Origin of the sequence: Caballeronia sp. LjRoot34 (assembly GCF_964253815.1) — a bacterium.
GTDB lineage: Bacteria > Pseudomonadota > Gammaproteobacteria > Burkholderiales > Burkholderiaceae > Caballeronia.
Genome location: NZ_CAXUSB020000003.1, coordinates 401,605 through 516,947 on the forward strand (window position 1 = coordinate 401,605; position 115,343 = coordinate 516,947).

The window sequence follows — 115,343 nt, forward strand, 5'->3', positions numbered from 1 at the left end:
CGCGGCGGTTGGCTATCAGCAGCTTTATACGCGCGACACGCTGGCTTACGCCGACGAGGATCCGGCAGCGACATCAAAAATAGTCGATGACATTCGCCATGACGACAAACTCGCGCTGCGCATTCCCGACCTAAGCAGCGCGGGCCTGACTTTCAAGTCCGTGCGCCGCTTGCAATTCAACAACAAGCCGCTCGTGCAAATCGTTTATCTGCCTGAGAAAGGACCGCCCGTCGCGCTATGCGTCATGAAAGACGTGAAGTCGGATCAAGCGGTTGCAGCACAGGTGGTCGACACCATGCACGTGGTCACATGGCGGCAAGCGGAACTTAGCTATGCGTTGATCGGCAAGACCGAAGGCGTCGATCTGGACGCACTCGGCAAGCGTATTTCGAACCGCGAGGTGGAGCAGCTATTTAGCAAGGCGACTTCAGCGCTGTTCCCGCTAGCCGGGTAAGCAATGGCCGGCCTAAGGCTTATAAGCTGGTGAACGCCTGACGCCTTGAGCCGTGCAGGCCGGTTGGCGCTTGGCGGAATGCTTAGTCCGTCGAATCACGTCCGGTTGCACGAAACACACAGCCCGCCGCTCATCGGCGAAACGCAGATACACTTATAACAGGCCTGTTTAGCGGAAACCGACCACTTACCGAATCGGCGCACGAGAAAAAGCGCGAATTTGATCATCAGCGAAAGTAACTGCTCAGTCTTATGAAATCGGACGATATCCTGCTAATGGCCTACGTGGACGGCGAACTCCCGCCGCACCAACGCGAGGAAGTCGAGCGCGAACTGCGCACGTCTCCCGACGCGGCGGAGCGTGTCGCGTTGTTGCACGCATCGCGGCTACCGTACCGTGATGCGTTCGCCGCGCAAAAGTTGCCGCCCGTGCCGGCTAGTCTTAGCGCAAAGATCGAAGAGATGGCGCGTGTGGCTAAAGCGCAAACTGCCCGGCCCGTCGCCAGTCCCGACGTTAGCGTCAACGATCCCGTCGTTCCCCGTGCTCCAGGCAGTGCGTCCTCGTCACCCGTCCGCTCACGGCTACGCGTTGCGCCGGCGTGGCTAGGCGTCGCCTTCCTGGCCGGCGCATTTGCCTGCGGACTGGTGCTTCGGCTAGGTCCCGGCATGGGTCCGGCATCGAATGCCGGCGCTTCGCTTGCGTCGGTCGGCATGAGCGTATCGCCTTGGGTGATGGCGGCGGCCGGCTATCAGCAGCTCTATTCCCGCGAGACGCTGGCGAACGTCGTTCCCGACACCAACCTGTCGATCAAGACCGTCAAGGAAATTCGCCAGGACGATGGCCTCGCGCTGCGCATTCCGGACCTGAGCGCATCCGGCCTCACATTCAAGCGCGTGCAGCGCCTGCGGTTCAACAACAAACCGCTCGTGCAAATTGTCTATCTTCCAGAGAAAGGCGCGCCCGTTGCGCTGTGCGTGATGAAGGAGGCCAAGCCAGATGCCGCGGTGGCCGATCAGCGGGTCGACTCCATGACCGTTGTCACATGGCGGCAAGCCGGGTTGGGCTATGCGTTGATCGGTCAGCCGGAAAGTGTCGACCTGACGGTGCTTGGCAAGCAGATATCGGCTGGCGGAACCGCTCCGTTGTTCAGCCGGGAAATCTCCTTGCCGGTAGCTGCCGCCCTGGCGTCGGTTAACGTGGCGCCAAGCGTGGAATAAATTGATCGCCTGGCTGTTCTGTTGATTGGACCCGTCTTTTACCGGCGCATCCGGCACTTAGCGACACGTATGAGGTCATCTAAACGTAAAGCGTTCGCTGCACCGCATTGCAGCGGTGAACAGCGAACCAGGCATCAAGGTGTGTAACCTCGCCTCTCCCGCTATCAGGCCCCCGCGCGCACGCGTTCAACCTCCGTGCTCTTCACATCATCGCGCTGCTTGAACAGTGTGAAGTCGAAATCGATCAGCACGAACTGACCCTCCACGCCATACGGTTTGCCTTGCGCCCCTTCCGCCCTCTTAAGCTCGGGTACAAGACCATCGCGCGTGGCAAACGCGAAGTCGTCCCACAGATACGGATCACCATCAATATTGATCTGCGTCGTCAGCTTGCGATAACCCGGCGCTGAGATAAAGAAGTGAATATGCGCCGGACGATGACCATGACGACCCAACTGATCGAGTAATTGCTGGGTCTTGCCCGCGGGCGGCACGCTGTAGCCGACCGGCACGACACTCGTAAAGCTATAGTTACCCGCGCTATCGGTACGAATGGTTCGACGCAGATTGAATGCCGGTTGCGACGCGTCGAAATATGAATAGTTACCCAGATGATTCGCGTGCCATACCTCAACCAGCGCATCCTTCAGTGGCGCGCCATCTTCGCCGTTCACGCGACCACGCATCACGAGCGTTTCGCCCGGATCGGTGCCGTCATCCAGACGCGCATGCCCGACCGACTCCGGCGCACCCGCTACATACAACGGGCCTTCGATCGTGCGCGGCGTGCCGCCTTCTATACCGGCCTTCGCTTCCGCCTCGTCCATCCTCAAGTCGAGGAAATGCTCGAAGCCCAGGCCCGCAGCAAGCAGTCCAAGCTCTCCGCTCTTGCCCGCTTCGCCAAGATAGTTGAGCGCGGTCCAGAACTCGTCGGGCTGCACATCGAGATCTTCGATCGTATAAAACAGGTCTCGCATAACGCGATTCACGATCGCCTTCGTGCGCGCATTGCCTTCGCTGGTTGCGCTGTCGTTAATGGTCTTGAGCAGCACGTCGATAGCTTGATGGTTCATTTTTGTCTCCGTGTGTTATGTGATGTCGGTGTTCGTTGATACGGACTACTGCAGGATCATTAAGGTCAACGCCGCAACCGTTCGATACGTTCCCAATCGAGGGTGATGCCCAGACCGGGACCTTGCGGAAGATGCAGCGAAAAGTCTTCATAACGCAGGGGCTCAGTGAGAATTTCCTCAGTCAGCAAGAGCGGGCCGAACAACTCCGTCCCCCACTTCAACGAGCTGAACGTGCTGAATAGTTGCGCCGATGCAATCGTGCCGATCGCCCCCTCCAGCATCGTGCCGCCATACAAATCAATATGCGCCGCAAGCGCTATCGCTGCGACGCTGGCCGCGCCCAGCAGTCCACCGGACTGGGCAATCTTGACGGCGAAGACATCGGCGCAACGGCTGCTCGCCAGTGCGAATGCATCGGTGGGGCCATGCAGCGCTTCGTCAGCCATGATTGGCACGCGAGCCAGGCCGGTAAGCCGTTTGAGGCCGGCGTGGTTCGTGGCGGCGATGGGTTGCTCGACCAGATCAACGCCGGCATCGGCGAAGCGCGGCAACGCCCAGATAGCGTCCGACTCGCTCCATGCCTGGTTCACATCCACGCGAACGTCGCCACGCTCACCGAGCGCTTTCTTGATCGCCACGACATGCGCCACATCGTCGGCCACCGCTCCCGAACCAATCTTCAGCTTGAACACGCGATGCCGCCGCAGGTCGAGCATCTGCTCGGCTTCATCGATATCCCGCCGCGTATCGCCGCTCGCAAGCGTCCATGCGACTTCAACCGAGTCCGTCACCCGGCCGCCGAACAACTCCGACAGCGGCACGCCGATCCGTTGAGCCTGGGCGTCGAAGAGCGCCGTTTCCACCGCGCATTTCGCAAACCGATTGCCCTGAAACAGCGTGCGCAGCTTCGCCATGGCCGCACCGGGCCGCGTTGCATCCAGGCCTTTCAGCAAGGGTGCGAAGTAGGTATCGATATTGACCTTGATGCTCTCGGGACTCTCTTCGCCATACGCGAGACCGCCGATGGTCGTGCCCTCGCCCACGCCGCTTACGCCGTCCGAGCAGCGAATCCGGACCAGCACCAGGGTCTGGCAGTTCATGGTCGCGACCGACAGCCGGTGGGGCCGGATAGTCGGGACATCAACCAGCAGCGTTTCCACGCTTTCTATTCTTACCGCTGTTGCCATTGTGCGTCTCCTCCCGAAGCACACATGGTAGAAACAAACGAACCGGGAAGTCCAACACCGCTTCCGACTACTTTCATACCCTGAAGGTATGAAACCCGTATTCTTCCAAGTGACAAGTGATAAAGCCGTCACAAGGAACCGAACGTGCCTCCCGGTTCCAGCGCAGTCATGGGCAGATGCGCCTAGTCGCCAGTCGTGTCGTCCACCGCCTTCCTCACCGTATCCAGCAACCTCTGCCCGTCGAAGGGTTTCCTGAAAAAGAGGTGGGTATCCTCTTTGAGCTCCACTGCGAAATCCTCGACCCTGTAGCGTCCCGTGATAAAAATCACAGGCATCGTGGGTCGGAGTTCACGCACGCGCCTGCGCAACTCGACACCGCTCAGACCCGGCATGTCGATATCGGAAATAAGACAATCCGGGGCAAGCGATTCAAAGTCGCGCATGAAGTCTTCTGGCGAGGTAAACAGGCGAACCACGAACCCCGAAGAAGCCAACAGGCTTTCGAGAGACTCGAGTACCCGGTAGTCGTCGTCGACAACCGATACGACACGCCGCCTCAGCTCATCCATGTTTAATGTCCCGCTCGCGTTTGTCGAACGTGCATTGCCGGGCACCCCTCGTGCCGAGACCGTGTATCACGATATGCCGAGCCGCCCAGCAATCTTGACGAGTTCAGCAAGCGAACCCGCCGCCATCTTGCGCATGACCTGACCTCGATGCATCTGAAGGGTGACTTCGCTGATTCCCAACTGTGAAGCCGCCTGCTTGTTCAACAAGCCGCTCACCACCAGTTGCAGCACTTCCCGCTCGCGCGGAGTGAGCGTAGCGAAACGCCCACGCACATCGCCCATTTCCGCGCGGTGACGGCGAGCGTTCCTATCTTGTTCGAATGCCGTCTCGACCGCTTGCATCAAACTGCTTTGACTGAACGGCTTGGCGAGGAAATCGACCGCCCCGGCCTTGATCGCACGAACGGATGACGGAATGTCTCCGAAACCGGTAATGAATATAACCGGAGGATGGTCGCCCTCGATCAGCCTGGCATGCAGGTCCAGCCCGTTGGCGCCCGGAAGCTGTACGTCGAGGATGAGGCATGCCGGAATGTCCGCGCGGTCGTACTCGAAATATTCCACGGCGGACGGAAAGGCAATCGATGCGATATTGAGCGACAACAGCAAATCGGACAACGCTTCGCGAATGCGACGATCGTCATCGACCACATAAACAATTTGATCGGGCTGGCTCATTTACCCATGCACCTCAAGGGGAATAAAGAACTCCAATGCGGTGCCATGAGGCTGACGGCTCGACGCCCATAGCTGGCCGCCATGTGCCTCGACAATCGACCTGCAGATCGAAAGCCCCATCCCCATTCCGCTCTCCTTGGTCGAAAAAAAAGGTTCGAATATTCTCTCCACGTCTTCGACGCCGCGCCCTCCATCACTGACCTGCACACACGCGCGCTGGTCCGGGCCGGGCCACGTCCGAACGGTGATCTGCCGCTGCGACAGGCCCACGCCCTCCATCGCCTCGATTGCATTGTTGATCAGGTTGATGATGATCTGCTGGATTTGCGGTCCATCGGCCCACACGTGCGGCAGAGGATAAAGTAACTCCGACATGACTGTGATCGATTTGCGAGCCAGGTCGTCCTCAAACAGCCGGAGCACCTCGGAAACGAGCACATTGAGATCAAGCGCGGCCTTCGATGGCGCGGTCTGCCTGAACAGCGCGCGTATTCTGCTCACGACGTCCGCCGCCGAGTTGCCGTCCCTGACCACCCGCTCCGCAGCCTGGCGCGCTCGCTCGAGATTCGGCGGATCGCTTGATAACCAGCTCTGGCACGCATGACCGTTCGTAACGATCGCCGCCAGCGGCTGGTTCACCTCATGAGCAATCGAGGCAGAAAGTTCGGCCACCGTAGCAATTTTCGTCGCGCGGGAAATGCGTGATTGAGCCGTCCTCAGGGCTTCCTCTGCTTTGCGCCGGTCATCGACATCAACGAACAGGCCATACCACCTTGCAACGTCGCCACGCTCATCGTGGAGAGGCTGGACACGCACCTCGAACCAGCGATATTCCCCGTCGTAGCGGCGCAACCGGTAGGTGGCCTCCATTGGGGCGCCCGCCTCTACGCATCGCCGCCATTCCCCGGCATCTTTCTCCATATCGTCCGGATGAAGGATGGGCCATCCGCGGTCGTAGAGTTGCTGGAAACTCCGGCCTACAAAATCCAGCAGGCGCTTGTTGGCGTATTCCAGTTGACCTTTCCCGTCGTTGACCGTCACCATTCCGGGGATGGTTTCCACCATCAGGCGAAGTTCACGCTCGTTCGCCTCCAGGGCGGCCTCCACGCGCTTACGTGTATCGATATCCCACGCTAGCCCATAGCATCGAACGACCGTACCCCGTCCGTCGTGAAGCGCGTCGGTGCGAGCCTGGTACCAGCGATAGGTGCCGTCATCGCCAAGGAGACGGAACTCATATTCACACGGCTCACCTGTTTGCATCATTTCTTCAAGCGCGTGGCGCTTGAGCGCCACGTCATCCGGATGGACCATGCTATTCCAGTCGAATGGCGCTTCGGCGCCCAGAGCGTCCAGATAGGGGCCTTGCTGATTCAGATAATCGAGTTCTCCACCGGCGCGCTCACTCCACACGAAGCCGGGGAGCATTTGAAGTATCAAGCTCAATTTTTCATTGCTGGCCACCAGCGCCTCGCGAGCCGCATTCTGCCGACTGAGGTCCCGAACGAAGACCGTTCCTGATCTGCGTCGCCCTTCATGGGCCGGCGTAAAGCCAAACTCGACGAGAAAACGCGTGCCGTCACGCCGAACCGCGAACACCTGCAACGCGGCAGACGGCTCCAGATGCGCCTTGGGAATAATTGACCAGACAGGTTCGCCCAGCAACTCGGCACGACTAAAGTCAAACAGGCGTTCTATTGCCGAGTTGGCTTCGGTTATCCGTCCGAGCGTGTCGACAGACAGGATGCCGATCGGGGCGCCGTCCAGTAGGTGACGCAGACGCTCGTCGGGTTTTGTGCGTCGCAAAATGACGTGCAAGCACAAGCCGGCTACGCCCGAAACGAGCAAGCCGAATACAAAGGCTGCGCAAGACATGAAGCCCGGTGACAGATGAGGAAATGGCATCGCAAAGATCGCAGGGGCCCGGTTGCAAGCTATGGCGTCAGCGTGTCGAACACCGCTTCCTGCCATCATCGTTTAGCCATGAAGGTGAGTCGAGCGTTGTGGCCTTGGTGTTTTTACTGACATAGAAACATGTGATAGCGAGGGGTACGCAGGGTGGCTATTATCGGCATGAACCCGTCAGGAGACGCCCGGCAAAGCCTCAGCGATGCACGCGGGACAAATTGCACCGCAACAAACAGGCATGCCGGTTATCGGGATCAATAAAGAGGCGCTTGCGCGAACTGCGAGGCGGCCCAATTCACCGTGAGACAAAGGAAGAATATGTCGGTAGATCGTCGTCACTTCTTGAAAGCCGTCGGCAGCTCGCTCGCCGTTCCCCTCGCTGCAAGTCTTCCTGCCGCGGTCCGCGCGCAGGCGCCGGTGGAGATTGTCATCTGGCAGTGGATTCCCAAGTTTTCGGATCAAGTCGATCTGTTCAACAAATCACAAAGCCGCATTCGCGTGGTGACCGCACCGGTCACCAATAGTGCGGACCAGTCGCTGAAGCTGCGCAACGCACTCGCCGCCCATAGCGGCGGCCCTGACATTGCAATGCTCGAATATGCCCATTTGCCGGCCCTGAATACAGTCAACGCTTTCCTCGATATCACGCAGGACGTCGCCGATGTTCGTGGGCAATTCGTGCCCAGCGCGATCTCGCAGTGCACCGTGAACGGCAAGACGCTCGGGTTGCCGCTCGACGTAGCGCCGATGATCCAGATGTACCGCGCGGACATTCTGGGCGACTGGGGAATCAACGCGCCAACCACCTGGGACGAATTCGCCGCGGCCGCGGAAAAGGTACGGACAAAATCGAGCAACCAGTATCTGACCAACATGTTCCTTACGAGCGCGGGATGGACCACGGGCATGATCTGGCAACGCGGCGCCCGGGGCTTCGAGATCGACGGCGACAAGATCTCGATCAACCTGAATGGCGCACCTTCCAAGTCGTTCTCGGACTACTGGCAACGCTTGATCGATGCCAAGCTCGTGAGCACCGAACCGGATTCGACGGCCGATTTTTTTCAGGCGCTCGATACCGGCCGCTATTTGCAGGTCATGGCCGGCTGCTGGTTCCCTAACTACGCCCGCACCAATGCAAACAAGAGCTTTGGCAAATGGCGCGTCGCCAAGATGCCGCACCTCTCGGCACAGAACACCCTGAGTACCGCTTTCGGCGGATCGATGTTTGGCGTGTTTTCAGGAACGAAGCATCCGAAGGAGTCGCTCGAAGTCATCAGGTACATGATGTCCAACCGCGCCCCCACCGAACTCTATGTCCGCGAGCAATTTCTCACACCGTCCACTCGCAAACTGATCAGCGACCCCGGCATCCGCGAGATCGAGCAGCCCATGTGCGGCAATCAAAAGGTCAATGAAGTGAACTTCGCGGCCATCGGCGAGATGACCGTACCTTACAGGTTTTCTCCATTCGAAGACTACGTCCAGCAGGTCATGAACGACGAATTGCCACAGGCCGCGAAAGGCGCGCGCACCCTGTCGAAAGCGTTCGACCGGATTCAGGACCGGGTTGTAGCGTATGCGAAGGATCAGGGTTTCACCGTTCGAGCTTAGCGGGCGAAACACGCGATTCCGCCTTGCCCTGACATCACGCGGAATCGGCTCTTCGGATGACATCCTGCCGGGCTGGAACTGCATCACTTCACGACCCGGCAGACCCAGGTAGCCAGATGCAAGGAGCGGTCATTGATGAACACAGGTGTTCAAAAGCATATGGCACACGAAGCACCGGCGCGTCGTCACCTTATCAAGGCACGCTTCGATAAGCTGAGGCTTGCCCCTTACCTGTTCGCACTTCCATTCTTGTTGTTCTTTCTTTGCTTCATTATTTTTCCCGCACTCTACGCGGGGTACCTGAGTCTCTTCAAGACGGGCATCGTCGGCGGTCAACATTTCGTCGGCCTGGAAAATTACGTCCGCGCGCTGAACGATTCACGTTTCTGGGAAGGGGTGCTCAACGTTTTGCACTTCGGCGTCTGGATGGTACCGATCCTGATAGGGGCTGCACTGCTGTCTGCGCTGATCCTCGACAGCGATATGGTTCATGGAGCGTCTATCTTTCGAGTGGGTATTTTCATTCCCTACGCTATTCCGGGCGTCATAGCGACCCTGGTTTGGGGATATCTCTATGGGCCCAATTACGGATTGATCACACAGCTATGCCAGATGGTCGGTATTCGGCCGCCTGACCTCCTCAGCAGCGGCAACATTGTTACGTCCATAGCCAATATCTCGGTGTGGCAATACCTGGGTTACAACTTCATCATCTTTCACGCGGCACTTCAGGCTGTTCCAGAGGACCTGATGGAGGCTGCCGCACTCGACGGGGCGAACCGGTGGACCGCCGCCCTATACATCAAATTACCGCTCATCCGTGACGCCGTCATCACGGCACTTCTGTTTTCGATCATCGGCACCGTGCAACTGTTCAACGAGCCGTTCCTGTTGCAGCCCGAGGCGCGCGATGTCATCACCAGCAATTTCACGCCGAACATTTTCTCGTACTCCCTCGCGTTCCGTAGCCAACAGTACAACTACGCAGGTGCCGTCTCCTTTCTGATTGCGCTCATAACCGGTCTTTTGTCTTACCTGTTCCTCTGGCTGAGCAGCCGCAAAAAAGGAAAATCGCAATGACAATGGCTGGCTACCAAACGGCAAGCTTCTACCGCTACCGGCGCCTGAACACGCTGCTGATGTCGGGCGTGCTGGTGTATTCGATTTTCCCGATCGTCTATCTCCTGATTGCCTCGACGAAAAACGCTCGCGAGTTGTACACGACCTTCGGCCTCTCGTTCGGCGAATTTCATCTGCTGCAGAACTTGCGAGACCTGGCCGCGTACGACGGCGGCATCTATTTTCGATGGCTAGCCAACACGCTCCTCTATTCAACCGTGTGCGCGTCTGGCGCTACCTTGCTTTGCGCCATGGCGGCTTATGCCTTTGCCAAGTTCAAGTTTCCCGGCCGTGATGCACTTTACAACCTGATCCTCGGCGCTCTGATGGTGCCGCAGACGGTGCTCGCGATCCCCATCTTTCTGATGCTGGCGAAGGTGGGCATGGTCGATACGCCCTGGGCGGTCATCCTTCCGATGATGCTCTACGTCCCCGGGGTTTTCCTGATGCGCGTCTACATCGAGCAAAGCGTACCGACCGAGTTGCTTGAGGCCGCGCGTATTGACGGCGCGAGCGAATTCGTGATTTTTTCGAGGATTGCCCTTCGGCTCATGGCGCCCGGCCTGATTACCGTCTTCCTGTTGTCGTTCGTACAGACCTGGAACAACTACTTCCTGCCGCTCGTCGTGCTGAACTCGACACAGTACCTGCCGATCACGGTCGGGCTTTCGAACTGGTACTCCATCGCACACAACGCCAGTGGCGGCGAGACGCTCTTTACCATCATCCTGACCGGCGCGACGATCAGCGTCCTGCCAACCATCCTTGTCTTCGTCTTCATGCAGCGGTATTGGCAGCGGGGACTAACCGCGGGCGCCGTGAAATGACCGCCGTGTATCGACCTATGTCGCTTCTCAATCACCGAAACAGGACATTGCAACACCATGACGCCATCCACCTACAAGCTTTCGTTTCAGCTGTATTCCACTCGAAACTTTCCACCGCAAGACGATGTGCTTGAAGGACTTGCCGCCATGGGCTATGACGCGGTCGAACCCTGGCTGCCGGACTTCGCCACCGACGCTAAAGGATTCCGCAAGCGCATCGACAATGCAGGGCTCGAGTGTCTTGGTTTTCATATGCCGTTGAAGGGCCTTATCGAAGAGCCGATGAGGTATATCGACATCGCGCACACCCTGGGGGATTCACCGCTGATGATCCCGCCTTACGTCGTGCCGGAAGAGCGCCCCTTCGACGCGGACGGATGGCGCCGAATCGGCGAGCAGCTCGCAAAAGGCGCCGAACTGGCGCAAGCCAACAACCTCCGCGTTGCCTGGCACAACCACGACTTCGAATATCGGCCCCTCGACGATGGCTCCCGGCCGATCGACCTGATGCTCGAAGCGGCCGGAGAGAATGTCGGTTTTGAAATCGATTTTGCGTGGGTGACACGGGCATGGGCCGATCCTTACGCAGAGCTAAAGAAATATGCTCCCCGGATTCTCGCGATTCAGTTGAAAGACACCGCCCCTCCGGGTACGTCCGGCGAGGGAGGCTGGACGCCCCCCGGCGACGGCATTGTGGACTGGGATGCACTCTGGCCTCTGTTCGCCACCACGCCCGCCGATCATCTCGTCGTCGAGCACGACAACCCGGCTGACTGGCGCCGCGTCGCGCAGCGCGCACACGATTTTGTCGTCTCGAAAGGTGCGAAACGCAATGACTAACGGACGCACGAAAATCGGCATCATCGGCTGCGGGGACGTGCTCGACATGTATATGTCGTCGTCTCTCGCGTTTCCGACAATCGAGGTTGCAGCGCTCGTAGACAACGATCCCGTCAACCTCAAAGCCCGCTCCGATCAGTTCGGAATCCCAGGCATGAACCTGGACACCCTACTGAGCAGAGACGACGTCGAGTTCCTGGTCAACCTGACACCTCCCGCAGCGCACGCCGAAATATCTGAACGGGCCTTCGCAGCGGGAAAACATGTCTATAGCGAAAAGCCGCTCGGCGTTACGCTCGAAGAAGCAAAGCGTATCGTCGATTCCGCCCGAAAGTACGGCTGCAAGCTGGCAGGCGCGCCAGACACACTGCTAGGCGCCGCGCACCGGAAGTGCCGGCAACTCTTGGGCGAAGGGGTCATCGGCGAGATCGTTTCTGCATCCGCCGTCTTTATGACGCACGGCATGGAGCACTGGCATCCCGCGCCGAAAAACTATTTCCAGCCGGGCGGCGGCCCCGTCTTCGATATTGGCCCCTACTACATCGCTGCGCTCGTCTGCATGCTGGGCCCACTACGATCAGTCAGTGCAATCTCGTCCACCGGCTTCGCAGAACGTACTGTCACGGCGCACGGGCGGAATCATGGCCAGGTGATACAGGTCGGGACCCCGACGACTTACCATGCGCTGCTCCAATTTAGCTCCGGCGTAACGGCGAGTCTCTCGATGAGCTGGGATGTGTGGCACCACGGTCGCGGCGCGCCCATCGAGATCTACGGCACGGAAGGAACGCTCGTGGTTCCCGATCCGAATATGTTCGGCGGCACAGCTATTGTTCGCGACAGGAACGGACACGAGACTCCGTTTGATTCATCACAGTCTCTACTAGGCGCGCCTCACTGGAAAGTGAAAGACAAGTACAAGCTGGACCGCGAGATCGTGCTCACAAACTATCGGATGGCCGGGGCAGCGGACCTGGTAGACGCCGTGCGCACGGATCGTGAGCCCTTCACCTCGCCCACGCTGGTGCTGCACGTGCTGGATGCCATGGAGAGCATCCTGGTCTCCGCCCGGGAACGACATCCGGTGACGCTCTCGACGGCAGACGTGTCCCTCCCGCGGATGCCATCGGAAGAGGACATCGCCCGGATCGTCGGAAATTAGCGTTTGCAGGCGCGTGGCTGCCACGCACTTGTGAGCATCGAACACCCGATGCAATTCTTTTCGCGCGATGACAGTCGTCGCGCCCTTCACCGCGCCCTTCACCGTTGAGGCAAGCATGAGCGCCTACCTGTTTCGCAATGTCATCGTCTGGGACGGCATCCGGGATGTCCCGTTCGACGGCGAAGTGCTCGTCGAAGGAAATCGAATCGCCGCGGTTGCCGAGGGGCAAGGAAAGATCGAGCCCGCGCGTGCCGCGCATGTCGTCGACGGCGGCGGTCGATTCATGATGCCGGGCATGATCGACGGTCACTGTCATCTGAGTTTTGTGGGTCCCGCACGCAATCAGGATCTCGGTGAGATACCCCCGGAAGAGCACCTGCTCGGTACATGCAGAAACGCGACGCTGCTTCTCGAACACGGCTTTACCTCCTGTTTTTCGGCCGCGTCCGCGAAGCTGCGGCTCGACGTGGTCGTCCGGCAGGAAATTGCCGATGGTTTTCTCGCGGGCCCCCGATATCGGGCAGCCGGACCGGAAATTACCGTCACGGGCGGCCTGGGTGACGAGCGCAAGCAACATATCCACGCCGAGAGCTTCGGTCTCGTTGCAGATGGCGAAGACGAGATTCGCAAGGCCGTGCGACTGTGCTGTCGCGAGGGTGTCGACAACATCAAATTTTGCGTTTCGGGTGATGAGTTTGTCAGTCATGCCCGCGCGGAAGTGGTTTCAATGACGGAGGCAGAACTTCGCGCCGGTGTCGAGGTTGCGCATGACTGGGGGAAGTTGGTTGCGTGCCACAGTCGCGCGGCCGAATCGGTTAAACGGGCGGTGCGGGCAGGCGTCGATTGCATTTACCACTGTGACTTCGCGGACGAGGAAGCCCTCGACATGCTCGAGAGTGTGAAAGACCGGGTGTTCGTCGGGCCGGCCATCGGCCTGCTGCACAACGCGCTGTATGAGGGGGAGCGCGTCGGACTTTCGCGAGAAGCAGCAGAACGGATGCAGTTGCCACGCAAGATGGAACACACGGTCGCGACTTACAAGGAAATGCGCCGACGTGGTATTCGCGTCGTGATCGGTGGTGACTACGGGTTCACCTTGACCCCGATGGGCCAGAATGCGCGAGATATCGGCCACCTGATCAACCTTTTCGGCTATACCCCCGCCGAGGCGCTAAGAAGCGCGACAGCGGTGGGCGGCGAGTTGATGGGCTACGGTGGTGAACTCGGCGTTCTGCGGGCGGGGGCATTGGCTGACATCCTGCTGGTCGATGGAAACCCCTTGAACGATCCGACGGTACTCGTCGGGACCGAGCGTCTGTCGATGATCATGAAGGACGGGATCGTGCATGCGTCGTCACGTCCCTCGTCGAGCGCCCTTCTCTTCTCCGTGCCTGACCGGTGATAGTCGAAGCCTCTCCAGACCCGTTGAACATCCGGGCACATGTCGCCGGCTTCGACGCGTTCCTGGAAGACTACCGTGTCGCCAGCGAGCTGACCCGGCGAACGCGGCGGTCCCTGATCGACGTTTCTTATGGCGCCGCCGATAGGGAGCGCATGGATCTCTTTTTCCCGTCCGGCCCGGGCCCTCATCCTATTCATATGTTCGTACACGGGGGCTATTGGCGAGCATTCTCACGCAAAGACTATTCGTTTGTCGCCGACAGCATTTTGGACGCAGGCGCCATTGCGGCAATCGTCGACTACTCGCACCTTCCGATGAACCGCATGGGCCGGCTGGTTGGGCAGGTGCGCGATGCCGCGCGCTGGCTTGTCACTCATGCCGAGCGTCTCGGCGCCTCGCCCGGCCGGCTCAGCGCAAGCGGACACTCGGCGGGCGCACATCTGGCAAGTTATCTCGTCTCCCACGGCCCGCTAGATGACGTCAAATGGCCGGTGCAAATACAGTCGCTATTGCTCGTTTCAGGTCTATACGATCTGCGCTGCGTCGCAAGCAGTTTTCTCCAGCCTGAACTCCGCCTGACGCAAGATGAACTCTTTGGCTGGTCTCCCCTCAATGCCAATTTCGAACCTGCCAAAATGCCCCTGCTGGTCGTTGGCGAGCATGAGACAGCACCCTTTCACGATCAGGCCCGCCAACTCGATCCGGATCGGTATCTGTCTATCCGCGACGAAAATCACATGTCGATCGTGCGTACGTTGGGAACCCCCGGAACGCCCATGGCCAACCTGCTGACCGCCTGCATTCAGGGCTGCGAGACGGGCGGCTGATACTTCGATTCATTGAACGTGTGCCTGGCGCCGAGATAACGGACTTGTAGAGGTTTGCACGTTCCATAATCGACCACCGAGAAATATTGTTCGATGGAAACGACATGTGTTTTCGCTGCCGGGGAGTTTTTCTGTGGCCGCTGTTTGAGTATCCTTGCGCTCGACAAATGCTATCTCCAGGGCCGCGTAACGCGTGGCCTAAGCGTCGGCGGTGCCTGGCGACGGACATACTTGTACCTTCTCCTGACGTTCAGGGTCATCGAGCACAGCATGGCGCTGTGTCATTTTTATCGACAGCTTGTAGCCCAAGCCCCGGATACGCGGCGTACCGGGCACACGGAGACTCGTGAATGACGATGTTCCAAGCGGTTGGCGTTCTGCTAACCCTTATCGCGATCTTCGGTTTGATAAACCAGAGATTCCTGAAACTCCCTGATACGCTTGGTATTACCGCGGTCGGTCTTCTAGTCAGTCTCTGCTTCCTCGTCGCAAGCTACGGGAACCCCGATTTCGTTTCGAAGGCAAGACGACTGGTAGGTAACATTGACTTTTCGGACGTGGTCTTCCACGGTCTGCTCAGTTTCCTTCTGTTCGCGAGCGCCCTTCACGTCGACTTATCGAAGATGCGCACAGTGAAGCTGCCTGTCTTCCTGCTCGCCACCGCCGGCGTCCTCATTTCCACGGTCGCAGTCGGTACAGGGTTTCATCTGCTTACCTTTACTCTTGGGCATCCCGTTGGCTGGTTATGGAGTCTTGTCTTCGGCGCTCTCATCTCACCGACAGACCCAATTGCAGTCATGAGCGTTCTCAAGAACGCCGGTGCGCCCGAGAGCCTCAAGATAAAAATAGCGGGTGAGTCTCTATTCAATGACGGGACCGGTGTTGTTGCGTTCGTCACACTTGTTGGTCTGGCGACAGGGGCAACGGAATTCTCGGCTACGCACGCCGCAACCACTCTCGTTCGTGAGGTAGGAGGTGCCGCAATTGTAGGGTTGGTCCTTGGTTACGGTGGCTTTCGAATGCTGCGCGCCCTCGAGAGTTACGCGGTCCAGATCGTGGTGACCCTTGCGCTCGCGACCGCGGGATACAGCCTGTCTGAATTTTTGCATGTTTCCGCGCCACTAGCGATGGTAGTCATGGGTCTTGTAGTTGGAAATCAAAACTCCAAACGTGCCATGTCGGCGCGGACACGTGAACATCTGTTTGGTTTCTGGGGTCTCCTCGATGAATTATTGAACCTTGTCCTGTTTGCACTTATCGGGCTACAGGTCATTGCAGTTTCGTTCGAGATTAAAGTCTTCTGGGTAGCTCTTGCCACAATCCCTATTGTATTGGTGGCACGTGCCATCAGCGTGGCAATACCGCTAGCGACGCTGCGCAGCTTCCGCGAAGTCAATCCCCATTCGGTGAAAATCATGACTTGGGGTGGCCTGCGCGGAGGTATCTCTATTGCATTGGTTCTATCGCTTCCAGAGTTTCCCGGGCGAGAAATGCTTATAGGTGTCACCTACCTGGTAGTCGTTTTCAGCTTACTCGTGCAGGCCACTACTCTCGGTTCGCTGGTTAGGCACCTCACGGGATGCAGCGGGACATCGGCAAAGCGCGAAGCGACGGCTACTGGCGCGAGCTCGCGACCGCGAAACGTCTGAAACGGCATGATGAACCTGGCAATCCTTTCGCATCCCCTCCCCGGTATATACGTCCGTATATGGGTGGTGAAGGATCTGTTAATCGTTTCCCCCTGGATACGGCCGCATACGCTTCAGTCTGCCTGGCACCTATGTTATACGGTCGTATATTGAGGATACCCTATGGAAGCATCACTACACCCAACCGTAGAATAGCTTCCCCCCCTCGCTCCATCTACGCTTCAGTCATTGCGGCCCATGCGCTCCGGATGACCAGGTGATATATCCCGCACACCGTTCACCGTCCCCTGTGCAGAATTGCGATCGGCTTGCCTTCCCCTGCTGGCCGCTTCTCCTGACCATTTTCCTTTAACGCATCACCGTCTAAAAGGAATTCTCCGTGTCACACGTTCTGCATAGCTGGTTATTCGTGGGCTGTAACGCCTATATCGCGTGTACCTTCGTTTCCTCGCTCAACAAGAGCGCCTACCGGCGAACCATGGCCTTTTCCAAAGTCCGCCGTCAGTAGCCGTTGTGTCTTTTTCTCATGGTGTTCGATAACCGCTTCGACTATTACCTGATGAGAGGAAGTGATGTTAAAAAATGAACCCTGCCATGTTTGCGAGGAGCCTCTTTTGGAGACAGCCTCGGTGCACACTCCTGCCAGGCTACAGCCTGCGTGCCCACCACGGTCATACACGGCCGGCCCTGGCCGAGTCGGTCATCGTCGTCCGGCTTTCGGCGGTGCGCTGCCGGCTGGTACGGACCCGTGGGCACGCACGCTGTCTGCCCTCCTGCACTTCGCCGCCGTTCCGGAAGAGTTCCGTGAGGAACTCGCATGTCTCCAATTGAAGCATCTGTCGGCGAGACAGCCGGCATACGACCCCAACGCCCGGAGCTTTACCGTAAACGTCCTCGAATACCTGGCTAACAATCTCGTGGTCGTCTCCTGGCACGACCCAACGCTTTGCAACTATGAAGAGCAGGTTTGGTCCCCTGCTCTTGCACGCCACTCTGGTCAGTGCGCGCTGTCGGGAGAACACATTAGCAGAGGTGATTCGGTATACAAGCCCAGGACCCGGGGCCTGGTCCAGCCCCTCAATGGTGACGCGATGATTCGAGCGTCCGCACTTCGGCAAGTAGGCGACGGGTGAACGAGCGTAACGACTCGGTGTCCCGGGGTGTGGCCAACTCCCGGGACAGAAAAGCAGCGACTGGCCCGTTTTGCGGTGCCATAAGCTAGCCGGCCTTCCTTCCGGCTAGCATGCGTCCGTTGGAATAAGCACCGTCGAACGCCATGGCATTATCCGGCGCGCCCGACGAACCCGTAAGTCGATACCGACACTCGAGTTACGACTCTCGCCTGATGTCGTGCAGGTGTCAATCTGGCAAATGCGATCGTTCCGTGCAATGAGAAAACTTATTTGACCCACCGGACACGCATGCTTTCCTTCTGTGGCAGCCGCATTTAATTCAGCCTCAGAGACTCCCTGCCGTCGGAGGTTTTCTTATGTTCTCCACCGCGCGATGCGATAGAGCCTTCAGGGAACGACGCACAAAGAATTGTCAGCTTTTAGTGGCCAATGCGTTTCCAAACGACGGGTTTATCTCAAGGCGTGCGAGCAGCATACTTGCGCAGCCATGGCACGCGTAGCCATGCTGCGCCCCTTTTGGGGCCGCGGCACACCCATCTGGAACGGAACAACGATGCTGACAAGACAGGCGCTTGACTCGGGCGCCTACCTGGAGAAGTTCCGGTCACTGCCGAACCTCTGGACGTCGGAGCGAATCGAAGCCTCGCTCGCCGAGACTTTGAAGGAGCAGCCGGCATGCGTGAACAATGACGTGTGGATTTTCGCGTACGGCTCGCTCATGTGGAATCCGATGGTGGATTTCGATCGCAGGGACGTGGCGACTCTGCACGAGTGGCATCGCAGTTTCTGCCTGTCGATGACCATCGGTAGAGGCAGCCCGGAGAGGCCGGGAAGGATGCTTGCGCTCGAGGCCGGCGGACACACAACGGGCCTCGCATTGAGGCTCACGCCCAACACCATGCGCGAGGACCTCAAGGCGGTCTGGATTCGCGAGATGGTGCTCGGCTCTTATCGTCCGACGTGGGCGCCTGTCACACTCGAATGCGGCATCCACACTCACGCCATCGCCTTCGTCGCGAATACGGCAGGCGAGCAGTACAGGACGGATTCATGCATCAGCGCCGTCGCGCCCCTGATTGCTGCTGCGACCGGGCAAATCGGCAGTAATGCCGAGTATGTCTTCAGACTGTATGACTCGCTTTCACAGTGCGGGCTGCATGACAGATATATCGAAGCACTAGCCGGCGAACTCAAACGCCTCCGTCAGCACCCGCATCACGATTCCCAGGGTGCGCCCAATGCCACGGCGTGAGTCGCGGCTTGCAGTCCAAGTGAGTAACCATGGATAAACTTCAGGCAATGCACGTGTTCACTCGCGTGGTCGACAGCAATAGCTTCTCCGGCGCCGCCGACGGTCTCGACATGACACGCTCCTCGGTGACGACCATCGTCCAGAACCTTGAGGCTTATCTGAAGGTTCGCCTGCTCAACCGCACGACCCGGCGTATCAGCCTCACGCCGGACGGCGCCGCCTACTATGATCGCTGCTCTCGCATTCTTGCGGACGTTGAAGACTCCGAAAACTCATTTTCCAGTATCGGTGCGCCGCGAGGAAAGCTCAAAGTGGAACTGCCGGGGTCGCTCGGCAGGCTGATGGTCGTACCCGCGATCAGCGAGTTCCACGCGCGATACCCTGACATCGACCTGATGCTGGGCGTTGGTGACAAGGCGGTCGACCTTGTACAGGACGGCGTCGACTGTGCGATCCGCATGGGTCCACTACAGGATTCGACGCTGGTCGCGCGCCGCGTCGGCGTGTCGGAGTTCGTTACTGTCGCAAGCCCGTCCTATCTCGCACAGCATGGTGTGCCTCTCGCACTCAATGACCTTAAAGACCATTGCGCGGTGAACTATTTTTCGAGCCGCAACGGCCGGATAGTTGAGATGGACTTCGTGGTGGACGGCAAACCAGTTGAGATCAGGATGCGCTCAAAGCTCGTTGCAAACGATGGGGATGCCTACCTGCAATGCGGCCTGCAGGGGCACGGATTGATTCAGGTCCCGCACTTTCTCGCGCTGCCGCATCTTGCGTCAGGCGCACTGATCGAGGTTCTGCCAAAGTGGCGCCGGCAGCCTTTTCCAGTCTCCGCGGTGTACCCCGCAAACCGCCATCTTTCGCCGCAGGTGCGCGTCTTCGTCGAGTGGATTGCTGAGCTCTTCGAACGATGCCAGTTGCTGCGCAAGGGCGTGACCCCGTCCGGCGACCTTCAGCTACCGGTCAGCGTTTTGAATTCGATTGGGGGCACGTCGTCTGCCGGACCAACAAGGCTTTCTGATGTCCATGCCCGAGACATGGTCACGAGCGCCTTCGAATAAGAATCCCCCTGGACAATTCGATATGATCGAATTGTCTTGTCGAACCCACTTGATTTATCTTCGCGGTGCTTAGGTGGACGATGCCAACATCGAAAACAGATTAATTTTTCCTGTTGGCGCGTACGCGCTAAGGCACTGCAATGAAAGCGGCACTGGACATCTCGGACATTAGGATTACTGGACATGCGCAAGACGATGAGCCATGTTAGTCGGCTAGCCGAGCGTGTATGTCACGCCGCAGCTATGGCACTCGACGACGATCGAGGGCGCCACCGAGTCCCTGCCGGCCGCCTTCGCGCGCTCGCCGGGCACGAACTCCAGGCCCGACGCGTGATCCTGACCCGCGATAGACACATCGATCGAGCCGCAGACGAAGCACTCTTCGTGATCGATGAGTTTGGGCGTTGTGGCGAAGCCGCCCGCAGCCTTGCCAAATGCCAATAAAGAATGTTCCATGATGAATTTGTTCCGGTCGTGGTGAGCCCGGCGGGTGCCGCTACGCGGGATTCAACGGGTACGCGGCAGCTTTGACGCTGTATCGACAGTGACTGTTGCCGAGCGAGCTTGTCGTCTTGCCGGGTCACTCCGATGCCGTTGCTGTTTCAGCGCGGCTATTTTCGCGCGCGGGAAACTGGAGTAATGACGCTCGCGCCTGTTAAGGGAGCCAACAATCCGACTTCCTTCGGTTACGAGGTGCTGCTGCCGTTCCGCGCGGAAACTGCCGGGGCGGGTGTGAGTGTTGCGCCCTGCTGTGACGATTGCTCTTCCTGCAGAAACTTCGTTACCTGGGTTTTGGACGCATGGTCAACGAAACTCGGACCGCCGACAAGGGTAACGAGGAAACCGACTACGATCAATGCAATAGCCATTCTTTTCTCCATGAAGATATCCAGAACCTCCGGCCACTCGCAGCGGCAAGAATCAACGCGAACGATGCGCGAGCAAATCGCGAAACCATTTGAATCTCCAGATTGACGAATGAGTGCGTGGTCATGGCATGACCTTCAGTTGGCTTCTGGAGGCAACTCGCCTCCAGACAACACAAGCTTAATCACCCTGCCTCATCGGATAAAGATCAGTTTAACGAATTGATTTCTCTTTGCCGTCGAACAATCATGGCGCTTGACCGGCAGCAGTGCGCAGCGCTGACTGCGGAGTTATGGCGTGGGAATTGAGGGGTGCGGGCTCGCGTGCGGCTTTATACAGTCACCGAGGTGGCACAAACCGCTGGCATGGGCCATACAAGACGTCGAGTCTGATAGCTGCAGTGGCAGGCATGGCTCACGGCGCAAGGTGTATGAACGCAACCGTTCCAGATCATGTACCCATCAACCGCGTTATCGCCCGCTCAGGTTCATCTGGCGGGCGGTCAGGATCAAAAGCCATTTGTCGGATTACAGAAAATGCTGCGGGTCCTGTAACTAGCTCAGGCACGCGTTACGGCCTCAACACCCTTTTCATCCCGTTCGAAACCATCGCCCTGCGTGCGGGTCCGGCTAAGGAACGCGAACGTCGCGAAAGCAGAAAGCAGCGTGATGACGATCAGCACGTGAAGCAGTCCCACGAACGCGTCGGCATAGCTCAACGAGAGCGCATGACGACTGACTTCCGGAAGCGCGGCAGCAGCGGCCGCGATGTCGCCGTTGGTCAGCCGCTGCGCAGCTTCGGCCACCCGTGCGCTCAATTCCGGCCCACCTTCTGGCACCCGATGCGCGAGGCTCGTATTGGCGAGCGCAGCAAGGATTGCGGTGCCAATCGCGAGTCCCGTGCCTTCTCCGGCGACGCGAGTCGTGCCGAAGATGCCGGAGGCCATGCCTGCCCGGTCATTCGGTACCACGCTTACGGACAGGCCATCCATCAGGCCCCACGGCATACCCGTGCCAATACCAATGATGAGCATGGGCATTAGCAGTGCTGTCTTCGATGCGCTGAAGTCAACCAGGCTCAGCCAGTAAAGACCTGCCGCGGCAATCAGGAAACCGAGGCCGGACAGCACACCCGGAGAGGCCCAGCGCGTGAGCGATGCGACTGCAATCGGGACAACCAGCATGGGTGCCGAGAGTGCGATCATCAACAGGCCCGAATCCATTTCGCTCATGCCTTCAGCACCGATGAGCCGCAGCGGCAGCATGACCACCAGCAAGATATAGCTGTAGCAGGTGCCGAGCGGCAGGATCTGCACACCGATGAAGCGCACGTATTTGAAGAGGCTCAGGTCGAGCATCGGGCGTCGGGCACGGGTCTCCACCATGATGAAAGCCACCAGCGTCACCACGGAAGCCGCGAGCAAGCCGACAATCAGCGGGCTGCCCCAGCCGCTCTCCGGCGCCTGGATGATGGCGGTCGTGAAGAGCACGAGCGTCGCGCTGAAAGTGACGGTGCCCGGGTAGTCGAGTCCCGCAGCATTCGGATCGCGCGACTCGCGCATGCGCGGCACGCCGAACATGAAGGCAACCGCCGCGATCGCACCCGTCGTGATGAAGAGAGAGCGCCACCCGAAGTATTCAATCAGCGTCCCGGCCATGAGCGGACCAAATGCAAGTCCAATCCCGAAGCTCGTGCCAAGCATGCTGAACGCTCGGGTTCGCGCATGCCCGTCGAACTCCTGGGCCAACGCCGCAGAGCCGGCTGCGAGCGACGCTGCGGACACAATCCCTTGTATGGCGCGCAGGATGTCGAGCCAGAAAACCGAAGGGGCAAGGCTGATTGCAAACGAGCTGACAATGAAGCCGCCCAGTCCAATGACGAAGAGGCGCTTGCGTCCAAACTGGTCGGCCAGTGCGCCGGCTGCCATCAACAGACTGCCAAAGCTGAGCATGTAGGCATTCGTGACCCAGGTCAGGGACGCCGGGCTTCCGCCCAAATCGCGCCCAATGGCGGGGGTCGCCACCGCACCGCCGGATAATGCAAGCGGCAGCAGGACCGCAGCGAGGCACACGGTGAGCAGAATCAGCAGCTTGTCGCGACGTGAGGCGACGTGTGAGGGTGCAGGGTTCATTGAGAGCCGTATCTGAAGATGGGTACGCTAAACGCCACTGGACGTTCGTGCGAGGCGAGATAGCGGCGCCATTGTGCGATGCATTGCTCTTCAGATAAACCGCGCTGTCGTGGCCAGACCGTCTCCGTCAGGCTGACAATCAAGTGGCGCTTCTGCGGCCGGAAACCTGCTGCTCCACGACGACAAACCTCACTGATGTTTTGGCTTCTGCTCGAAGGTACGCTTCACGTCATCGGCAAGATCATTCAGCACGACGCGCGTTCTGGACGCCATCTTCTGGCCTGAAGGGATGAGCGCGTGAACCGGCGGACCATCGACGTCGGCGTCGGGAAGGAGGTGTCGCAACCGTCCCGCCTCCACGTGTGGCTGCGCTATCCGGTCAAGGAGTTGTGAAATACCCATTCCGTTGACCAGAGCATCAATGAGCACTTCCCCGTCTTCCAGCACGATGGCCGCGTCAGGAGCGATGTGCCGCACATAGCCGCCGTCGTTCAACATCCACGGATTCAGACGCCCCGACGACCCCCGGAAGATGATGGCGTCGTGCTCATCCAGGTCCGCTACAGACTTCAACTCTCCACGTTCCGCCATATAGCCGGGTGAAGCGTAGAGACCAAAGCGCGTGTCGCACAGCTTGCGCACGACCATATCGCTGGTCGCTGACAGCTCTCCCACCCGGACCACGATGTCCCAGCCGTCCGCAACAGGGTCGGACATGCGGTCGCTGAACGCGAGGTCGAGCGTCAGCTTGGGATACCGGCGGCGCAGCGCATGCAAGGCCGGAAAGAATAGTCTTCCAAACGAGGCGGGCAGGTTGAGCCGCACGCGCCCGGCTATTTCATCCTTGCTCGCGGCAATCTCCTGCTCCGCTTCGCGAAGGCTGCGCAAGGCGACCTGCGTCGCACGCAGATAGGTTTCTCCGTCCGCGGTGAGCCTGACGGCGCGGGTCGTTCGTTGGAAGAGCCGTGTCGCAAGACGTTCTTCAAGACGCTGGATATTCTTGCCAACGCTCGACTTGCTGATGCCCAGAAGTTCAGCCGCTCCCGTAAAGCTTCCAGTGCGCACCACCGCCTCAAATGAAGATATTTCGGCTACCGAGGCATCGGCACGCTGGACCATTGTCTTCTCCTTGTTGATGTTGCCCGCGAAGGAGACAGCGGGGCACGCGTAGTTTAAAGCCTTCGGGAGACCGGTAAAAGCGAGCGTCGGAGAATTGATTGTCCCTCGCCGCCTGACAATTCCCTGCTCAGGGCTTGGTGGTTCAAGTGTATGGAGCGCACTCCTTTGTCAGATGGAGACGAAAAATCAATTCGACTTTAGTGCATTTATCTAAGGGGTGCCGACAGATACATTGCAGCCACTTTGATCTTTACGATCTTTACGTATGGGCATGAAGCTAACGCCTCCAGCCCATACCCCTCCCCTGACTACTCCGGAGTACCTCTGATGTCCGAAACCATGAAGCGCTGGGAAATCCCCGCCTACGGCGTTGACAAGCTCGCGCTGAATACAGTCGCACGCCCTACCCCCAAGGCCGGAGAAATCCTCGTCGAGGTCGAAGCGGTTTCGCTGAATTATCGTGATCTGGTGGTCGCAGCAGATGGCATGGGCTCGGACCTCAACTTTCCGTTTACCCCGGCCTCCGACATGACGGGCCGCGTTGTTGCACTCGGCGAAGGTGTCACGCGTTTCTCGGTGGGCGATAAGGTCATCTCGACCTATATCGCGAATTGGGTCGATGGCGCGCCGTTGTCGTGGGCGGATTCGCCCACGCAAGGCGGCCCGATTCCAGGCATGCTGGCCGAGTATGTTGCGACGCCTGCCGAGTGGTGCGTACTCGCTCCGAAGTCGATGACCCCGGAAGAGGCAAGCACTCTGCCGGTAGCAGCACTGACCGCCTGGATGGCGCTTATCGAGGAAGGTAATCTGCACGCGGGTCAGACGGTCGTCGTTCAGGGCACGGGTGGGGTGTCACTCTTTGCGATCCAGATTGCCGCGGCGAACGGCGCACACGTCATCGTGACGACTACCAGCGACAACAAGATTGCACGCGCCAAGGAACTGGGTGCAACGCACGGCATCAACCGCAATACGCATCCTGACTGGCAAAACGAAGTACGCCGGCTGACAGACGGTCGCGGAGCCGAGCATATCCTTGAGATGGCTGGCGGCGATAATCTCGGCCTTTCGCTTCAGGCTGTGGCTCCCGGCGGCCGCATCTCGATCATTGGCCTGCTGGAGTCGGATTCGGTGACATTGCCCATCATGCCGATGCTTGGCAGCCGTGTTTCGATCGTTGCAATTGCAGTGGGTCCACGTCGCGTACTCGAAGATTTGATCCGCGCAGTCGACGTGCGCGGGCTCAAGCCAGTCATCGACGCGTCGTACTCGTTCTCCGAAGTCAAGGAAGCCTTCGCCCACCTGAAGCGCGGCGCCTTCGGCAAGATCGTCGTGAAAGTCCGCGAAGCGTACATGAATTGAAAACGGCGCGGCGCGGGGAGAACTCCGCGCCGCGCCGTTCATTGTTGCTCGGAAGCGGCCGGAATGCAGCCCTACGAGACCGGCGTTGCCGCCACTGCTGCGTCCTTCCATCCTCCGCCAAGCGCCCTATACAGATTCACTTCGCTGCTCAACTGGTTGAGCCGGTCGCCAATCAAAACCTGCTTTGCGCTGAACAACTGGCGCTGGGCGTCGAGCAACGTCAGGTAATTGTCCACACCTGTGCGGTAGCGTTTCTCCGCAAGCGTGTAGTAGTCCTGGGTAGCATCGACAAGGCGCATTTGCGCTTGCAACTGCTCGCCGAACGTCCCGCGTGCGGCGAGTCCGTCCGCGACTTCGCGGAACGCCGTCTGGATCGAACGCTCGTAGCGCGCCACGTTTATGTCCTTCTGGATTCGCGCGTAGTCCAGGCTCGCCTGCAAGCTGCCGGCCGTGAACAGTGGCAAATTGATATGCGGCTGGAACAACCAGGTGCCCGAACCTGCGTCGAACAGGCCTGAAAGCTGGTTGCTCGCCGTGCCCGCCGACGCGGTCAGGCTGATGCTCGGAAAGAACGCGGCCCGCGCCGCGCCAATGTTCGCATTCGCCGACAAAAGCTGATGCTCGGCCGCCAGGATGTCCGGGCGGCTTTGCAACAGTTCCGACGGCACGCCGGCGGGAAAGGCCGCGATCATCGGCTGATCGAGGTCCAGACCGGCCGGCAAATCGGCCGGCAGAGAACTCGTGCCGAGCAACGGCAACAGCGCATTCTGGTCTTGCGCGACCTGCCGCGTGTAGCGTGCCAGACTGGCGCGAGCGGTCTCGACGCTGGTTTGCGACTGGCGCACATCGATCCGCGACGCCACGCCTTCCTCATAACTGCGCTGGGTCAGGCGATACGTGTGCGCGTAGGCGTCGAGCGTGTCGCGCGTCAGTTGCAAGAGTGCTTCGTCGGCGCGCAGGGTCAGATAAGCATCGGCCACGCTGGCGACCAGCGCAATTCGCGCACTGCGCATGGCTTCCTGGCTGCCGAAGTAGTTTTCCAGCGTGGCCGTGCTCAGGCTGCGCACACGGCCGAACAGGTCCAGTTCCCATGCCGTGGTGCCAAGCGATACGCCATAGTTGCTGCTAATCGCGCGCTGTCCGGCGGGCGACACGCTTGCCGGCGCGCTCTGGCGCGAACCGGAGGCCCCCGCGTCGACCTCGGGGAACAAATCTGCGCGCTGAATGCGGTACTGCGCGCGGTAAGCGTCGACGTTGAGCGCGGCCACGCGAAGATCGCGGTTGTTGGCAAGCGCGGTTTCGATCAGCCGGCGCAAGCGCGGATCGGCGAAGAACTCGCGCCAGCCAAGGTCGGCGGCCGGCAGCGTCTGGATACTGACACTGGCTGAATCGTACGCCGCACCCTGGGGATAAGCGGCATCGACAGGAGCCGCCGGACGCTCGTACCGGGGAATCAGGCTGCAACCGGCGAGCGCCAGGAAGCACGCCGAAGCGGCTACGCTAATAACGTGTTTTTTCATTGGAGCGCTTCCGATTTGATGGGGCTTTCGCCGGCGCTCGGCTTGCGCTTGAACAGCGAACCGACCGCCACGAAGAACAGCGGCACCCAGAAAATAGCGAGGACCGTGGCGGTCACCATGCCGCCGATCACACCCGTGCCGATCGCATGCTGGCTGCCGGCGCCCGCGCCGGTAGAGATCGCGAGCGGCACCACGCCGAGCACGAACGCGAGCGAGGTCATCACGATCGGACGCAGCCGCATGCGGCACGCCTCGACCGCGGAGTCCACAAGACCCTTGCCCTGGTCGTGCAATTCCTTCGCGAACTCAACAATCAAAATGGCGTTCTTCGCCGACAAACCGATGGTCGTAAGCAGCCCCACCTGGAAGAACACATCGTTCGACAGGCCGCGCGACAGCGTGGCGATCAGCGCGCCGATCACGCCCAGCGGCACGACCAGCATGACCGAGAACGGAATCGACCAGCTCTCGTAAAGCGCGGCGAGACAGAGGAACACCACCAGCAACGAGAGTGCATACAGCGCGGGCGCTTGCGAGCCGGACAAACGCTCTTCGTACGACAAGCCGGTCCACGCATAGCCAATACCGGTCGGCATTTCCTTCATGATTTCTTCGACGGCTTTCATGGCGTCGCCCGAGCTGCGGCCCACTGCCGCTTCGCCGAGCACTTCCACCGCCGGCACGCCGTTAAAGCGCTGAAGCTTCGGCGAACCGTAGCCCCAACGGCCGGTGGCGAACGCCGAGAACGGCACCATCGCGCCCTTCTCGTTACGCACGAACCATTTGTCGATGTCGTCCGGATTCATCCGCGAATCGGGCTGGCCCTGCAAATAGACGCGCTTCACGCGGCCACGGTCAATAAAGTCATTGACGTAGCTCGAACCCCACGCAATCGACACCGTGTTGTTGATATCCGCCAGCGAAACGCCGAGCGCACGCGCTTTTTCGTCGTCGATATCGAGCAGGTATTGCGGCTGATCGTTAAGACCGTTCGGACGCACGCGCTGGAGCACCGGACTCTTCGACGCCAGCATCAGGAACTTGTCGCGAGCGTTCATGAGCGCAACGTGGCCGAGGCCGGCACGGTCCTGCAAATACAAATCGAAGCCGGTCGCGTTGCCGAGTTCCTGCACGGCGGGCGGCGCGAATGCAAACGCCATGGAATCGCGGAACGCCCCGAACTTGGCCTGAGCGCGCGCGGTGAGATCGAACACGCTGCTGTGGGCGCCGGTGCGTTCGGCCCACGGCTTCATCAGGATAAAGGCAAGACCCGAATTCTGACCGCGTCCGGCAAAGTTGAAGCCGTTCACCGTGAAGAGCGAATCGACGACGTCGCCCTCTTCTTTCAGCAAGTAGTCGCGCATCTGGTCGAGCACCTTCTGCGTGCGCTCGGCGGTTGCGCCCGGCGGCGTTTGCACCTGGGCGTACAACACGCCCTGATCTTCTTCCGGCAGAAACGAAGTCGGGATGCGCGTGAACAGGAAGGCCATCAGCGCGACAATCGCGACGTACAGCACGAGAAAGCGCACGCGACGCTGCAAGATGCCCTTCACACCGCGCTCGTAGCTGCGCGTGGTCGAGTTGAACTTGCGGTTGAACCAGCCAAAAAAGCCGCGCTTATGCTCGCCGTGCTCGCCCTTGTCGATCGGCTTGAGCATGGTCGCGCACAGCGCCGGCGTGAGCACGAGTGCGACGAGGACCGAGAGCACCATCGAAGAGACAATGGTGATCGAGAATTGGCGATAGATCACGCCCGTGGATCCGCCGAAAAACGCCATGGGCAGGAACACCGCCGACAGCACCATGGCAATGCCCACCAGCGCGCCCTGAATCTGCCCCATCGACTTCAATGCCGCCTGGCGTGGCGAAAGCCCTTCCTCCGCCATCACGCGCTCGACGTTTTCCACCACCACAATGGCGTCATCGACCAGCAAGCCGATTGCCAGCACCATGCCGAACATGGTCAGCGTGTTGATCGAGTAACCGAACGCCGCGAGCACGCCGAACGTGCCGAGCAACACCACCGGCACGGCGATAGTCGGGATCAGCGTCGCGCGAATATTCTGCAGGAACAGGTACATCACGAGGAACACCAGGACGACCGCTTCCAGCAGCGTCTTGATCACTTCGTGAATGGAACCCGCGATCACCGGCGTGGTGTCGTACGGGTACACCACCTTCATGCCAGCCGGAAAGAACGGCTGCAATTCGTTGAGCGTCGCGCGGATCGCCTTGACCGTTTGCAGCGCGTTGGCGCCGCTTGCCAGACGCACCGCAATGCCCGATGCCGGCTGGCCGTTGTACTGTGCGTTGATGTTGTAGTCCTGCCCGCCGAGTCCCACGCGGGCGACGTCTTTCAGGCGCACTTGCGAGCCGTCCGGATTCACCTTCAGCAGCACGTTGCCGAACTGCTCGCTCGTTTGCAGGCGCGTCTTGCCGATCACTGAAGCGTTGAGCTGCTGTCCGCTGACAGCAGGCAGACCGCCGAGCTGGCCGGACGCAATCTGAACGTTCTGCGCCTTGATGGCGTTGCTCACGTCGATGGGCGTCAGCTGATAGCTTTGCAGCCTGGCCGGATCCATCCAGACGCGCATGGCGTACTGCGATCCGAACACCTGGAAATCGCCTACGCCGTAAGTGCGCGAAAGCGGGTCCTGAATGTTCGACACAATGTAGTTCGCCAGATCCTCGCGCGCGACTTTCGGATCCGTTGACACCAGGCCCACGATCACGAGGAAGTTGCGAACCGACTTCGTCACGCGGATGCCCTGCTGCTGCACCTCTTGCGGCAAAAGCGGCGCGGCAAGCGCCAGCTTGTTCTGAACCTGAACCTGCGCGGTATCCGGATTGGTGCCTTGCTCGAACGTCGCGGTAATGGTCATGCTGCCGTCGGAGTTGCTTTCCGACGAGATATAACGCAAGCGGTCGAGACCATTGAGCTGTTGCTCGATCACTTGCACGACCGTGTCCTGCACCGTCTCAGCCGACGCGCCCGGGTAATTGACCGAAATCGCGATGGTCGGCGGCGCGATGGCCGGATACTGGTTGATCGGCAGCGAGCGGATCGCCAGCACGCCCGCCAGCATGATGACCAGCGCGATCACCCAGGCAAAAATGGGACGGTTGATGAAAAATTTTGACATGAAGAATCCTTATCCCCGATCTGGCCGGTCAGCGCGCGCCATCACGATTTGGTGACGGACGCGGCGTCGCTTGCCGACGGGGTAACCGCAGTTGCCGGGCTTGCCGCCGGAACCGGATTGACCTTGGCGCCCGGCCGGACGAACTGCAAGCCGTCGACAATGATCCGGTCGCCGGCCTTCAGTCCCGACGTGACCAGCCATTTGTCGCCAATCACGCGATCAGTCGTCAGCGAACGCATCTCGACTTCGTCTTTCTCATTGACCACGAGCGCGGTGGGCTGCCCCTTCAGGTCGCGCGTCACGCCGACCTGCGGCGCCAGAATCGCGTTGGATTTCACGCCTTCGCTCAAACGCGCATGCACGAACATGCCCGGCAGCAGTACATGGTTCGGGTTAGGGAACACGGCGCGCAGCGTGACCGAGCCCGTGCTCTGGTCAACCGACACTTCGGAGAATTCAAGCCGGCCCGCGACGGGGTACACACTGCCGTCTTCCAGTTTCAGGGTGACCCTGGCGGTATTGTTACCCGCGGTTTCGAGCTTGCCCGCGGCGAGTTCCGCGCGCAGGCGCAGCAGCGTAGCCGAAGGCTGGGTGACATCCACATAGATCGGGTCGATCTGCTGCACGGTCGCAAACGCCGTGGACTGGCCGTTGACCGCGAGCGCGCCCTCGGTCACGTTCGAGCGTCCCACACGGCCGGAGATCGGCGCGAGCACCCTGGTGTAGCGCAGGTTGATCTCGGCGCGCTCCATGGCCGCTTGCGCCTGTAGCCAGGACGCCCTGGCTTCGGCGGCGGCCTGCTTGCTGACCGCTTCGTCGGCAACCAGCTTGCCGTAGCGTTGCGCAAGCAGCTTGCTCGATTCCAGCGTGGCTTGCGCGCTTTTGTAGGTGGCGTCGTAGGTTGCGGGGTCGATCTGATACAACTGCTGCCCCTGCTTGACCTCGCTGCCTTCCTTGAACAGGCGCTGCTGGATGATTCCATCGACCTGCGGCCGGACTTCAGCCGAGCGGAACGCCGCGGTACGGCCCGGCAGCACGGATTCGATGACGACCGGCTCGGACGCCACGGTGACGACGCTGACTTGCTGCGGCGGTGCTTCCTTCGCGGCTTGTTCTTGTTTGCCGCATCCGGCGAGCGTGACGAGGGCAATGCCCAACATGCCCGGAATCAAAGCACGCGTGCTACGCGATCGTTGCATTGCGATTTCCTAGATGATTGAAAGACTGCGGAATACGTCCAGCACCCGGACCGTCCACAAGGGAGCTCGCACGGGTCATCCGACGCGTTAGACAGGGGCGCCGGCAGCAGGCACGCCTGCCGGTCGGCTTGGGTCACTGATTGAGCACGGACTACCGCATGGGACGAAACCAGAATGAATTTCAGGGAAGCTCGAAGATAAAAAGAGACGCCGCGCAAAGGCGTGCCGTTCTTTTACAGCCGTCGCGGTACGCCGGAGAGCGCACGGATCAGCCGTTCTTGAGGGGCGATTTTATCCCCGGTTTGAGAGTTTTCCTTCAATTGTCATACTTAAATATTTCAAAATAATAACAAATTGCAAAAATGAAGGGTCGGCGCGGCAGATCGTCGGTGCGCTGACCGTTAGAAACGGGGCACCTGACAATGAGTCATAGGGGATCAATATCGCTGAGGGTGATTGACTGCTACGGAACGAAAAGCCAATCGTCAAGGTGGCCTGCGCAGCACATCGGAGAATCCGCCAACACGGACAGCGGTGGCATGGATCGCTGTCTTGACGCACGATGACAGCAACGCCTGCAATTCATCCGCATGACGATAAAACTGCATCCCTTCGCTTAACGGACAATCCCCCTCGACTGCGGGATGACAATAAATCTCGACCACGCCGCGCGGCAATGCATTAAGGGCGGCCAGCAACGCCGCCTTATCCATATTCCCGCTCCTCGCGATGCCCACCACATAATCGTTATGTGCAATTCCCGCACGCGCGAGCCGGACTCGCATCATCGCGATCCATGGCTTCATCCACAGCGGCGCGCCCATTTCGAACGGCAGCCGCATTGCATGCATTCCATAGTCGCGCCCGATTTCCAGAATCAACCCGAGCACCGTCGGATGCAAATGGAAATGCTTGTGGGTGTTGACGTGATCGAGCGTCAAACCCGTCTTCGCAAACGCGTCGAACTGTGCGCGAATCTCCCGGGCCAATTGCCTGCGTACCTGCGGCGAAAAGAAAAAACGCACACCGTCGCGCGCCATGTTGCTGCCGAAGCGTCCATGCTTGTCGAGCAACGCCGGAATGTCCGCACGCGGCATGATCGCGTTGCCATCGGCCAGGACAACATGCAGGCCGACCCGCAATTGCGGCAAATGCCGGGCACGCGCTATCGCATCGGCCGCGGCAGGCGCACCGACCATCAGGCTGGCCGCCGTCAGCACGCCATGCCGGTGCGCCTGCTCGACCGCAAGATTGACGCGCGAATGCAGGCCGAAATCGTCCGCGGTAATGATCAGGCCGGGCACCTTATCCACCATCGGAAGTTTCAATCACATCCAGCGCGGCTAACGCCGTGCTTTGCCTCGCCGATACGGACTCCGTCACGGGTACGCGTGCGCCGCGCCACACAACATGCGAGCCGAACACCGCCGCGAGCCATTGCAAGGCCAGCAAGGTATCGCGAAGCGGCACGAGAAGTAGATCTCTCCAGAAGGTGTGCTCGTGACGCGCGGCGCGCAGATGCAACAGCACGCGCGCGACGCTACCGCACGCCGTCACAGCGGCGCTCGCGAGCGCCGGCCACTGGTCCACGTCGCCGGGCGGACCCGCCAGGAGGCTGCCTGTAAGCCAGGCTCCCGCCAGCAGCCAGGGCGATGGAAAAGTGATAAACAAAAAGGCGAAGCCCAGCGGATTCACCGAGCGGATCGTGCGCAACCAGCGCGTTTCACGCTGCCACAAGGCCCCGAAACTCGGTTCGATGACGTCGGTAGTCACGATCACGCGCGAGAGCACTGTGCGCAATCCGAGGCCGCGTACGTGCTGCGCGAGCCGATAGTCATCGGCGAGACAGTTTTTCAACGCTTCGAATCCGCCAATACGCTCGAGCGTCGCGCGGCGCAAAGCCAGCGTCGCCCCAAACCCAAAGCGACGTGAACCGACCGCGTGAGCGACCCGCACCGACGGCGCGAACCACTCGTTGATAAACAATGCGCCTACACGTGGCCAGAAGCCACCGACGCCTTGCGCCACGTAAAGACAGGTGACCACCCCAATACTCAGGTCGACGAGGGGCGCGGCCACGGTGTCGAGATAGTCGGCTTCTACGGCGATATCGCTATCGGCAATCACAATCACCTCGTGTCGAGCCCGCTCCGCCATGTTGATGAGATTGCTGACCTTGAGGTTGCTGCCATGCACGCGGGTGTCGATGGCCAGCTCGATGTCGTGCATTGGATAGGCGACTTGCAATCGGCGCACCACGGCAACGGCCGGATCATCGGATGAGGATACGCCGAGCACCAGTTGAAAGTGCGGATGCTGCTGGACGCAAAAGGTCTGGAGATTTTCGTAGAGACGCGGCTCAGCGCCGCAAAGCGGTTTAAGTACGCTGACGCCGACAGGCGCGAACAGATGTGCAGTGGCTTCGGCAGCCACCGGATGCACAGCTTTCGTGGCGGCACCGGCACGCCGCATCGCAAAGAACGGCATGGCTAAGGCGGCGGCCATCACGTAGAGTGAAGCGATACCGCAGCCGGCTAACAACACCCATTCATATGCACTCAGCGTGTGCGCCGCCATCGCAGGGTTCCGTCAGTGGCTGGCTAATACGAACGGTCTGCCCGTCAATCGCAGATGAAGAATGACAAGCCCGCGCCGCGGACAACGGGTCGTCACCGATACAGGCCGCGAGAGCGCGAGATGGGTTGTGACGTAACGACGCTGCACCGCCTGCTCGAACGCTGCATGCGCCAGGCGCCGAATCACGATCACGCCGCTGACGATCAGCGCCAGCGCGAGCAGCCTGAACGGCGTGGAGCTGAAGGTCTCTTCAGAAACCGGCAGGACCAGCAACACCAGCAATATGAGCGCCTCGGCGCCCATTGCCGTGAGTGAAGCGGCCATCAGATGGGCTCGCAGTATGTCGACGGTGACCGGTTTCATGGCGTAGTCTCGTGACCTTTCAGGATGACATGCACCTGTATTTCGGCGCGATTCATCTGCAAAAACCGCAAGCTGTGCGTCGAGTCGATGCACTGACATTCGAACGGCGGGTCTCCAGCAACCTGGCGTTGCTTCGCGCCATGCAGGTCACGTGAGAGCGTGTGCTGTCAGGAGCGATACTATCGATTCAAGCTGAAGGAAACCTTAAGCGGCATGACGGTACTCGGCTGCTGGTGACCACTATGGTTACACTGCGAATGCGGCCCGGCAGCCGTTACAAAGTCCGCGCCAGCCGGCGGCCGACATTAATGATGTGAAGGAGTCCTTGACCCATGCGCGTACTCCTCGTAGAAGACGACGAACTGATTGGCTACGGTGTTGAAGCGGGGCTGCGTCAGGCCGGCTTCACCGTCGACTGGGCGCGCGACGGCCACGAGGCCGACCTGGCCCTCACTACCACCACCTATGCGCTCGTGATACTGGATCTCGGCTTACCCAAGGTATCGGGCATGGAGGTCCTGAAACGGCTTCGCGATGCGGGCAAGGACCTCCCCGTGCTGGTGCTGACAGCCAGAAATATGGTGGCTGACCGCGTTGGCGGCCTGGAAGCCGGTGCCGACGACTACCTCAGCAAGCCCTTCGACCTTACTGAACTGATCGCGCGTTGCCGGGCCGTGCTGCGCCGTGCCCAAGGGCGCAGTGTGGAAGTCATCCGCTATCGTGATCTGACGGTCAATCCGGCAGCGCAAACCGTCGAAGTCGGCACTACGCGCGTGTCCCTGACCTCACGGGAATGGGCCATCCTGATGCAGTTGCTGACGCACCTGGGCAATCCTCAGTCGCGCTCGAGTCTCGAAGAGAGCTTGTATGGATGGCAGGAAGAAATCGAAAGCAACGCAATCGAGGTGCATGTGTCCAACCTCCGCAAAAAACTCGGCGCCAAACTGATCAGAACCGTGCGCAATCTCGGCTACGTGGTGGAGAAAGCGTAATGTCGCCATCGATACGCCGACGTCTTGTTCTGCTGGTTCTCGCCAGCATCGTGCTGATCTGGGGCATCGCGCTGGTGTCGAGCTATCGTCAGGCCAAACACGAAATTGGCGAATGGGAAGAGGCGCGGCTCGCGGAGTTGGCGCAAATCCTCGCGCTGCTCGATCAGCGCAATCTGACCACGCTGGCCAATGCTCGCATCGACGTGCGGGAAGAAGAGAAAGGCGGCGAACCCGGCGCGAGCGACAGTGACGATGACGATGCGCTTCCGCGTGACGCGCTATTCCAGGTCCGTAGCGCGAACGGCGCCGTGCTGGCCGGCAGCCCGCAATTGCGTACGTTACAGGCACAGGATCTGCCGGTGCCCCCGCTCAGCGGCACCCAGGACATGACGCTGGGCGGCCAGTTGTGGCATACGTTCACCTTGCGCGATACCGCGCTCGGTCATACGGTGCGTGTTTTCGAGCCGGCCAATACGCGCAGCGATCTGGTAAGCGGCGTGGCGAGCCGAATCGCGCGGCCCACCCTTCTCGCGCTGCCGGTCCTTGCACTGCTGGTTTGGTTCAGCATCGGCTGGAGTCTGGCGCCGCTCAAGACCCTCTCGGGCGCCATCCGCGTACGCGATATCAACCGGCTGGAGCCGGTCGACATCGGCCGGGTGCCGACCGAGGTGCGGCCGCTGGTGGATGCGATCAACCTCGTGCTGTCGCGCTTGCGGCACTCGGTTGAGCGCGAACGCGCGTTTACCGCCGACGCCGCGCATGAACTGAAAACGCCGCTCGCTGCGATCAAGGTGCAGGCGCAAGTCGCATTGGCCGAGCCGGACGCTGCACTACGGCAACTGGCGATGCAGCGCGTGGTGCAAGGCGTCGATCGGAGCGCGCGGCTCGCGGAGCAATTGTTGCTGCTCGCGCGCCTGGACGCGCAAGAGAAAATGCCGGCCGAGCCGCTCAAGCCGGCGGCGATCGCGAAGGATGCGCTGCTGGCCAACGAGCGCAATGCACAGCAGAGGGATATTCGCGTGACGCTGGCGGGCGACCTGCACGCCGAGATCAATGCCGAGCCGGTGCTGCTCGGCATCCTGCTCGATAATCTGCTCGATAACGCGATCAAGTATGGAGGCACCGGAGGCCGGATCGAGGTGGACGTGCACCATGCGGATGACCGCGTGCAACTCACCGTGCGCGACGACGGCCCTGGCGTCGCGCAAGGCGATCTCGCCCATCTGACGAACCGGTTTTTTCGCGCGACCGGCACGCAGGCTTCGGGCAGCGGGCTAGGGCTCTCGATCGTCGCGCGGATCGCGGAGCATTTCGATGCAAGCCTGCATATCGGCGCGGGTATCGGCGGAAGAGGGCTTGCAGTTCAACTGTCGTTTCCTGCCTATGTCGAAGCCGGCTGACGCGCGCGACGAAAGCCGGGTCTAGCGGCTCTCAGCCCGTTCCGACTGTCCGGACGCGCGATTCGACGACTCGGCAAACTGCCAGGCGAAGAGTCCCGGCACGAAGATCAACAGATCACGAATTCGCCTGGCGCCGGCCAGCGCCAGGCAGATCGAAGGATCGAGCCCCAACGCGCCGCCAATCACAATGAAACCTCCCTCTTGCACACCGAGGCCGCCCGGCACGAAGAACGCCGCGCTGCTCACCGCCTGAATCAGCGATTCGATCACCACCGCCTCGGTCAGGCTCACCGGTGCGCCAAGGAAGTAAAGCGCCAGCCAGATTTCAAGCGCCGTCAGGAAACACTGCAGCGGTTGCCAGAAAAACAGATAGCGCAGCACAACCGCGCGTCTGCGCCAGATATCCTTGATGGCCTGATCGACCTGTGCCGACTGTCCGACCAACGCCGCCAGCTTGCCGCTCGTCATATGATTGAGCGCACGCGTAATGCGCTCGAATGGACTGGCGTGCTGCACCAGCGCGAACAGCACCAGCAGCGGCGTGAGCACCACCACACCCCATGCGAGCTGACTGGCGAGCCGCAGCGTGCCGGAATGTGCGTGCGCGAACAGAAAGCCAATGCCGACCATCGTGAAGAGCAACTGGCTGATCACCGTGAGCTGCATATCGACGATGATGCTGCCCACCGCTGTCGAAGGCCGCACGCCCCAGCGCTTGAGCATTCGAAACGAGACCACTTCGCCGCCGATACGCGCGACCGGCAGCATGCTATTCACCGATTCACGCACCCACACGAGGTGCAGCATAGCGAGGACACCGGGACGATTCCCGCCGCGAATCAGTGAACGCCAGTCGCAGGCATTGGCGAGCATCGGCAGCACGTGCGCGAACGCCGCCAGCAGGAGTCCCGCGCCGGCCGCGCGCAGCGCGCCGAGCACGGCGCCGGGATTGTCCAGCCAGACCAGCCAGAGCGACACCAGCAAGCCGGCGAGCGCGGCTGCGCGACCGAGATGCTTCATCACGTGGACACCTCGTGCGCGCGCCTCATACGCATTGCCCTGCTTTAATAGCTGCTTCGAAAAACCTGCGCATCATGGTCGACCTGTACTGCCGCTCATCCGTCATTCGTCCTGCGCCGCCGACAGCAGGCCGTCACCGTCCACTTTGAAACTGAAGCCTCGCCAGATCACACGCGACGACCAGAAGCTCGCCAGGAAAATCGAAAACGATACGATATCCCATAACGGCAACAGCCACAGGTCACCATGTGCCTGCTGTAACGCGCGATCCGACTGCAGTTTCAGCACGAGCCGGGCGCATACCGCGAACAGCGCAAGCGGCCACGACCACAGCGCGCCGCCCGAGAAGGCGATGGCGAGCAGTGCGAAAGCCAGCGGATAAATCAGCGCCGAGCCGAGATGGCCCAGCGGATCGATGCTGCGAATCGTGCGGCTCCAGCGCAGTTCGTGCGCGATCAGTTGCGTCGCACTCGATTCCACGCAGGCATGCGCGATCGTGAACGGCGGAATCACCACCTTCTCGCCGATCATCCGCACGGCTTCGCCGATTGCATGGTCCTCGGCCAGATGCTTCACGAACGGTGTGAACCCGCCGATTTTTTCAAGGGTATCGCGTCGCATCGCGATGGTCTGCCCAAAGCAGGGACGCGCGAGACCAAGCGCGAGTCCCGTCACCACGCCGGGCAGGAATTGGTAGTTGGTGGCCTTGGCCGACAGGCGCGGCCAGAAACCGGGATCGGGCGCACCGCGATACACGCAGGTGACGAGACCGACGCCGGGCTTCTGTAATTCGCCGATTACATTGCGCAGATAATCCGGCCCGACGCTCACGTCGCTGTCGGCGAACACCAGCAGGTCGTGCCGGGCCTGCGGCAGCATATTGAGGATGTTGCTGATCTTTCGGTTCGGACCGTACAGGCGCGCATCGGCAACCACGGTGATGTCCGCTTCCGGATGCAATCGCCGCAGATCCTCGACGGTTTGCAAGGCGGGATCGGTTGAATCGTGCACGCCGAACAGGAATTGCACAGGGCCCGAATAGTCCTGCCGGCAGAAGCTCGACAGATTGGCGAGCAACGCCCACTCGCTGCCGTGCAGCGGTTTGACGATCGTGACCGGCGGAAAACTGGTCGGCTCGGACACCGCTCTCGCGAAGAACCGGCCGATCAGCGCACCGGCCAGCACCGTATAGGCGATGCCGAAAACCGCACCCGCCGCACACGCCCAGGCAAGCGTGACGGCGAGCAGATGCACGGCGCTCACGCTTGGTGGGCGCGCAGGAAGCGGAAAAATTCGACGCCTTCACGCAGGCGCCGTTTCATCATGTCCCAGCTCGTGAGCATCTCACGCAGAATTTCCCAGATCTTTGACGGACGGAAATAGAAGCGCTTGTAGAAGTTTTCGAGTTGATGGTAGATATCGTCGCGCGACAGATGCGGATAGCCGATCGCCGCGAGCTGCACGCCTGACTTGCTGACGAGATTGATGACCTTGTTCTCTTCGAGCCAGCCGTTCTCCACCGCCTGGTTGTAGAGCGTCGTGCCAGGATACGGCGCGGCGAGCGAAACCTGGATAGTATGCGGATTGATCTCTTTCGCGTACTCGATGGTCTTGCGGATCGTGTCCTGCGTCTCGCCCGGCAGGCCGAGAATGAAGGTGCCGTGAATCTTGATGCCGAGCTTGCGGCAGTCTTCGGTGAAGCGCCGCGCGATATCCGTGCGCAAGCCCTTCTTGATGTTCAAGAGAATCTGATCGTCGCCGGATTCATAGCCCACAAGCAGGAGCCGCAAGCCGTTTTCCTTCATGATCTTGAGCGTGGCGTACGGCACGTTCGCCTTCGCGTTGCACGACCACGTCACACCCAATTTCCCAAGACCGCGGGCGATTTCCTCGACGCGCGGCTTGAAGTCGGTGAAGGTGTCGTCGTCGAACATGATCTCCTTGACTTCAGGCAGGTTGTCGCGAATCCACTTTACTTCTTCGAGCACGTTCTCGACCGAGCGCGTGCGGTAGCGATGCCCGCCCACCGTTTGCGGCCACAGGCAGAAGGTGCACTTCGAGCGGCAGCCGCGGCCCGTGTAGATCGACACGTACGGATGCTTCAGATAGCCGATGAAGTAGTTGTCGATTTTCAGATCGCGTTTGTAAACAGGCGCGACAAACGGCAACTCGTCCATATTTTCAAGGATCGGGCGCGCTTCGTTATGCTCGATCGAACCGTCCGCGGTGCGATAGCTCAGGCCTTTGATCTGCGCAAGTGGCTTTCCCTCGGCCACTTCCTGGCACGTGAAATCGAATTCCTCACGGCAAACAAAGTCGATCGCTTCGCTGGCGGTCAGCGAATTATGCGGATCGACCGCGACTTTCGCGCCGACCATGCCGACCCGCACAGAAGGCTTGCGCTTCTTCAGGTCTTCGGCAAACAGGGCATCGGTCGGAAAGGAGGGCGTACTGGTGTGAATGATCACCAGGTCGTATTGCTGCGCGATGTCGAGCGATGCATCAACGGACAGTCCGTCAGCGGGAGCGTCGAGAACACGGCTATTGGGAACGAGCGCGGCAGGTTGTGCGAGCCATGTCGGATACCAGAACGAGCGGACTTCGCGCTTCGCCTGATAGCGCGAACCTGCGCCGCCATCGAAGCCGTCATAGGACGGCGCCTGCAAGAACAAGGTTTTCATTAACGCTCCAGCGAACCTGTATGGACGCTTTCAGTTTTCTAGCGGAAAACATCGGAACTATTTGCTCGTGAGAAAACAAGCGGACGCGCAAATAGTACGGAGCAAAGCTGAAGGAAACCTTAAGTAATCGATCGGCCAGCGCGGCGACTTTGATTTGCCTCTCCCATCTCGTTTTTGACACCGCCGTCCAGCGATGCAATTGCCAGCCCGTTTGGAATTTCTACAGGATATTTTTCGAGCGAACTGAGACCCTGTGGCAGGGTCCGGAAAACGGGGGAGGAACCGCTAATTCATGCGATTCCAAGGTGCCTTGTTGACGGAAGCCTCATCGCATCCGAGGACGCCGGTAACCATCTCGGACTGCTAACAATCTTCGCTCCAGTGGTGAACTTTCTCTTGCAGCCAATGCCGGTTACACACCTTTAGAGACTGTTGCAGAATTAAGTTTGCATATTTTTTAGCCGGGTCCAGCAAGTTAAAGCACACGCGAGCGTGAGGAAGGCTTCGTGTATGTGCGCATATTTCTCGTAGCGCATCTTCAGGCGGCGATAGGAGTGCAGCCAAGCGATCGTACGCTCGACAGGCCAACGTGTTTTGCCTAGACCACTGCCATGGGGTGAGCGCAGTTTCGCGAGTTCAGGAGTGATGCCGCGTTTGCGAAAGCGTCGCCGATGTGGCTCAGAGCTATAGCCTCGGTCGCCCTGAACAATTTTGGGCTTACGCAAGGGCCGTCCTGGCTTGCCTCGAATTGGCGGAATGGCTTCGACCAGTGGGTCAAGCTGAGTGACGTCATGGCGGTTTGCGCCCGTCAGGATGACGCCGAGCGGGATGCCTTGCGCATCGACGATGATATGGTGTTTGCTGCCGAGTTTGCGCCGGTCCGTGGGGTTTGGGCCTGTTTTTTTCCCGCGTACAACGCGCGAATGGAGGAGCTGTCGACCAGTACTCTGGCCATATCGAGTTGGCCTCGACGGCGCAGTTCGGCCAGCATCGTTTCGTGCATGCGTTGCCATACGCCCGCTTTATGCCACTGGTCCAGGCGCCTCCAGCAAGTGGAGCCCGACCCGCAGCCCATTTCCTGCGGCAGCAAATTCCACGCGAGGCCTGCGCGCAGCACGAACACGATGCCTGTGAGCACGGCGCGATCAGGTATTGGCTTGCGTCCTGCATACCGGCGATTGCGCGGCGCAGCTTTGGGCAGCAGCGGTTCGATGAGTGCCCATAATTGGTCGTCTATAAGTTCCTTAGCCATGGCTTCCTGTCAGGGAAAACAAGACAGAAGTTAACACCAGAGCCAAAAAGTTAACAGCCCCTTTTTGTAATTCTGCAACAGTCTCTTAGTCACTGACCTTCGACTTGAACCCGCTCAATACATGAAGTACGTCGAACGTCTCGCACACGAGAGGCATCGACTCATCCGCTACACGTCCGATCCGAAGACACTCCTCAGAGAAGAAACGCCAGTGCTCCGTCTGCCAATACGATAGGGAAAGATCCCCTTCACCTTCACTAGCCGCAAATGCGGCGGTTACGCGCGCAAACGGAATGATCTCTACGGTCGCTGCTCGCCGAACTAGCGTGGGTCGGCTATGCCAATCAAGAACAATCTCGATGTCCCCGGGTTTTGGCAACGCGTCGTCCTCGAATTCCCAAGACCACAGCAAACTGCAGGTCGCTCGTTTTATGCCGGCCGCGATAAGTAGGATGAGCGCGTTTGATAGCGCCTCGGAATCGCCAAAACTGCCGATCCGAACCTCGCCATCTGGCAGGTAGATACCGTGTTCATGCAATTCCTCGACAAGCTGCCTGATGATCAAGTTCATATCTTCACAAATTCAAGTCGCACTGCCGAAACCGGGAATTGGCGGCGAATGTCCAACCGCAACGAGGTATTGGCTCGTGATTATCGATGATTCGCGCCACCCTGTGCAGACGGTCAGAACATCGCATAACTGGAGAAGAAATCTGCTGAGGTTGCGGCTGCGCGCTAGCGACCAGAATTGTCCTCAAAGCGATCATTGTGTTTATCGAAATCGTGTTGGGTAACGAAGGCGTCGGCGTTCATCGAGGGAGCTTTCTTGAGCAGGACCAATAGGCTTGCGGCAAGTCCGTGACCCTTACGAATAAACGCATGCCGCGACCCAAAGCGAAGAGCCGTCATTCAGCGCGACAACACCGACCGCCGCTTCCTGGCCGATCGGCGCCTCACGCTACCGCGTCATATCAATCGGTTTGGAGCATTCAGCCGCAGCCCTCGACGCTCCCCTTCCGGGTCACCGTGAGCGTTTCGTTTGCGAAGCATTTACGGCGGCTAGCCGGTCTTTGCGGACGGTTGTAGATCGAGCACACCACCGCTTCGTCCCGTCTGCCCTTGATGCTCACCGAACTGCAGGGCAGCAAGCTGCGCATAGAGCGGCGAACTCAGAAGGAGCTCCGCGTGACGGCCTTGCGCAATAATGCGGCCTTGTTCCATCACGACAATGCGGTCCGCCTGCTGCACCGTAGCCAGGCGATGCGCAATGACTAGCGTGGTGCGGTTCTGCGCGGCATTGTCCAATGCCTTTTGCACCAGCCGTTCGCTTGCTGCATCGAGCGCGCTGGTGGCCTCGTCCAGCAGCAGGATGGGCGGATCTTTCAGAATCGCACGGGCAATCGCAATGCGCTGGCGCTGTCCGCCAGAGAGTCGCACACCGCGCTCGCCCAGAAACGTGTCGTAACCTTGCGGCAGCTCTTCAATAAATCCCGCCGCAGCGGCCATCCCGGCAGCCCGCTGCACTTGCGCGAGCGTGGCTTCGGGCGCGCCGTAGCGGATGTTATCGAGCACGCTGCCGGAAAAGATCACCGATTCCTGCAGCACTACCCCAATTTCCCTACGCAACTCGACAAGCGGCACTTGCCGCGTAGGCACGCCGTTGATCAGAATGGCGCCGGTCTGCGGATCGTAAAAACGCAGCAGCAGTTGGAACAAGGTGGTCTTGCCGGCCCCGGACGGTCCAACCAACGCAACATGCTCGCCCGAGCGGACATCGAGTGAGAGGCTGGAAAGCGCAGCGACACCGGGGCGAGACGGATACGAGAAGCTGACGTTATCGAAGCGGATACCCTCGCCGCGCGTCGGCAGCGGCACGGTCGTCTCGGCCGCAACGACCGGCGAGCGCGCAGACAGCAGTTGCAGTAGCCGCTCGGTGGCGCCAGCGGCCCGCTGCAGGTCGCCCCACACTTCGGCGACTGCCCCCACCGCGCCGGCCGTAAACACCGCGTAGAGGATGAACTGGGACAACTGGCCAGCAGTCATTCGCCCGGCCAGAACCGCCTGCGCCCCGAGCCAAAGCACGAACACAATGGCAGTGAACACCAGCACGATCACCACGGCGGTCAACCAGGCGCGCGCCCGAATGCGCTTGAGCGCTGTTTCGAAGGCCAGTTCTACCGCGCCCCCAAATCGCCGCGACTCAAAGGGCTCTTGCGTATAAGACTGCACGGTCGGCATGGCATTGAGCACCTCGCCCGCCACCGCGCTCGCGTTCGCTACCTTGTCCTGGCTCGCGCGCGAAAGCCGCCGCACGCGCCGGCCGAAGATGACGATTGGCGCGACCACCACAACCAGCGTGGCAATAATGTAGGCCGATAGCACCGGGCTGGTCACCGCCAGCATCGCCACGCCGCCGGTAAGCAGGAAGAAATTGCGCAATCCCAACGACAGGCTGGTGCCCACCACCGTCTGGATCAAGGTCGTGTCGGCGGTGAGCCGCGACAGCACCTCTCCCGTCTGCGTGGTCTCGAAGAACTGCGGACTCATCCCCAGCACGTGGTCGTAGACCGCACGCCGCAGGTCAGCCGTGACCCGCTCACCCAGCCAGGACACGAGGTAGAAGCGCAGCGCCGTGGCGCCGGCCAGTATCAGCGAAACAACGAAGAGTGCGAGAAAATAGCGATCGATATGCGCCCGGTCGCCAGCCGCGAAGCCACGGTCGATCAGGTATTTGAACGCCACCGGCAACGCCAGTGTGGCCCCCGCCGACGTTATCAGCGCCAGGAACGCGAGCGCCCATCGCCCGGCATAAGGGCGCAGGAACGGAAACAGCGCAAACAGGGGGCCTATAGCTCGCGAAGGCGGCGAAGGCAAGACAGCGTCTGGCATCAGGATTCCAAGTGGATCGAAGGTCTTCCCGATTGTGCCAGTACTGCAGATTCGAAGACGGACTAGTCAAAGCCTGGCGCTGATCGATGAGCGCTTCAGCGTACGCTACGTATCGTTCAGGGCTAACTGCCTTCCACGTGCTTGCCGCGACTGCCCATCTGTATCAAGATCAAGTGGACCCATCAGGAACAAGCCATTCTCATGACAGACAATCCCGATCCCGACAAACTGAAGGGCCCCGGCGGCCTCACGTTACGCCAGATCCATGAACAGGTTCAGAAGAGCGTCAAGCGCGACCGCGAAGAGCAGGCAACGCGCAACGCCACCGCGCCGCCGAAGAACAGGTGGCAACGTTGGGTACGCTACGTGTGGGGCCGCAGCGGCCGTCGCTAGAGCGACGGCTCGACAACAGGAGATGTGCCGGTCGCGACGCCGATTTGGAAGCAACCGCACGCCGCTGAGCCGCGGCGCTTGGCGCCCGGCGGGACCATGGCGGGCGCCAAGCGCCGGGCACAATCACCCGTCCAGATCAGCGCATGCCGCCACTTGCGACAACATTTTCGCCTGTCATCCAGCGGGAGTCATCCGACGCCAGAAACACTGCGATCGACGCGATGTCATCCGGCTGCCCCAATCGGCCAAGCGGAGTCTGGGTGAGCGCCCATGCATCGAGGTCGGACCCGATTATCCCTGCGCTGTGGGTACCCTCGGTCACCACGACGCCGGGATTAATGGAATTCACGCGAATTTTGCGCGGCCCGAGTTCGCGCGCAAGCACGCCGGTAATTGCGTCGACCGCGCCCTTCGTGCCGCTATAGACAGCACTTGCCGGCGGCGTAATGCGGGTGACGACCGAACTGACATTGATGATGCTGGCCCCCTCGCCCAGATGACCCACGGCGGCCTGCGTGGTAAGCAACACGCCTAGTACGTTGGTGTTGAACTGTTTGTGGAAGTGTTCTTCGGTGATCTCTTCGATCGTCGAGAATTCGTAGACTCCCGAATTGTTGACCAGGATGTCGAGGCGTCCAAATGTTTCGATGGCCGCGTTGATAATGCCTTTCGCGTCGGCTGCCTTCGAAACATCGCCGCCGACGGCGACTGCCCGGCCATCGGCCGCAGTAATGGCTGCAACCACGGCATCGGCGCCCGCCTTGCTGCTTGCATAGTTGACGACTACTGAAGCTCCCTCCGCTGCGAGTGCCTTGGCAATAGCGGCGCCAATACCCTTGGACGCGCCCGTGACGACGGCTACCTTACCTGTGAGTTTGCTCATGATCGTTTCCTTGAAGAGATTGAGTACCGTGGAAAATGACTGGCTGTTTCTAAGGACCAATCGATTTGCGCTGGTGCAAATGTAGACATCTCTTCGGCCGCGATAAAGCGGCGCAAAACGAATTGACTGGAGGGATTTGACGAACAATTGAAGCCCAGGATATTTTGACCGGGCGTTCCGGCCCGCCTTCGAGGGACAACTTGACGGACAGAAAGCCGTTGGAAAGATCTCGAATGAATTCGACGTAGTCCGGCTCGCCGTTGTCGTTCATCACAAGAAGCCGCCGATCCTGAGCTGTGACGCCACGATCTCGATGACCTGCCAGGCTAGCGCCGGTCCCGAACCGGGCGGCCAGTCATCGATGAGCGCGAAATCACCAGGGCCGTCAAGATCTTTGAAATCACCGTGCCGCCGTTGTCGCGCATTGCGGCAGCGAAATAGACGATCCGGCAGAGGTCGCGAACTCCACCGCCCTGGTCGCAGCGTATCGCACGTATCGCACGTATCACACGTATCACACGTATCACACGTATCGCGCGGCAAAGCAGATCGATCAGATCGCCCTGGGCGGAAAGATAAGAGCGACTAGCACGTCAGCCGCCTCACTAAAGCTGAGCTTCGATAGCCGCCTTATCTATAACTGACCATACCTGCTCGATCTTTCCTTCCCGGAATTGATAGAACACATTCTCCGTAAAGGAGACTCTCTTGCCGTTTACAGGGAGGCCAAGAAATTTTCCCTTTGGTGTACAGACGAATTCCAGCCGGCTGGCGACACAAGGCGGATCGGAAATCAACAGATGAATTTTGAAATAAAGGTCTGGAATTTCACTAAAGTCTCTCTCAAGCATCGCATGATAACCTGATAAGCCAATGCGCCGATCGTTGTAGTACACGTCGTCATGAACGAACTGTTCCAGCTGCAGCCAGTCCTGCTTATTCAGGCAGGCAATGTAGTCTCGATAGACGTTGGAGAGGTCGATTTTATTCATGGCAATTGCCTGTCCTTTTACAAGGTCCCTGCTACAAAGCGGGACGAGTTCAAGTTCCACGCCGGCCGTTCACATCGTCATACAGGCTGATGATTTGCCCACAATCGAAGCGGCATCGGGTTCACTCCGCAGCGATTTCCCGCGTTCCCTCGATCAGGGACCTGATCCGTTCCTGATCGGCCGGTGTTGCCGGGTTGTAGACGATCATCTGAAGATCCGGCCGCCCGTCGACCGCGAAGGACGAGTATTCCAGCGAGATGGGCCCAAGCACGGGGTGGCGCAGATGCTTGACCCCTTCGCCATGGGTCTGCACCTCATTGTCCCGCCACATGGCGGCGAACTCGGGGCTTGACCGGCACAGTTCGTCGACGAGCGGCGCCACCTCGGCGTCAGCGCCTGCGCGTGCGGCATCGATCCGGAAGGCGCTCACCACGAAGCGGGCCACGCTTTCCCAATCGAACTGCGCGGCACGCACGCGGGGATCGCAGAAGATCATGCGCAGGATGTTGCGTTGTTCGGGCGGCAGGGAGCCGTAGTCGGTGAGCACAGCCGCGGCCGCGCGATTCCAGGCAACCACGTCCCACGTCGCCGTCCTGACGATAGCCGGGCTATCGGGCAGCGCCTCAAGCAGGCGCTGCAGCCGCGGCGTGATCGCGTCGCTGCCCCGATAGCGGACTTCGGGTTGATGGCCGAGGCCGAGCAGGAATATGTGCTCGCGCTCCACCTCGGTCAGCATCAGTGCCCTCGCGATGCGCTCCAGCACGTCCGCCGATGGATTGCCGCCGCGCCCCTGCTCCAGCCACGTGTACCAGGCCGCACTGATATTGGCGCGCTGCGCCACCTCTTCACGGCGAAGTCCCGCCGTGCGCCGCCGGCTACCTGAAAAGCCGAAAGTCGCGGGATCGAGCTTCGTGCGCCTGTTCTTCAGATAATTGCCGAGCCGATTGTCGTTCGCGCTCTCGCTCTTACTCTCGTTCGCGTGGGCCATGTGCAACCTGTTAGGACGTATACCTGGATAATGTCACCACTTTAACAGGATGATTTTGCCTCGTACATTGATCTCTCGATCACTTGGGAGAGCATCAAATGCGCGTCTTTGTCACGGGAGCCACCGGCTTCGTCGGCTCCGCTGTCGTCCGCGAACTGCTCGCGAACGGCCATCAGGTCGTGGGTCTCACGCGTTCGGAGGAAGGCGCGGCCACGCTCGCCTCTGTCGGCGCCGAGGCGGTTCATGGATCGCTTACCGACTTCGACAGCCTGCGTCGAGGAGCGGCGAGCGCCGACGGGATAATCCACACCGCCTTCAATCACGATTTCTCCCGATTTGCAGCTAGCGCCGAGGAGGACCGGCGCGCGATCGAGGTTCTCGGCAGCGTGTTCGAAGGCAGCGAGCGCCCGTTGTTCGTCACGTCCGGCACGGCGTTCCTGAGCAATGGCCGCACGGCGACCGAGGAGGACCGGCCTCGTATGCCGTCCGGCGACTTTCCCCGCGCGTCGGAGGCGGCGGCGCAGACCCTCGCGAACCGCGGCATACGTGCGACCGCCGTGCGGCTACCGCCGTCCGTCCACGGTGTGGGAGACCACGGGTTTGTCCCCATCCTCATCCGAATCGCCCGCGAGAAAGGCGTGTCGGCTTATGTGGGGGATGGCCTGAACCGCTGGCCCGCAGTGCATCGCTTCGATGCCGCCCGCGTCTTCCGGCTCGCGCTCGAGCACGGCGCTATCGACGGCCCGTATCATGCGATCGCGGAGGAAGGCGTGCCGTTCAAGGCTATCGCCGAAGTGATCGGCCGCCGGCTTGGCCTGCCGGTGGTCGCCAAGTCCCACGACGAAGCAGCGGCGCATTTCGGATGGTTCGCGATATTCGCCAGCGCGGACCTGCCGACCTCAAGCGATCGGACTCGCGCCGTGCTGGATTGGGCGCCGACCGGTCCAGACCTTCTCACCGACATCGATCAGCCGGGCTATTACGCGCATCCCTGACGTTCGACGCAGGAACGCATTGTCGGCCGCAAGAAGCTGTCTGATGTTGAGCGTGCTGAACGGGTCAAGCCCTCGATCGGAAAGGACGGCCGGGGCAGGAGTCTACGAACGGGCGGAAAGACGTTTATTAGCTTAAGGGACTATGGCGAGTTGCTGATTCAACGCCCAAGCATGATAGGGCCAGCCATGTTCGTGGACAACGGCCTTCGCCGCATCGTGCATCAGGTCTGGGACTGGCACGACGACCGGCGTTACTCAGTTCACTTGTACATCACTTGCCAGACAAGTGACCTCGGCTGGCACTCGAGTCATTTCGTCGGCCACTATCGGGCTATCACGCCTGACGAAGTGGTGTCTCTCGCCTCGCAGGTAGGATTCGATGACGTACGGGTTCTTTCGCCATCTACCACCGGATACTACCAACCAATCGTCACGGCCGCGACTGCGTAGTCCGCTCGGTTCGCCCGTGGTGCTTCAGGGGACGCGGATCGCCATCAGGCGCTTGACGGCCACGAACGGACGGTCGACACGGGGGCTAGATTGGTCACAAGACAGGTCTACACCGCGAATAATTTTAGTACGTGCGATACCCGTCAGGCTTCGTGCCGCTGAAGTGATCGCGCTGCTGAAGGTCAGCAAGTCGAGGTTCTCTGGCAAGGTATAAATACTGGCCTCTATCCCAAGCGCGGCAACCACGTGGGCAAGGTGCCGTTCCGGAAGCATTCGACAATCCTGAAGGTGATCGAGCAAGGCGAGGGTGGCGAACAGTGACCGGTGACGCTTACCACCCACTCGACCGGCACGGCGGCGTCAGCGTTTGGACTGTCCGTCATGTAATGCCTGACGCCGCTGCTGTCTCGCCGGTCAAGCCTCTGCCAGCAATTTAGTCAGAAAAGGAAATTCGTGGCAACAGATGGTATCGATTTGCTGGCGGATTTGAGCGTGGCCGCTGCTGTCGTGCGTGGTAACAGCCAGGTAATAGTTTTGCCCTTCGTGTTTGGCGAACAGCAACCACTCGCCGGTCATCGCATTATCCTCACGGCGTCGCCCAAGGTTGCCATGCACCACATCGTTTGCAACAGCCTTCAAGTCCTCAGCCGTCATGTAGCGCTCTTCACCGGCCTCCTCGGCATCGCGGATTTTCTGCTCAAAGTACGGCATCCCGTACTTTTTGTGTGCGAGTTGTACGTTCTTCGCCAGCGACGGCAAGCCGTCTTGCAGATAGTGCTTGTGCCACAACCCTTTCAGCGGCGGATGCTTATTCTGGATCGGAGCTTTGAGGCCTGTGGACACACCGGCTTCCAGCGCTTGAATTTCGCGAATGATCTTTTCCGGCCCCTGAAAGCCCGACTTCCAGCCACCGAAGAGATGAAGAACCAGGACAAAGCTGTATCGACCATCAGCAACCCGGTCCAGCCCTATCATGTTGATGAAGCTGACCAACTCGCCCTCTATCGCTTCGTCCCCTCCAGTCACCTTCCACTTTCGCTGCGGTTGATCATATTGTTCCATGCTCGCCTCTGGTTGTTCGTTGTCGGCTCGCACGAGCATAGCAGCGGCGAGGGTCGTGCAATTGACTGGGCGGGCAGCGGTAAGCCGAAGCGGTCGATGCAATTGACACAGCCTCCTTACGCTCCCGCTTTCCGCGCGGCCTTCATCGCGGCAACCATCGGAAACATAAAAAAGTATTTTCCATCGTCGCTATATGCTTCGCCTTCCTTGACTTCTTCGAGAAAGGGCTTTGCATCCTGAGTCGTTCGACGGATATTCCACGTAACAGCGCACTGTTCATCTTTCGCATCGCCGCCGATCACATGTAGGCGCTCACCGACGATCGGCAGTTGTCGGAACGAAACGCCTGCCCTATCCTTGAGGTTGCGAATCCAGAATTCGCCGACCCAGACAAAACCAAATGCCCTGAGATAGTTCGCCCGATCAGCGGCGTTACGCCAAAAGAGAAATTTGTCTGCCTGATCGGCGAAAGCCGTAGACATGAAATCGATCTGCTTCCATTTTTCGTCGAACAGAAAGAGCATAGGAACATGATTTCCAAACTGATTGAACGTAGCTTTAGCCATTTTCGCAGTTAGCTCTACAGCTTCCCGGAGATTCGTCGGGCCGCCGGAATCTTCGAGTTCATCTTTTATTTCTTGTAATTCCGGCAACGCCTTAAAATTTGGGTCTGCATTCATTGTGATAAATTTCATCTTGCCCATTCCTGGCTGCCCTAGCTTGATATGTCGCGTTCGTGACACGTCATTCGAAATTGGATCAAGCGATGCAGGGTCGGGAATTGACTTGTCCAGTTCACCGCCTAGGTGAATCGCAAGATCACGGCAAACCTCGTAAAGACGGCTATACACGTAGGTCATTGCGTGGACGAGTTCAACAGAAGGAAATGAATTCGCTACCCATCGTCGCCTGATTTTCAGCACCGCCGCATCGCGACTTGCAACAGGAAGGACAGTCAGGACATGACGCACCAACTTTTCTATATTGGACTTTAGCAATTCCGATTTGGTTGTCGATATCGTCACATCCTGCGACGCATCGTGCGAAGTTATGAGATCGACGTGAAGAGCACTAGCCATATCAAGATCGCCCTCTTTCTCAACAACATTTCGTGCATCTTTCGCCCACTTCATCGCGGCGTCCGCCGACCACGGCGCTACGACATGGCTTTGATACCAGCCTTCGTAATCAGGAATTTCTTTTTTATTCTTTTGAATAATGAAGGTAACTGTCCGCGAAGTCTGAAGAAACTGATTGGTGTTTTGTCGGAATTGGTCGGGAGAAAAATAGGCATCGCCACAATTTTTTAGTAGCTGAGAAAGATCGCGAAGTCGGCGTTCCCAAGGATGCATTACATTTCCAGTGCGTTTTTGCAATTAGTCGGTTGAAAGGGGCGTTACTCAGGTCTTGGGCTGTACGCGGTGTGATGCCCATTCGTGCCAGTTCTGCGCGTTGTCTGTTATCCACTGCTGGGCCTCGGCTTCGTCTGCAAAGTCATTAATCTGCTGTTCGAAGCCGTCAGACCACGTCACCCGCACGAAATACCCGGAACCGTCCTTTAGCTGCACGACGTCAAAGGTCGGACGCTCTAGCTGTCGATCGTCGTTGCTCATCGTTCCCTCCGTTCTGGTGTGCCAATCCGATTACAGGCCCTTCAGGATTTCGGCGCGCTTGGCGTCGTACTCATCTTTGGTGATCAGACCACGCTTATATAGGTCGTCCAGATTCGCGAGCCGTTGGCTTGAATCCGATAACGGAGATGCGGCGGCGGCTCCTCGGGCTGGGCATGTCTGAACGCATAGCTTCATCGCGTCCGTGCATTGGTGTTGCGCCATGAGCGGAAAGAGTGTGAATTTTTCGAGGCATTCGGAGTAGTTCGCGCTACATGAGTGGGCGCAATCTGAATCGACCTTACTGGTATCGATGTCGGCGGTGCTGGCGCACCCGGCCAGAAGCACCGTAAGCAGCAACAGCGTCTTCTTCATCGTGGCCCCTCGTTTTTTTTATGCTGCTGATGATATCAGGCACTTGGAGGCACTGCGGGTTCTAACACCTGCACGTCGTCCCGTGGCCTGCTACCGCCACTGACCGTTCAGGGTCGCGTGCTGCCGATTGAAGCCACGCAACGCAGATGCAGAGCGCATGAGACGACATTCGGCCAGTTTGAGACGTTCGACACAGCCGCCTAGTTCGTTGACACCCATTAGCGGGTCCGGTGTCAAGTGAGCGAACAATAACGTCGACTGGCTGAGCAGCCGATTTCGATTCCACTGACCGAATGCAATAGCCGAGCGCACCCGTTTCTTCGATTCACGACTGCGACAGATCGCGCCAGATACCCATCAGGCTCAAGCGATTGGCGTACATTGGCTGCCTGTCACCCTGGCGGCACTGCCACCCCAGAAGAACTGCAAGGGCTTCCACGATTGCCACGGGACGGGGGTCTCTTTCATTCTTTGGTGCCGCAACGCGTCCATCGGGTTCGCACAATGCTGGTGGTTGCCAAAGGGCGGCACCAATCCGGGGATGGCTCGTATCGCAGGCGATGCCGAACGGACCGCGCGGCATGCTCTACGCCACCGTGAACTGCGCCATCATGCCGGAGTCCTCATGCTCCAGGATGTGGCAGTGCGCCATGTAGGGCGCGTCGGCGGTGGCCGGGTGAGGAAAGCTCAGCAGCAGCTCACTGACCCCGGCATTCGTGATCGGCGCGATGTCCTTCCACCCGGCGCGATGCGGCTGCGGCGGCCGGCCGTTCTCCGACAGGATGCGGAACTGGCAGCCATGAATGTGCACCGGATGCAGCATCTTGTCATCGCCTTCGGAAACCCGCCAGCGCAGCACGTCGCCGCGGCCGGCAGTGAAGCCCGGCTCCTGCAGTGCGAAGGCCTTGCCGTTGACGCCGTTGAGGGCGAGCTGCTCGGCCATCGACAAGGCCGGCTCGCCCTCGATCAACCTCGTGGCGCGCGCGATGACCTCCGGTGCGACGGGGCCTGGCGGCATCATGCCCATCATCAGCCCGGCCTTCATCAGCGGCATCATGCCGGCCTGGTCGCGGAACATGTTCATGACCAGCGCCTGGCTGACTGCGGGCGGCTCTGCCGGCAATGACGGCAACGTCGCCAGCATGTCGGGAAGCTTGCTCTTTCCCTCTGCGCCCACAGGCCGGATCGTCAGCAGGGGCAGCGGCGCATCGAAGGGCGGCAGGCGCATGACGGCATCGCCCTCGCGCTGCGCGACCAGGTCGAACGACTTGCCGGAGCGGCAATCCACCATCAGTTCGAAGCGCTCGCCCGCGTGCAGGATGAGCTCGCTCACCTCCACCGGATGCTCCAGCAGTCCGCCGTCTGAGCCGATGACGAAGAGCGAGCGACCGTCCGAAGCTCGCAATCGGTAGCTCCGGGCATTGGACCCGTCCAGCACGCGCAGCCGTACCCAGCCGCGTGCGGTGCGCGCCTCGGGATATTTCGCACCGTTGACCAGCGGCTGGGTGCCGACATAGCCGTTGACCGCCGTGATGATGTTCATCGCATCGAAGAAGGTGCCGTCGCTGCGGAAGCGGCGGTCCTGGATGACCAGCGGAATATCGTCGATGCCCCAGCGCGAGGGTAGCGCCAGCCGGTCCGCCTCTTCGTCGTCGATGATTAACAGGCCGGCCAACCCCTTGGTCACCTGCGCTGCGGTGGTGGGATAAAAATGCGGATGGAACCAGAGCGTGGCGGCGGGTTGGTCGATGGGCAGCGTTGGCCGCCAGCGCCCACCGGGTGCTACGGGCCGGTGCGGACCGCCATCGACATCGCCAGGGATGACCAACCCGTGCCAGTGCACGGTCGTCGGCTCGGGAAGGCGATTGATGAAGTCGATCGTCACCGCCTGACCGCGCCGCACGCGCAGCGCCGGCCCCAGGAAGGCGCCGTCGTAGCCGTAGGTCGGAGTGTTTCGGTCCCGCAGGAAGCGGCGGCTGGCGCTGCGGGCGTCGAAGGCGATAACGCCCTGTGCGTTCGGCCTGCGTTCCGGCGGGATGGGCAGGCTAACTCGGGCATCCGTGGCCCAGGCGGGGCGCGCTGCCAGCGCGCCGAGTGCGGCAACGGTCTGGAGCGCCTGACGGCGCGACATGGATCTCATGGTGATTTCCAGTAAAAGGCCGGCCCGCCGGCGTCAGGATTTGTAGAGCATCTTCACCGCGTCATGTAGCTTCAGCGACAACTCCGAGGCGGCGTACGCGTCCGTCACCACCTCGATATTTCCCATAAGATCAGTAGCTTACGGACGGAATTCGAAGTTTAGGACGTGAATGGACGAATTTAATGGGGACTTCTGCGAATTGACGACTTTATTTCGTTCGAAGTGGAAATAAAATCGTCAATCAGCCGTCCGACTCCGTGTGCCACGGCGAATCTGTGTAGACAGAATCAAAGTGCCATACGGAGTGGACGGCTGCTATTGAAAATGGCGAGTGTCTCTTCAGGGTCGTCAAGAGCCTCTCACTTCCTTCCCACGACTTCTCGGGCCGCCGCACGCATAAGTCGCTACGACGGCCGATTCCGGGCAGTCCGATCAATTCTGTACTTTCGTGTCTATCTAACTGCGCGCCAGTCTAACTAATTCCGTTTACCGACAACAGGTCACCCGCGTTCGCGCCGCTGACCTGGAATTGTATCGGTCAAGGCTGCTCCGTAAAGATGTAACGCTATGGATAACTTACAAATTGAAAGCGCTGCGGTTCTGTGCTTGCGTTGCTCGTTGTGGATCGCCGCTATTTTATTACACTCCGCAAGATGGATTGCTTGGCGGGAATCCATACAAACAGATTAACCCGATAAATACCTCGTATCAGAAGCGTATTTCGCCAAGTCCGAAGTATCGATTACCCCCGGGTAGCGAGTAGCGAACAACCTCGATCCTCATCGCTCAACAAGCGCGTTTAAAGCGCAAAGGAGCCCTCGGACAAGCAAGCTTCCACGACATCGGCAAGGGACCCGCCCATGTTCTCTCCGACGACAAAGCCGCGAACTCTTGCGTCTTCCCGCCTTACTGACCGCAAGCTTATAAACGCGGACAGCCCTCGGTCCGTTCTTGTCATCCGCCCGACACCTATCGCCGTCACGATGGCGATCTGGCACCGCAAATTCTCTGCGAAGAATTCGGTTCGACCGTCGAACGAGACGCGTTGTATCAGCCAGCACGATTCCAGATTCGCGCGCCGTAAAAGGCCCGCTGGTCCAAGCGAATACGCCCGGGGCTGATTAAACCTCCCGCGTCTTATCGCCATCGCAATAGCCGCAATCGCACCAGGAGTGAGTTATGCATGATGTGGCAGATTCCGACAGGTCGCAGAGCAACGGTGTGAAGTCAGTCCAGCAGTACATCGACGAACACCCCATGTGGCCTGACGGAACGCATCTCGCGTCAGTACCCATGACCGCGATGCAATGGCGCATCTGGGCGCTGGCGGCAGCCGGAAAGTTCTTTGAAGGATTCGTCGTTTTCATGACGGGCGTGGCGCTCCCGCTGATCTCGCGCGAGTTCGGCATCAGCGCGGCACAGAATGGCTTCATCAGCGCCGCCAGTCTCATGGGCATCCTGGTCGGAGCGGTCGGTCTCGGAGGCATGTCCGACTACTTCGGGCGTAAGCGGATGTTCATCGTGGAGATGATCATTTTCGTGGCGTTCCTGGTGCTGCTGGTTCTTTGCACCAACTTCATCTCGCTCGTGATCTGCCTGTTCGGACTTGGCGTGGCGCTCGGCTGCGATTACCCGACCGCGCACATGATCATCTCGGAAAGCATCCCCAGCAGCAGTCGAGGCAAGCTCGTGCTGGCGGCGTTCGGCTTCCAGGCGTTGGGCGCGCTCGGCGGTACGGCGGTGGGCTTCCTGGTCCTGTCGACCATCCCGACCCTCGATTCGTGGCGCTGGATGTACGGCACGGCGATCATCCCGGCGCTGGCGGTGACCATCGGCCGCTTCTACATCACGGAAAGCCCCAGTTGGCTGCATATTCGCGGTGCGGTCGACCGCGCGGAAGCCGCGGCGCAGCGATTACTGGTGCGCAGCCCGCAGTACCCGACAAGTATTGCGTTGTCGCGCGAAATGGAAATGGCCGCCACGGGCCACGGCGGCAAACAGAGCTTCGCCGCGCTGTTCGCGCGGCGCAACCTGCGAGCCACGATCCTGGCCTCCGTACCGTGGTTCCTGCAGGATCTCGGCACGTACGGGATCGGCATCTTCACGCCGACCATTCTCGCAGCGGCGTTCGGCAGCAAGCCGGATCACGTTCGCAGCATCAGCGACCTGATACTGAACGACATACTCGCCGCCAAGGGCTCTGCCCTCATCACCATGCTGCTGATTGTCGGCATCATTTTCGCGGTCATCTTCGCGGACAAGGTCGGACGGATCTGGCTGCAAGTGGTTGGTTTCATCGGCTGCGCGGCGGGCCTTCTGATTGCTTCGTTCTCCGATAGTTTTGAAGGCTCGACCAAGACTGTCGTGATTTTTGCCGGCTTCATGCTCTTCAATTTCATGACCAACCTGGGTCCGAACGCACAGACCTATCTGCTGGCAGGCGAAGTGTTTCCGACAGCCATTCGCGGCACCGGCGCCGGGTTCGCGGCAGCCGTGGGCAAGATCGGCGCGGTCGCGACCGCATTCCTTTTCCCCATTCTGCTCACGGGCATCGGCACCGGTCCGCTTCTCTACATTCTCGTGGGCACATCCATTCTTGGCGCCGTGGTGACCTGGTTATTTCGCATCGAAACAAACGGCGTGAGCCTTGACGACATTGGACGATAAGCGCGCGCTCACAGACCGACACGATGTTCCCTACGCAAAAAATAGTTTCCCGGTATTTCCCGTATCGCGACGGAGACGTGCATGACTAAGCATTATAAAAACCCGGCACGGCGGCGGCGCGCGCACCGGTTCGCAGCCCTGCCGCTGTGCATGGCTGCGTTCAGCCTGATGGCGAGCACATCGGTCAATGCACAGGACCTCACATTGAGCGAAACCGGCTCGACCCTGATGTATCCGCTCTTCACAACCTGGGTGGCTGAGTACGCGAAGTCGCATCCCGGCATCCACATTACCGTCGGCGAGACTGGCTCGGAGGCCGGTATTCAGCAGGTGCTGGCGGGCAAGGTTCAGATCGGTGCGTCCGACGCCTATATGTCCGATGCCGAGATGCGGCAACACCCGCAGATCATCAACGTGCCGCTGGCGATTGCCGCGCAGACGGTCAACTACAACCTGCCCGGCCTCAACGCGACTCACCTCAAGCTGGACGGCCCAGTGCTCGCCGCCATCTACACAGGCGAGATTCGCAACTGGGATGCGCCGCAGATCGCCGCGCTCAATCCGGGCGTAGCGTTACCGCATCATCCGATCGTGCCGATCCATCGGGCCGAAGGCTCCGGAGACACTTTCGTGTTCACCCAGTTCCTGTCGTTCTCGACGCCAAACTGGGAAAGCAACCAGGGATATGGCACGTCAATCTCATGGCCGGCCGTGTCGGGCAGTGCTACTGCAACGGGAAACTCGGGCATGGTGAAGGCGCTGCAAACGACGCCCTACTCGATCGGTTATGTCGGCGTCAGTTTTACTGACACGCTGGCCGCGGCGCATCTCGGCACCGCCGCACTCAAGAATGGCGCAGGCGAATTTGTTATGCCGAGCAAAGACACGATCACGGCAGGCGCCGCTTCACTCGGCCCGCGCACGCCGGCTGACGAACGTCTGAGCCTTGTGTTCGCGCCGGCATCGGGCGCCTACCCGCTCGTCAATTACGAGTACGCGGTCGTTTCGACGAAACAGCCTGACGCCACGACTGCTGCGGCGCTGCGCAGGTTCTTGCTGTGGTCGATCGTACCGTCCGAGACCAATGAGGCGTACCTCGATACGGTCCACTTTATTCCGCTGCCACCGCATACCTGGGAGTTGAGCCAGGCGCAGGTTCAGTCAATCAAGTAAGCGTCAGATAAGCGAAATATTCTACCGGATGCGGCAACGCGGTTTGTAGTTCCGTTATCAAATCGCGGCGCACTGTATGCAGTCATCCGTCATAAGAAAAGTGCCGGCATCCGGGCGACGCGCTCGAACAGAGTGCGTTGCCCGGAACAACTGGATCAATCAGTGACCGCTGTGCAAGTGCACCGCTTTCTTGGCTGCGTGTTCAGCGTGCTCGCCGGCGTGCAGCCCGTGACCATGCGCCAGGTGAGCATGGTGGCTCGCAGCCTCGTGGTCGCCAGCCTCCGCGTGCTTGGCTGCTTCGCGATGATGCTTCGCGGCCGAATCGAGGTGCTTGGCTGCTTCGTGATGATGGTGATGAACTTCGTGTTGATCGCTCATGGAAGTCTCCAGTATCTGCAACGGGGCCCAATCCACAATAGGAGTGAGCATCACCACGATAGTGAAATGCGGTGTCACTTGCATGAACCCGTCACGGAATCGCCAAGGCACTGCAACTGAAGATTGCGAGGCGTATTCGGTCCAGCAACCACGGAAAACCTCAGCCGTTACGCTCGTCGCGCACCATTATGCGTAGCGCGCAAGAAACATATCGGCGGCGGATTCCGCTACCTGCTTTTGTTCCTGCTTGCTGAGGGGACGCTGCCCCATCGTCACTTGCGGCCAGAAAGCAAACGCTTTGACGAGACCCTGCAACTGCAGCGACGCGAACACGGGGTCCGATGTCTTGAGCCGGCCATCGGCAGTGGCTGCGCGTATCCACACGGTCAGGTCTTCTTCACGCTCACCCATGCGGGCCACCATGTCGCGCGCGCGCTCCGGCGAATGAATGCCTGCCGCGATCGCCACGCGCGCGAGCGACAGGAATGCCTCGTCGTTTAAAAGACTCAGCTTTTTCAACAGCAGCTGGAGCAACTGCGCGCGCAACGGCTGAGAGCCGGAATAAGCGGGCGCCTCTCCCGCGTCACTCGAGTCCCACAACTGCCGCAGGATGGCCGCGAACAGCACTTCCTTGCTGGGGAAATGGTTGTAGACCGTCCGCTTCGACACACCCGCGCGGGCTGCAATGCGGTCCATGCTGGTTGCATCGAAACCCGCTGCGAGAAATTCTTCAATAGCCGCAGCGATCACGGCAGCGCGCTTGCGATCGGTCAGGCGTAGCAGGTTGGCAGTAGCATTCATCAATAAATTTTACACCAGGCAGTTTACTTTTTTCTACGATAAACTACACTGCATAGTCTACTTTCTGTATCGGGACGCCACTACATGACATCGTTCACCGGTTCTATCCGCCGCGCTTTGGGATTCACAGCAGCGCAACGCGGCCGTGAATCATTTGACTCGTCAACCCAGCACGACGGCGAGCGCTTCCGTAATGTCAAGCCTCGTCCCGTGGAAGGAATCCGTAAGACCCTGAGCATCGTGTGGAATGTGTTGTTCAATAAACCGGACGGCACGGTGCCTGCAAGCACCCTGCCCGTCGATGCGCTGACGCGTGAACAGCTTGACGCGGCGCCGGACCGCAGCTTGTATCGCCTCGGGCATTCAACCATGCTGCTCAAGTTGCGCGGGCAGTTCTGGCTGACCGACCCGGTCTTTGCCGAACGTGCGTCGCCGTTCCGGCGGTTTGGTCCAAAACGCTTTCATGCACCGCCCATCGCGCTCGCCGACTTGCCGCCGCTGCGCGGCGTGATTCTGTCTCACGACCACTACGACCACCTGGACCGCGAGACGGTGCTCGCACTCGCCAGCACGACGAGCGTTTTTCTGACGCCGCTGGGTGTGGGCGACCGGCTGATCGAGTGGGGTATCGACGCGTCGAAGGTGCGTCAGTTCGACTGGTGGCAGGGTGTGGAGATCGACGGTCTCGCGTTCACGGCAACACCTTCCCAGCATTTCTCCGGCCGCAGTCTTTTCGATGGCAACAGTACCTTGTGGGCCTCGTGGGTCATCGTCGACGACGATCTGCGCGTGTTCTTCAGCGGTGACACGGGCTACTTTGATGGTTTCAGGACGATTGGCGAACGACTGGGTCCATTCGATATAACGCTGGTCGAAACGGGCGCCTACGACGCCCAATGGCCATACGTGCACATGCAGCCCGACGAGACCGTCCAGGCCCACCTCGATCTGCGCGGCCACTGGCTAATGCCAATTCACAATGGCACGTTCGATCTGGCGATGCATCGCTGGCAAGAGCCGTTCGAGCGCGTGATGGGCCTCGCCGCGGCAAGAGGCATTTTGCTCGCGACGCCGCGCATGGGAGAACGGCTCGATCTGGCCGCGCCACACCGCGGTCAGCGGTGGTGGCGCGAGGTGGCAGAGGTTGTGCAAGCGCCCAGGACGCTGCGCCGATGGTTCTCCTGCCGCACGGACCAGGCAAATTCGCAGGGCTAACTATTGACGTAAGCGCTGCAATCAGCGATTCCGGCTATGACCCCGGGGTCCAACGATAAACAATGATGCTCGAATTGTTATAGTTGTCCTTCGTGACCACGTACTCACCGGTCGATCGCAGGTATGACCTCAGGCCGTACATCGAATCAACGTTGTTGCCCACGTCCACTGTCGTGGGGCTGCTATTGGTGAATGTAGTGTCCAGGCTCCCCGTGGCGAGATTGAAGGCGTCGATGTTGGGCGCGGTGTTTACGTAGCCGACGAACAGATAGTTGCCGGCTGCCGTGATCGATTTCGGATTGGCGCTGGTGAGGTTGATCACGGGATTCGGCGAGCGCTGGTTGCCTGCGAGCCAACCGTGATACACCTCGACACGCGTTCCTATCGAGGTCCAGTCCGTGCTCCCGACTATGCCTTGCGCGAGGATCATGGTGTCGCTATCGGCAAGGTAGATGATCCGCGTCAATGGCAGGATGGTCCTCGGCGTGGCGTATGCAATGCCTGCTCCCCAACTCGGCTTGCCCTCGGCATCAAAGCCGGTCAGCGGGTAGTAGTAGATGCGGTTCGTCCGGTCCGGGCCGGCCCAGACGTTTCCATTGCTGTCGAGACTGAATCCTCCCGTGATCAATGCGGTCGCATTGAACGCCGTGCCAGGCAGCGACCCGTCCGGTATGGCGATGTAACCATTGGCCGCGTTGAAGTGAAAGAAATAAAAGATCCCCGGATTCTGGCCGGCTGCCACAAGGATCCGGTTTGCGCCAACGGTAGCGATTTGTGCGAAGTGCTCGCCGCGCTGGGTATCGTTGATGTCGATTCGTGGATCGGACGGGTAGTCAATCGGATCGACGGTGTTCGCCACGAACGTTCCGCCGGCAGTGCCCGTGTAGACATTGAAGCCTCCGTAGAAATACGCGCCATCTGTAGCGGGGTCCGGTGCGCCGTTGCCTTCAAAGTTCAGTGCCTGAAGCTTCCATCGCAGAATGGCTGAGTTGTCGTAGGCGTAGATGTCGGTATTGCCGTTGCGACCGAGATCCCAGGTTCCACCCCACGGGTTGTTGAGGACATACAGGTTGCCGGCAGCGTCCTTGCCGATGCCCGCAACGCGGGTGAAGCGCCTGTCCCCGACCTGGCCTTTGATTCCAGTCGTGGTGTCGAGATATCCGCCCTGAATGCCGAACGTGCCGACCTGGGTTGGCTGGGTTGAAACGCCCGCGATCTGGTAGATCTTGATGTTCATGTCCGGCCCTTCATCGCCGACTAAAAGCTGTCCAGCCGTTGCGTCGAAATACAGCGCGCTCGGGCGGGACGTGGGTGACATCTGGATCGTGTTCAACGCTGCGCCGGCCGGGCTGAATTCGACAATCGCGCCGGCATTCTCTTGCGCGACCCAGACATTGCCGGCGCTGTCCAAGGCCAGCGCCCCGGGCGCTGCCACGTTGATATCGCTCTGCCAGACGCCGTCGGTGGTGAAGACCCGCACGCGATTTCCCGGGAGGTCGCTCGCATAAAGGAGAGAGCCGGATGTTGCTAGTCCGGTAACGACATCACCCCGCGTCTGGGTCGTTGCCGCACTGACGGGAATGGAGAGATCGCGTGTTTTACTGGTTCGGTTATATCGCCCTACCCAGCCACTGCCGATAGTCCTGTCGTATTGCAGAGCGGCGAAGATTGAAGTTGCATTGCCCGTAATGGCGCTGCCCTGGAACTCGTTGTGCAAACCGATGGAACCCATGTTTTTGCGGTTGCCATATATGGCGACGCCGCCTTCGTTTTCGTCCCACAGGGAAGCGGTATAAATAATTCCCTCGGGCGCTACCCATATGGAACGAGCACCATTGCCGACATAGGTGGAATTCGTTCCATACGTGTTCGCTATCCAGTCAGTGGTGTATTGCGCCTGACACTCCGGCGCAATTGCCGCGATCAGCACAGCGACAACAAATGCGGCACGAATGCGTTTTCTCAACATGAACAATGGTCTCCTGATGGTCATCCAGCATGGAGGATGCGCGGGCAATGAAATCCCCTTAGGCCGGACCTCACATGGGTTCGTCGCGCGCGTTCAGCGGAGGATTTTGTTGCTTACGGTCGATGCAGTTCTACAGCGCATATGCCATGTGACCTTTATGCTTTAAAAAGGGCAGATTTTCCCGAAAACCGTCCGATAGTAATTTTTTACTCATCGTGAGGCAATACTGCGATAACTGATCGCAAATCGAAAATAGCTGAAAAGCCGTCAATAAAAAATCAAAAATAAATGGCGCGCTTTAATGTAATGGCATTGGCGATGGATGAATGCGCCATGCCGCCCAAAACACCACTATGATGGGTGCGCCATGCGTGACGAATTGACCGATTCAATTACTTGCCGGAAATATGTTCATAGGCCGAGCGCCGTCGGCGTCGAGCATTTGATCAACGTATGTGATTGCGCGTACGAGGAGGGATCATGCATTCGGCGTCGAGCCGGACCGCCAGCAAGCGGCCCGATCTCTCCACCCGCAGTCGAGATCGGGCATCAACGAAAGCTACGTGCTCACATCAAGACGCCGCCAGTGCGCGCAACGCAAACCGCTTCAGCTTGCCGGTCTCGGTGCGAGGCAAGGCATCGACAAATTCAATCGCGCGCGGATATTTGTACGGTGCGATCTCTTCCTTCACGAAGTTTTGTAGCTGCACCACCAGCGCGTCGCTCGCTACAAATCCAGCACGAAGAACCACGAACGCCTTGGCAATTTGCCCGCGCTCGTCATCGGCCACGCTAACTACCCCGCACTCCGCCACCGCTTCATGCAACAGCAGCGCGCTTTCTACTTCAGGACCGGAAATGTTATAGCCGGCCGAGATGATCATGTCGTCGGCGCGGGACTGATAAAAGACGTAACCCTCGGCATCGATACGAACCGAATCACCCGGAAGGTTCCACCCGTCGCGGACGAAACTAAGCTGCCGCGGATCGCTTAGATAGCGGCACCCGGTCGGCCCTTTCACCGCGAGCATGCCGACCTCGCCAACCGGAACGGGCTGCATGTTGTTGTCCACTGCCTGCACCACGTAGCCCGGCACTGCGCGCCCGATCGCCCGGTCGCGCGTCTGTCCCTCGGCGCACGACACAAAGATATGGATCATTTCAGTGCTGCCAATTCCATCGATCATTTGCAAACCCGTGGCCTGCCGCCAGAGCTTGCGCGTGGCATCCGGCAACGCTTCGCCAGCCGAGACGCTTTTCCCAAGGCTCGACAAATCGAAACGCGAAGCGACGCCCGCCATTTGCCGATAGAACGTCGGCGCCGTGAACATGATCGTTGCGCGAAAACGCTCGACCACTTGCAGCAGCGTCTCCGGCGTCAACTTCTCGATCAATACCGACGATGCCCCCGCGCGCAACGGAAAACACAGCAAGCCGCCCAGCCCGAAGGTGAACGCTAGCGGAGGCGTGCCGCAGAATATATCGTCGGCGGTGGGCTTGAGAATATGGCGCGGAAACAAGTCGCACATCGCAAGCACATCGCGATGAAAATGCATGCAACCCTTCGGCATTCCCGTCGTGCCGCTGGTAAATGCGATCAGGCAGACGTCGTCGGCAGCGGTGTCCACCGCCGTGTACTCGGTGGGTTGAAGCAAGGCGATGGTGTCGACGGAATCGGGGCCATCGTCATGAAAGAGCCTTGTTTTCAGCAGGCTTTCGCAAAAGTACGCGTTGGCGGGATCGCTGCATTGTGCGAGTTCATCGAGCAGTCGCGCGTCGCATAGGGCCGCTGACACCTGAGCCTTGTCGATGATCTGCTTCAGTTCCTTGGCACGCAGAAGCGGCATGGTCGGCACCACCACGAGACCCGCCTTCAAGGACGCAAGCCATGCGATTGCCATGTGCAGCGTATTCGGTCCGCGCAGCAAAATGCGGTTGCCCGGCACCAGTCCCATCACCCCGGTCAGCACATGCGCTGCCTGGTTCACGCGCGTGCGCAATTCGCTGTACGTGGTCGCGTGCGGAGCACCATCGACGTCCGACCAGATCGCGGGCCGTGCGCCCTGTCCACGTTCCGGATGATCATCGATTATCCGGTCGAGCAATTCGACTGCGCAATTCAGACGCGCCGGATAGGAGACGTCGGGGCTGTCGAGCAGAAACTGCGGCCACTCGGCGGGCGGCGGCAAGTTGTCGCGAGAAAACGTATCGACGTGAGCCGAAGGTTCCATGGTGAGCTCCGAAAGCGACGAGATAAGCGACGAGATAAGCGACAGTTGTTAATCTGGAATAACGGCGGTGGCTTCGATCTCCACCTTGGCTTCGTCTTCAATGAGCGCGACCACCTGCACGGCGCTCATTGCAATGTCGTAGTTGCCGATCAGTTCTCGAAATGCGCTCCCCACGTCCCTTAACGCGGCGAGGTATTCGCGCTTGTCGGTCACGTACCAGGTCAGCCGCACGAGATGCTCCGGGCGCCCTCCCGCGGCCGCGAGCACCGCGACTATGTTGGCCAGCGCCTGATGCGCCTGCGCGGCGAATTCGCTGCTCTGGAAGCGCCCTTGCGCGTCCCAGCCGATCTGTCCTGCTATGAAGACCTGCGTGCCACGCGCGGCAACACCGTTCGCGTATCCGCGCGGCTTGACCCAGCCGGCTGGGAGCAATGCTTTTTTCACGAACGTGTCTCCTTGATCTGTTCTCTTACTTCCGCAAGCGCTGCGGGGTTGAAGCGTGTCAGCGCGGCGCGAATGTCATCGGGAATATCGATCGACGCCCCAGACTCAAGCGACGTTGTCACAAGCACCTGACGCGCAAGAAAGCGCGTTTCGCCATGCGAGTGTGCGTCGATTACAATCCCGACAGAACGAGCGCCTATACGTTCAAGCGTCAGCGACAGCATGAGCGTGTCGCCCATCTGGCTCGGCTTTGAAAACGTGCAATCGAGCTTCACGATCGGCAAGCCGACCCGGCGCGTGCCGATCATCGCGGCATAGTCAATGTCGAGTGCTTCGTTGAACCAGTCCTCCACCAGCGCGTTGGTCATCACGAGATACTGCGGAAAAAATACGATGCCAGCGGGATCGCAATGCGAAAAGCGAATACGCACGGGCCGCTCGAAATGGCTCGATGATTCCGTCATGCGTTCCTCGCGGCATGAGCCTTGAGCAGGTCGCGCCCGACAATCAACTGCTGCACTTCGGTCGCGCCTTCATAGATGCGCAGCGCACGAATTTCCCGATACAGTTGCTCCACCACCGCACCGCTTTGCACGCCGCTACCGCCCCACAATTGCACGGCTGCATCAATAACCTGCTGAGCGCCCTCGCTCGCGTGCCACTTCGCTAATGCAGCTTCACGCGTAACGGACTTGCCCTGATCGCGCAGCCACGCAGCCCGATAAACCAGCAACGCAGAGCTGTCGATGGTGAGCGCCATTTGCGCCAGCTTCGCCTGCGTCAGTTGAAAGTCGCCCAACGTCTGCCCGAACATCTTGCGCGACGCGGCGCGCTCGATCCCTTCGCTCATGGCTCGCCGCGCGAAACCAAGCGACGCCGCCGCAACCGATGTGCGAAAGATATCAAGCGTGCGCATGGCAAGCTTGAAACCTTCGCCGCGATTGCCAAGTAAAGCGGTACGCGGCACGCGTGCGTTTTCGAAAGAAAGGCGCGCTAGCGGATGCGGCGCGATCACATCGAGCCGTTCGGCAATGCGCAGTCCCGGGGTATCCGCATCGACGATAAACGCGCTGATGCCACGCGCCCCCGCCGCCTCGCCGGTACGGGCGAACACCACGTAAAAGTCCGCGATGCCGCCATTCGAGATCCAGGTCTTCTCGCCATCGAGCACGTATGAATTGCCGTCTTCACGAGCGCTTAGCGCGAGCGCCGCGACGTCCGAGCCAGCATCGGGTTCAGTCAGCGCAAACGCCGCGATTGCCTCGCCGCTCGCCACGCGCGGCAGATAACGCTGCTTTTGCGCTTCGTTGCCGCCGAGCGAAATGGCGCCCGATCCGAGTCCCTGCATCGCAAGCGCGAAGTCGGCAAGGCCGCTGTGACGAGCAAGCGTTTCGCGCAGCAGGCAAACAGCGCGCGTGTCGATGGTGTCACCGTGTCCGCCGTAAGCCGTGCCGCCTATGCCATAACGCAACCACCCTGCCTCACCGAGTTCTCGTACGAGACGGCGGCAGATCGCATCGACGTTCGCATGGTCGGCATGGGTGTCTGCCAAGTGTTCCGCCGCCCATGCGTCAATGCGTACACCGAGTTCGCGATGCCTTGCTTCGAAGAACGGCCACGCGAGGGCTTCGTGGAAAGCGTCGGACGTTGTTTGAGGATTGGCCAACTCAATCTCCCTCGAACACGGGCCGCGTCTTCGCAGCGAATGCGCGATACGCGCGGCCGAAATCGTTGGTCGCCATGCAAATTGCCTGCGCCTGTGCTTCGGATTCGATCGCGTCGTCGATGCTCATGCTCCACTCCTGATGCAACATCTTCTTCGTGATGCCATGGGCGAAGGTCGGCCCCGAGGCAAGATCGGACGCAAGCGATTGTGCTTCGCGCAGAACGTCATCGGGCTCACATAGGCGGTTATAGAAGCCCCACGCGAAACCTTCATCGCCGCTTGCCGAACGCCCGGTGAAAAGCAGTTCAGCCGCTCTACCCTGACCGATGATGCGCGGCAGGATCGCACATGCGCCCATGTCGCAACCCGCCAGTCCCACGCGGGTGAACAGGAACGCAAGCTTGCTGCGCGCGGTGCCTAGCCGCATGTCCGAAGCCATCGCCAGGATCGCTCCCGCTCCGGCGCAGATGCCGTCGACAGCCGCGACAATCGGTTGCGGGCAATGCCGCATCGCCTTGACGAGGTCGCCTGTCATGCGCGTGAACATGAGCAACTCGGGCATGGGCAGGTCGACGAGCGGCGCGATGATGTCGTGCACGTCGCCACCCGAGCAGAAGTTGCCTCCGGTGCCGTGGATCACGATGCTCTTTACGTCGGTGGCGTAAGCGAGCTGGCGGAACAGGTCGCGCAACTCCGCATACGACTCGAACGTCAGCGGATTCTTGCGCTCGGGCCGGTCAAGGGTGATCGTCCCCACGCCTTGCTCTACCGTCCAGCCAAAATGCTGCGCGCGATGGTCGCCAAGGGTCGTGCGGTTGCCGGCAAAAAGCGCGGCGGTGTTGTCGTTCATCGACTGTCTCCGTATCTGTGTGCTTTGCCAGGCGTCACGAATCCGTGCGCTCGCGCAGGTGCTGCTTGAGCTTGCCCAGCTTCTGGTGCATGCGCGCCTTGTCAGCAAGCGGCAATCCGCCGAACAATTCGACGACCCATTGTTCATGCGCACGCGCCATGCGGTCGAACGATTCGCGGCCATGGGCAGTGAGTCGCACGGCAAACGAACGGCGGTCGTTCGGATCGGTATCGCGTACAACAAAACCTTCCTTCTCCAACTGGTCGGTCAGACCCGTCACGTTGCCGCCGGTGACCATCAGCCGTCGTGAAAGCTCATTCATCTTCAGGCCTTCGGGATGTCGCTCAAGTTGCGCCATCAGGTCGAAGCGCGGCAACGTGGTGTCGAATTCGGCACGCAGGCGACGGCGCAGCTCGGCCTGCACAAGATTTGTGGTGGTCAGCATGCGCAGCCACAAGCGCAGTCCCATGTGGCTGTCTACGCCCGTGCTCATCTCAAGGTCGACAACGTTACCGGCGGCCTTGGCCTTCTCGGGCGCGGCAGTTTTAACCGTGCGGGCGGCGGGCTTGTTCACATTACTTCTCCACCTGAAATTGAAATGGTCTGGCCTGTGATCGATCGCGACTCCGGCAGGCACAGCCATAACGCCGAACTGGCGACTTCGTCCGGTGTCACGAAGCGACGTTGTGGATTGGATCGCAGCAGTGCTTCGCGTGCCTCTTCTTCGCTACGTCCGGTCTGCGCGACGATCTTTTCGATCGACTGTTCGAGCAGCCCGGTTTCGGTATAACCGGGGCAGACAGCGTTGACTGTGATGCCACGCGTGGCAACTTCTAGCGCAAGTGAGCGTGTCATGCCGATCACGCCATGCTTGGCCGCGCAATACGCGGCAACGTACGCATAACCTACCTGACCCGCGGTGCTGGCTACGTTGACAATGCGCCCGCTGCGGCGCTCGAGCATTCCTGGCAGGACCTCTTGCGTGCAGAGAAACACGCCCGTCAGATTCACGTCGAGCATGCGCTGCCACAGCGCCAGATCAGTCTTGGCAAACGGCGCGGCTTCGGCCTGGCCCGCGTTGTTCACGAGGATGTCGATAAAACCATGCTCGCGCGCAGCAGCAAACGCTGTAGCGACCGAATCGGCGGACGTGACGTCGACGCTCTGCACATGCACGACTCCGGCTTCGCTCAGGACTTCAGCCTGATACGCGAGCCGCGCCGCATCCCGGCCCATCAGCGTGACCTGCGCGCCGGCTGTTACGAGCGCGTGCGCAATGGCAGCGCCAATACCGCTCCCACCGCCTGTGACGACTGCGTGCTGGCTGTCGAGTGCATAAGTGCCCGTGTTCATGCTTCGCCCTCCGCACGCTGCGCGCGCTCACGTTCATAGCCGCGTTCGAGCTGCGACTTCGCGGCGTAATACTGCCTCGGCCAGGTGATATCGACGTAACCAAGCTTCGCGGCCTGATCGAGCGTCCAAGAAGGATTGGCAAGATGCGGACGCGCGACGGCGCAGAGGTCGGCGCGGCCCGCTGCAATGATGCTGTTCACGTGATCTGCTTCCGAGATCGCCCCGACCGCGATGGTCGCAATGCCTGCTTCGTTGCGCACGCGATCCGAGAAAGGTGTCTGGAACATCCGGCCATAGACCGGTTTCTCTTCCTTGCTCACCTGTCCCGACGATACGTCGATCATGTCCGCGCCTGCTTCCTTGAATGCTCGCGCGATCAGCACGGCGTCGTCGGGCGTGATGCCGCCATCCACCCAGTCGTGCGCCGAGATGCGCACGGAAATGGGCTTGTCTTTGGGCCACGCTGCACGGATCGCATTGAATACTTCGATCGGAAAACGCAAACGGTTCGCGGACGAACCGCCGTATTCATCGGCGCGTTGATTCGTGAGCGGGGAGAGGAAACCGGACAGCAGATAACCGTGCGCGCAGTGAAGTTCTAGCCAATCGAAACCGGCGTCTACGGCAAGCTCGGTCGACCGCACGAACTGCGCCTTGATCTCGTGCAGGTCGTCGGCGGTTGCTGCGCGCGACCATTGACTGATGCCTTTCAGATACTGCTGCCGCGACGCCGACACGATTGGCCAGTTGCCCTCTTCAAGCGGCTTGTCTATCCCTTCCCAACTCACGCGCGTCGATGCCTTCGCGCCAGCATGACCCAACTGGATGCCGATCTTCGCATCGCTCTCACGATGCACGAAGTCGACAATGCGATGCCACGCGTCGCGCTGCGTGTCGTTGTACAGACCAGGACATCCCGGCGTGATGCGACCTTCGGGGGAAACGCAGGTCATCTCCGTCATCACCAGTGCAGCGCCGCCCATGGCGCGGGCGCCGAGATGCATCAGATGGTAGTCCCCCGCAATGCCATCGACAGCCGAATACTGGGCCATGGGAGAAACCACCACGCGGTTCTTCAGCGTCACGCCCCGCACGGTGAAGGGTGTAAACATCGGCGGGACGGAGCGCTTGCTGCCGCTGCCTATATCAAGCCCCGAACGCTTTGCGATCCAGTTTTCAAACTCGGCAAGATACGCGGCGTCGCGTGAACGCAGGTTTTCATGGGAGATGCGCTGCGAGCGCGTGAGCAGGGAATAAGCGAATTGCTCCGGCTCGAAGGACGCGTACCGGTCCACGTTTTCGAACCACTCCGTGGAGTTGCGCGCGGCGTTCTGGATGCGCAGGACATCAACGCTGCGTACTTCCGTGTAGTGATCAAGGGCGGCCGGCAGATCGCCCGGATGCGCCGCGATGCTATTCGTCAGTTCGATCGCATCTTCAAGCGCGAGCTTGGTGCCAGAGCCAATCGAGAAGTGCGCCGTGTGCGCGGCATCGCCCATCAGCACAATCGGCGTCACGCTGCCATCGCTATTCGCGCGGTCATGCACCCACGTTTCGTTCACAATGCGCGGAAACCGGATCCACTGCGAGGAGCCGCGCAAATGGTGTGCGTTGGACTTGAGCGCATGACCGTCGAGATACCTGGCGAAGAGCCGCTCGCAAAATGCGATGCCGTCCTCCTTGCTCATTTCATCCAGGCCGGCTGCACGCCAGACCCGCTCAGGCGCCTCCACGATAAACGTGGACATGTGGTCGTCGAAACGATACGCATGCGCCTGAAACCAGCCGAACTCGGTCTTCTCGAACGCGAATGTGAAGGCATCGAACAGCTTGTCCGTGCCAAGCCAGACGAAGCGGCAGTCGCGCAGATCGATGTCAGGCTTATAGGTGGCCGCGTACTTCGTGCGCACAACGCTGTTGGCGCCGTCGCACGCAATGATGAGGTCGGCTTCATACGTCTCGTCACTCGCGACCTGTGTTTCAAACACCAGCTTTACGCCAAGTTCCTCCGCCCGCTCCTGAAGAATGTTCAACAGGCGCTTGCGGCCAATGCCGCAGAAACCGTGTCCGGACGAGCGCTGAGTGCGGCCGTTGATATGGATGTCGATGTCGTCCCAGTGGTTGAACGCATCGAGAATGGCGGCCGCGCTCTCCTCGTCCGCACGACGCAGGTTGCCGAGCGTCTGGTCGGAGAACACCACGCCCCAGCCGAAGGTGTCGTAGGGGCGATTGCGCTCCACTACCGTCACGTCGTGAGCGGGATTTTGCTTCTTCATCAGCAAGCCAAAGTACAGACCCGCGGGGCCGCCACCAATACAAACGATGCGCATAGTGCGCTCCAGGCTGAAGAGTCAGTTTTAATTTAAGCCTCGATAGTTTAGGTGTCAAGTAAATTCATAAAAGAAGCCACTCATTCTCCCGACGATTTGATCGTAAAAACTAAAAGTGTCGGCGGAAAATAAGAAGGGTCAAACGTCTTCGCAATGGGGATGGTCGGATTGGCGCCGTCCGCGGCACGGCTGCCAACCCACGTAATGGATCAGCATCGCATCCTGTAGCTTCACGGCGGCTTCCGTCGCGCCGGACGACCGAGGCGCGCAAACGAACGTTCTTGGGAAAATCGAATACCAGGAAACCTACGCCACGATGGAATTTCAAGGACTCGTTGACTTTCATATGGATTATGATAATAATCCATATGAAATAGGATCACGGAGCGCGAAAGGCCGTGACGAATCCGGGGTCGCAACTACCCACCGTCACGATGTTCCGAATCATTGCAGACCCCGCCGCTTCATTACCGGTCCTGCAGGACTCAAGCAACACCTCGATGAGATCATTCGACTCACAAAGTGCATATGCACTTTACGACATACCAAAGTGAATTTCTGACCACGGTAAATCGAATATCGGTGTTAACAATCCCCTGTACGTGTGACCCGTGCGCGTACCCTTAATTGGAGAATTAACCATGCAGCAACGTAAATACCTCATCACCGGCGCCACCGGTAAAACGGGCGTCCACACCATTCGTCATCTTCTCAAGGACGGACATGCGGTTCGGGCTCTTGTGCATCAGGAAGACGAGCGGAGCACAACGCTGCGGGATGAAGGCGCCGAGGTCATCGTCGGTGATCTTCTCGAGCATGACGACGTTTTGCGCGCGATGGACGGCGTGACAGGTGCGTACTTGTGCTATCCCGTGCATCCGGGCTACATCCAGGCGACCGCGTATTTTGCGGACGCTGCGCAGCGCGCAGGTGTCGAAATTGTCGTCGAAATGTCGCAAATTTCCGCCCGGCGAGATTCGGAGAGTCACGCTGCGCGCGATCATTGGATCGCGGAACGTGTACTCGACTGGTCTGGCGTGCCAACTGTCCACATCCGCCCGACGTTCTTCTCCGAATGGCTGGTTTTTCCGTGGGTGCGCGATCAGATCGTGCAGGAAGGCAAGATCACGCTGCCGTACGGTACCGGACGCCATGCCCCCATCGCTGCCGAGGATCAGGCTCGCCTGATCGCCATCGTCCTCACACAACCGTCCAGCCATATCGGGAAGACCTATCCGCTGTTCGGGCCGGTCGAGCTTAGCCAACAAGAGATTGCCGATGAGGTCGGCAAGGTACTCGGCCGCAAGATCACCTACAGTCCGTCGACCATCGAACAATATCGCGAGCATTTGAAGAAATACGCTCTGCCGGAATTTTTGATCCAGCACTTCCTCGCGATCGCCATCGATTACCAGAACGGAATTTTTGCCGGCGTGGACGGTGTCATCGGCGAGATCACCGGACAAGCCCCCCAAACCGTTGGCGACTTCGTGAAGGCACACCGTCATATATTCGAGCAGTAAGTTTTGTCACGTATGTAGAAAGGCCGTGGCGCAAATAGCGATCGCCGAATTGTCAGTTCGAGCAGCGCGCCAAGCAAGCGAGACGCCTGCCAACCCTCCTTGTCCGACACCACTCCCATGGAAATCCATGAGGACACGCCTGTAGGCGATTTCCGTCGCGCGATTGCGCTTCATGGCGAAAAGATTCTCATCGGTGATCCGGTCAAGATGGCGCAAGCAATGATTGCTTCCTGCGAACTCAAGCCGGCTCCACGGAGACTGGTACTGGGAAGCGATGCGTATCAGCATATTGAGGCTTCGCTGGTCGAACGTCTTGCACTTCTGCGTTGACAAAAGGAGCTCGCTTTCTCGACGGATCTGAATTCGTAAAGCGATGATATCTGTCCACCAGCACGTGGAACGGGCCAGTCTCCGCTCTGATTGATCTGAGACCGGATGAAGGAGTTGAACAGCCGAGCGTCCATGTCGCCCTTCTTTGGATCTTCAGGATTCACGCCGCAGTTCTTCCATGCGTCATCAGGCGTCGACGCATGGAACCGCGGCAGATAGCGCGTGCCCCTTGCCGACTGCCACCACTTCGACACAGCATGGAGGCATCGGGCGTGGCTCTATCCGGCAGATTGAGTACATCGCTTGCGAAGAAGGAAACCTGAACTGAGCAATTGAACGTCAATTTTTCAGGGCTGGCACCCACATCAACGGCCGTCGGACTGCCGATGACACGCTCGATATGAGCCTTTTGGTTCCGCTACCTTCCTCGCGCCCGACTGTAAGCAACATCGTCGTAAGACGAATCATCAGTAGGCTCGCGATGAGATTTAGCGCAAGTACCGAATACAAGCTGCCGGGGCCGAACATGTTGCACCCGGATCAAAGGAAAAATAGGCTAAATACTATCGCTGTGCAACCTCAAGTCATTTGGACGCAGGCGGCTCCGCCCCGCAGTCACGAACTCGCCTGCACAACCAGGCACTCGCTGCGGTTTGATTCAAGCCCCGCTAATCTTAACGTCCGTTGAACCGGCGTTTCGACTATCCACCACCGTGGATAATGTTTCCAGAATACCGCGTTTATTTTGTTTCAACGCGCGCCTACACTTCGTTCGGCCTCGCGATATATGCCCGGACGCGATGCATGCTAGCGCTGAATATCTGACTCACCGCGTATATACATCATTCAAATGAGTGACCATGTAATTCGGCATCCTCATCTTTATGAAATCCGGCTTCGTGCCGCTGAGAGTCGAGGCATGCAAGTCAAGCTGGCTCTCATCTCCTTGAGTCGAGCGTTGCGCAATCGGCGTTGCCGCAATGGACGCGGCTCCTGTTCGGTCATCGCCTCACCGTCCAAAAACTTTTTTGCCGACAGACCCATTTAAAAGGTGGTTTTAATGAAGATCCATGACATCACAGGTTTCCCCAACCCGGCTCGCATTCGCATCGTGTTAGCGGAAAAGGGAATGGACTCCCAGGTGGAGTTTGTTCGCGTGAAACTCTACGATGCAGAGCATCAAAAAGGTCCGTTCCGCGAGAAGAATCCGACCTCGACAGTTCCCGTTCTTGAGCTCGACGACGGCACGTTTATCGGCGAGTGTATTGCAATCACAGAGTATCTCGACAACCTCGACGGGAACCCGATCCTCACCGGACGCACGCCTCGGGAAAAAGCGGTGATCCACATGATGCAAAAGCGCGCGGACCATCAGTTGATCGATGGCATAGGGGTATTTTTTCACCACTCGACGCCGGGACTCGGCAAAGCCAACGAAGCCTTCAAGAGTGCAGACTGGGCTTTCCGCAAACAATGGGGCGACAAACACGGGGAACGGGCGATAGCGGGAATGAAATATTTTGACAGCGTCCTGCAAACTCAACCCTACGTCGCAGGCGATCAGTTTTCCGTCGCGGATATCACTGTTTGGGCCGCCTTGATGCACGGGGATTACGCAGGATTGACGGTTCCGGCGGACCATACCGCCCTGGTGGAGTGGCGAGCCAGGTTGGACGAGCGTCCAGGCATCAAAAACCGTAGCGGCAAGGATCTCCTTGCCGAAGATCTTCCACGCCTCGAACCACTGCTGGCTTATCTTAATGCCAAAGCCGCCGCATCGTCCGCGAGCTGATGCGGCGGCTCAAAGCATAGAGACGAACCTGCCAGGGTGTCGCGGTGGCGCCAGTAGTTCTAAACAACCAAGGTGAACGCGTCGCCTTTTCAAGTATGCTAGTCAAAATCTAGCTGGTTCCTGCCCGGTTGACCGGACATTCAGGTCATCTGTAACCCGGGCGGGCAATACTCACAGCATGTTTGACGGTCAAGCTGTGGATATTCCTGCTCGCGCCGAGAGTGAAACAGAGGGCAACCTTCGTCGGAGGATACCGTTGAACAACTTGATGGCGATTCGGGTCTTCGCGAGGGTAGTCGAGACAGGCGGATTCACAAAAGCGGCGGACTCGCTAGGGATTCCTCTGGCAACCGCAAGCAAAATGATTCAGGAGCTTGAAGCGGAATTGCGAATCAAGCTCCTGCGGCGGACAACGCGCATTGTCGCAGTGACGCCAGAAGGCGCTCACTATTACGACAGTACGCTGCCTATCATCCAGGCGCTGGACGAAATCAACAATTCGTTTGCGGTGGAAAATGCTAACCCCGCGGGAAAGATCAGGATCGGGATAAGCGCCTCACTAGCAAGCAGCTTTGTTATACCGGCCCTCCCCCGGTTCCATGAGAAGTATCCAAACGTTGAAGTAGATCTATGCGTTCGCGACAGCTTGACCGACATGATTCAGGATGGCATTGACTGCGCCATTCGAGGCGGCCCGATGCACGACGAATCGCTCGTGGCACGAGAAGTTGGCCGCGCGAGCTGGACGACGTGCGCTTCACCTGAATATGTGAAGCGCCACGGGACACCCTCCAATATCGAAGATCTTGAGCAAAACCATACGCTCGTGCGATACGTCTCACCACGAACGGGGCGCATCGTACCATCACCGTTCGGCACAGGCGCTGAGGCGACTGAAGTACAACCCAACGCATTTTTAAGTGTGAATGAGGGCAATGCCCATCTTGCGGCCGGTCTGGCTGGAGTCGGTGTCATTCACATCTTTTCTTTCAAGGTTCGGCCCTACATAGCAACGGGCCAACTGGTCCCATTCCTCGAAAGGTGGCAACCGCCACCCTATCCATATCACGTCGTGTATCCACGCAACCGCCACCTTAGTCAGCGTCTGCGGATTTTCATAGACTGGCTCGTCGAGATGTTCGACGAATTGGACTAATGCCAATGCCGCACTCGTATCACGATAGGTGAGAGGCAACAAACAATGAAAGCAGTCGCACTAATGCGTTATCTGGCGATCTCTGATCCCGAATCGCTGATCGATGTCGAGCTCGAAAAACCAGATGCCGACGGTCACGACCTGCTCGTCAAGATCGAGGCTATTGGCATAAACCCGATTGATACAAAGGTTCGCTCTCCCAAGGATCAGGTTGAGAAGACGCCGCGAGTGCTCGGCTGGGACGCATCTGGCGTAGTAGAAGCGGTAGGCTCGAAAGTAACGCTGTTTCGCCCGGGCGATGCTGTGTTTTATGCAGGTAGCATCACACGTCAGGGTGCAAACAGCGAATACCATCTGGTCGATGAGCGCATCGTCGGCAAGAAGCCGAAATCCCTGGATTTTTCAATGGCAGCGGCACTCCCGCTAACTTCAATCACAGCCTGGGAGGCGCTGTTCTCGCGGCTGGGAGTGTCCACAAGCGGAGGGGACTCCGGCAAATCAGTGCTGGTGATAGGGGGCGCCGGCGGAGTCGGTTCGATCGCTATTCAGCTCGCTAAGAAAGTCGCGTGGTTAGAGGTAATCGCAACAGCCTCGCGGCCGGAATCGGCCAACTGGGTAAAAAAACTCGGCGCGGATCACGTGATCAATCACTTCGGTGACATGCTGGCGCAATTGGCAGCGCTCGGCATAGACGCGGTTGATTACGTGCTTATTCTGAACAGCATCGACAGGCATTTTTCTACCGCTGCCAATATCATCAAACCGCAGGGCGCCATTTGCTCGATTGTCGAAAACGAGCGGCCGCTTCCAGTTGAATTGCTTAAGGCGAAAAGCGTTTCGTTCCATTGGGAATCGATGTTTACGCGCTCGTCCTTTTGCACATCGGACATGATAGCGCAGCACGTCATCCTTTCGACGATTGCTGACCTGGTTGATGCGACAGCGATCGGAACGACCTTGGGGTGCAATCTCGGGTTGATCAACGCTAAAAATGTGAGAGAAGCGCACCGTCTTCTCGAGAAAGGACGGGTAATCGGGAAGCTCACACTGGCAGGTTTCTAGAAAGGAAACCCGCGGCACGGCCGTAGCGCGGCGCCCTCTTTTAATGATTCGTACTCCGATTATTACCTGTGGCTTGGGCGAAGGTTCGTTGTGCACTCGGAGAAGGAAGTTCTACCGACGCGGGTGATCCATCTGACCTGAGACACGTGTCCTTCTTCCGGGAAGAAACGCGGCCGCGTTCTCATGTGTCTTTACGGGTGAGAGAACGGGCGATGCAAATCTGGACCGCCGTCACAATGGACAAGACCCCAGCTGCAAGCAGGGGAAGTGAAGATACATGCACGCCTGCGGCTATTGCTGATCCACCCAACGCGGCGCCGACGGCGCTTCCCAGGTAATGCGCAGAACTGTGCAGGGCGACCGCAGCGTTCCCCTGCCGCGGTCGCAGCGTCAATAACCTGTGTTGCTGCGGTGCCTGAGATCCCCATGCAGCCACGCCCCAAATGAAAAAACAAATCACCGCGAGCGGAGGATATTTCACCGTCCAATACAGCAGGATGATCGCAACAGACATCGAAGCAAGCATTGCTACCATTACCCATTCCGGGCGTCCGCTTCTGTCGATCACAACACCTGAGAAATAAGTGCCTATCAACCCGCCCAGACTCCATGACCACAGATAAGGCAACAAGCCAGCGGAGGGAGCGTCTACATGAAAGATCGCGGAGACATAGGTGTATAAACCGATCGATCCGACTGCAGTAAGGAATGAAACAAGTACTGTTCCCGCGACCTTGCGGTCCACGAGAACGGAAATACGTTGTTTTAACGTCGGAGGTGGCGCAACGGGCACAGTCGGCAAGCACACAGCTACACCGATCAGGGCGATAACACCCAGCAGAGCAATCAGCCAAAGCGCGCCGCGCCATCCGGCATATTGAGCGAGCAGCAAGCCGGATGGAACGCCGATGGCCGTGCCCATTGCCAATCCGCCAATCACCAGCCCGATAGCACGCCCTCGACGTTCCGGCGTCACGAGTGCTGCCGCAGCACTTACCGCCAATGGCGTAAAAAGCCCGGCACCCATGCCCGCCACCGCGCGTGTTATCAGCAACGCGGAGAAGCTGCCGGCGAGCGCACTGCACGCGTTGGCCGTAGCGAATATTACCAAGGCAACCGCAAGTACCCGACGCACAGGTTGGCCTGCTGTCAAAGCGCCAAACACCGGCGCTGACAGCGCGTAGCAGACTGTGAAGACACTCACAGTCTGCCCCGCGCCCGACGGCGTCACCGCAAAAGTTTCTGCTATACCTGGCAGAAGGCCCGCCATGATGTAGGCGTCCACGCCGAGGGCGAAGGCACCGAGACTAAGAAACAGTATCCGGAACATAGATGTCAATAGTGAAGCAGACAGACAAAAGGGAAAAACCGACTCTCGGTATGTACTCGAGCCGCTGTCGCTTCAAAAAAATGGCCTCGAAGTATGCAATGGAATCGACAACACCGGACGTCCAGGTGGTCGCTTCGAAGACATGCTGACTGCGAAACGCAAATATCAGAATACTGAAACAACGAATATGGTTCGAACCGGAATAGATCATCAATCGCGCATTTTTTTTATACCTTAAGTTGTACGAATTTATAGAATGGCAGACGATATCTCGCTCCCGCTCGTGGGTCATGGATACACGGTCAGCACAACACTACCCGCCTCCGGTCTGCAAAGCCGGGTATATCGTGGATCCTATCTCCACTCTTCTTCGATAGTTATCTATCGATAGGTATACAATGTCGCCTATGCTCACCGATGTTCACCGATGTTCACCGATGTCAATGATTATCGTGCGCGTCGTCGTCGCGACTTTCGGCAACGTTTATTGCCTGGCAGGCTTATCAAGGCATTGCGGAAACGATCACGGTTGCCGCATCGAACTGAGCGCACGCGTCACTCGACCCGCCAGCCGAGTCGGAGTTGCCAGTCCTTAGTGGCGCTCAGTTTCCACAACCACGGTTTGATCGACAACGACGCCGACTTTGCCCAAGGGGCGTTGGCCGTTCTTCATATTCGTTAATTCGACATTGATCTCGGCGACGGTGCTATTGATGACCTTGCTAACATGGGGCACGACCGTTCCCCCGACCGCCCACTCCATTGATGCGTTTAACGATTTCCTAAACATTGACTTAACCTCAAGGGTCAGCATGGTCGGTTCAGAGAAATACCGAAGCAGGTTCACATTGATATGGCGTGCGTTTCGTCGAGAGAGCATGGCGTCGACAGGACTTTCGGTTACAGTTGTACGGCTGGTTTTTCCCGGACCTACACCAAGCACCGTCCAAACTCCTCCCTTGCGAACCATATCTGCGGTACTGACATAGCTCGTTTCGCTATAGGTAGCGTCGAAAACAAGATCGACACCTCTCCCATTTGTAAGCTCAGCAATCTCCGCGCTTATGTCGTCCGTCTTGTAGTTGAAGACATGATGCGCTCCCATTGCTTTTGCGAGTTTGAGCGACTCCTTCGTGCTGCCACTGCTGATAACCCGTCCAGCCCCCATAGTTCGCGCCGCCATCTGCACGGCCAGATGCCCGACTCCACCCGCTCCTCCGGGGATATAGACGGTGTCGCCTGCCCGAACATTTCCGCAGAGGGCCGAAAACGCAGATATGAAGCAGACCGGCAATACCCCTGCACTGACGAAAGATAGTGTTTTCGGCTTTTTGACTGTAAGGAAATCACGCGCCAGGGCAAAACCTCCATGGCCGCCGACAGCCCATCCGCCATCACCACTCGAGTCGGCCATGGCAACCACCTCATCACCCACTGCGAAGTCCACGACAAGCGCCCCTTTCGCGACTACGATGCCTGCAATATCAAATCCCAATACCACGGGCGGTGTACGCTGAAAGAAATTTAATGCAGCGAGCTTGTAGTCGAGCGGGTTTAGTGAAGACGAAACTACGTGAATGAGAACCTGGTCCCCGGAAGGCTTGGGAACCGGAACATCAAATGACTCCATGGGAAACCCGTCGTGAGCTTTTGTGTAACCTATACCTGTGAAGCTCGACGGCAGCTCCACTTCTTCTGACAAGACATCACTTGACGTCATGGCGTGACTCCTTGAACTAGAATGTTTTCGCTAGCGTGACGGTCACTGCGCCATTACCGCCCATAACCCGTTGAGCCTTGAGCCAATACGAGCCAGGGACAGTTTTGTCCGGCGTGCCTGCACGGTGGGTATTCTTTTGCTTTGCTCAAGCTAGCGTTAACAAAGCACTTCGGTCAAATGGCGATAAACTTTCCAAGCGGTTGTCGCGGACCTTTTGCAACCAGAGTGGATCGACTAGCAACGCCCTCCCAACGGCAACAAGATCAAATTCTCCCATGGCCATGCGACGCTCAACATCAGCCAGGGACGCGGCCGTGGCTCGATCCGGACCGCCGCGTAACGCGCCTATTACGTCTCCCCCTTCAAGCCCGACTGATCCGACCGTGATTGACGGCAAGCCAGTAATTTCTCTGGTCCAACCGGCAAGGCTTAAATCCGATCCGGAAAATGCCGGGTCCCAAAATCGGCGCGCTGAGCCGTGGAAGATATCTATGCCAGCATCCGCCAGTGGTGTGAGAATCGCTTCAAGTTCCTTTGGATTACTAGCAACTTTTGCATCGTAGTCCTGAAGCTTCCATTGCGAAATTCGCAAAGAAATGACGTAGCCCGGACCGACAGACGCAAGGACCGCCTTAACGATCTCGCTTGCAAACCTCGTGCGCCCTTGCGCTGTTCCACCATATCGATCCGTGCGGCGGTTGCTCTCGCTCCATAGGAATTGATCAATCAGGTAACCATGCGCTGCGTGAATTTCGACCCCATCGAAGCCTATTTGCCGCGCTGTAGCCGCAGCCCGGCCGAACGATTCGACAGTGTCCGCGATAGCTTCGTCCGACATCGCGTCAATATGCTCCGTTGTAGCGCTCGGACCTTCTGAACGGGCGTTGGGATTGGGGCCGCTCCCCATCGGTCTTAACGAGCCCGCGTGCCATAATTGAACGAAGATTTTTCCGCCCGCTGCGTGGACTTCGGAGACGACGTTTTTCCAGCCAGCAATGCTGACCGGATCGTGTATGTTGGGAATGTTAGAGTCAAAAGAGGCGGCTTGCCGGTCGACGGTCGTGCCCTCTGTGATGATAAGTCCGACTCCACCCTCAGCGCGACGGCGATAGTAAGCCGCGACGTCGGGTCCAGGAACACCTTGGGGACTTTTTTTTCGCGTCATCGGCGCCATCACTATCCGGTTTTCGAGTGATAGTGTCTTGCAGGACCATGGTTTCAGGAGATGCGGGATCATTTTTTCGATATGAGGGTAAGTCGGGCTGGCCGAAAGCACCACTGCGATTCCCCAAAAAAATTGGAGCGCGAGCCCTCATAATAGGACTGCCCCTGAGAAATGATTCAGCAACTTTCTGCCGATATCACATTGTCAAATCGCACATAGTTGATTGAAAAAATCATCGCCCGAACCAAAGGAATCCGATGGACCGGCTGTTTTCGATGAAGGTGTTTACGCGTGTGGTGGAGATGTCAAGCTTCGCTCGAGCCGCGGAGAGCTTGCAAGTGACGGCGGGGGTTGCGTCCAGGATGGTGCAGGCGCTCGAATCTCATCTCCGCGTCAAGCTGCTGAATCGAACAACGCGTAACGTAAGCGCCACAGACGAAGGAATGGCGTATTACGAGCGTTGTATTCGAGTACTCAGTGAAGTGGAAGACATGGACGCCGCCGCGTCGGACGCGCGCCGCACGCCACAAGGCCGATTGAAGATAAGCTTGCCCGCTTCGTTGGCAAAAGGGGTTTTGATTCCAGCGCTGCCCTCTTTTTTCGAGCAATTTCCTGACATTGACATCGAACTGTTGATGTCCGATCGACGCGTGGACCTCGTCGAGGAAGCCGTTGATTGCGCAATCCGCGTCGGTCCCCTGCAAGACTTATTGCTGGTTGCCAAGCATATTGGTGAAGTCTCCAGAATTACGTGCGCATCACCCGCCTATATCGAGAAATTCGGCGAGCCGAAAACACCGAAAGAACTCGGCAACCACATTGTTGTGAACTACGTCTGGAACAACGGGGCCCGCCTCCGCGAGTGGGATTTCATGGTAGACGAAACGTTGGAGTCAGTCACCGTCCGCGGGAAAATCGCTGTTAACGACGCTGATGCATATCTTGCATGCGGCATAGCAGGTCTCGGCATTGTCAGCGGATCCGACTATACGCTTTTGCCGTTCATTCGCAGCGGTGCACTGAAGGAAATACTCTCCGGGTTTCGCGCCCCCACTCGTACAGTCAGCTTGATCTATCAACAGAACCGTCATTTACCAAGCAAGCTGCGCGTATTTATTGAATGGTTTACTGATGCTTTTAACGCATCGCGGTGAGTCAGCCCGTTGATCATGGTCCCGGTCGAGAACATCGCACGATCACGTCATAGGCGCCCTGAAGCATCCAGGACGCATGGTACGCCGGCTGCACCGTCCCTTGCGCCTCGCTCAATCCGATTGCTCAACGCCACTCGCTTCGTGAGACAACGATCAAGCGGGATTGCCCCCGGCTTGACACGAACGTCTTGCACGAATTGCGCTTGATACCCGTGTATGCCATCGCTACGATTCCCCTTTGTTTGCGCTCCTTGCAGTCGTCGAGGTAATAGCAATTTCTTAGGGAATTCAGAGTGTCCAAGCTCATGCGTGTTTTTTGGGGGGCCGCGACCCTGTCAGGCTTCTTGCTTACCAGTCCCGCGCGGGCGGCACATGAGGTTTCGACGCAGTACACAATGATGATTGACAGCCAAGACTCCGTCTCAATACGAGATCTCTACAAAACACTCATTGATAAAGAGAATCACCATGATCTCCACGCGGTGAGCGATCTTTTATGGGATTCCCCATCTACTCTTTTTGTTGCAAAGACGGCCACGCAAGCCGAGGGCGGATGGGCCGGCTTTTGGAGCAAGGACACCGTAGTCTTACATTTCGGTGAGTTATTCAGAGGCGCCTTTCGTATAGATCCCGACTACGCTTCGGAGAAAATAGTTGCTCTGTCCAAGGACGTGGCACAGACATACGTGCCAGTTCAGATCACAGTCGGATACGCCGGCCAAACTCCGGTACCAAAGCCGTTTCTGATGGTTCTGGAGTGGGTCAGGACACCTGATGGATGGCGAATGGCAACCGACATCGCTTTGCCAATCCCTCCCGCAGCCAAGCCGTAGGCGAAACTCCCTTCATCTGCCTATCGGAGAACCGTTATTAAAGCCGTCGTTATTCACTCGTATGGAACGCCAGATGTACTCAGCGTTGAAGAAGTGCCTGTGCCTGTCCCTGCACCCAATCAAATCTTGATCCGGGTAGAGGCCGTTAGTGTCAACTATGCAGACATAGTGCGCCGTCGAAACAATCCCTATCCTGTGCCCACGCCCCTGCCGGCAATTCTCGGAGGCGAAGTGGCTGGCTTCGTGGAAGCACTGGGATCTGAAGTACGCGATCTGGCAATCGGAGACCGCGTTTTTGCTTTACTTGGAGGCGGCGGAAAAGGAGGTTACGCTCAATTCTCGGTAGCTGATCGAGCTCAAGTCATGCCCCTTCCGTCGAGCTTCGATCTCGACATTGCCTGTACGCTGGTAGTCGCGGGCGTCACCGCTTACCAAGTCCTCAAGGAAGCAGCTCAATTGCAGCCGGGTGAAAGTGTCTTTATACCTGGCGTCCTTGGCGGAGTCGGATCATATGCACTCCAATTGGCCAGGATCTTTGGCGCCTCTAATGTGATTGCAGGTGCGAGCTCGGCGGAACGACGTGAGCTACTGATGAAGCGCGGCGCGAGTCATACGGTTGACTACACCGTAGACGATTGGGCCGAACAGGTAAAGCAGGTCACTAGTGGTAAAGGCGCGGACGTTGTACTGGACATGGCCGGAGGTAAGGCATTCCAGCAAAGCTTATCCGCACTGGCGCCGTTCGGACGCCTGGTCATCTATGGCAGCGCGAGTCGCGAACCAGCGACGCTGGCTCCGCGAGCGCTGCTCACTCAGAATCAAACGGTCACTGGATATTATGTGGGACAGTGGTTTGCCGCACGCCCCCGACAATCAATCGACGCATTCAACGCCCTGATAGAACTGGTTGTTTCCGGCAAGCTCAATGTGCAGTTGGCCAGTCGCCTGCCATTGAGTGGGGCCGCCGAAGCTCACAGAACCATGGAGGCGAGACGTTCGACGGGCAAAATTGTGTTAAAGCCCTGGATAGACTCTTGATCTTGCGGGCGCCTGTGCCTTTCACCAGACTTCATATCAACTCCCGTATCGGGCAACAGAAACAAAGGCAAATATGCGAACTGTTCTAGTCACCGCAGCAGGAGGAAATGCCGGCCGTAATATAGTCGAGTCCTTGCTGAACAAAGGATTCAATGTCGTTGCAACGGCGCGCGATCCAAAAAATCTGAAGCTTTCCAGGGATGTCGAGACGCGGGCTTATGATGCTAACAACACCACGACAGATTTTGATACTCTCTTCAAAGACATTAACGATGTCGTCCTCATTGGTCCGCCCCTGGACGGAGAAGTACACAAAAAACTCGGGGCGATTATTGACGCCGCAGCAGATCGTGACGTCGGCCATCTTGCCTACATGTCCGGAAATTATCTCGCGGCATTCTCCGGGCAAAGTCTGGTAGACCTGCCGATACGAAAGGTCGAGCTTCAAATCGTTAGTTCAGGCCTGAAGCATACCTTCGTACGAGCTGGCTTCTTCATGGACAATTTCGTCACCGGTTTTAATGCTCCGATGGTAGAGCGTGGCAACATCACACTGGCGGTTGGAGACGCCAAGTCGTCGTTTGTCGCGGCCGCGGACGTTGGAGAATTCGTTGCAGAGGCGTTGGTACAGGGACTAACCGGGGAATACCTTGTCACGGGCCCCGAAGCCCTCGACCACTGGGAAGTCGCTCGCCTTCTCACAGAAAAGATGGGACGCACGATTTCTTACACGCCCATCAGCGAGGAAGAGCTTACCGCTGCATATAAATCGCGTGGCCTCGCACCGGAAACTGTCGAATACGGTTTGACTCTCTACCGGGCGTTTCGCAACTACGCGACGGCGGCGGTGACTGACACTGTGAAGCAGATCCTCGGACGAGATCCCATCAGCTTCAGGCAATTCCTGAAGCTGATTTGACGTTCATTTAGGGCCTGCGGATCAATTCGGCGTGGATCTCGGAAGAACTTTGCCCATTCCTGCGTTCTGACAGAGTGCACGACGGGCACAGCGCTAGCCCTGGTTTCAGACGTGACGAAGGAAACCAGGCTATGGCGGAGTGAAGTCGGTTTAAAGCCGCGGCTGCGAACGTGTTGGGCAGCGTGCTGACGCGGATCGTGTCACTCCATGAATGCCACGGATGAGAGGTCATCGAGACGAGCCCGCATGTGCAATGGGGGCTCAACCAGCAGCGCGGCTTGTGTTCAAAATGAAAACGGTCATTGTGAAGGGGAAAATCAGATCGGCTTATGCTCGCGATTGAACTCCCAATAATCCGCAGATCGCCCACACGTCCGGCTAACGGCTCGATGAACGCACGCCCTTCTTCTTCGATTTCGCCGCGCCCAACTGATCGTTGCCGTCCATAGCGATCGCGTCCAGCACCTCGCGATTCGCTTCAAGCAGTTCGTCGGAGAACGATATATCGTCGACCATGCGAGACAGGATCAACCCGCCCAGCATCGCGGAGAATCCGGAAATGGCAGTGCGGCGGCGTCCCTCAGCGTCTTCTCCAGGCGCCAGCTCAGCAATCACCTCGATCATCCGCCTGAGGCTCTCGGTCATTTCATGGCGCACTGCGGGCGCCTGACGAACCGCCTCACTCGCTAGCGCCGCGAAGGTGCATCCGCCAGCACGATGCTGTCGATGGTATGCACTCAAATACCCCGCGCAATAGTCTTCAAACGTATCGGCTTTGACCTCTTCCTGGCGCTTCAAGGAGAACGCGCTAGCCTCGGCGATCAGTTCGTCCTTGGAACCGAAGTAACCATAGAAGCCGCCGTGCGTGAACCCGGCGTCTTTCATGACGTCGACGATAGTAACGGCATCGAATCCACGCTCACTGAAAAGCCGGCTGGCAGCTTCAAGAATGTTAAGGCGGTTCTTCGCCACCTGCTCACGACTGACCTTCATGCGACGCCTCCGAAAACGCCAATATACATGTTGACTAACCTGATTAGTTAGAACATTATCATGTTGACCAACATGAATAAATGACATCGAGGCCAAATCGATATCAACGACGACCATCGCCAAGAGCACCATTTCATCGCTTTACAGTTGCTGGGCGATGCGCAGCCTTCACCTTCATCGCTCGGCAGAATCGAGCCAACCAACACAGAAACGGAGCGACATCATGGGAAAACTGGACGGCAAGATCGCGCTGGTCACTGGCGGGACAAGTGGAATTGGATTGGCAACGGCCAAGCTTTTTGTAGCAGAGGGCGCACACGTCTATGTCACGGGCCGGCGACAGGAGAAACTAGACGAAACGGTGAAAGAAATTGGTGCCGGCGTTACCGCCGTACAAGGCGACGTCGCGATCCTGAGCGATCTTGACCGGCTCTTCGTCCAGATCAAGCAGGAAACCGGCCGACTCGACATCGTGTTCGCCAATGCAGGCGCAGCGGAGTTCGCACCGTTCGGTCAGGTTGATGAAGCGCACTACGACCGCATGTTCGACGGGAACGTCAAGGGACTGTTTTTTAGCGTGCAAAAGGCGCTACCGCTAATGCCTGATGGCAGCACCATTGTCTTGACCAGTTCGATTGTGGGAAGCAAAGGGCTGGCGGCGAACACAGCCTACGCAGCTACAAAAGCGGCCATCCGTTCATTTGCCCGGACCTGGGCGACCGACCTCAAGGATCGCAAGATACGCGTCAATGCAGTGAGTCCGGGTCCTATTGATACAGCCGGACTGCGGGAGCTTCTGGGCGATAGCCCCGAAGGCCAGCAGCGCAAGGACAGCTTCGCACAAATAGTGCCTCTCGGGCGTCTCGGTTCCCCCGAGGAAATCGCGAAAGCGGTGCTGTTTCTCGCTTCAACCGACAGCAGCTATGTCACCGGGACAGAGTTGTTTGTCGATGGAGGAATGGCTCAGGTTTGAACATTCCCCGGGGCGGAATGGACGCATCACGCGCGCAGCGCCGCCTACCTCCTCAACGCTTCCGCCTTTAGTCAAACCAACAGCCTTATCGACCCGGGCATCTTCGCGCGGTTCGTCTCCGCGCATCTAACAGAAATGAGCAGATCGTCACTCACATCATAGATAGGACTCCAACATGAAAGACTTCCTGATCACGGGCGCAACGGGTCAGCTTGGACATGGAATTGTCAAACAACTGCTGAAACGTGTGCCGGAAAAGTCAATCGCAGTACTCGTGCGCGATCCATCGGCCGCGGGCACGCTTGCGTCATATGGCGTCGAGATTCGACAGGGAGACTATCAAGACCTGGCGTCGCTCGAATCCGCTTTCAAGGGCGTCGACAAGCTGATGTTCGTCTCCACCACAGCCTTCTCGGATGCGATCACTCAACATCGTAACGTTGTCGATGCGGCTGAAAGCGCAGGCGTGCGCCATATCCATTACACCGGTGTGCAACGTCCTGAACACTCGGAATTTGTGATGTCGCAGGTGACGGAGTGGGAACAGGTGACCGAAAAAGCGCTGGCCGCGTCCAGCATGGCGGTGACATTGCTACGCAACTCTTTGTACCTCGACGCACTCCCGCTTATGTTGGGCGATGACGTATTCGTGAACGGCGTTCGCGCACCCGCGGGATCTGCGCTCGCCGCGCTCGCCGCCCGCGCCGAGTTGGCCGAAGCTGCAGCAGTCGTGCTGGCGGGAACCGGTCACGAGGGCCGCACCTATACGCTCGGCGGCAGCGAAGCCGTGTCAATGGGCGACATCGCGGCGATCGTGTCGACTATCGCGGGAAAAAGCCTGCCGTATGCCGACGTCACGCCTGCCGCATTCATTGCCGCACGCACTGCAGCGGGTATGCCTGATTTCGTTGCCGCCTTTCTTTCCGAATGGTTTACCGCCGTTGCCGCCGGGGAGTTTGCCGAGATAACAGGAGACCTTGAGCGTCTGATTGGCAGAAAGCCCCTGACAGCCGCGCAATTCCTCCCAAGCGTACTCACTCCTGTCAACCAATCACGCGCTTAGACGATCGTAGGAACCGGCTTGAATAACCGCTTGCCGGGCGTGAACTTTAGCTGCGTGAATAAGCGAGGTTAAGGGAGCATCAAGGGAACAGTCCAGCCGCCCGGTATGCCGTCACTGCGCGGTCGAACATTGCGATGTCACCCCGCCCTCTCGCGACAAGTTGAGCGCCTTCGATAGCGGCGAAGATCGCAAGCGCCTGATGTTGAATTGCATCCTTTCCTGCTTTCGACTTTCGAAGCGAGAGGATTTCAGTCAACCATTTGACGTTGACGTTAGTGAATCGGTCGACCTCTGCTCGCACCTCTGCGGGCAAGTCGTCGTACTCGGCGGACATGAGTCCAACCAGGCACATCCGATTGTCATTGAGCAACGCCGAGCGAAAGATGCCCGTGTAACCGGTCATGCATTTGTGAGCATCTTTGGAACTGGCCAGCAATTTTTCGAGTGCAGCACTTCCGTCGTCTGTATAGCGTTGCGCCAGGGCAGCGCCAAGATCGCCTTTGGTGGGAAAGTGGTGATGGATGCTCGCGCTGGACACGCCTACTTCTTTTCCGATTTCACGAAAGCTTAGTGCGTTGTAGCCGTGCGCCTGCACCATGAGCCGCGCCACACTCATGATTCGTTCTTTGGTGTCTGGAGTGGTCATCAAAAGCCTTCGTCTACCAATAGCAGTGCTGTTTAGAAGCAAGTTTTATCGAGTATATTCCTATCGATAGATAAGCACAATCGTGCTGCTTATCTATCGATCGATAGTTCTTGACACGGTGATCTTAGCGTCGCATGCTTCGCCCCACGCCTTACCTATCGATAGATAACACAAAGGAACTGATCATGAAAATTTACGACACCCCTGGCTTCCCGAATCCGGCCCGCATTCGTATCGTCCTCGCCGAGAAAGGACTGGATTCCCAAATCGAATTCGTGAAGGTGGATCTGTTTGCGGCCGAGCACAAGCAAAGCGCATTTCTCGCCATCAACCCGGCAGGCACGGTTCCCGTTCTCGAACTCGACGACGGCACGTTCATCTCGGAAGGCGTCGCGATCACCGAGTATTTCGACAACCTGGATGGGAACCCAACGCTCACAGGCAGGACCCCGAAGGAAAAAGCGGTCATTCACATGATGCAGAAACGGGCTGACGATCAACTCATCGATGCTGTTGGCATTTACTTTCACCATGCAACGCCGGGACTTGGTGCGCGCCTGGAAGCCTACAAGAGCCCTGAATGGGCGCACAGGAAGGAATGGGGCGAGCGGCACAATGAGAAGTTCGTGCGCGGCATGAAGTACTTCAATGAGGTTCTTAAGGCAACTCCTTACGTGGCCGGCGATGATTTCTCGATGGCCGACATCACGGTCTATGCCGCGCTCATGCACGCCGGCGCCGCAGGCATTGCGATTCCAGACGATTGTTCGGCCTTGTCTGCGTGGCAGGCAAAGATATCAGAGCGGCCGAGCGTGAAGAATCGAAGCGGACAAGTGATGGAACTGCCGGCCTGACACATTGCAACGCCCTTGCGTACCCGGGGCCTTGCTATCCCACCGTATCTGGAAAAACCACCATGAAGCATTTCAGCAAGACGTCCGGATTTCGTCTGGGCCTTATCGTGGCTGCGTTCGCAACGGCTTTTTATCTCACTCCCGCGAACGCCGCGAGCGCCGGGACCGCGCCGGTAAGCGGCACGTCAGACACGTTTCAAACAGCCCCAACCCAGTTCATCGATGCCGGCGGCACGCGTCTCGCCTATCGTCGATTCGGAAAACGTGGCGGTGTTCCTCTGGTGTTCTTCCAGCACTTCGTGGGCAACCTGGATAGTTGGGACCCGAAGGTCATCGATGGATTCGCACACGACCGTGACGTGATCCTCTTCGACAACGCCGGTGTTGGCAGCTCCGGCGGCGAAGTGCCCGGCACGATCGAAGCGATGGCAAAGCAGGCAATCGCTTTCATTCATGCGCTTGGCATTACGAAGGCCGATTTGCTGGGCTTCTCGATGGGAAGTCTCGTCGCGCAGGAAGTAACCATCGAACAACCTGATCTGGTTCGTCGTGTCGTGCTGGTGGGAAGCGGACCGCGAGGCGGTGCAGGCATGGCGACGCTGACTCCGGAGTTCCAGGGATTCCTGGCGAAGAAGCGTACGCCGCAGGACGATTTGTTGCTCGACGTCTTCTTCACCCAGTCGGATGCGTCGCAAGCTGCCGGACGCGCGTTCCTGACGCGAATCCATGCACGCACAGTGGATAAGGATGCCGCTATCGGCGCCAAGGTGGCTCCTGCGCAAGTGGCCGCGTTTGCGGCTTGGGGTGCCCCGAGCGCGGATTCCAGTGCTTATCTCAAGGCGATCAAGCAACCGGTCCTGGTGGTAGCTGGCAGCAATGACATCGTCCACTACACGATCAACTCCTACACCCTGCAGCAGAACCTGCCGGATGCCCAGTTGATCATCTACCCGGACTCGAATCACGGCTCGCTCTATCAATATCCCGATCTGTTCCTGAAGGAAGTTACCGTCTTCTTGAACCAGCCAAAGTAAGCAGCTCCGTGTCCACACGGTAGTCGCGTCCCATATCGCCTCACTTCGCGGTATGGGCTTCAACATTTTTTGCTCCACTTACTTCCAGGCCAAGCGCCGGTTTTTAGCCGCGGCCGGCACTATCGCAATCAGCGGGTCAACCACATGCGTTGATTGCACAGCCATGTCCAGAATTCCTGTGTCGAAGCTTCCGCTCTGCGCGCTAGCTATTGCATCGCTCACCCTGCCCGCTCGGTTGTTCATCGCAAATCGCCAGCCCAAGCGCTATGCCGAGGCGGCCTGGGAAAGCTTACGCAAGTCCGCGCATTGTCTCGATGACAAAGTCACGGTGGCCGCGCGGAAATCGAAGCGGTCGTGGTGAGTACACGGGGACCAGGGCCGCCCAGCCCAAACCGGATACCGTATTCCAAAGCGGCCTAAAACGGCTTGAAGGGCAGAAACTTGCCATCGAGTATGATGACTGCCCGCGAACCGCCCTCTGGATCCTCGACCTTCTTGATATCGAGTGTGAAATTGACCGCGCTGATGATGCCATCTCCGAATTGTTCGTGGACCAGAGCCTTCAGGGTCGACCCATAAACCTGCACCATTTCATGGAAGCGATAGATAGTCGGGTCCGTTGGCACACCGGCCTCCAGAGTTCCTCGCAACGGCACAGTCTGAAGTAGAGCCACTGCGTCCGGCTCAAGATCCAGGCGAGTGCCCACCACCTGTGCGGCCTCCTTTGGAAGCGGATGCTGGCCAAGCAGCGCGGCGGTGACAAAAACGAGGCTGAGGTTCGTCCCCTCCGTGAGTTGTGCAAATGACAGGTCTTTAAGGGCCTTTGCTTTCAAAATGACGTCCGTCAATGCAAGACGTGCATCCCGGGAAACTTCAGACTGCAACATGACGATTTCCTTCGAAGTTAAAATACACTGTTCGACCGGGCTTCCTGATACCTTCGAATGGCGGGTTCGGGCATAGACCCGGGGATGCTCGGTAAGCGATACGGTTCCCACGTGAATTCAGCGCGTCGATATCTCCAGACCAAATGCCATAGAGCCGGACGTGAAGCGACAACTTTCGTTGCGGAAGAGCCAGCGCGATGCAAGGACGGTCTTGATGTTTGCGAACTGCGCCACGACATTCTGAAGGGGTCAACGCGTGAAGCCGGTCCGCCGCCAAGACATGAGTCCGCGCGGCATTGATGACCCCGCTTGACCCGGTATATTGCAACCAGTTCGCCACGGCGGCCATGTGGTCCAGACACGTGCGTGTGGCAATGGCGGAAATGGCCCCGCAATCCCAATGGCCGCCGATCGCGTTGTCGCACACTCCCAGCGAGTCCATGGCGTACTCGACCGAAGTCGATGCACACCCGGAACCACGCGGCTATCCGAGCATGCGATGTAACTAGTCAGCCGCTAAAGGCGAAGGGACGTGGCCAGCGAAGCTAAGAGCGAGCGCGGCCATGAGTGGGCGGCGTTGTTTGCGCAGGGTAGCCAGATACGATCGGATGGTGCAAAACGCCTGAAGTCCGCTCGCTGTGCGGAAGCATCCCGAGACTTTTTGTTTGAGCTTGGGCATGCGGATATCGCGTTCGGCCTGGTTATTGTCGAACGGCACGCGATGGTCGGCCACGAAACGCCACACTTGCGCGGTATGACGCTCCAGGCGCCCCAGCAGATTGTAGGCTTCGCTTTGTTTGATTCTGCCGCGCACATCTTCACGCGTGGGGTCGCGCGCTTGTTGCGGGTTGAGCTTGCGGCCTTCTCTGATCAGGGCGCGGCTGCGTCGCCGATAGTAGTTGGTGCGCGTGCGGCTCAAGCCCGTGCGGCCGCAGGCAATGCTGTCATCGACCTCGCGCTTGGCCTGGCGCAGCAGCTTGAGCATGTGTTCGGCCCAGGGCTGCTGGGTGGATTCCCACACCCCGATCAACTCGCGCAGATGATGCGCGTTGCATAACGCATGCTCGCACTCGTAGTAGGAGTAAGGCACCCAGCCATCGTGCACTGCGATCCCGGTAAATGAGGGCAGGATACCGAAACTGTCCAGTGCTTCGCGCCCACGCGTGCGGTGCGAGCCATACCACGTCAGCGCCTGGGTCGAGGCCGTGTGCAGCCAGTGCAGGGTACGTCCCACGCGCATGCCGGTTTCATCGAAATGCACGACCGGCGCGCTTTGCAGCGCTTGCCCAATGAGTTCAACGGCCGGACTCAACATCCGTGCCGCTTGCGTGATGCAGTTTTGCACCGTGCCCGAACTCATGCTCAGGCCAAACAGGTCGCGCAACGCCTGCGAGGTACGCTCCAGGGGCAACTGCTGATATTGCGTCAGATAGACCGCCGCCGCCTGGATCTGGCTGCCGTACTGCACCGCCTGGCTTACGCCTTTGGGAAACTCGGCCCGATGTAATTGGCCGCAGCCGCATTGCGCCCGCTCCACGCGATGGGCTGTCACCTCAAACCGGATCACCGGCAAATCGATGACCTGGCGCTCTTCGGCCAGCACTGAAATGCGATCGGGCATGATTTCTTTCCCGCAGTTATCACATACCCGACTCACGCGATGAATCTCAACGTGATCTGGCTGCGCCACGCGTTTGAGTGTCTTGCCCTCATGACCTGGCTGAGCGCCTGGCATGGCGCCGCTCGCCGTGCGCTGCGACTTGGGTTTGGGTTTGCGCTTCAAGCCATCCGAGGACGGTGGCTTGCTTGAGTTGTGGCTGTCCTTCTCCAGCTTCGCTTCAATCTCATTCAGACGCCTCACCAACTCAATGATGAGCGCGTCTTTCTGCTCGTCCGTTAGATTTTTAAGGTTGGGCACTAATGTCATCTCCGAATCATGCCGAGCTTCGCAGCAGTTTACAAGTGCTGACTAGTTACCATGCGATAAACAAAACCTGTGGTGCCTGACTGCATGGCAGACCGTTGAAAAGCGCTGAGCGCTTTGGAAACTCTTCCTGCCAAGAGCGCAGGCAACCTTCAATGACACCGCGCATGGCAGTTTCCTCCGGCGGTTCCGGACATCAGCTCGATAATTGTTCGACGGTATGGTCCGTGGTCCAAAGCGCGTGAGCGAGGAAGCGATAATTGATGATCGCGGCGAGGTAGCCATCACCTTCAGGCAGACGCGGGCCCGCAGTCGCGTCGCGCACTACCGCTACTTCAAACCCCTGCTCGATGAGCTCGCGCAAGTGCGACTCGATGCACAGGTTCGCGGCCATGCCCGCGAGAATGATTTGCGTCACGCCCTTTTTTCGCAATTGCAAAGCCAGGTCGTTCGTCTCCGGGCCGTAGATCTTGTGGGGTGACGCGATAATCGTCTTGCCGTCCAGGATGTATTGCTTGTATTCATCGAGGAAATCGGCACCTGAGCCGTCAAACCCCTCCAGCGTATTCGGCCCTTTACGATCGAACATGCAAATGTTGTGCATCACTTTTTCCACGGGGCCACCGAAGTGCCATTCATGATCGCATGGATAGTAATAATGTGGTGACACAGCGACGGTGAGGCCCGCTTCCTTTGATGCCTTGAAGAGCCGCCCAATGTTTGAGACGGTGTTGTTCTCCACAATGCTTTCGCCGAACAACGCCCAACTCGCGCCGCCAGGACTCAGGAAATCATTCTGGGGATCGACTACGACCAAAGCTGCTCGCGATAGGTCGAGTTTGAAGTCGCTTGGCGGCAGCGCCGGGTTGACCGGATCCGCATAGCGATGTGCGTTGACTTGCGCTGGTTGGCTTTCGTTGCTCATGATGCCCTCTATCTGGCGATTACTGCGGAAGGACCGGCCCCGTCTAAAGGAGTCGGCTCTGGTTAATAAATGACCAGTCGTCTATTAAAAAAGCAAAAAAATTAACTAATTAGCCGGGGCAAAACCAAGTTCTCGAACCGCTTGAACGCATTGCCATTTTGCTCAACCTTCCCTCGCATGACCGCGCCTTCATAGGCCTCGATCATGATTGCCGCAAGTTGATCAGGATCGGTATCGCCGTTCAGCTCGCTTCGCTCTTGTGCTTCACGCAGGCACGCCGCCAGCGCCTTTTCCCACCTATCAAGCACGTCGGCCAGTTTGGCGCGTGTTTCGTCACTGCCATTGGCCAGTTCGAGCGACAGATTGCCGATCAGGCAGCCAAGCGTAAAGCCATGTTCGCGGTGATCCTGCGACAACCCCTTGAAAAACCGGTCGATACGTACCAGCGGCTTGAGGCGTGCGTCGTAGAGAATGGGGCCGTGCCGCCGTTCAATGGACTCCCAGTAATCCTCGATAATCTCGGCCGCAAAGGATTCCTTACTATCAAAATAATTGTAGAACGAACCCTTGGGCACGCCTGCTGCGGCCGTAATGTCCTGGACCCCGGACCCGTTGAAGCCGCGGTCATGGACTACAGTGCGTCCGATCAACAACAAGCGGGAACGCACTTCGGGATTAGCGGGTCTGGGCATTGCAATTATCTTCGGGCGAGTAACAATTTAGCAAGATAACCGGTCATCTATTAAAGGTCAAGCCCGCAACCGGAAGTTTTTCAATGTAGATGCGCCTTGCCGCATAAGCGAATCAGGAAGTACCACCCAGGATACAGCGTCACGGCGCGGTCACCATGGGAAGCGGAGTGACTCAACACTATCTCGAGCGGTTCCTGTGCCATCGAATGTCTTCCTCCGCGAGGACAAATGGATTATTAAACGACCTCAAAACCCTTGCGGGAAAGCATTTGGATATGTTTGCAAGCGCGGAACATTCTCCAACAGATGTCTTCGCATGGGCGCCATACGTCTCAGGTCTTGCGACAACGCGATCACGTCCCCGCAGCCCGGGCGTCAAGCAACCCCGAGACTGACACCGGAAGCCATCGCGCCACCGGTCGGATTTACATCGGGGGCGTCACGCCGTCCTTCTCGACCACGACCAGATTCCCGTCGTAAGCTCCGTTTTTCCCGGGGGTTGCCACGACGAACACTTTCTTGCCCGTCGTCAAATCGCCGCGTGTAGCGGGAACGAGCGTCACGACCGGAACATTGAGCGGCACGTTGATGGTGTTGCTGCCGCCCTTGTACGAGAGCTTCAGATCTCGTCCGCTAGTACTTTGCACAACGGTATCCACATTGGCGTTCGTCATCGAACTGTTCGCGCCAAGATCCCACGCGTAGTGGCCCTCTCCTGTACCCCGTGCGGCTTCCGGAAACACCAGGACCTCCTTCGCAGTCAGCTTGCCGTCCACGGCTGGCATCGCCGCCGCGCCGACGTATGAGCCGGGCTTGATATCCGAAAGCTGGATCGCCTTCACAGCGTTCAGACCGGTCGACTCCTTCACTTCAATGGTGACGGTGTCGCCGCTGCGACGGTGTACCTGTAAGGTACTACCCGAGAAAGCCAAAATTTCACCCCGGATCCGTTCGGGCTTGTTGGCGGGAGATTGAGCGACTGCAGCGCCAGCGAGTGTCAGCGCGACAAAGGAAACAACGAGTTTGAGGCGAGTGGACATAGGTGATCCGTATGGTTTGTTGCGGTTAAAAAATCATCGGCTCGCGGCTAAGTAGCCGCCGAACCAGTTGTATCCCGGGTTTTCCAAATAGCCGCCGGAAAATTCATTGGTCGCCGTGATGGCGACGATGTGCTTCTGGTTTTTGTATCCCCGTTTGGTAGGTATCCGAATCTTAGTGAACGATGCGCGCGTCGTACATCTGCCGGTCGCTCAAGCACAAAGCGATAACGGCAGCGGCATTGACCTGGTGAAAAATGCGGACCCGCACTGGATGGATAGTGACCTGGTTCAAAGCTACCTCACTGACGACGACATTTAGATTGGGTTGCGGGACTGTCAGCGCGTATCGAGGAGTTGCTGGTTGTCCGTCTGTGCAGGGCCGCCCGACTCCACGTAGGTGTCATATGTGCCCCCATCAGCGTCTGCATTGATGACCGCGACATACGGTTTCGCAGCCAGAGTTTGGACGCTCGGACCGCGCTGTGACGCAGGCGCACCCACTATCGGCTGGTACGAAGGCTGCGGACCGAGACCGCTTGCAGCAGCCGTTGTCGATAGCAGTGCCGTCACAACAGCAAGTGCGGTCGCAGCAAGATTGGTGCTGATGAACAGGAGTGGGGTGATGAAGTTGCGTTTCATAGGGCGTATTCAGGATGTTGGGCGGGTCGCGTTATGACACGGTGGAGAAACCGAAGTCTCGCCATCTCGCCCAGGGGGTGGATTGGCCTTAATGATCGCAGCCGCGCCGCGGCAGCGGTATCGGTCAAATGACCGACCCTAGTATCCTGCCCGCTGCGCTACTCGGGTCTGGAGCGGCGTACGCCATTGGTAACCCGAAGTACGTGAAAGACGTATTGAAGGAATGGATGGCCGGCTCGCACCGCCTCGCCTCAACGCCGAGCGCGACACATGCTGAGTTCCTGGTGCGGGCCATCCGTTTGGCTACCTGGCCATAGAAGGGCAACGAGTATTGCGCAACGGGTGACAATGCCATTGTGTCGACATGATGGCTCGCGTGCCTGCGACGTTCACGTGAACGTCGGTGTCCAAGAAATTAAGATGTTTCTGGACATGTAATCGCATGTTTATTAAGCTCTACGATATAAATTGTGTTTATCGTTCTAGCGAAAGGAAGGTGATATGAGAAAATCAAGACGGGAGACCGCTGAAACGCGCCAACGCATCGTTGATGCTGCTGCTGGCGAGTTTCGGCGAAATGGCATTGGAAACACAGGCCTTGCTGATCTTATGGCCGCCGCAGGTTTAACACACGGTGGTTTTTATAAGCATTTTTCTTCCAAGGAGAACCTGGTCGAGGAATCGATCGTGGTCGCTTCTGGTTCATTTGCAGAAACAATGATTTGCTCCCTGTCGAACTCAACACGTACGCGGGCACTGGACAGTGCGATCTCAGATTATCTTTCTTTGGAGCATCGCGATAATCCGGGCAGTGGTTGCCCTTTTGTCGCCCTCGGTAGCGAGATGGCCCGCGGTAGTGACGAGTTGCGGGAAGCGTCCACCGCTGGCTTCTTGAAGCTTGTCGGGATTTTCTCCGCGCACTTAGAAGACCGATCTCCTGCGGCAGCGAAAAAGGAAGCTTTGGTGATATTGGCCACGCTTATCGGCGCGGTCACAGTTGCGAGAATGGTCAACGACCCGAGTTTGTCGGCAACCATCCTTCAACAAACGAAAAAACATCTCTCAAAGCGCAACTGACCAAAAGGTCAGCGCACAGATGCCGGAGCCAATACTGGTTGAACGTCAGCCAGCATTGGCAAGTTTCATAGCAACGTCAGATCTCGCATCAAAGGCTACAACGCCAGCATCAGCGTCGTAGTCGCGCGTCAGTTAGCCGCTTTTTGTTCCGTCGCAGCCGTGGCCACAACTCCACCCGCCGACGAAAGGTCCCACCCACCGCCTAGAGCGCGATATGTCGTCACGGCTGCACGCGCTGAATCAGCCTTTGTGCTGTCAAGATCGTCACGGGCCACCAAAAGTTGTCGGTCTGCATCCAAAACGTCGGTGAGCGTAATAGCGCCAGCTTTATAGGCACTCTCTGATAGAGCTCGCGCACGTTCCAACGCAGTGACTTCGTCCTGCAACTCCACCCGTCGTGCTTCAGTCTGAGAAAGGCTCGTAAACGCGTCCTCAACATCTTCTGTCGCTTTCAACGCTGCCTGCCGGTATTGAGCGAGTGCATCCACATTCACACCGCGCGCCTGTGCAACTTCAGCATCGACCTTTCCAAAGTCAAATAAACGCCAGCGCAACGCCCCTGTTCCAATGGGCTGAAACGACTGCGCAGAGAACAGATGATTAGTGCTCACACTATCAAATCCCAACGCTCCCGAAAGCGATATTTTTGGATAATAGTCCGATATGGCAGCACCTATCCGATCGTTTGACGCCGCTAGCCTCCGTTCAGCCGCAATGATGTCAGGACGACGGCGCAGAACATCGAGCGGTTGGTCGGTGTCTGCAATGGAAGGGACACTTGGAATTGCGCTCGGCTGAGCCAGCTCCTTCGCGTATGTTCCTGGTTGAACTCCCATCAACACGTCCAAGCGATTAAGTTGTGCTTCCAACGAAGTTTTCAGCAGCGGAACTGTCGCCCTTGCTTGCTTGAAGAGCGCTTCCGCCTGCGCCGTTTCCCGATCTTCCGCCGCACCTAGGCGACGGCGAACTTTGACCAAGTCCAATAGGTGCGAATCGGTGTCGATCTGGTCTTGCGCAACGGCTAATCGAGCCTGAAGACCCCGAATTTGTATATAGGCGTCAGCCGCATCAGCCGCAACGGTAATGCGGGTACCGAGCTGCTCAGCCTCCGCCGCTTGCGCCTCCTCCCTGGCAGCGGAGGCACTTCGTCGGAGTCCACCAGCGAGATCGATTTCCCAGCTTGCAGCAGGACCAATGTTGTACTCCTTCTGATCTCGACTGTAGCCCGGAAAAGTCTTGGCAAGCGTTCCGAATGGGCTTTGCAGACTCTGATGTTCAGCTGTCCCGCTCGCGTTCAGGTCGACAGTAGGCAACAGATTAGCGCCTGCTCCGGCAGCTGCGGCGCGGGCCTGTTGAACACGGCCAATCGCCGCGGCAAGATCCAGATTTTGCGCCAATGCCCGCTGAACGACGGTTGTTAGCATCGGATCGTTGAATCCCGTCCACCACACGTCGAGCTGCGGCGCTGGTAATGGAGCCTGTGGTCCCGCCGTCGCAATATGACTATGAAACGGTACGAACTGCGAGTTGGGCGGGACATAGTCAGGACCTACTGCGCAACCGGCCAAGACGAGGCTTAAGACAATGCCTGCCGAAATACCCCTCAAAGCACCAAGCGAATTGTCCGATTCCTTTGACTTCCTCTGAGGACCGTTTTGCGAGGAATCAGCCGACAGTGGCATGCCCGTAGAGCCACTGACGCGGTCGGCGTGGGCGAAAATGTTCGTCATACGCTCTCCTTACGGCCAAACTTTCCTACCAAGATGTAGAACGCCGGCGTGAACAGTAGACCAAAGCAAGTCACCCCAAGCATCCCGAACAGCACTGCGGTACCAAGCGACTGCCTCATTTCCGCCCCCGCCCCCGTTGCGAACGCGAGCGGCGCTACTCCGAGAATAAAAGCGAAAGATGTCATCAAGATCGGGCGCAGGCGGGTGCGCGCAGCATGCACTGCGGCTTCCACTGGAGACGAGCCCTCGCCTTCTTTCTGGCGAGCAAATTCCACAATCAGAATCGCGTTTTTCGCCGCCAGTCCTACAAGCACAACGAATCCTATCTGCGCCAGGATATCGATCGGCATACCTCGCGTAATCAAGCCCGTCACCGACGCAAGGATACACATCGGCACGATCAGGACAATCGCCAGCGGCAGCTTCCAGCTTTCATATTGCGCCACGAGGACAAGGAACACGAAGAGTGCAGCCGCACCGAAGACGAGCAGAGTAGGAGTGCCACGTTGTTGCTGCTGGAATGCCAAGTCGGTCCATTCGAAGCTGATTCCTTGCGGAAGAACCTGTTGAGCGAGCTCTTCCATGCGCTTAAGGGCCGTGCCAGTGGCAACCCCAGGCGCCGCAACCCCTTGAACCTCAGCAGCGGGATACAGGTTGTAGCGCGGAACACGATACGGAATGGTCCTGCTTTCCATCGTCGCGACGCTCCCGATCGGAACCATTTCCCCGGCCTGGTTACGCGCTTTAAGGCGAGTAATGTCCTCAGCGTTGTGCCTGAATCGATCATCAGCCTGGACAACGACCTGATACGTCCGACCAAGGTAGTTGAAATCGTTCACATACTGCGAACCAAGGTAGACCTGCATGGCCGAAAAGACGTCTGTTGGCGTCAGTCCAACCTTCTCAGCTTTCACTCGATCGACATTCGCATAAATCGAGGGCGACCCCGCGTTGAACAAAGTAAATGCGCCGGCGAAATCGGGATCTTTTCTTGCCGCAGCAACGAGAGCGTTCGCAGCACGCACAAGCGCTTCGGATCCCAGGCCACCGCGATCCTCGAGCATCATCTTGAATCCACCCGCGCTACCCAGGCCTTGAACAGGCGGCGGCGGGATCGTCAACACATAGGCATCCTTGATTACCGATAGCCTTTGGCGAAGGTCTGCCAACACTGTAGCGGCCGTCACACCAGAAATAGAATGGTTGTAGAGCGATGGAAGTCCCGAAAATACTGTTCCAGAGTTCGACGCCACGGTAGAGGTGGTCGCGTCCAGGCCAACAAACGGAGCAACGTGCTCCACACCGCGGGTTGTAAGCGCGATGTCAATCGCTCGCCGAACCACCTGCTCCGTACGGTCCAGCGACGAACCGGCCGGGAGCTGAACAATGTTGATCAGATACCCTTGGTCTTGCTCCGGGATGAAACCCGTAGGCGTGCGCGCAAATTCCATGGCCGTTATGCCAATCAGGGCCAGGTAGATAATAAGAACGACCGTTAAGCCGCGCACCAATCGACGAGTAAGTTTTCCGTACCCGAACGAGAGCTTGTCGAACCCTCTGTTGAATTTATCAAAGCCGCGGTGCAAGAAACGCTGTGCAGCATTTGTGTGCAAGGCGTGAGGGACATGCTCCTTAAAGAGCACGGCACACAGCGCTGGACTCAGAGTGAGCGAGACAAAGCACGAAATGATCGTGGAGGCCGCAATCGTAACCGCGAATTGCCGGAAAAAGAGGCCCGATATCCCACTCAGAAAGGCTGAGGGAACAAACACTGCGCACAGCGTCAGCGCGATAGACAGCAGCGCTCCACCCACCTCGTCCATCGTTCTGTGCGCCGCCTCGGTTGGCGACATGCCAGAGCGAATGTTGCGTTCGACGTTTTCTACCACGACGATCGCATCGTCGACCACAATCCCGACGGCCAAAACCAATCCAAACAGTGAGAGGTTGTTCAGCGATATACCGAATGCGTAGAGAACGATGAAAGACCCGAGCAACGAAACGGGAATCGCAACCACCGGAATAATGGTCGCTCGCCAATTCTGGAGGAATATGAAAACGACACCGACTACAAGCAGGATGGCGACAAAAATTGTAGTGATAACTTCATCGACTGACTTGCCGATGAAGATCGTCGGATCGTAGATAATCTTATAGCCAAGGCCCTGGGGAAAATCGTGCTCAAGGCCTTTCATGGTCGACAAAACTTCGCCTTCGACCGCAAGCGAATTTGCACCTGGTTGGGCGTAGATTAGAAGCGAAGAAGCGTCGCTGCGATCCATGAACGCCGTCGACCCATAATCGGCTGCGCCGATCTCGACGCGGCCGATGTCGCGCACTCGTGTGACCCGTCCCTGACTATCGGACTTGACCACGATATCGTCGAATTCAGCAGGGGTGGACAGCCGACCCAACGCCTCCACGTTGATCTGGTAAGCCTCGTTACCATGTGTTGGAGGTTGGTTCAGAACCCCGGCGGACACCTGCAGATTTTGAGCACGCAAGGCATTGAGCACTTCGCCGGCATTCAGGTTGTTGGCGGCGACTTTATCGGGATCGAGCCAGATGCGCATAGCGTATTCGCGGGCGCCCTGGAACTGCACATCTCCCACACCCTCAAGCCTGGCGAGCGCATCCTTTACGTGCAACGTCGCGTAGTTGGAGAGATAAAGCGTGTCTCGAGTCTTGTCCGGCGAATAGAGGTGAATCGCCATAAGGATGCTTGGGGTTGACTTTCGAACCTGAACACCCAAGCGCTGTACGTCCTCCGGCAGCCGCGGCAACGCATCCTGAACGCGATTCTGCGTCAACATCTGCGCGACATTCAGATCGGTGCCAATGCGAAACGTAACCGTAACAGTCAATCTTCCATCGCCGGTTGACTGGCTGCCCATGTAAATCATGTTTTCAACGCCGTTAATCTGTTGCTCGAGCGGCGTTGCGACTGTACGAGCAATAGTGTCTGCCGACGCGCCAGGGTAGGACGTCGTGACTTGTACTGTTGGCGGAACGATTTCCGGATATTGCGCAATCGGAAGCACAAACATTGCGCCAAGCCCGATCAGCGTAAGAAAACTGCTCACGACCGTCGCAAAACGCGGCCGGTCGATAAAGAAATGTGCGATGCGCATGGTTCGGGTGGTTCCTATTCCTGGCCTGCGGCGTAGCTGATCTTGCCGTCCTGCGGAGCCACTTTGGCTCCGGGTGTCGCGAAAGGAAGGCCGCCCACAATCACCCGGTCGTCCGAGTTCAGCCCAGAACGTATGACACGCAAACCACCACGAATATCTCCTATCTCAACCCGTTTCGGAGTGACGACACCATCAGCAGAAACCGTGAAGACAGCGTGCTGTGATTGATCCGGCAAGACCGAGGCGTCTGGAACCAGAAGTGTCGGGGTGGCTTGAGCGACGATCACTCTCACCCGCGCGAATTCCCCGGGTGTCAAGGCAAGGTCGCGGTTAGGCACGGTTGCTCGAGCGTGGATGGTGCCGCTCGAACGATCTAGCACGTTATTAATGAAATCGAGGACGCCCTGCCGTTCGAACGTCGGCTCGGTACCCAAAGCGAACTGAACCTTATCGGCGGATGTTCCTTTCGACAGCTGCTGATACTTCGAAAATAGCTGGAAGTCAGCCTCACTCATATCGAAATCCAAATGGATTGGATCAAGCGAGACGAGCGTAGCAAGCAGCGTAGTGGGGCTCGTCGCCGCGCGGCTTCCGGCCACCAGATTGCCGACCGAAACAAGGTGATTGCCGATGCGCCCCGTGAACGGAGCGGCGACGCGGCAGTGCGCAAGATCGAACTCGGCATCACGAATCTGCGCTTTAGCGTTGTCTACCGCCGCTTGTGCGGCAAGTCTTTCAGAGGTCTTCTGCTCAACGTTTTCAACCGTTCCAGCGTCGTTACGTTGAAGCTCTTGCGCCCTGCTAAATTCGTGATTTGCCAAGTCGACCCGCGCGCTTGCTGTTTCCAGTTGAGCCTTCGCTTGCGCTAGCTTGATCTCATATGGGACTGGATCGATTGAAAAAAGCGGATCGCCTTTGTGGACGACGTCCCCATCCTTGAAGTAAATGCCAGTAAGAGTGCCGCCCACTTGCGCGCGAAGCTCAACCTGGTCAACCGCAGAAAACTGACCGAGAAACCCAATGCGCGTATCGAGGTCGTGCACTATCGGTTTGCTAACAGTCACCTGCGCAAGAGGCGGACTGGCGCTGGCTGCGGCAGCGTTGCCACCGCGCGAGTGCACAAACCATCCAACACCGATGACCACGACTGCCAACGTGATCACCAGGACGGATTTCTTTGGTGCGCGTCCGCGAGGACTCGACCGGGACCCGTTCCGGACCTCCGCATTCTCCAATTTCGTCTTTGTATCCACTCTCGTAAGTCCTTAAAATTTCGGTTGCTTATTCGGTTGAAGTCACACATGAGGCCAGACAGCGCTAGCCGATTGCCTGCGTTGCCAGCGATTGGCCACTTCGAGCTAACGTGCTGACCAGAAATCGAATGGATTACGATCAGACTCCAGATTTCGCAAAGATGACACGTAGCATCTAATAGGTCAATATTTTTTTGCGGATCGATTGATCGCTGAAAACCCGACGAGGACGGATACCGTGGCGTCTAAGCGCAATGCCTTCATGTGCCGTAGAATCGCGCCCGAAGCGCAGTTGCCGCTCACAGCGCAAGCTTGGGCAGCCGCATCCAAAGCAAGAAATTAAGTAGTCGAGAGTGGTTGAAGACCGACGGCGATGACTTGGTCTGCGCGGCCATAAAAAGTTGCGACGACCGACGCAAATACTGCCGGTCTTTGGGTTGACTTCAAGCGCACGCGGTTATGGAACACTCGCTTAGAGCCGGCAACCATTTGCCGCATCGGCGCACGAAGAAGCATCCAGAGCCAAAGAATTTCGAGGCAGATCTTAGTCGACAAGCGATTGTTCGTCTTGAGCAATGAGACTATTCGCTTTACCCGACTTTATCTTCTTCCTGGCATCTCTTAAAGTCAGCGAACATTGCCGGTCAAGGCCAGCTAGCTGGATTGGTGCTCGGCACGTCTGCGAACTTCGTTTCTGGATATCCGACAAACATGCGCGCCTTCATACCAACGTCTCTCGCGGCTTTGTTGTTTTTTACCTGCTCGGCCCATGCTGAAGCCGTCGAGACCGCATCGGCCAAAGCCGGTACCACTCCCCTCACTGTCCAGAGCAACGCAGATCAAGCAGATGCGCGCGTCGCTCTCGAATCCAAAGCAACACATGTTTCGGACTACGGTTGGTTAGCCGAACAAAAAAACCGAAAGATTGTTGAGTATGCGACAGCACTTCCCACACGCTTGCCTGAATCCAGTGCGCGATAAGTCGACCATCCGCTTCAACAGTCATCTATCAAACATGGGCTATGCGTAGAATGAGCGTAATTGCCGACGACACATTTGAGGCACACTATGTCAACCCAGATGATCTCTGATAATGCCGCGTTGCTTGCTAAAGCCAAGTTGTTGAGCGTTGCACACGTAGCAGCTCAACGAGCAATGAGGGCTGCTACCAGTCGCCTTAGCTCTGCACTTAAACCAGCAAAGATAACGCCAGCACAATTTTGTCTTCTTAGTCTTCTTTACAGGGACGAGCCGCCAACAGTAAAAGACGTCGCCGATGAGATCGGGATAGACCATCCGCAGGTCTCGGCCCAATACAGTATTCTCGCTCGAAAGTCGCTGATCACCGGTAGTTATGAATCAAGCGACCGAAAGCGCCGCTTGTCGCTAACTCAAAACGGTCGGCAAGTCTTGGACGCCGCCCTTCCGCTTTGGCTCGACGCCACAGCAGGAGAGCCACGGCTCGATGTTCTTAATGCAATCGTGGACCAATTCGCGCACGCCGCAAATCACTCCACGGAACCAGCTTAAGAAATTTACGCGACCGAAAACGCTCCTTAGAAGCTTGGCGGCGACCCATGCAAACGATGCAGGTGCTTCCTGCCTACCTCACTCAAGCCAGAGTGACAAAGTGACGTTTGCAGCTAACGTTTAGCCTGCCGTTCCAATTGATAACGGTATGTTGCAACACAGCCACAAGTCATTAAAAACCCGCGACGTCCCCCGTTCATCTGGAGTTTATATATAATCCAGTGAGTCCTAACTCCTTGCAGTACGTTAACTATTTCGGCAACGGTATGTCTTCTCCATCACATAAGGTGAAGTTGCGATACAGAGAAACGTGCAAGTGTTAGGACGCCAAACTTGTATGTAAAACGAGATGTTAATTTGGACTAGTGCGAGTACTCGACCCGAGCGCGAACATAATTCCGCCGTTGAGTCTCGTCTCACAAAGGTGAATGGAGGAGACTTGAAAAAACATATCTTAGCTGGCGTAACCGCGCTCCTGGCCGGCACAGTGGCCCATGCTCAAAGTAGCGTAACCTTGTACGGCCGGATCGACGCTGGCTTGGAATACCTAAACGGCGCACCAACTGGCCCCAACAACGGAGCGCCGACAGGTTCAAGCAGCAGGTTTCGTGCTGAAAGTGGAGACTGGGGAACCAGTCTTTGGGGCATGAAAGGCGTCGAGGATATTGGTGGTGGCAACAAAGTTCTCTTTCATCTCGAGGGGTCCTTCAACACCGTGAACGGACAAGGGCCGTCCAACAACGGGCTGTTCGACCGATTCGCCACCATCGGGATATCTAACGACGTCTTCGGTACAGCCTTGTTAGGCAAAGAGCTGTTTATATCAAATGGTGTTTGGGATTTTGATCCCTTTGGCCAAAGCAATTGGTCGTCTGCATCACTCGTTCGCGGGCGTAACTGGAACCATTCGAGCAACAACATTTCGTATCAGTCGCCCAACATTGCTGGCTTTGATGTCTTTGGCCAATATGCGCTCTCCAACGCAACAAGTTGGAACGGCAATGGCACCACGGCCCAGGGTCGCGCAGACGGTATCCAACTGACCTATTCGAATCCTTTTTTCCAGCTTCGCGGAATCTATGACGAGTGGAGAGATGCCGCAAATGGAACGTTAGACGACGTGTTTAACTATTCACGCGAATACTTTGGCGGCATCAACGTGTTCCTGGGACAGTTTAAACTGCAAGCGACCTACCAACAGGCGCATTCAAGCAGCGGCGCGAATTCCGGCGGCATAACAACGACGAAACAGGAATGGGGCGGAGTAACCTGGCAAGCGACGCCAGCGGCGGCGCTCATTGCAGCCGCGTACCACGTGAACGCAAACAACGGTGGTGGCAATGCCACCATCTACACGGTTGGCGGCACTTACAATCTTTCGAAGCGGACATTGCTCGATTTGCAGATTGCGACTGCACGAAACAGCTCGCACGCTAACTTTGGACTCAACTCGAACTCCTACGGGTCAACCACCGGCACAGACAACCCGTTGCCTGGACACTCTCAGTCAGGGGCCTATGCTGGTATCCAACATTTGTTCTGAAACCGAAGCGTTCTGACGGCAAAGGGGGCCTTTATAAGGGCCCCTTTTTCGCTGGTGGTCTGCTTCCATTCGCAAGATGCCAGTACGCTCGAGATTTATGAAAAGATCAGTTTTCCAGGCGTGATTCAAAGCGCATGGTGCCGGGTCATCCGAAAACTCGCGCAAGGCTTCTTTGTTCGTGAAGGGTCTCTCGCTGACGGCGCGGCCGAACAAATTTTCTTTCCGTCTCATGTAGGGTTGTTTTGCGCCACATCTCTGAACTGCGCCTTAAGGGTTATCGTCCAGTCAGAGCTTACGATGGACTCAATGTCAGCAGGTGACATATTTCTTTATGGCGTTATGGAGTATTCATTTTATCCAGAATACTTTGGATCCCTGACTACGGATAGAACGTTCCGGCGCGACAACGCCGAGAAGAAATGACAGCCGTCACCGCTATTCGCCAGTGCCGAGAATACAAACAAATTTCCAGAGCTTGATCATTGGTTCAGCAAGCCGAGACTTCGGGATCTCGGGGGGGAAACTATCTAGCCGATAGCTATCTTTTCCTTGACAACAGGATTATGATAATGATTTAGATTTTCAGGAACTACGGCGAAAGACATGGGACATTCTCAGGCTGAGAAACTTGCAACACATGCGAAAATCGTAGATGTGGCCGCTCGTCGCTTTCGGGAATTAGGTATTGAAGGCATCAGCGTGGCCGACATCATGAAAGAGGCAGGCCTGACGGTCGGCGGCTTCTACAAACATTTTGCTTCGCGGGATGACCTCGTCATTGAGGCACTGTCCCTCGCGTTCAAAGACCTTGACACTTGGGAGGGCGCCGCGACTGTCAGTCTGAGCAGATGTATCAGCGGATATCTTTCCGAAAGTCATCGTAACAATGTGTCGAGAAGCTGCCCGCTGTCCTCCCTTGTGAACGATGTAGCAAGAAGCAACGTTGCGACGCGTGAGGCCTACACAGCCCGCGTGAGCCGGGTGTTCGACGTTTTGGAAAAAATGCTCCCCCCGGCCCTCGCCGCTCGCCGCAGAGCAAAAGCGATGGTTCTTTTCAGCGCTTGCATGGGCGCCATCTCGGTATCACGTGCGATTTCGGATGAAAACCTATCCGCAGAGATACTCGAAGGCGTAGCGAGTGAACTCATTGACCTCTATTCATTGCCAAAAGTAAATTTGCGCCAAATGGCCGAAGCATCGTAGCCACATTTTCCGCCACGAACGTGAGAGCCGCCGCCTGAGAGCTTAGCGCGTGCAACAGGTCAGCGCGTCACCCTTCCAAGAATACGGCTGAGCGGCGCCTCGACGGACGCCGCTCCTCATCTGCTTAGCGGCTCAGTTGAGTGTGCGATAAGAGAGCGCAGTCCCTCGTTTGGGCGTTACGCTTCGCCGCTTGGATCTCACTGCTGCTTGGCGGCCACGCCGCGACGCCGGCACACGAAAATCAAGACTTAAGAACTAGTGTTGTAAGCCGCTTGCGAAAGAACATGCCAATATCGGTTAGCGCCCCAGGGTGGCTAGCCAAGGAATCGTGCGACGCGCTCTTATACCTCGTCACCTCTGTTGGCACACCCGCTGCAATGAGCTCGCTTCCATACTTCTCTGCCTCGACACGTAAGCGGTCATTTTCGGCGCTTGCAATTAATGCAGGGGGGAGACCCGAAAGCCGAAGAGATTCAATGGGTGCCGCGTACGGATGCATCAGTAACGATACGTACGGCAAGTAAGCGCGATAGCACCGTGAATACTCTTGTGCTGCAAAGTCCGCCCCCGCGAGGTCTTGGCTGCAAGCGATCCTGGTCATGCTTGGATCGAGAAGAGGCGCAATAAGTGCCTGCGCGAGAAACTCTATCGCTTCGCGATCGCGCGCCATGGCAGCAATGCAGGTTGCCAGATTACCGCCAGCGTCATGCCCACAAATTCCAATGCGCCGCCCGTTGGCCCCCATCGCGCGAGCATTGGCAACGGCCCAGCGAGCCGCTCGGATGCCGTCTTCCAGCGCTGCCGGAAATGGAAACGCGGGTGACAAGGAATAGCCGACCGAGACTACCCAGGCAGGTGTGGTCCGGGCGATATGAGAAGCTGCTGCGTCGCCATCTTCAAGCGTTCCGCGTACGAACCCTCCACCGTGAAAATAGAGGATAACGGGAAGCTGTCTGCCATTGGACGAAGGCCGATAGCTTCTAAGCGTTACGGTTTGAACATGACCCGCAATGACTTCTTCCTCGACACATAGCGCGCCGTCCAGCTTCGACTTCATAAGTTTTGAGAGACGCGGCGCGCCGGCCCTCCGGGATTTCAACGTGCCTATTTTGCCCGAATACGCGAATCTGATAAATGGTTATAATCCAGATTATAATTCGGCTGCGTCGAACAATTGCCGAGCTTCGAGGCCGTTGACGTGCAGCAAGGATGCCGGAGCAACTCGCCAGCGTTGAGGAAACAGATATGGACCGCTTACAAGCGATGCAGGTTTTTACCAAGGTGGTAGAGCTTAACGGATTCTCGCGAGCGGCTGACGCGCTTGAACTGCCGCATGCGTCTGCGACAACCATCATCAAGAATTTGGAAGCACATCTCCAGGTTCGACTCATGCACCGGACAACCAGGCGCCTCAGTCTCACCCCGGAAGGAGCCGATTACTATGAGCGCTGTCTTCGCATTTTGGCTGACATCAGCGAGACGGAGGAAGCGTTGGCTCATTCGGGTAAAGGCCCGCGTGGCAAGTTGCGCGTTGATATGCCCGGCTCGATCGGGAAGCTAATCGTAATTCCGAAGATAGCAGCGTTCCGCGAAAAATATCCGGACATTGATTTGATGATCGGATTCGGTGACAGACAGGTCGATCTCATTCAAGAAGGCGTAGACTGCGCCGTCCGCGTAGGACAACTCCAAGATTCCAGTCTTGTCTCGCGGCGCTTAGGAAACCTTCAGACCGTAACCGTTGCGAGTCCGGCGTACATTGGCCAATTTGGGTTACCAATCAAGCTGGTCGAAGCCGAAAAACACCACGGAATCCAGTACTTCTCCAGCCTTACAGGTCGAGTCTCACATATGAACTTCACGATTGATCACGAGACGATCGAAGTCAAGGTTCCTGGCACTCTATATGTGAACGATGCGGAAGCGGCCGTGCTTTGCTGCCTGGAAGGTTGCGGCTTGATTCAAGCCCCACGCTTTATGGTCGCAACGCATTTGCTTTCCGGTGCGTTAGTTGAAGTGCTGCCGCGATGGAAGCCGCGTTCAATGCCAATTGCAGTGGTTTATCCCCACAATCGGCATTTAGCAGGAAAGGTACGTGTCTTCGTTGAGTGGCTCACAGCCCTCTTTGAGCAGTGTCCACTGATGGCCGAGGGGAATGACGATTCGCGCAACGTGATTTCTCAAAGCGGACGCGCGGGCTCACGTAGCAAATCCCCATCGCTGACCGCCTTGCCTCTGCCAAGGCAGGAACTCGTCGATGCGATTGATTTCGTGGTCAGCGATGTGAGTTAGCGCATAGTCCAGGTAAGCACGCGGATCGATGTCATTCAGATACAAGGCCTGTACGAATGCCGGCACCAAGAGACCAGCGAGATAAAAAGCCGGCCTCGTGTGTCGAAGCAATCCTGGGGCCGGATGCTCTGGTGAATCATTGAACATCACACTGGGACGCCAACGGGTCCGGCACTTTGCAGCACGGCCTGCAGCAACACATTCGCCCCGGACGGCGTAATTGACTCGGCTTCGTTATGACTGGTTCCGTCCACGTAGGGAATGAAAATCATCCCCGTGGGGGCGATGCGAGCAAGATGACAGGCATCATGTCCGGCGCCCGACACAATGTCGGCATGAGGAAGATCAAGCGCCCTCGCCGCGCGTCGCACGAAGCTGACGCATGCCGGCGTGAAACTCACCACTCGTCTGATGAAGCCTCACAACTTCGACGCGGACCGCCAGCGTCATTGGAACCTTCGTGACCGTAGCATCAGACTCGACGCGCGTGATCCTGAATTGGCAGTGAGCAACTCCGTCACCCACGTCCGGAAGCTCTACCGATTTTCCGACATGGATTTGCTCAAGCGGTTCGGGAAGGGCAACCTCACGAAAAGGAATTTCTGAAGAAACGCCGTGTGCATCCGATAGATAAAACTTGTAGACGTATTCCATCGATTTGTTCTCTCTGATAAATCATTGAGATGCAATGGACAATGAGACCATTCGTACCTGCTCGTAATCAGCATGCCGGTCGCGCAAGGCGACGACGGTTGGCCATACCTGATGAACAGAGCTACTCGACAAACGGCGGTGTCTCCAAGGTATATGTCGACTGGGGCTCGGAAGGGTACTTCAAGACCCTCTGTGCAATGTGCATGTCGGAGACCCGAAGTCCCATCCGAAGAACAGCGACCCGCACCTGGTACCTTGTGGAAATGCGCAACCACGTAACAGGAACATCGCATCTATATACGGGCGCTATGATAACGATATTATCATGTTATCAACATGGCAATTTGTCGATTGCCGACGTTCCTCACCTTGTCCCTTGAGGACGAAGGTAACTGCGGCCGATCAAGTTGAAGAGTCGCAAATGAATGCATCAATATAAGCGCCATAGTCACCGAAACGCCATGGGATGGTGTTATAGCCACGGAGGTAGAGGTCGCTGCGCAGTGAGACACACCGGCTGCGGCGCTTATCGGAGATGGTTGCTAACTCGTAGACGGATACCTTGTATTCCGTCTTTGATACGTTAGGGGGCAAGCCGCGCAATAACAGAAAGGACTTGCGCTTGATCGACAAGCGGACCGACTTTGGGTGAGCCCCGAGAAGCGCCGCCAGGCCGAAGCTCAATAGGAACGCCTACGTGCCTTCAGGAACCGGAAGCCGCACATCTGACGCTCGCGTTCACGCGCGCACTGGCTTTAACGAAGACGTGTAATTTACCTGCATGCCGCAAAGGTAACCGCATGAAGGAGTACCCGGCGGCATTCAGTACGAACGGACGGTAACTTCTCAACCGGATCGCGTCATAGCCTGAAGCCGGTGTACCTCAGGCCGTTTTCCGGCGTGGGCGCGCACCAACGGCGCTCTTTGTCTTATAGGTGACACCGTGCTGCTCAAGGTATTCGCGAATCAGTTGCCGCACCACCTGTGAGGGCGTCAAATCCTGCGCAGCGCACAGTTTTTCGAATGCTTCCTTCTTCACAGGATCGATCAGAATCGTGAGTCGAGCGCTTTTTGTTTCCATGACAGGGCGAAGTCCAGATATGTTAATCGAATTATAATACATCGCCTGACCCGAGTCATCTTCGTGCAGCCAGAAGCGCTCAGCGGGGATTAATCGCCGTGCGCTTGCTGCGCTCAGCGCTCGATCTGCTGGCGCCAACAACACATCGTGGCAGCGCCCTGAAGCTCTGCCCTCGCGTGTAGACATCCTGTCCGGAGTTGGTAATCAGGAGACCACCTCGTCTCCAGACGGATACCAGCCCCCACACGAATGGGTCACGGCACTGCTTTCGTTACCACACCCCGCTGCCCTCTTCCTTGCTCGAGAATGCTGCTGATCAAAAGGCCGGGAACATGCGCGTGCCGATATCCGCGCAATGCAGGCGAATACGATCAACACGTCTGCTCGTATCTGTTCCAGTTAAATCGCTTGCCGTATTCGATGCGCGTGGCCGTGGCATGAAGGTTCACTCCGTGTCCGGTCGCGAGTCCGCGCGCCCGATCAAGCATGACTGCAAGCGAAGGAAGTCCGTCGGCGTCGCCCTTCCATGCAAAGACGGTGACATTGTGTTGACTGCCCTCCGACGGCGCCAAGGTCACCGCGTTATCGAAGACGTCCTTGAGCGCGCGTAAATAGCGATGGAAGTCCGGTTCGTCCGTTACCAGATTGGCCACGAGAATGCCGTCATCGCTCAACCGTCGACGACAGGCTTCATAGAACGTCTTGCTACCCAGTTCGGCCGGCAAGCCATCGGCATTGAAGCCATCAATCAGCAGCACGTCGGGCTGATGACCGGGAACCAGCACAGTCACGTACTTCGCACCATCGGCACAAATCACCCTGAAGCGTTCATCGTCACGAGGCACATGAAACTGGTCGCGCAGCGCGATTACCTGCGGATTGATTTCGACAGCGGTAATGGTCGTGTCCGGCAAATGACGATAGCAATATTTAGCCAGCGAACCGCCGCCCAGACCGATCATCGAGATACGCCGTGGGGACGGCCGAAACAACAGGAAACCCATCATGGTGCGCGTATAACCCAGCGCAAGGGCATAAGGATCATGCCGCAGCATGGTGCTCTGGACCCCACGCGCATCGAAGTACAGCGAAACAACCTGTTCGTTCTGTATGACCACCGGCTTGTTCAGATTTATCTTTCTTTTCTTGGACATATTTGAGCGCGAGTGGTTGCGAGGCCGATCTACGGACGCGCACGTAGTGTCTTGCCTGGATCAGATCAGGAGGATTCCTGTGCACGCAGAATGGCCGAGAGTGCCTCAAGTGCCTCTACTTCGTCGGGACCCGTTGCCAGGATCCGCACATGCGCGCCCGGCTTCGCCCGCAGCGACATGACCGACATAACATCCTTGGCGTTGACGGAGCGGCCATTCGCCATGCAAACGATATCGCTCAAAAACCGGGCGGCAGTCGTAGCAAGCCTTGCTGACCCGCGCCCGTTCAATCCCGATCGCCCGCCTACCTGAATCAATGCCTCGACCAACCCGTTCCCCTCGTGCCTGATCCGTGACTCAGGGCGCGGCGCCCCTCCCGGTTGTGCTCAATGCATGGAACGCGCGACAACCTGTGCAAAAAAGGCGCGCAGCAATGGGTCCCACGTTTCGTCCCGCAAGGCGATGTCGGCCGTATCAAGCCGTCGCATTTCCGGATCCAGATATAACGCGCGAAGCGATTTTGGGTGAGGCGGACCGCGAAAGAATAGACCATCATCGTCTAGGAACAGACAGGGCCTTTGCCTGCATCGCGCGCCGAATAACGAAGGTGCATCCTGAACATGGCGCGCCGATTCCTTCCGATAGACAAAAATGACGTTGACCCCGCGTTTTTCCAGGCGGTCGCAGATATCGGAGAATCTGTACAGCATCTGGAATCCACGCTCGCCTGTCTTGCCCACGCCAATAACGATCAATCCGCGACGGCCCGTCACCTCCCGTAAAAACAGGTGCGTGTAGTCATGGGACAGCAACGGAACACTCGCATCAATCACGTCGATCTTCCCCTCAGGCACTGGTGAACGCTCTGCTTCGCTCAATCTGATCATTCAGGTTCGATCAACTGGAAGCAGTCCAGCTGATTTCCGTCATTGGTATTGTAGCGTAAGTAAATGATGATTGGATTATCATTGTATGTGCATCACCGACTGCAATCCACTCTCTCCACCTCGTCAGCGAACTGGCGCGAACGAGGAGTGGATCGGCGCCTGTTCAGTCAGCACTGAACGTGCGCGTTCGCGCATCCAGTTCCTTCATCTGCCCATTTATAACTGCCGTACTAGCGGTCAAGCCGGTAGATCTGGCCGCGCAGATCGTCGATCAACGGCACGATCGCCAGCACGGTTAACAGTCCTGCCAGGGGAATCGTTGCCGCGTATCCGATGTGCTTGAACCCCATCGCGCCCGTGACACCCCCGATGAAGAACATGGTCAGCATCGTCCCCAGCACTTTCAGCTTCGCCCGATTCGCGAGTACGGAAGGCGTGGTGGCGTCGACCCTGGAAGAATTCCAGTAGAAGAGCTTGCCGAGTTCGATGCCGATATCCGTCACGATGCCCGTCATGTGGGTGGTCCGGATTTCCGCACCGGACAGCTTCGTGATCAGCGCGTTTTGCAACCCCATGATGAAGCAGAGCAGCACGACCGTCGTGGGCACGAACAGAGGTTCCCACAGGGCCAGGTGACTGCCGAGCAGCCCGAAACACAGGA

Annotated in this window: 105 protein-coding genes and 3 pseudogenes (2 of these 108 only partly in view); 43 read left to right on the forward strand and 65 right to left on the reverse strand. The window is 58.2% G+C overall.

Annotated elements, in window-relative coordinates:
- Together ACSQ36_RS32790 and ACSQ36_RS32795 are read left to right on the forward strand one after the other, a co-directional pair.
- On the forward strand, positions 1 to 454 hold the end of the coding sequence (locus ACSQ36_RS32790) for an anti-sigma factor family protein (RefSeq protein ID WP_436185267.1). The gene continues 470 nt to the left of window position 1, outside the view; 454 of the gene's 924 nt are visible here — the last part of the coding sequence; its start codon lies beyond the left edge, outside the window; it ends in the stop codon at positions 452 to 454.
- A gap of 251 nt (positions 455 to 705) precedes the next feature.
- Positions 706 to 1,671: an anti-sigma factor family protein gene (locus ACSQ36_RS32795; protein WP_436185268.1), complete on the forward strand. Its 966-nt coding sequence runs from the start codon at positions 706 to 708 to the stop codon at positions 1,669 to 1,671.
- 164 nt (positions 1,672 to 1,835) lie between these two features.
- Here ACSQ36_RS32795 and catA read toward each other — a convergent pair whose 3' ends face one another.
- The 5 genes from catA to ACSQ36_RS32820 all read right to left on the reverse strand — a co-directional run bounded on the left by catA (position 1,836) and on the right by ACSQ36_RS32820 (position 7,083).
- Entirely contained in the window at positions 1,836 to 2,744 is a 909-nt protein-coding gene (gene catA, locus ACSQ36_RS32800; RefSeq protein WP_213763836.1) for a catechol 1,2-dioxygenase, read from the reverse strand.
- 65 nt (positions 2,745 to 2,809) lie between these two features.
- A complete protein-coding gene (locus ACSQ36_RS32805; RefSeq protein ID WP_436185269.1) occupies positions 2,810 to 3,931 on the reverse strand; it encodes a muconate/chloromuconate family cycloisomerase in 1,122 nt (373 codons plus the stop codon).
- 182 nt (positions 3,932 to 4,113) lie between these two features.
- Positions 4,114 to 4,500 (reverse strand): response regulator transcription factor, encoded by a 387-nt coding sequence (locus ACSQ36_RS32810; RefSeq protein ID WP_213767859.1) that lies wholly within the window; start codon positions 4,498 to 4,500, stop codon positions 4,114 to 4,116.
- Between the two features lie 66 nt (positions 4,501 to 4,566).
- Entirely contained in the window at positions 4,567 to 5,178 is a 612-nt protein-coding gene (locus tag ACSQ36_RS32815) for a response regulator transcription factor (protein WP_436185270.1), read from the reverse strand.
- The gene (locus ACSQ36_RS32820) at positions 5,179 to 7,083 is read right to left on the reverse strand and encodes a PAS domain S-box protein (RefSeq protein WP_436185271.1); all 1,905 of its coding nucleotides are present in this window, start codon (positions 7,081 to 7,083) and stop codon (positions 5,179 to 5,181) included.
- 321 nt (positions 7,084 to 7,404) lie between these two features.
- On the opposite strand from ACSQ36_RS32820, the gene ACSQ36_RS32825 reads away from it, so the two are divergent.
- From ACSQ36_RS32825 to ACSQ36_RS32875, 11 genes are all read left to right on the forward strand, one after another.
- Complete coding sequence (locus ACSQ36_RS32825) at positions 7,405 to 8,700, forward strand: ABC transporter substrate-binding protein (protein WP_436185272.1); 1,296 nt, start codon at positions 7,405 to 7,407, stop codon at positions 8,698 to 8,700.
- Between the two features lie 135 nt (positions 8,701 to 8,835).
- On the forward strand, positions 8,836 to 9,780 hold the full coding sequence (locus ACSQ36_RS32830) for a carbohydrate ABC transporter permease (RefSeq protein WP_436185273.1): 945 nt from the start codon (positions 8,836 to 8,838) through the stop codon (positions 9,778 to 9,780).
- Positions 9,777 to 10,646 carry a carbohydrate ABC transporter permease gene (locus ACSQ36_RS32835; protein WP_436185274.1) on the forward strand — a complete coding sequence of 290 codons (870 nt, stop codon included), beginning with the start codon at positions 9,777 to 9,779 and terminating at the stop codon, positions 10,644 to 10,646. The genes ACSQ36_RS32830 and ACSQ36_RS32835 overlap by 4 nt, the downstream gene beginning before the upstream one ends.
- Positions 10,647 to 10,703: 57 nt before the next feature.
- On the forward strand, positions 10,704 to 11,486 hold the full coding sequence (locus ACSQ36_RS32840) for a sugar phosphate isomerase/epimerase family protein (protein ID WP_436185275.1): 783 nt from the start codon (positions 10,704 to 10,706) through the stop codon (positions 11,484 to 11,486).
- On the forward strand, positions 11,479 to 12,648 hold the full coding sequence (locus ACSQ36_RS32845; RefSeq protein ID WP_436185276.1) for a Gfo/Idh/MocA family protein: 1,170 nt from the start codon (positions 11,479 to 11,481) through the stop codon (positions 12,646 to 12,648). Before ACSQ36_RS32840 ends, ACSQ36_RS32845 begins: the two co-directional genes overlap by 8 nt.
- 115 nt (positions 12,649 to 12,763) lie before the next feature.
- On the forward strand, positions 12,764 to 14,050 hold the full coding sequence (locus tag ACSQ36_RS32850) for an amidohydrolase family protein (RefSeq protein WP_436185277.1): 1,287 nt from the start codon (positions 12,764 to 12,766) through the stop codon (positions 14,048 to 14,050).
- Positions 14,051 to 14,073: 23 nt separating this feature from the next.
- Positions 14,074 to 14,877: an alpha/beta hydrolase gene (locus tag ACSQ36_RS32855; RefSeq protein ID WP_436185278.1), complete on the forward strand. Its 804-nt coding sequence runs from the start codon at positions 14,074 to 14,076 to the stop codon at positions 14,875 to 14,877.
- A gap of 350 nt (positions 14,878 to 15,227) precedes the next feature.
- Positions 15,228 to 16,526 (forward strand): cation:proton antiporter, encoded by a 1,299-nt coding sequence (locus ACSQ36_RS32860; protein WP_436185279.1) that lies wholly within the window; start codon positions 15,228 to 15,230, stop codon positions 16,524 to 16,526.
- Between the two features lie 572 nt (positions 16,527 to 17,098).
- Positions 17,099 to 17,659 carry a DUF3331 domain-containing protein gene (locus tag ACSQ36_RS32865; protein WP_436185280.1) on the forward strand — a complete coding sequence of 187 codons (561 nt, stop codon included), beginning with the start codon at positions 17,099 to 17,101 and terminating at the stop codon, positions 17,657 to 17,659.
- Between the two features lie 553 nt (positions 17,660 to 18,212).
- Complete coding sequence (locus ACSQ36_RS32870; protein ID WP_436185281.1) at positions 18,213 to 18,911, forward strand: gamma-glutamylcyclotransferase; 699 nt, start codon at positions 18,213 to 18,215, stop codon at positions 18,909 to 18,911.
- 29 nt (positions 18,912 to 18,940) lie between these two features.
- The gene (locus tag ACSQ36_RS32875; RefSeq protein WP_436185282.1) at positions 18,941 to 19,975 is read left to right on the forward strand and encodes a LysR family transcriptional regulator; all 1,035 of its coding nucleotides are present in this window, start codon (positions 18,941 to 18,943) and stop codon (positions 19,973 to 19,975) included.
- Positions 19,976 to 20,188: 213 nt separating this feature from the next.
- Here the strand turns inward: ACSQ36_RS32875 and ACSQ36_RS32880 are convergent, their stop codons facing one another.
- The 4 genes from ACSQ36_RS32880 to ACSQ36_RS32895 all read right to left on the reverse strand — a co-directional run bounded on the left by ACSQ36_RS32880 (position 20,189) and on the right by ACSQ36_RS32895 (position 24,092).
- Positions 20,189 to 20,431 (reverse strand): hypothetical protein, encoded by a 243-nt coding sequence (locus ACSQ36_RS32880; protein WP_436185283.1) that lies wholly within the window; start codon positions 20,429 to 20,431, stop codon positions 20,189 to 20,191.
- 230 nt (positions 20,432 to 20,661) lie between these two features.
- Positions 20,662 to 20,856 carry a hypothetical protein gene (locus ACSQ36_RS32885; RefSeq protein ID WP_436185284.1) on the reverse strand — a complete coding sequence of 65 codons (195 nt, stop codon included), beginning with the start codon at positions 20,854 to 20,856 and terminating at the stop codon, positions 20,662 to 20,664.
- Positions 20,857 to 21,401: 545 nt separating this feature from the next.
- Entirely contained in the window at positions 21,402 to 22,973 is a 1,572-nt protein-coding gene (locus ACSQ36_RS32890) for an MFS transporter (protein ID WP_436185285.1), read from the reverse strand.
- A gap of 189 nt (positions 22,974 to 23,162) precedes the next feature.
- Entirely contained in the window at positions 23,163 to 24,092 is a 930-nt protein-coding gene (locus ACSQ36_RS32895) for a LysR family transcriptional regulator (protein WP_436185286.1), read from the reverse strand.
- Between the two features lie 327 nt (positions 24,093 to 24,419).
- Here ACSQ36_RS32895 and ACSQ36_RS32900 point away from each other — a divergent pair, with 327 nt between their 5' ends.
- Entirely contained in the window at positions 24,420 to 25,454 is a 1,035-nt protein-coding gene (locus ACSQ36_RS32900; RefSeq protein ID WP_436185287.1) for a zinc-dependent alcohol dehydrogenase family protein, read from the forward strand.
- Positions 25,455 to 25,525: 71 nt separating this feature from the next.
- Here the strand turns inward: ACSQ36_RS32900 and adeC are convergent, their stop codons facing one another.
- From adeC to ACSQ36_RS32930, 6 genes are all read right to left on the reverse strand, one after another.
- Complete coding sequence (adeC, locus tag ACSQ36_RS32905) at positions 25,526 to 26,974, reverse strand: AdeC/AdeK/OprM family multidrug efflux complex outer membrane factor (RefSeq protein ID WP_436185288.1); 1,449 nt, start codon at positions 26,972 to 26,974, stop codon at positions 25,526 to 25,528.
- The gene (locus ACSQ36_RS32910) at positions 26,971 to 30,117 is read right to left on the reverse strand and encodes an efflux RND transporter permease subunit (RefSeq protein WP_436185289.1); all 3,147 of its coding nucleotides are present in this window, start codon (positions 30,115 to 30,117) and stop codon (positions 26,971 to 26,973) included. Before ACSQ36_RS32910 ends, adeC begins: the two co-directional genes overlap by 4 nt.
- 41 nt (positions 30,118 to 30,158) lie before the next feature.
- Positions 30,159 to 31,316, reverse strand: coding sequence for an efflux RND transporter periplasmic adaptor subunit (locus tag ACSQ36_RS32915; protein ID WP_436185290.1), 1,158 nt, complete (start codon positions 31,314 to 31,316; stop codon positions 30,159 to 30,161).
- A gap of 485 nt (positions 31,317 to 31,801) precedes the next feature.
- Complete coding sequence (gene hpnK / locus ACSQ36_RS32920) at positions 31,802 to 32,632, reverse strand: hopanoid biosynthesis-associated protein HpnK (protein WP_436185291.1); 831 nt, start codon at positions 32,630 to 32,632, stop codon at positions 31,802 to 31,804.
- Positions 32,622 to 33,893: a bacteriohopanetetrol glucosamine biosynthesis glycosyltransferase HpnI gene (gene hpnI / locus ACSQ36_RS32925; protein ID WP_436185292.1), complete on the reverse strand. Its 1,272-nt coding sequence runs from the start codon at positions 33,891 to 33,893 to the stop codon at positions 32,622 to 32,624. The genes hpnK and hpnI (ACSQ36_RS32925) overlap by 11 nt, the downstream gene beginning before the upstream one ends.
- A gap of 12 nt (positions 33,894 to 33,905) precedes the next feature.
- Entirely contained in the window at positions 33,906 to 34,256 is a 351-nt protein-coding gene (locus ACSQ36_RS32930; RefSeq protein WP_213767835.1) for a hypothetical protein, read from the reverse strand.
- A gap of 11 nt (positions 34,257 to 34,267) precedes the next feature.
- Between ACSQ36_RS32930 and ACSQ36_RS32935 the strand changes: the two genes are divergently transcribed.
- The 3 genes from ACSQ36_RS32935 (at position 34,268) to ACSQ36_RS32945 (ending at position 36,648) form a co-directional block, all read left to right on the forward strand.
- Complete coding sequence (locus ACSQ36_RS32935; protein ID WP_436185293.1) at positions 34,268 to 34,411, forward strand: hypothetical protein; 144 nt, start codon at positions 34,268 to 34,270, stop codon at positions 34,409 to 34,411.
- A gap of 177 nt (positions 34,412 to 34,588) precedes the next feature.
- Positions 34,589 to 35,248, forward strand: a complete 660-nt coding sequence (locus tag ACSQ36_RS32940; protein ID WP_213767833.1) for a response regulator — start codon at positions 34,589 to 34,591, stop codon at positions 35,246 to 35,248.
- Positions 35,248 to 36,648, forward strand: coding sequence for an ATP-binding protein (locus tag ACSQ36_RS32945; RefSeq protein ID WP_213767832.1), 1,401 nt, complete (start codon positions 35,248 to 35,250; stop codon positions 36,646 to 36,648). The genes ACSQ36_RS32940 and ACSQ36_RS32945 overlap by 1 nt, the downstream gene beginning before the upstream one ends.
- 21 nt (positions 36,649 to 36,669) lie before the next feature.
- Here the strand turns inward: ACSQ36_RS32945 and ACSQ36_RS32950 are convergent, their stop codons facing one another.
- The 6 genes from ACSQ36_RS32950 to ACSQ36_RS32975 form a co-directional block, all read right to left on the reverse strand.
- Entirely contained in the window at positions 36,670 to 37,668 is a 999-nt protein-coding gene (locus ACSQ36_RS32950; RefSeq protein ID WP_436186438.1) for a flippase-like domain-containing protein, read from the reverse strand.
- 102 nt (positions 37,669 to 37,770) lie between these two features.
- Positions 37,771 to 38,931 carry a bacteriohopanetetrol glucosamine biosynthesis glycosyltransferase HpnI gene (gene hpnI / locus ACSQ36_RS32955; protein ID WP_436185294.1) on the reverse strand — a complete coding sequence of 387 codons (1,161 nt, stop codon included), beginning with the start codon at positions 38,929 to 38,931 and terminating at the stop codon, positions 37,771 to 37,773.
- The gene (hpnJ, locus tag ACSQ36_RS32960) at positions 38,928 to 40,349 is read right to left on the reverse strand and encodes a hopanoid biosynthesis associated radical SAM protein HpnJ (RefSeq protein ID WP_213767830.1); all 1,422 of its coding nucleotides are present in this window, start codon (positions 40,347 to 40,349) and stop codon (positions 38,928 to 38,930) included. Before hpnJ ends, hpnI (ACSQ36_RS32955) begins: the two co-directional genes overlap by 4 nt.
- A gap of 440 nt (positions 40,350 to 40,789) precedes the next feature.
- Positions 40,790 to 41,601, reverse strand: a protein-coding gene (locus ACSQ36_RS32965; RefSeq protein ID WP_436180705.1) for an IS5 family transposase whose coding sequence is annotated in 2 segments (ribosomal slippage) — positions 40,790 to 41,253 and positions 41,253 to 41,601 — 813 coding nt in all. Because the reading frame shifts where the segments join, the coding sequence is not laid out codon by codon here.
- Between the two features lie 85 nt (positions 41,602 to 41,686).
- Positions 41,687 to 42,172, reverse strand: coding sequence for an ASCH domain-containing protein (locus tag ACSQ36_RS32970; protein WP_436185295.1), 486 nt, complete (start codon positions 42,170 to 42,172; stop codon positions 41,687 to 41,689).
- Positions 42,173 to 42,660: 488 nt separating this feature from the next.
- Positions 42,661 to 44,490 (reverse strand): ABC transporter transmembrane domain-containing protein, encoded by a 1,830-nt coding sequence (locus ACSQ36_RS32975; RefSeq protein ID WP_436185296.1) that lies wholly within the window; start codon positions 44,488 to 44,490, stop codon positions 42,661 to 42,663.
- 201 nt (positions 44,491 to 44,691) lie between these two features.
- Here ACSQ36_RS32975 and ACSQ36_RS32980 point away from each other — a divergent pair, with 201 nt between their 5' ends.
- Positions 44,692 to 44,883 (forward strand): hypothetical protein, encoded by a 192-nt coding sequence (locus tag ACSQ36_RS32980; protein ID WP_436185297.1) that lies wholly within the window; start codon positions 44,692 to 44,694, stop codon positions 44,881 to 44,883.
- 136 nt (positions 44,884 to 45,019) lie between these two features.
- Here ACSQ36_RS32980 and ACSQ36_RS32985 read toward each other — a convergent pair whose 3' ends face one another.
- From ACSQ36_RS32985 to ACSQ36_RS32995, 3 genes are all read right to left on the reverse strand, one after another.
- The gene (locus tag ACSQ36_RS32985) at positions 45,020 to 45,766 is read right to left on the reverse strand and encodes a glucose 1-dehydrogenase (protein ID WP_436185298.1); all 747 of its coding nucleotides are present in this window, start codon (positions 45,764 to 45,766) and stop codon (positions 45,020 to 45,022) included.
- A 605-nt stretch (positions 45,767 to 46,371) separates the two neighbouring features.
- Positions 46,372 to 46,758, reverse strand: a complete 387-nt coding sequence (locus ACSQ36_RS32990) for an ester cyclase (protein ID WP_436185299.1) — start codon at positions 46,756 to 46,758, stop codon at positions 46,372 to 46,374.
- A 121-nt stretch (positions 46,759 to 46,879) separates the two neighbouring features.
- Positions 46,880 to 47,746 (reverse strand): helix-turn-helix transcriptional regulator, encoded by an 867-nt coding sequence (locus tag ACSQ36_RS32995; RefSeq protein ID WP_436185300.1) that lies wholly within the window; start codon positions 47,744 to 47,746, stop codon positions 46,880 to 46,882.
- Positions 47,747 to 47,844: 98 nt separating this feature from the next.
- Between ACSQ36_RS32995 and ACSQ36_RS33000 the strand changes: the two genes are divergently transcribed.
- Both ACSQ36_RS33000 and ACSQ36_RS33005 read left to right on the forward strand, forming a co-directional pair.
- A complete protein-coding gene (locus ACSQ36_RS33000; protein WP_436185301.1) occupies positions 47,845 to 48,741 on the forward strand; it encodes an SDR family oxidoreductase in 897 nt (298 codons plus the stop codon).
- 186 nt (positions 48,742 to 48,927) lie between these two features.
- Positions 48,928 to 49,191 carry a hypothetical protein gene (locus tag ACSQ36_RS33005; RefSeq protein WP_436185302.1) on the forward strand — a complete coding sequence of 88 codons (264 nt, stop codon included), beginning with the start codon at positions 48,928 to 48,930 and terminating at the stop codon, positions 49,189 to 49,191.
- Positions 49,192 to 49,215: 24 nt separating this feature from the next.
- On the opposite strand, the gene ACSQ36_RS33010 is transcribed toward ACSQ36_RS33005, so the two are convergent.
- From ACSQ36_RS33010 to cueO, 6 genes are all read right to left on the reverse strand, one after another.
- Positions 49,216 to 49,464, reverse strand: a complete 249-nt coding sequence (locus tag ACSQ36_RS33010) for a hypothetical protein (protein ID WP_436185303.1) — start codon at positions 49,462 to 49,464, stop codon at positions 49,216 to 49,218.
- Between the two features lie 141 nt (positions 49,465 to 49,605).
- Positions 49,606 to 50,253, reverse strand: coding sequence for a hypothetical protein (locus ACSQ36_RS33015; protein ID WP_436185304.1), 648 nt, complete (start codon positions 50,251 to 50,253; stop codon positions 49,606 to 49,608).
- 116 nt (positions 50,254 to 50,369) lie between these two features.
- A complete protein-coding gene (locus tag ACSQ36_RS33020) occupies positions 50,370 to 51,605 on the reverse strand; it encodes a hypothetical protein (protein WP_436185305.1) in 1,236 nt (411 codons plus the stop codon).
- A gap of 48 nt (positions 51,606 to 51,653) precedes the next feature.
- Positions 51,654 to 51,866 carry a hypothetical protein gene (locus ACSQ36_RS33025; protein WP_436185306.1) on the reverse strand — a complete coding sequence of 71 codons (213 nt, stop codon included), beginning with the start codon at positions 51,864 to 51,866 and terminating at the stop codon, positions 51,654 to 51,656.
- Positions 51,867 to 51,896: 30 nt separating this feature from the next.
- Complete coding sequence (locus ACSQ36_RS33030) at positions 51,897 to 52,238, reverse strand: SHOCT domain-containing protein (protein WP_436185307.1); 342 nt, start codon at positions 52,236 to 52,238, stop codon at positions 51,897 to 51,899.
- Between the two features lie 586 nt (positions 52,239 to 52,824).
- Positions 52,825 to 54,378 carry a multicopper oxidase CueO gene (gene cueO / locus ACSQ36_RS33035; protein WP_436185308.1) on the reverse strand — a complete coding sequence of 518 codons (1,554 nt, stop codon included), beginning with the start codon at positions 54,376 to 54,378 and terminating at the stop codon, positions 52,825 to 52,827.
- A gap of 1,179 nt (positions 54,379 to 55,557) precedes the next feature.
- On the opposite strand from cueO, the gene ACSQ36_RS33040 reads away from it, so the two are divergent.
- Both ACSQ36_RS33040 and pstS read left to right on the forward strand, forming a co-directional pair.
- Positions 55,558 to 57,045: an MFS transporter gene (locus ACSQ36_RS33040; protein WP_213764979.1), complete on the forward strand. Its 1,488-nt coding sequence runs from the start codon at positions 55,558 to 55,560 to the stop codon at positions 57,043 to 57,045.
- Positions 57,046 to 57,126: 81 nt separating this feature from the next.
- Entirely contained in the window at positions 57,127 to 58,218 is a 1,092-nt protein-coding gene (gene pstS / locus ACSQ36_RS33045) for a phosphate ABC transporter substrate-binding protein PstS (RefSeq protein ID WP_436185309.1), read from the forward strand.
- A 159-nt stretch (positions 58,219 to 58,377) separates the two neighbouring features.
- Here pstS and ACSQ36_RS33050 read toward each other — a convergent pair whose 3' ends face one another.
- Positions 58,378 to 58,596 carry a hypothetical protein gene (locus ACSQ36_RS33050; RefSeq protein WP_213764978.1) on the reverse strand — a complete coding sequence of 73 codons (219 nt, stop codon included), beginning with the start codon at positions 58,594 to 58,596 and terminating at the stop codon, positions 58,378 to 58,380.
- Between the two features lie 186 nt (positions 58,597 to 58,782).
- Positions 58,783 to 59,397: a TetR/AcrR family transcriptional regulator gene (locus tag ACSQ36_RS33055; RefSeq protein ID WP_213764977.1), complete on the reverse strand. Its 615-nt coding sequence runs from the start codon at positions 59,395 to 59,397 to the stop codon at positions 58,783 to 58,785.
- Positions 59,398 to 59,481: 84 nt separating this feature from the next.
- Here ACSQ36_RS33055 and ACSQ36_RS33060 point away from each other — a divergent pair, with 84 nt between their 5' ends.
- Positions 59,482 to 60,612, forward strand: coding sequence for an MBL fold metallo-hydrolase (locus ACSQ36_RS33060; RefSeq protein ID WP_213764976.1), 1,131 nt, complete (start codon positions 59,482 to 59,484; stop codon positions 60,610 to 60,612).
- Positions 60,613 to 60,646: 34 nt separating this feature from the next.
- Here the strand turns inward: ACSQ36_RS33060 and ACSQ36_RS33065 are convergent, their stop codons facing one another.
- The 9 genes from ACSQ36_RS33065 to ACSQ36_RS33105 all read right to left on the reverse strand — a co-directional run bounded on the left by ACSQ36_RS33065 (position 60,647) and on the right by ACSQ36_RS33105 (position 71,455).
- Positions 60,647 to 62,581 carry an SMP-30/gluconolactonase/LRE family protein gene (locus ACSQ36_RS33065; protein WP_436185310.1) on the reverse strand — a complete coding sequence of 645 codons (1,935 nt, stop codon included), beginning with the start codon at positions 62,579 to 62,581 and terminating at the stop codon, positions 60,647 to 60,649.
- A gap of 572 nt (positions 62,582 to 63,153) precedes the next feature.
- Complete coding sequence (locus ACSQ36_RS33070; RefSeq protein WP_436185311.1) at positions 63,154 to 64,812, reverse strand: AMP-binding protein; 1,659 nt, start codon at positions 64,810 to 64,812, stop codon at positions 63,154 to 63,156.
- A 48-nt stretch (positions 64,813 to 64,860) separates the two neighbouring features.
- Positions 64,861 to 65,256, reverse strand: a complete 396-nt coding sequence (locus ACSQ36_RS33075; RefSeq protein WP_213764973.1) for a RidA family protein — start codon at positions 65,254 to 65,256, stop codon at positions 64,861 to 64,863.
- Positions 65,253 to 65,720 (reverse strand): acyl-CoA thioesterase, encoded by a 468-nt coding sequence (locus ACSQ36_RS33080; protein WP_436185312.1) that lies wholly within the window; start codon positions 65,718 to 65,720, stop codon positions 65,253 to 65,255. Before ACSQ36_RS33080 ends, ACSQ36_RS33075 begins: the two co-directional genes overlap by 4 nt.
- Positions 65,717 to 66,922, reverse strand: coding sequence for an acyl-CoA dehydrogenase family protein (locus ACSQ36_RS33085; RefSeq protein ID WP_436185313.1), 1,206 nt, complete (start codon positions 66,920 to 66,922; stop codon positions 65,717 to 65,719). The genes ACSQ36_RS33080 and ACSQ36_RS33085 overlap by 4 nt, the downstream gene beginning before the upstream one ends.
- A 1-nt stretch (position 66,923) precedes the next feature.
- The gene (locus ACSQ36_RS33090; RefSeq protein ID WP_436185314.1) at positions 66,924 to 67,772 is read right to left on the reverse strand and encodes an enoyl-CoA hydratase family protein; all 849 of its coding nucleotides are present in this window, start codon (positions 67,770 to 67,772) and stop codon (positions 66,924 to 66,926) included.
- 34 nt (positions 67,773 to 67,806) lie between these two features.
- Positions 67,807 to 68,346 (reverse strand): MarR family winged helix-turn-helix transcriptional regulator, encoded by a 540-nt coding sequence (locus tag ACSQ36_RS33095; RefSeq protein WP_436185315.1) that lies wholly within the window; start codon positions 68,344 to 68,346, stop codon positions 67,807 to 67,809.
- Positions 68,343 to 69,125: an SDR family NAD(P)-dependent oxidoreductase gene (locus ACSQ36_RS33100; protein WP_436185316.1), complete on the reverse strand. Its 783-nt coding sequence runs from the start codon at positions 69,123 to 69,125 to the stop codon at positions 68,343 to 68,345. Before ACSQ36_RS33100 ends, ACSQ36_RS33095 begins: the two co-directional genes overlap by 4 nt.
- Complete coding sequence (locus ACSQ36_RS33105; protein WP_436185317.1) at positions 69,122 to 71,455, reverse strand: bifunctional salicylyl-CoA 5-hydroxylase/oxidoreductase; 2,334 nt, start codon at positions 71,453 to 71,455, stop codon at positions 69,122 to 69,124. Before ACSQ36_RS33105 ends, ACSQ36_RS33100 begins: the two co-directional genes overlap by 4 nt.
- 641 nt (positions 71,456 to 72,096) lie before the next feature.
- Between ACSQ36_RS33105 and ACSQ36_RS33110 the strand changes: the two genes are divergently transcribed.
- The 5 genes from ACSQ36_RS33110 (at position 72,097) to ACSQ36_RS33130 (ending at position 77,318) form a co-directional block, all read left to right on the forward strand.
- Complete coding sequence (locus ACSQ36_RS33110; RefSeq protein WP_436185318.1) at positions 72,097 to 72,978, forward strand: NmrA family NAD(P)-binding protein; 882 nt, start codon at positions 72,097 to 72,099, stop codon at positions 72,976 to 72,978.
- A 117-nt stretch (positions 72,979 to 73,095) separates the two neighbouring features.
- Positions 73,096 to 73,308 (forward strand): hypothetical protein, encoded by a 213-nt coding sequence (locus ACSQ36_RS33115; protein ID WP_436185319.1) that lies wholly within the window; start codon positions 73,096 to 73,098, stop codon positions 73,306 to 73,308.
- A gap of 1,060 nt (positions 73,309 to 74,368) precedes the next feature.
- Positions 74,369 to 75,100: a glutathione S-transferase family protein gene (locus tag ACSQ36_RS33120; RefSeq protein WP_213764964.1), complete on the forward strand. Its 732-nt coding sequence runs from the start codon at positions 74,369 to 74,371 to the stop codon at positions 75,098 to 75,100.
- 256 nt (positions 75,101 to 75,356) lie between these two features.
- The gene (locus tag ACSQ36_RS33125; protein WP_213764963.1) at positions 75,357 to 76,256 is read left to right on the forward strand and encodes a LysR family transcriptional regulator; all 900 of its coding nucleotides are present in this window, start codon (positions 75,357 to 75,359) and stop codon (positions 76,254 to 76,256) included.
- A gap of 45 nt (positions 76,257 to 76,301) precedes the next feature.
- Positions 76,302 to 77,318 carry a zinc-binding alcohol dehydrogenase family protein gene (locus ACSQ36_RS33130; protein ID WP_436185320.1) on the forward strand — a complete coding sequence of 339 codons (1,017 nt, stop codon included), beginning with the start codon at positions 76,302 to 76,304 and terminating at the stop codon, positions 77,316 to 77,318.
- 181 nt (positions 77,319 to 77,499) lie between these two features.
- Here ACSQ36_RS33130 and ACSQ36_RS33135 read toward each other — a convergent pair whose 3' ends face one another.
- The 3 genes from ACSQ36_RS33135 to ACSQ36_RS33145 form a co-directional block, all read right to left on the reverse strand.
- The gene (locus ACSQ36_RS33135; RefSeq protein WP_436185321.1) at positions 77,500 to 78,648 is read right to left on the reverse strand and encodes an MFS transporter; all 1,149 of its coding nucleotides are present in this window, start codon (positions 78,646 to 78,648) and stop codon (positions 77,500 to 77,502) included.
- Positions 78,649 to 79,240: 592 nt separating this feature from the next.
- A complete protein-coding gene (locus ACSQ36_RS33140) occupies positions 79,241 to 80,368 on the reverse strand; it encodes a quinone oxidoreductase family protein (RefSeq protein ID WP_436185322.1) in 1,128 nt (375 codons plus the stop codon).
- 145 nt (positions 80,369 to 80,513) lie between these two features.
- A complete protein-coding gene (locus ACSQ36_RS33145) occupies positions 80,514 to 81,605 on the reverse strand; it encodes an NADH:flavin oxidoreductase (protein ID WP_436185323.1) in 1,092 nt (363 codons plus the stop codon).
- Between the two features lie 185 nt (positions 81,606 to 81,790).
- Between ACSQ36_RS33145 and ACSQ36_RS33150 the strand changes: the two genes are divergently transcribed.
- The 4 genes from ACSQ36_RS33150 to ACSQ36_RS33165 all read left to right on the forward strand — a co-directional run bounded on the left by ACSQ36_RS33150 (position 81,791) and on the right by ACSQ36_RS33165 (position 85,477).
- The gene (locus ACSQ36_RS33150; protein ID WP_213764961.1) at positions 81,791 to 82,687 is read left to right on the forward strand and encodes a LysR family transcriptional regulator; all 897 of its coding nucleotides are present in this window, start codon (positions 81,791 to 81,793) and stop codon (positions 82,685 to 82,687) included.
- A 395-nt stretch (positions 82,688 to 83,082) separates the two neighbouring features.
- On the forward strand, positions 83,083 to 83,520 hold the full coding sequence (locus ACSQ36_RS33155) for a hypothetical protein (RefSeq protein ID WP_436185324.1): 438 nt from the start codon (positions 83,083 to 83,085) through the stop codon (positions 83,518 to 83,520).
- Positions 83,521 to 83,619: 99 nt separating this feature from the next.
- The gene (locus tag ACSQ36_RS33160; protein WP_436185325.1) at positions 83,620 to 84,558 is read left to right on the forward strand and encodes a quinone oxidoreductase family protein; all 939 of its coding nucleotides are present in this window, start codon (positions 83,620 to 83,622) and stop codon (positions 84,556 to 84,558) included.
- 73 nt (positions 84,559 to 84,631) lie between these two features.
- Positions 84,632 to 85,477: an NmrA family NAD(P)-binding protein gene (locus ACSQ36_RS33165; protein ID WP_436185326.1), complete on the forward strand. Its 846-nt coding sequence runs from the start codon at positions 84,632 to 84,634 to the stop codon at positions 85,475 to 85,477.
- A gap of 378 nt (positions 85,478 to 85,855) precedes the next feature.
- On the opposite strand, the gene ACSQ36_RS33170 is transcribed toward ACSQ36_RS33165, so the two are convergent.
- Positions 85,856 to 86,587, reverse strand: coding sequence for a TetR/AcrR family transcriptional regulator (locus ACSQ36_RS33170; protein WP_436186439.1), 732 nt, complete (start codon positions 86,585 to 86,587; stop codon positions 85,856 to 85,858).
- Between the two features lie 106 nt (positions 86,588 to 86,693).
- Here ACSQ36_RS33170 and ACSQ36_RS33175 point away from each other — a divergent pair, with 106 nt between their 5' ends.
- On the forward strand, positions 86,694 to 87,443 hold the full coding sequence (locus ACSQ36_RS33175) for an SDR family NAD(P)-dependent oxidoreductase (protein ID WP_436185327.1): 750 nt from the start codon (positions 86,694 to 86,696) through the stop codon (positions 87,441 to 87,443).
- Positions 87,444 to 87,618: 175 nt separating this feature from the next.
- The gene (locus tag ACSQ36_RS33180) at positions 87,619 to 88,506 is read left to right on the forward strand and encodes an NmrA family NAD(P)-binding protein (RefSeq protein WP_436185328.1); all 888 of its coding nucleotides are present in this window, start codon (positions 87,619 to 87,621) and stop codon (positions 88,504 to 88,506) included.
- 79 nt (positions 88,507 to 88,585) lie between these two features.
- Here the strand turns inward: ACSQ36_RS33180 and ACSQ36_RS33185 are convergent, their stop codons facing one another.
- Positions 88,586 to 89,194 carry a TetR/AcrR family transcriptional regulator gene (locus ACSQ36_RS33185; RefSeq protein ID WP_436185329.1) on the reverse strand — a complete coding sequence of 203 codons (609 nt, stop codon included), beginning with the start codon at positions 89,192 to 89,194 and terminating at the stop codon, positions 88,586 to 88,588.
- Positions 89,195 to 89,337: 143 nt separating this feature from the next.
- Between ACSQ36_RS33185 and ACSQ36_RS33190 the strand changes: the two genes are divergently transcribed.
- Both ACSQ36_RS33190 and ACSQ36_RS33195 read left to right on the forward strand, forming a co-directional pair.
- Entirely contained in the window at positions 89,338 to 90,006 is a 669-nt protein-coding gene (locus tag ACSQ36_RS33190; RefSeq protein ID WP_436185330.1) for a glutathione S-transferase family protein, read from the forward strand.
- Positions 90,007 to 90,068: 62 nt separating this feature from the next.
- Positions 90,069 to 91,040: an alpha/beta fold hydrolase gene (locus tag ACSQ36_RS33195; protein ID WP_436185331.1), complete on the forward strand. Its 972-nt coding sequence runs from the start codon at positions 90,069 to 90,071 to the stop codon at positions 91,038 to 91,040.
- Positions 91,041 to 91,456: 416 nt separating this feature from the next.
- Here the strand turns inward: ACSQ36_RS33195 and cynS are convergent, their stop codons facing one another.
- From cynS to ACSQ36_RS33225, 6 genes are all read right to left on the reverse strand, one after another.
- Positions 91,457 to 91,927, reverse strand: a complete 471-nt coding sequence (cynS, locus tag ACSQ36_RS33200) for a cyanase (protein WP_213764952.1) — start codon at positions 91,925 to 91,927, stop codon at positions 91,457 to 91,459.
- A complete protein-coding gene (locus ACSQ36_RS33205) occupies positions 91,914 to 92,369 on the reverse strand; it encodes a hypothetical protein (RefSeq protein WP_436185332.1) in 456 nt (151 codons plus the stop codon). The genes cynS and ACSQ36_RS33205 overlap by 14 nt, the downstream gene beginning before the upstream one ends.
- Positions 92,370 to 92,432: 63 nt before the next feature.
- Positions 92,433 to 93,845, reverse strand: coding sequence for an IS66 family transposase (tnpC, locus tag ACSQ36_RS33210; protein WP_436183543.1), 1,413 nt, complete (start codon positions 93,843 to 93,845; stop codon positions 92,433 to 92,435).
- Between the two features lie 202 nt (positions 93,846 to 94,047).
- Positions 94,048 to 94,776, reverse strand: coding sequence for a cysteine hydrolase family protein (locus ACSQ36_RS33215; RefSeq protein WP_436185333.1), 729 nt, complete (start codon positions 94,774 to 94,776; stop codon positions 94,048 to 94,050).
- A gap of 101 nt (positions 94,777 to 94,877) precedes the next feature.
- Positions 94,878 to 95,468 carry a TetR family transcriptional regulator C-terminal domain-containing protein gene (locus ACSQ36_RS33220; protein WP_436185334.1) on the reverse strand — a complete coding sequence of 197 codons (591 nt, stop codon included), beginning with the start codon at positions 95,466 to 95,468 and terminating at the stop codon, positions 94,878 to 94,880.
- 425 nt (positions 95,469 to 95,893) lie between these two features.
- Positions 95,894 to 96,508 carry a hypothetical protein gene (locus ACSQ36_RS33225; RefSeq protein ID WP_436185335.1) on the reverse strand — a complete coding sequence of 205 codons (615 nt, stop codon included), beginning with the start codon at positions 96,506 to 96,508 and terminating at the stop codon, positions 95,894 to 95,896.
- 106 nt (positions 96,509 to 96,614) lie between these two features.
- On the opposite strand from ACSQ36_RS33225, the gene ACSQ36_RS33230 reads away from it, so the two are divergent.
- Entirely contained in the window at positions 96,615 to 96,827 is a 213-nt protein-coding gene (locus ACSQ36_RS33230; protein WP_436185336.1) for a hypothetical protein, read from the forward strand.
- Between the two features lie 17 nt (positions 96,828 to 96,844).
- Here the strand turns inward: ACSQ36_RS33230 and ACSQ36_RS33235 are convergent, their stop codons facing one another.
- Positions 96,845 to 97,147 (reverse strand): hypothetical protein, encoded by a 303-nt coding sequence (locus tag ACSQ36_RS33235; protein ID WP_436185337.1) that lies wholly within the window; start codon positions 97,145 to 97,147, stop codon positions 96,845 to 96,847.
- Positions 97,148 to 97,275: 128 nt separating this feature from the next.
- Between ACSQ36_RS33235 and ACSQ36_RS33240 the strand changes: the two genes are divergently transcribed.
- Positions 97,276 to 97,464 carry a hypothetical protein gene (locus ACSQ36_RS33240; protein ID WP_213764946.1) on the forward strand — a complete coding sequence of 63 codons (189 nt, stop codon included), beginning with the start codon at positions 97,276 to 97,278 and terminating at the stop codon, positions 97,462 to 97,464.
- A gap of 184 nt (positions 97,465 to 97,648) precedes the next feature.
- Entirely contained in the window at positions 97,649 to 98,224 is a 576-nt protein-coding gene (locus ACSQ36_RS33245; RefSeq protein ID WP_436185338.1) for a TetR/AcrR family transcriptional regulator, read from the forward strand.
- Between the two features lie 128 nt (positions 98,225 to 98,352).
- On the opposite strand, the gene ACSQ36_RS33250 is transcribed toward ACSQ36_RS33245, so the two are convergent.
- From ACSQ36_RS33250 to ACSQ36_RS33260, 3 genes are read right to left on the reverse strand one after another with little or no spacing between them, the layout of a single operon-like run.
- Positions 98,353 to 99,954, reverse strand: coding sequence for an efflux transporter outer membrane subunit (locus ACSQ36_RS33250; RefSeq protein ID WP_436185339.1), 1,602 nt, complete (start codon positions 99,952 to 99,954; stop codon positions 98,353 to 98,355).
- Positions 99,951 to 103,085 carry an efflux RND transporter permease subunit gene (locus ACSQ36_RS33255; protein ID WP_436185340.1) on the reverse strand — a complete coding sequence of 1,045 codons (3,135 nt, stop codon included), beginning with the start codon at positions 103,083 to 103,085 and terminating at the stop codon, positions 99,951 to 99,953. Before ACSQ36_RS33255 ends, ACSQ36_RS33250 begins: the two co-directional genes overlap by 4 nt.
- A 14-nt stretch (positions 103,086 to 103,099) precedes the next feature.
- On the reverse strand, positions 103,100 to 104,248 hold the full coding sequence (locus tag ACSQ36_RS33260; protein ID WP_436185341.1) for an efflux RND transporter periplasmic adaptor subunit: 1,149 nt from the start codon (positions 104,246 to 104,248) through the stop codon (positions 103,100 to 103,102).
- A 1,158-nt stretch (positions 104,249 to 105,406) separates the two neighbouring features.
- On the opposite strand from ACSQ36_RS33260, the gene ACSQ36_RS33265 reads away from it, so the two are divergent.
- From ACSQ36_RS33265 to ACSQ36_RS33275, 3 genes are all read left to right on the forward strand, one after another.
- Entirely contained in the window at positions 105,407 to 105,868 is a 462-nt protein-coding gene (locus tag ACSQ36_RS33265; RefSeq protein ID WP_436185342.1) for a MarR family winged helix-turn-helix transcriptional regulator, read from the forward strand.
- A gap of 439 nt (positions 105,869 to 106,307) precedes the next feature.
- The gene (locus ACSQ36_RS33270) at positions 106,308 to 107,411 is read left to right on the forward strand and encodes a porin (protein ID WP_436185343.1); all 1,104 of its coding nucleotides are present in this window, start codon (positions 106,308 to 106,310) and stop codon (positions 107,409 to 107,411) included.
- A gap of 603 nt (positions 107,412 to 108,014) precedes the next feature.
- Positions 108,015 to 108,614: a TetR/AcrR family transcriptional regulator gene (locus ACSQ36_RS33275; protein ID WP_213764939.1), complete on the forward strand. Its 600-nt coding sequence runs from the start codon at positions 108,015 to 108,017 to the stop codon at positions 108,612 to 108,614.
- A gap of 241 nt (positions 108,615 to 108,855) precedes the next feature.
- Here ACSQ36_RS33275 and ACSQ36_RS33280 read toward each other — a convergent pair whose 3' ends face one another.
- A complete protein-coding gene (locus ACSQ36_RS33280) occupies positions 108,856 to 109,671 on the reverse strand; it encodes an alpha/beta hydrolase (protein ID WP_436185344.1) in 816 nt (271 codons plus the stop codon).
- A gap of 188 nt (positions 109,672 to 109,859) precedes the next feature.
- Between ACSQ36_RS33280 and ACSQ36_RS33285 the strand changes: the two are divergent.
- Positions 109,860 to 110,762 (forward strand): annotated as a pseudogene (locus ACSQ36_RS33285) (LysR family transcriptional regulator); the annotation flags it as partial.
- A gap of 51 nt (positions 110,763 to 110,813) precedes the next feature.
- Here the strand turns inward: ACSQ36_RS33285 and ACSQ36_RS33290 are convergent.
- From ACSQ36_RS33290 to ACSQ36_RS33325, 8 genes and pseudogenes are all read right to left on the reverse strand, one after another.
- Positions 110,814 to 110,945, reverse strand: a pseudogene (locus ACSQ36_RS33290) (transposase domain-containing protein); the annotation flags it as partial.
- 107 nt (positions 110,946 to 111,052) lie between these two features.
- Positions 111,053 to 111,307 (reverse strand): annotated as a pseudogene (locus tag ACSQ36_RS33295) (M20/M25/M40 family metallo-hydrolase); the annotation flags it as partial.
- Positions 111,252 to 111,560, reverse strand: coding sequence for a hypothetical protein (locus ACSQ36_RS33300; RefSeq protein WP_436186495.1), 309 nt, complete (start codon positions 111,558 to 111,560; stop codon positions 111,252 to 111,254). The gene ACSQ36_RS33300 and the pseudogene ACSQ36_RS33295, both read right to left, overlap by 56 nt.
- Before the next feature lie 883 nt (positions 111,561 to 112,443).
- Complete coding sequence (locus ACSQ36_RS33305) at positions 112,444 to 112,641, reverse strand: ribbon-helix-helix protein, CopG family (protein WP_213764989.1); 198 nt, start codon at positions 112,639 to 112,641, stop codon at positions 112,444 to 112,446.
- A 371-nt stretch (positions 112,642 to 113,012) separates the two neighbouring features.
- Complete coding sequence (locus ACSQ36_RS33310) at positions 113,013 to 113,795, reverse strand: fused MFS/spermidine synthase (RefSeq protein ID WP_436185345.1); 783 nt, start codon at positions 113,793 to 113,795, stop codon at positions 113,013 to 113,015.
- 65 nt (positions 113,796 to 113,860) lie between these two features.
- Positions 113,861 to 114,124, reverse strand: a complete 264-nt coding sequence (locus tag ACSQ36_RS33315) for an HPr family phosphocarrier protein (RefSeq protein ID WP_436185346.1) — start codon at positions 114,122 to 114,124, stop codon at positions 113,861 to 113,863.
- Positions 114,125 to 114,181: 57 nt separating this feature from the next.
- Positions 114,182 to 114,628, reverse strand: coding sequence for a hypothetical protein (locus tag ACSQ36_RS33320; RefSeq protein WP_213764988.1), 447 nt, complete (start codon positions 114,626 to 114,628; stop codon positions 114,182 to 114,184).
- Between the two features lie 284 nt (positions 114,629 to 114,912).
- A protein-coding gene (locus tag ACSQ36_RS33325) for a YoaK family protein (protein ID WP_436185347.1) crosses the window boundary here: on the reverse strand, positions 114,913 to 115,343 show its 3' portion. 331 nt of this gene lie beyond the right edge of the window; the window shows 431 of its 762 coding nt (coding positions 332-762); its start codon lies beyond the right edge, outside the window — the gene reads right to left on this strand; the stop codon is at positions 114,913 to 114,915.

Coding starts and splice junctions, on each gene's coding strand:
- ACSQ36_RS32795 (WP_436185268.1), top strand. CDS start 706: ATGAAATCGGACGATATCCTGCTAATGGCCTACGTGGACGGCGAACTC.
- catA (WP_213763836.1), bottom strand. CDS start 2,744: ATGAACCATCAAGCTATCGACGTGCTGCTCAAGACCATTAACGACAGC.
- ACSQ36_RS32805 (WP_436185269.1), bottom strand. CDS start 3,931: ATGGCAACAGCGGTAAGAATAGAAAGCGTGGAAACGCTGCTGGTTGAT.
- ACSQ36_RS32810 (WP_213767859.1), bottom strand. CDS start 4,500: ATGGATGAGCTGAGGCGGCGTGTCGTATCGGTTGTCGACGACGACTAC.
- ACSQ36_RS32815 (WP_436185270.1), bottom strand. CDS start 5,178: ATGAGCCAGCCCGATCAAATTGTTTATGTGGTCGATGACGATCGTCGC.
- ACSQ36_RS32820 (WP_436185271.1), bottom strand. CDS start 7,083: ATGCCATTTCCTCATCTGTCACCGGGCTTCATGTCTTGCGCAGCCTTT.
- ACSQ36_RS32825 (WP_436185272.1), top strand. CDS start 7,405: ATGTCGGTAGATCGTCGTCACTTCTTGAAAGCCGTCGGCAGCTCGCTC.
- ACSQ36_RS32830 (WP_436185273.1), top strand. CDS start 8,836: ATGAACACAGGTGTTCAAAAGCATATGGCACACGAAGCACCGGCGCGT.
- ACSQ36_RS32835 (WP_436185274.1), top strand. CDS start 9,777: ATGACAATGGCTGGCTACCAAACGGCAAGCTTCTACCGCTACCGGCGC.
- ACSQ36_RS32840 (WP_436185275.1), top strand. CDS start 10,704: ATGACGCCATCCACCTACAAGCTTTCGTTTCAGCTGTATTCCACTCGA.
- ACSQ36_RS32845 (WP_436185276.1), top strand. CDS start 11,479: ATGACTAACGGACGCACGAAAATCGGCATCATCGGCTGCGGGGACGTG.
- ACSQ36_RS32850 (WP_436185277.1), top strand. CDS start 12,764: ATGAGCGCCTACCTGTTTCGCAATGTCATCGTCTGGGACGGCATCCGG.
- ACSQ36_RS32860 (WP_436185279.1), top strand. CDS start 15,228: ATGACGATGTTCCAAGCGGTTGGCGTTCTGCTAACCCTTATCGCGATC.
- ACSQ36_RS32865 (WP_436185280.1), top strand. CDS start 17,099: ATGTTAAAAAATGAACCCTGCCATGTTTGCGAGGAGCCTCTTTTGGAG.
- ACSQ36_RS32870 (WP_436185281.1), top strand. CDS start 18,213: ATGCTGACAAGACAGGCGCTTGACTCGGGCGCCTACCTGGAGAAGTTC.
- ACSQ36_RS32875 (WP_436185282.1), top strand. CDS start 18,941: ATGGATAAACTTCAGGCAATGCACGTGTTCACTCGCGTGGTCGACAGC.
- ACSQ36_RS32880 (WP_436185283.1), bottom strand. CDS start 20,431: ATGGAACATTCTTTATTGGCATTTGGCAAGGCTGCGGGCGGCTTCGCC.
- ACSQ36_RS32885 (WP_436185284.1), bottom strand. CDS start 20,856: ATGGAGAAAAGAATGGCTATTGCATTGATCGTAGTCGGTTTCCTCGTT.
- ACSQ36_RS32890 (WP_436185285.1), bottom strand. CDS start 22,973: ATGAACCCTGCACCCTCACACGTCGCCTCACGTCGCGACAAGCTGCTG.
- ACSQ36_RS32895 (WP_436185286.1), bottom strand. CDS start 24,092: ATGGTCCAGCGTGCCGATGCCTCGGTAGCCGAAATATCTTCATTTGAG.
- ACSQ36_RS32900 (WP_436185287.1), top strand. CDS start 24,420: ATGTCCGAAACCATGAAGCGCTGGGAAATCCCCGCCTACGGCGTTGAC.
- adeC (WP_436185288.1), bottom strand. CDS start 26,974: ATGAAAAAACACGTTATTAGCGTAGCCGCTTCGGCGTGCTTCCTGGCG.
- ACSQ36_RS32910 (WP_436185289.1), bottom strand. CDS start 30,117: ATGTCAAAATTTTTCATCAACCGTCCCATTTTTGCCTGGGTGATCGCG.
- ACSQ36_RS32915 (WP_436185290.1), bottom strand. CDS start 31,316: ATGCAACGATCGCGTAGCACGCGTGCTTTGATTCCGGGCATGTTGGGC.
- hpnK (WP_436185291.1), bottom strand. CDS start 32,632: ATGGTGGATAAGGTGCCCGGCCTGATCATTACCGCGGACGATTTCGGC.
- hpnI (WP_436185292.1), bottom strand. CDS start 33,893: ATGGCGGCGCACACGCTGAGTGCATATGAATGGGTGTTGTTAGCCGGC.
- ACSQ36_RS32930 (WP_213767835.1), bottom strand. CDS start 34,256: ATGAAACCGGTCACCGTCGACATACTGCGAGCCCATCTGATGGCCGCT.
- ACSQ36_RS32940 (WP_213767833.1), top strand. CDS start 34,589: ATGCGCGTACTCCTCGTAGAAGACGACGAACTGATTGGCTACGGTGTT.
- ACSQ36_RS32945 (WP_213767832.1), top strand. CDS start 35,248: ATGTCGCCATCGATACGCCGACGTCTTGTTCTGCTGGTTCTCGCCAGC.
- ACSQ36_RS32950 (WP_436186438.1), bottom strand. CDS start 37,668: ATGAAGCATCTCGGTCGCGCAGCCGCGCTCGCCGGCTTGCTGGTGTCG.
- hpnJ (WP_213767830.1), bottom strand. CDS start 40,349: ATGAAAACCTTGTTCTTGCAGGCGCCGTCCTATGACGGCTTCGATGGC.
- ACSQ36_RS32970 (WP_436185295.1), bottom strand. CDS start 42,172: ATGAACTTGATCATCAGGCAGCTTGTCGAGGAATTGCATGAACACGGT.
- ACSQ36_RS32975 (WP_436185296.1), bottom strand. CDS start 44,490: ATGCCAGACGCTGTCTTGCCTTCGCCGCCTTCGCGAGCTATAGGCCCC.
- ACSQ36_RS32980 (WP_436185297.1), top strand. CDS start 44,692: ATGACAGACAATCCCGATCCCGACAAACTGAAGGGCCCCGGCGGCCTC.
- ACSQ36_RS32985 (WP_436185298.1), bottom strand. CDS start 45,766: ATGAGCAAACTCACAGGTAAGGTAGCCGTCGTCACGGGCGCGTCCAAG.
- ACSQ36_RS32990 (WP_436185299.1), bottom strand. CDS start 46,758: ATGAATAAAATCGACCTCTCCAACGTCTATCGAGACTACATTGCCTGC.
- ACSQ36_RS32995 (WP_436185300.1), bottom strand. CDS start 47,746: ATGGCCCACGCGAACGAGAGTAAGAGCGAGAGCGCGAACGACAATCGG.
- ACSQ36_RS33000 (WP_436185301.1), top strand. CDS start 47,845: ATGCGCGTCTTTGTCACGGGAGCCACCGGCTTCGTCGGCTCCGCTGTC.
- ACSQ36_RS33005 (WP_436185302.1), top strand. CDS start 48,928: ATGTTCGTGGACAACGGCCTTCGCCGCATCGTGCATCAGGTCTGGGAC.
- ACSQ36_RS33010 (WP_436185303.1), bottom strand. CDS start 49,464: ATGCTTCCGGAACGGCACCTTGCCCACGTGGTTGCCGCGCTTGGGATA.
- ACSQ36_RS33015 (WP_436185304.1), bottom strand. CDS start 50,253: ATGGAACAATATGATCAACCGCAGCGAAAGTGGAAGGTGACTGGAGGG.
- ACSQ36_RS33020 (WP_436185305.1), bottom strand. CDS start 51,605: ATGCATCCTTGGGAACGCCGACTTCGCGATCTTTCTCAGCTACTAAAA.
- ACSQ36_RS33025 (WP_436185306.1), bottom strand. CDS start 51,866: ATGAGCAACGACGATCGACAGCTAGAGCGTCCGACCTTTGACGTCGTG.
- ACSQ36_RS33030 (WP_436185307.1), bottom strand. CDS start 52,238: ATGAAGAAGACGCTGTTGCTGCTTACGGTGCTTCTGGCCGGGTGCGCC.
- cueO (WP_436185308.1), bottom strand. CDS start 54,378: ATGAGATCCATGTCGCGCCGTCAGGCGCTCCAGACCGTTGCCGCACTC.
- ACSQ36_RS33040 (WP_213764979.1), top strand. CDS start 55,558: ATGCATGATGTGGCAGATTCCGACAGGTCGCAGAGCAACGGTGTGAAG.
- pstS (WP_436185309.1), top strand. CDS start 57,127: ATGACTAAGCATTATAAAAACCCGGCACGGCGGCGGCGCGCGCACCGG.
- ACSQ36_RS33050 (WP_213764978.1), bottom strand. CDS start 58,596: ATGAGCGATCAACACGAAGTTCATCACCATCATCACGAAGCAGCCAAG.
- ACSQ36_RS33055 (WP_213764977.1), bottom strand. CDS start 59,397: ATGAATGCTACTGCCAACCTGCTACGCCTGACCGATCGCAAGCGCGCT.
- ACSQ36_RS33060 (WP_213764976.1), top strand. CDS start 59,482: ATGACATCGTTCACCGGTTCTATCCGCCGCGCTTTGGGATTCACAGCA.
- ACSQ36_RS33065 (WP_436185310.1), bottom strand. CDS start 62,581: ATGTTGAGAAAACGCATTCGTGCCGCATTTGTTGTCGCTGTGCTGATC.
- ACSQ36_RS33070 (WP_436185311.1), bottom strand. CDS start 64,812: ATGGAACCTTCGGCTCACGTCGATACGTTTTCTCGCGACAACTTGCCG.
- ACSQ36_RS33080 (WP_436185312.1), bottom strand. CDS start 65,720: ATGACGGAATCATCGAGCCATTTCGAGCGGCCCGTGCGTATTCGCTTT.
- ACSQ36_RS33090 (WP_436185314.1), bottom strand. CDS start 67,772: ATGAACGACAACACCGCCGCGCTTTTTGCCGGCAACCGCACGACCCTT.
- ACSQ36_RS33100 (WP_436185316.1), bottom strand. CDS start 69,125: ATGAACACGGGCACTTATGCACTCGACAGCCAGCACGCAGTCGTCACA.
- ACSQ36_RS33105 (WP_436185317.1), bottom strand. CDS start 71,455: ATGCGCATCGTTTGTATTGGTGGCGGCCCCGCGGGTCTGTACTTTGGC.
- ACSQ36_RS33110 (WP_436185318.1), top strand. CDS start 72,097: ATGCAGCAACGTAAATACCTCATCACCGGCGCCACCGGTAAAACGGGC.
- ACSQ36_RS33115 (WP_436185319.1), top strand. CDS start 73,096: ATGGAAATCCATGAGGACACGCCTGTAGGCGATTTCCGTCGCGCGATT.
- ACSQ36_RS33120 (WP_213764964.1), top strand. CDS start 74,369: ATGAAGATCCATGACATCACAGGTTTCCCCAACCCGGCTCGCATTCGC.
- ACSQ36_RS33130 (WP_436185320.1), top strand. CDS start 76,302: ATGAAAGCAGTCGCACTAATGCGTTATCTGGCGATCTCTGATCCCGAA.
- ACSQ36_RS33135 (WP_436185321.1), bottom strand. CDS start 78,648: ATGTTCCGGATACTGTTTCTTAGTCTCGGTGCCTTCGCCCTCGGCGTG.
- ACSQ36_RS33140 (WP_436185322.1), bottom strand. CDS start 80,368: ATGACGTCAAGTGATGTCTTGTCAGAAGAAGTGGAGCTGCCGTCGAGC.
- ACSQ36_RS33145 (WP_436185323.1), bottom strand. CDS start 81,605: ATGATCCCGCATCTCCTGAAACCATGGTCCTGCAAGACACTATCACTC.
- ACSQ36_RS33150 (WP_213764961.1), top strand. CDS start 81,791: ATGGACCGGCTGTTTTCGATGAAGGTGTTTACGCGTGTGGTGGAGATG.
- ACSQ36_RS33155 (WP_436185324.1), top strand. CDS start 83,083: ATGATGATTGACAGCCAAGACTCCGTCTCAATACGAGATCTCTACAAA.
- ACSQ36_RS33165 (WP_436185326.1), top strand. CDS start 84,632: ATGCGAACTGTTCTAGTCACCGCAGCAGGAGGAAATGCCGGCCGTAAT.
- ACSQ36_RS33170 (WP_436186439.1), bottom strand. CDS start 86,587: ATGGTCGTCGTTGATATCGATTTGGCCTCGATGTCATTTATTCATGTT.
- ACSQ36_RS33175 (WP_436185327.1), top strand. CDS start 86,694: ATGGGAAAACTGGACGGCAAGATCGCGCTGGTCACTGGCGGGACAAGT.
- ACSQ36_RS33180 (WP_436185328.1), top strand. CDS start 87,619: ATGAAAGACTTCCTGATCACGGGCGCAACGGGTCAGCTTGGACATGGA.
- ACSQ36_RS33190 (WP_436185330.1), top strand. CDS start 89,338: ATGAAAATTTACGACACCCCTGGCTTCCCGAATCCGGCCCGCATTCGT.
- ACSQ36_RS33195 (WP_436185331.1), top strand. CDS start 90,069: ATGAAGCATTTCAGCAAGACGTCCGGATTTCGTCTGGGCCTTATCGTG.
- cynS (WP_213764952.1), bottom strand. CDS start 91,927: ATGTTGCAGTCTGAAGTTTCCCGGGATGCACGTCTTGCATTGACGGAC.
- ACSQ36_RS33205 (WP_436185332.1), bottom strand. CDS start 92,369: ATGGACTCGCTGGGAGTGTGCGACAACGCGATCGGCGGCCATTGGGAT.
- ACSQ36_RS33215 (WP_436185333.1), bottom strand. CDS start 94,776: ATGAGCAACGAAAGCCAACCAGCGCAAGTCAACGCACATCGCTATGCG.
- ACSQ36_RS33220 (WP_436185334.1), bottom strand. CDS start 95,468: ATGCCCAGACCCGCTAATCCCGAAGTGCGTTCCCGCTTGTTGTTGATC.
- ACSQ36_RS33225 (WP_436185335.1), bottom strand. CDS start 96,508: ATGTCCACTCGCCTCAAACTCGTTGTTTCCTTTGTCGCGCTGACACTC.
- ACSQ36_RS33235 (WP_436185337.1), bottom strand. CDS start 97,147: ATGAAACGCAACTTCATCACCCCACTCCTGTTCATCAGCACCAATCTT.
- ACSQ36_RS33240 (WP_213764946.1), top strand. CDS start 97,276: ATGACCGACCCTAGTATCCTGCCCGCTGCGCTACTCGGGTCTGGAGCG.
- ACSQ36_RS33245 (WP_436185338.1), top strand. CDS start 97,649: ATGAGAAAATCAAGACGGGAGACCGCTGAAACGCGCCAACGCATCGTT.
- ACSQ36_RS33250 (WP_436185339.1), bottom strand. CDS start 99,954: ATGACGAACATTTTCGCCCACGCCGACCGCGTCAGTGGCTCTACGGGC.
- ACSQ36_RS33255 (WP_436185340.1), bottom strand. CDS start 103,085: ATGCGCATCGCACATTTCTTTATCGACCGGCCGCGTTTTGCGACGGTC.
- ACSQ36_RS33265 (WP_436185342.1), top strand. CDS start 105,407: ATGTCAACCCAGATGATCTCTGATAATGCCGCGTTGCTTGCTAAAGCC.
- ACSQ36_RS33275 (WP_213764939.1), top strand. CDS start 108,015: ATGGGACATTCTCAGGCTGAGAAACTTGCAACACATGCGAAAATCGTA.
- ACSQ36_RS33280 (WP_436185344.1), bottom strand. CDS start 109,671: ATGAAGTCGAAGCTGGACGGCGCGCTATGTGTCGAGGAAGAAGTCATT.
- ACSQ36_RS33300 (WP_436186495.1), bottom strand. CDS start 111,560: ATGGAATACGTCTACAAGTTTTATCTATCGGATGCACACGGCGTTTCT.
- ACSQ36_RS33305 (WP_213764989.1), bottom strand. CDS start 112,641: ATGGAAACAAAAAGCGCTCGACTCACGATTCTGATCGATCCTGTGAAG.
- ACSQ36_RS33310 (WP_436185345.1), bottom strand. CDS start 113,795: ATGTCCAAGAAAAGAAAGATAAATCTGAACAAGCCGGTGGTCATACAG.